This is a genomic window from Pseudoalteromonas sp. 2CM41L (genome assembly GCF_023161905.1).
Lineage (GTDB): Bacteria > Pseudomonadota > Gammaproteobacteria > Enterobacterales > Alteromonadaceae > Pseudoalteromonas > Pseudoalteromonas atlantica.
On the sequence record NZ_JALNTN010000007.1, the window covers coordinates 1 to 115,343 of the forward strand.

At 41.6% G+C, this 115,343-nt stretch carries 102 protein-coding genes (1 of these 102 running past the window's edge); 47 read left to right on the forward strand and 55 right to left on the reverse strand.

The features are described from left to right. Positions 1-205 precede the first annotated feature (205 nt). The 6 genes from MTF64_RS10275 to xerD all read right to left on the reverse strand — a co-directional run bounded on the left by MTF64_RS10275 (position 206) and on the right by xerD (position 7,321). Positions 206-388, reverse strand: coding sequence for a hypothetical protein (locus MTF64_RS10275; RefSeq protein ID WP_024031585.1), 183 nt, complete (start codon positions 386-388; stop codon positions 206-208). A gap of 396 nt (positions 389-784) precedes the next feature. Next, positions 785-2,320, reverse strand: coding sequence for a lysine--tRNA ligase (gene lysS / locus MTF64_RS10280; protein WP_004588007.1), 1,536 nt, complete (start codon positions 2,318-2,320; stop codon positions 785-787). Positions 2,321-2,346: 26 nt separating this feature from the next. After that, positions 2,347-3,445 (reverse strand): peptide chain release factor 2 gene (prfB, locus tag MTF64_RS10285; RefSeq protein ID WP_096041210.1). Its coding sequence is split into 2 segments (ribosomal slippage): positions 2,347-3,369 and positions 3,371-3,445, totalling 1,098 coding nucleotides; the frame shifts between segments, so codons are not numbered across the junction. 144 nt (positions 3,446-3,589) lie between these two features. Further along, on the reverse strand, positions 3,590-5,311 hold the full coding sequence (recJ, locus tag MTF64_RS10290; RefSeq protein ID WP_248451287.1) for a single-stranded-DNA-specific exonuclease RecJ: 1,722 nt from the start codon (positions 5,309-5,311) through the stop codon (positions 3,590-3,592). Between the two features lie 294 nt (positions 5,312-5,605). Further along, on the reverse strand, positions 5,606-6,334 hold the full coding sequence (gene dsbC / locus MTF64_RS10295; protein ID WP_004588004.1) for a bifunctional protein-disulfide isomerase/oxidoreductase DsbC: 729 nt from the start codon (positions 6,332-6,334) through the stop codon (positions 5,606-5,608). A 60-nt stretch (positions 6,335-6,394) separates the two neighbouring features. Next, entirely contained in the window at positions 6,395-7,321 is a 927-nt protein-coding gene (gene xerD / locus MTF64_RS10300) for a site-specific tyrosine recombinase XerD (RefSeq protein ID WP_248451288.1), read from the reverse strand. A 106-nt stretch (positions 7,322-7,427) separates the two neighbouring features. Here xerD and fldB point away from each other — a divergent pair, with 106 nt between their 5' ends. Continuing rightward, the gene (gene fldB, locus MTF64_RS10305; RefSeq protein ID WP_248451289.1) at positions 7,428-7,949 is read left to right on the forward strand and encodes a flavodoxin FldB; all 522 of its coding nucleotides are present in this window, start codon (positions 7,428-7,430) and stop codon (positions 7,947-7,949) included. Positions 7,950-7,983: 34 nt separating this feature from the next. Here fldB and MTF64_RS10310 read toward each other — a convergent pair whose 3' ends face one another. Then, on the reverse strand, positions 7,984-8,931 hold the full coding sequence (locus MTF64_RS10310; protein WP_248451290.1) for a DMT family transporter: 948 nt from the start codon (positions 8,929-8,931) through the stop codon (positions 7,984-7,986). 192 nt (positions 8,932-9,123) lie between these two features. On the opposite strand from MTF64_RS10310, the gene MTF64_RS10315 reads away from it, so the two are divergent. After that, positions 9,124-10,038 (forward strand): LysR substrate-binding domain-containing protein, encoded by a 915-nt coding sequence (locus MTF64_RS10315; RefSeq protein WP_054983746.1) that lies wholly within the window; start codon positions 9,124-9,126, stop codon positions 10,036-10,038. Positions 10,039-10,040: 2 nt separating this feature from the next. Here the strand turns inward: MTF64_RS10315 and MTF64_RS10320 are convergent, their stop codons facing one another. From MTF64_RS10320 to MTF64_RS10330, 3 genes are all read right to left on the reverse strand, one after another. Further along, positions 10,041-10,487 carry a DUF2147 domain-containing protein gene (locus MTF64_RS10320; RefSeq protein ID WP_248451291.1) on the reverse strand — a complete coding sequence of 149 codons (447 nt, stop codon included), beginning with the start codon at positions 10,485-10,487 and terminating at the stop codon, positions 10,041-10,043. A 178-nt stretch (positions 10,488-10,665) separates the two neighbouring features. Continuing rightward, positions 10,666-12,672 (reverse strand): alpha-amylase family protein, encoded by a 2,007-nt coding sequence (locus MTF64_RS10325; RefSeq protein ID WP_248451292.1) that lies wholly within the window; start codon positions 12,670-12,672, stop codon positions 10,666-10,668. 155 nt (positions 12,673-12,827) lie between these two features. Next, the gene (locus MTF64_RS10330; protein WP_248451293.1) at positions 12,828-13,526 is read right to left on the reverse strand and encodes a methyltransferase; all 699 of its coding nucleotides are present in this window, start codon (positions 13,524-13,526) and stop codon (positions 12,828-12,830) included. Between the two features lie 76 nt (positions 13,527-13,602). Between MTF64_RS10330 and srmB the strand changes: the two genes are divergently transcribed. Then, complete coding sequence (gene srmB / locus MTF64_RS10335; protein ID WP_004587997.1) at positions 13,603-14,832, forward strand: ATP-dependent RNA helicase SrmB; 1,230 nt, start codon at positions 13,603-13,605, stop codon at positions 14,830-14,832. 229 nt (positions 14,833-15,061) lie between these two features. Then, on the forward strand, positions 15,062-15,382 hold the full coding sequence (locus tag MTF64_RS10340) for a BON domain-containing protein (RefSeq protein WP_004587996.1): 321 nt from the start codon (positions 15,062-15,064) through the stop codon (positions 15,380-15,382). 803 nt (positions 15,383-16,185) lie between these two features. On the opposite strand, the gene MTF64_RS10345 is transcribed toward MTF64_RS10340, so the two are convergent. Further along, entirely contained in the window at positions 16,186-17,142 is a 957-nt protein-coding gene (locus MTF64_RS10345) for a mechanosensitive ion channel family protein (protein ID WP_029774207.1), read from the reverse strand. 123 nt (positions 17,143-17,265) lie between these two features. Continuing rightward, a complete protein-coding gene (gene yaaA / locus MTF64_RS10350) occupies positions 17,266-18,045 on the reverse strand; it encodes a peroxide stress protein YaaA (RefSeq protein WP_248451294.1) in 780 nt (259 codons plus the stop codon). 254 nt (positions 18,046-18,299) lie between these two features. Between yaaA and tal the strand changes: the two genes are divergently transcribed. Then, positions 18,300-19,250, forward strand: a complete 951-nt coding sequence (gene tal / locus MTF64_RS10355; RefSeq protein ID WP_004587993.1) for a transaldolase — start codon at positions 18,300-18,302, stop codon at positions 19,248-19,250. A 305-nt stretch (positions 19,251-19,555) separates the two neighbouring features. After that, entirely contained in the window at positions 19,556-19,744 is a 189-nt protein-coding gene (locus MTF64_RS10360; protein WP_004587992.1) for a DUF3545 family protein, read from the forward strand. Positions 19,745-19,924: 180 nt separating this feature from the next. Here the strand turns inward: MTF64_RS10360 and ung are convergent, their stop codons facing one another. The 8 genes from ung to MTF64_RS10400 form a co-directional block, all read right to left on the reverse strand. Further along, on the reverse strand, positions 19,925-20,587 hold the full coding sequence (ung, locus tag MTF64_RS10365; RefSeq protein ID WP_055254846.1) for a uracil-DNA glycosylase: 663 nt from the start codon (positions 20,585-20,587) through the stop codon (positions 19,925-19,927). Further along, complete coding sequence (locus MTF64_RS10370; protein ID WP_248451296.1) at positions 20,584-21,444, reverse strand: cobalamin-binding protein; 861 nt, start codon at positions 21,442-21,444, stop codon at positions 20,584-20,586. Before MTF64_RS10370 ends, ung begins: the two co-directional genes overlap by 4 nt. Next, entirely contained in the window at positions 21,444-22,043 is a 600-nt protein-coding gene (gene cobO, locus MTF64_RS10375) for a cob(I)yrinic acid a,c-diamide adenosyltransferase (RefSeq protein WP_004587989.1), read from the reverse strand. The genes MTF64_RS10370 and cobO overlap by 1 nt, the downstream gene beginning before the upstream one ends. Then, positions 22,027-23,517 carry a cobyric acid synthase gene (locus MTF64_RS10380; protein WP_248451298.1) on the reverse strand — a complete coding sequence of 497 codons (1,491 nt, stop codon included), beginning with the start codon at positions 23,515-23,517 and terminating at the stop codon, positions 22,027-22,029. Before MTF64_RS10380 ends, cobO begins: the two co-directional genes overlap by 17 nt. 5 nt (positions 23,518-23,522) lie before the next feature. Then, entirely contained in the window at positions 23,523-24,527 is a 1,005-nt protein-coding gene (locus tag MTF64_RS10385; protein ID WP_248451299.1) for an iron ABC transporter permease, read from the reverse strand. 4 nt (positions 24,528-24,531) lie between these two features. Next, on the reverse strand, positions 24,532-25,341 hold the full coding sequence (locus MTF64_RS10390; protein WP_055254856.1) for an ABC transporter ATP-binding protein: 810 nt from the start codon (positions 25,339-25,341) through the stop codon (positions 24,532-24,534). A gap of 298 nt (positions 25,342-25,639) precedes the next feature. Continuing rightward, the gene (locus MTF64_RS10395; RefSeq protein WP_248451300.1) at positions 25,640-26,572 is read right to left on the reverse strand and encodes a porin; all 933 of its coding nucleotides are present in this window, start codon (positions 26,570-26,572) and stop codon (positions 25,640-25,642) included. A gap of 198 nt (positions 26,573-26,770) precedes the next feature. Then, complete coding sequence (locus MTF64_RS10400; RefSeq protein ID WP_004587984.1) at positions 26,771-27,640, reverse strand: LysR family transcriptional regulator; 870 nt, start codon at positions 27,638-27,640, stop codon at positions 26,771-26,773. Between the two features lie 90 nt (positions 27,641-27,730). Here MTF64_RS10400 and MTF64_RS10405 point away from each other — a divergent pair, with 90 nt between their 5' ends. Beyond that, a complete protein-coding gene (locus MTF64_RS10405) occupies positions 27,731-28,105 on the forward strand; it encodes a DUF413 domain-containing protein (RefSeq protein ID WP_004587983.1) in 375 nt (124 codons plus the stop codon). An 87-nt stretch (positions 28,106-28,192) separates the two neighbouring features. Then, positions 28,193-29,428 carry a response regulator gene (locus MTF64_RS10410; protein WP_039972264.1) on the forward strand — a complete coding sequence of 412 codons (1,236 nt, stop codon included), beginning with the start codon at positions 28,193-28,195 and terminating at the stop codon, positions 29,426-29,428. 52 nt (positions 29,429-29,480) lie between these two features. Here the strand turns inward: MTF64_RS10410 and rarD are convergent, their stop codons facing one another. Both rarD and MTF64_RS10420 read right to left on the reverse strand, forming a co-directional pair. Beyond that, positions 29,481-30,398, reverse strand: coding sequence for an EamA family transporter RarD (gene rarD, locus MTF64_RS10415; RefSeq protein ID WP_004587981.1), 918 nt, complete (start codon positions 30,396-30,398; stop codon positions 29,481-29,483). A gap of 130 nt (positions 30,399-30,528) precedes the next feature. After that, positions 30,529-30,984, reverse strand: coding sequence for a thioesterase family protein (locus MTF64_RS10420; protein ID WP_004587980.1), 456 nt, complete (start codon positions 30,982-30,984; stop codon positions 30,529-30,531). A 134-nt stretch (positions 30,985-31,118) separates the two neighbouring features. On the opposite strand from MTF64_RS10420, the gene recQ reads away from it, so the two are divergent. From recQ to MTF64_RS10440, 4 genes are all read left to right on the forward strand, one after another. Then, positions 31,119-32,942, forward strand: a complete 1,824-nt coding sequence (gene recQ, locus MTF64_RS10425) for a DNA helicase RecQ (protein WP_054983758.1) — start codon at positions 31,119-31,121, stop codon at positions 32,940-32,942. A 7-nt stretch (positions 32,943-32,949) separates the two neighbouring features. Then, positions 32,950-33,234: a DUF3630 family protein gene (locus MTF64_RS10430; RefSeq protein ID WP_029772370.1), complete on the forward strand. Its 285-nt coding sequence runs from the start codon at positions 32,950-32,952 to the stop codon at positions 33,232-33,234. 146 nt (positions 33,235-33,380) lie between these two features. After that, positions 33,381-35,090, forward strand: a complete 1,710-nt coding sequence (locus tag MTF64_RS10435; protein WP_029772371.1) for a POTRA domain-containing protein — start codon at positions 33,381-33,383, stop codon at positions 35,088-35,090. A gap of 70 nt (positions 35,091-35,160) precedes the next feature. Further along, on the forward strand, positions 35,161-35,733 hold the full coding sequence (locus tag MTF64_RS10440) for a mechanosensitive ion channel domain-containing protein (protein WP_248451301.1): 573 nt from the start codon (positions 35,161-35,163) through the stop codon (positions 35,731-35,733). Positions 35,734-35,807: 74 nt separating this feature from the next. Here MTF64_RS10440 and MTF64_RS10445 read toward each other — a convergent pair whose 3' ends face one another. Genes MTF64_RS10445 through MTF64_RS10455 form a run of 3 tightly spaced genes read right to left on the reverse strand, consistent with a single transcriptional unit; the run spans position 35,808 to position 38,197 of the window. Continuing rightward, entirely contained in the window at positions 35,808-36,866 is a 1,059-nt protein-coding gene (locus MTF64_RS10445; RefSeq protein ID WP_248451302.1) for a succinylglutamate desuccinylase/aspartoacylase family protein, read from the reverse strand. Then, positions 36,853-37,758, reverse strand: a complete 906-nt coding sequence (gene rimK / locus MTF64_RS10450; protein ID WP_004587974.1) for a 30S ribosomal protein S6--L-glutamate ligase — start codon at positions 37,756-37,758, stop codon at positions 36,853-36,855. Before rimK ends, MTF64_RS10445 begins: the two co-directional genes overlap by 14 nt. A gap of 10 nt (positions 37,759-37,768) precedes the next feature. Next, a complete protein-coding gene (locus MTF64_RS10455; protein ID WP_248451304.1) occupies positions 37,769-38,197 on the reverse strand; it encodes an ATP-dependent zinc protease in 429 nt (142 codons plus the stop codon). Between the two features lie 278 nt (positions 38,198-38,475). On the opposite strand from MTF64_RS10455, the gene MTF64_RS10460 reads away from it, so the two are divergent. Continuing rightward, entirely contained in the window at positions 38,476-39,447 is a 972-nt protein-coding gene (locus tag MTF64_RS10460; RefSeq protein ID WP_029772374.1) for a zinc transporter ZntB, read from the forward strand. A gap of 54 nt (positions 39,448-39,501) precedes the next feature. Here the strand turns inward: MTF64_RS10460 and MTF64_RS10465 are convergent, their stop codons facing one another. From MTF64_RS10465 to MTF64_RS10510, 10 genes are all read right to left on the reverse strand, one after another. After that, the gene (locus MTF64_RS10465) at positions 39,502-40,677 is read right to left on the reverse strand and encodes a polysaccharide lyase family 7 protein (RefSeq protein WP_004587971.1); all 1,176 of its coding nucleotides are present in this window, start codon (positions 40,675-40,677) and stop codon (positions 39,502-39,504) included. A 681-nt stretch (positions 40,678-41,358) separates the two neighbouring features. Then, positions 41,359-41,694, reverse strand: a complete 336-nt coding sequence (rraB, locus tag MTF64_RS10470) for a ribonuclease E inhibitor RraB (RefSeq protein ID WP_248451305.1) — start codon at positions 41,692-41,694, stop codon at positions 41,359-41,361. After that, positions 41,694-42,407 carry a 1-acylglycerol-3-phosphate O-acyltransferase gene (locus tag MTF64_RS10475; RefSeq protein WP_248451307.1) on the reverse strand — a complete coding sequence of 238 codons (714 nt, stop codon included), beginning with the start codon at positions 42,405-42,407 and terminating at the stop codon, positions 41,694-41,696. Before MTF64_RS10475 ends, rraB begins: the two co-directional genes overlap by 1 nt. Positions 42,408-42,576: 169 nt before the next feature. Next, entirely contained in the window at positions 42,577-44,871 is a 2,295-nt protein-coding gene (gene parC / locus MTF64_RS10480; RefSeq protein ID WP_248451308.1) for a DNA topoisomerase IV subunit A, read from the reverse strand. Positions 44,872-44,881: 10 nt separating this feature from the next. Continuing rightward, positions 44,882-45,976, reverse strand: coding sequence for a PQQ-dependent sugar dehydrogenase (locus MTF64_RS10485; protein ID WP_024031553.1), 1,095 nt, complete (start codon positions 45,974-45,976; stop codon positions 44,882-44,884). Positions 45,977-46,006: 30 nt separating this feature from the next. Next, on the reverse strand, positions 46,007-47,896 hold the full coding sequence (parE, locus tag MTF64_RS10490; RefSeq protein ID WP_055254871.1) for a DNA topoisomerase IV subunit B: 1,890 nt from the start codon (positions 47,894-47,896) through the stop codon (positions 46,007-46,009). 26 nt (positions 47,897-47,922) lie between these two features. After that, positions 47,923-48,492, reverse strand: a complete 570-nt coding sequence (locus MTF64_RS10495; protein WP_004587965.1) for a YqiA/YcfP family alpha/beta fold hydrolase — start codon at positions 48,490-48,492, stop codon at positions 47,923-47,925. Continuing rightward, on the reverse strand, positions 48,477-49,262 hold the full coding sequence (locus MTF64_RS10500; protein WP_055254873.1) for a metallophosphoesterase: 786 nt from the start codon (positions 49,260-49,262) through the stop codon (positions 48,477-48,479). Before MTF64_RS10500 ends, MTF64_RS10495 begins: the two co-directional genes overlap by 16 nt. After that, positions 49,249-49,707, reverse strand: a complete 459-nt coding sequence (locus MTF64_RS10505) for a DUF1249 domain-containing protein (RefSeq protein WP_024031550.1) — start codon at positions 49,705-49,707, stop codon at positions 49,249-49,251. Before MTF64_RS10505 ends, MTF64_RS10500 begins: the two co-directional genes overlap by 14 nt. A 26-nt stretch (positions 49,708-49,733) precedes the next feature. Further along, the gene (locus MTF64_RS10510) at positions 49,734-50,360 is read right to left on the reverse strand and encodes an NUDIX domain-containing protein (RefSeq protein ID WP_248451309.1); all 627 of its coding nucleotides are present in this window, start codon (positions 50,358-50,360) and stop codon (positions 49,734-49,736) included. A gap of 150 nt (positions 50,361-50,510) precedes the next feature. Between MTF64_RS10510 and tolC the strand changes: the two genes are divergently transcribed. The 3 genes from tolC to MTF64_RS10525 all read left to right on the forward strand — a co-directional run bounded on the left by tolC (position 50,511) and on the right by MTF64_RS10525 (position 53,504). After that, the gene (gene tolC / locus MTF64_RS10515; RefSeq protein ID WP_029772380.1) at positions 50,511-51,866 is read left to right on the forward strand and encodes an outer membrane channel protein TolC; all 1,356 of its coding nucleotides are present in this window, start codon (positions 50,511-50,513) and stop codon (positions 51,864-51,866) included. Positions 51,867-51,963: 97 nt separating this feature from the next. Continuing rightward, positions 51,964-52,893 carry an LpxL/LpxP family Kdo(2)-lipid IV(A) lauroyl/palmitoleoyl acyltransferase gene (gene lpxL / locus MTF64_RS10520; protein WP_054983765.1) on the forward strand — a complete coding sequence of 310 codons (930 nt, stop codon included), beginning with the start codon at positions 51,964-51,966 and terminating at the stop codon, positions 52,891-52,893. Between the two features lie 38 nt (positions 52,894-52,931). Further along, positions 52,932-53,504 carry a toxin co-regulated pilus biosynthesis Q family protein gene (locus tag MTF64_RS10525; protein ID WP_024031547.1) on the forward strand — a complete coding sequence of 191 codons (573 nt, stop codon included), beginning with the start codon at positions 52,932-52,934 and terminating at the stop codon, positions 53,502-53,504. Positions 53,505-53,567: 63 nt separating this feature from the next. Here the strand turns inward: MTF64_RS10525 and glnE are convergent, their stop codons facing one another. Continuing rightward, positions 53,568-56,366, reverse strand: coding sequence for a bifunctional [glutamate--ammonia ligase]-adenylyl-L-tyrosine phosphorylase/[glutamate--ammonia-ligase] adenylyltransferase (glnE, locus tag MTF64_RS10530; protein ID WP_248451310.1), 2,799 nt, complete (start codon positions 56,364-56,366; stop codon positions 53,568-53,570). 78 nt (positions 56,367-56,444) lie between these two features. On the opposite strand from glnE, the gene MTF64_RS10535 reads away from it, so the two are divergent. From MTF64_RS10535 to ruvX, 6 genes are all read left to right on the forward strand, one after another. Beyond that, positions 56,445-57,338 carry a hypothetical protein gene (locus MTF64_RS10535; protein WP_004586847.1) on the forward strand — a complete coding sequence of 298 codons (894 nt, stop codon included), beginning with the start codon at positions 56,445-56,447 and terminating at the stop codon, positions 57,336-57,338. An 81-nt stretch (positions 57,339-57,419) separates the two neighbouring features. Further along, positions 57,420-57,896 (forward strand): hypothetical protein, encoded by a 477-nt coding sequence (locus MTF64_RS10540; protein WP_024031544.1) that lies wholly within the window; start codon positions 57,420-57,422, stop codon positions 57,894-57,896. 72 nt (positions 57,897-57,968) lie between these two features. Continuing rightward, positions 57,969-58,703 (forward strand): 16S rRNA (uracil(1498)-N(3))-methyltransferase, encoded by a 735-nt coding sequence (gene rsmE, locus MTF64_RS10545; protein ID WP_054983576.1) that lies wholly within the window; start codon positions 57,969-57,971, stop codon positions 58,701-58,703. Positions 58,704-58,778: 75 nt separating this feature from the next. Beyond that, complete coding sequence (gene gshB, locus MTF64_RS10550; protein WP_126005926.1) at positions 58,779-59,729, forward strand: glutathione synthase; 951 nt, start codon at positions 58,779-58,781, stop codon at positions 59,727-59,729. A gap of 124 nt (positions 59,730-59,853) precedes the next feature. Then, positions 59,854-60,411 carry a YqgE/AlgH family protein gene (locus MTF64_RS10555; RefSeq protein WP_004586843.1) on the forward strand — a complete coding sequence of 186 codons (558 nt, stop codon included), beginning with the start codon at positions 59,854-59,856 and terminating at the stop codon, positions 60,409-60,411. 9 nt (positions 60,412-60,420) lie between these two features. Next, entirely contained in the window at positions 60,421-60,870 is a 450-nt protein-coding gene (gene ruvX, locus MTF64_RS10560) for a Holliday junction resolvase RuvX (RefSeq protein WP_004586842.1), read from the forward strand. Between the two features lie 133 nt (positions 60,871-61,003). Here the strand turns inward: ruvX and MTF64_RS10565 are convergent, their stop codons facing one another. Continuing rightward, positions 61,004-62,137 (reverse strand): PilT/PilU family type 4a pilus ATPase, encoded by a 1,134-nt coding sequence (locus tag MTF64_RS10565; RefSeq protein ID WP_064385708.1) that lies wholly within the window; start codon positions 62,135-62,137, stop codon positions 61,004-61,006. Positions 62,138-62,146: 9 nt separating this feature from the next. Next, positions 62,147-63,187 carry a type IV pilus twitching motility protein PilT gene (locus MTF64_RS10570; RefSeq protein WP_004586840.1) on the reverse strand — a complete coding sequence of 347 codons (1,041 nt, stop codon included), beginning with the start codon at positions 63,185-63,187 and terminating at the stop codon, positions 62,147-62,149. Between the two features lie 2 nt (positions 63,188-63,189). On the opposite strand from MTF64_RS10570, the gene MTF64_RS10575 reads away from it, so the two are divergent. The 8 genes from MTF64_RS10575 to MTF64_RS10610 all read left to right on the forward strand — a co-directional run bounded on the left by MTF64_RS10575 (position 63,190) and on the right by MTF64_RS10610 (position 70,211). Continuing rightward, positions 63,190-63,903, forward strand: a complete 714-nt coding sequence (locus MTF64_RS10575; RefSeq protein ID WP_024031539.1) for a YggS family pyridoxal phosphate-dependent enzyme — start codon at positions 63,190-63,192, stop codon at positions 63,901-63,903. Positions 63,904-63,920: 17 nt separating this feature from the next. After that, positions 63,921-64,742 carry a pyrroline-5-carboxylate reductase gene (proC, locus tag MTF64_RS10580; protein ID WP_004586838.1) on the forward strand — a complete coding sequence of 274 codons (822 nt, stop codon included), beginning with the start codon at positions 63,921-63,923 and terminating at the stop codon, positions 64,740-64,742. 26 nt (positions 64,743-64,768) lie between these two features. Continuing rightward, a complete protein-coding gene (locus MTF64_RS10585) occupies positions 64,769-65,302 on the forward strand; it encodes a YggT family protein (RefSeq protein ID WP_004586837.1) in 534 nt (177 codons plus the stop codon). A 57-nt stretch (positions 65,303-65,359) separates the two neighbouring features. Further along, positions 65,360-65,803 carry a DUF4426 domain-containing protein gene (locus tag MTF64_RS10590; protein WP_004586836.1) on the forward strand — a complete coding sequence of 148 codons (444 nt, stop codon included), beginning with the start codon at positions 65,360-65,362 and terminating at the stop codon, positions 65,801-65,803. 4 nt (positions 65,804-65,807) lie between these two features. Beyond that, positions 65,808-66,407: an XTP/dITP diphosphatase gene (locus MTF64_RS10595; RefSeq protein WP_055254892.1), complete on the forward strand. Its 600-nt coding sequence runs from the start codon at positions 65,808-65,810 to the stop codon at positions 66,405-66,407. Next, positions 66,404-67,540, forward strand: coding sequence for a radical SAM family heme chaperone HemW (gene hemW / locus MTF64_RS10600; RefSeq protein ID WP_248451311.1), 1,137 nt, complete (start codon positions 66,404-66,406; stop codon positions 67,538-67,540). The genes MTF64_RS10595 and hemW overlap by 4 nt, the downstream gene beginning before the upstream one ends. 86 nt (positions 67,541-67,626) lie before the next feature. Beyond that, on the forward strand, positions 67,627-69,459 hold the full coding sequence (locus MTF64_RS10605) for a DUF885 domain-containing protein (RefSeq protein WP_248451312.1): 1,833 nt from the start codon (positions 67,627-67,629) through the stop codon (positions 69,457-69,459). Positions 69,460-69,542: 83 nt separating this feature from the next. After that, positions 69,543-70,211 (forward strand): hypothetical protein, encoded by a 669-nt coding sequence (locus MTF64_RS10610; protein WP_248451314.1) that lies wholly within the window; start codon positions 69,543-69,545, stop codon positions 70,209-70,211. Here MTF64_RS10610 and MTF64_RS10615 read toward each other — a convergent pair. After that, positions 70,208-70,924: an SIMPL domain-containing protein gene (locus MTF64_RS10615; protein ID WP_004586831.1), complete on the reverse strand. Its 717-nt coding sequence runs from the start codon at positions 70,922-70,924 to the stop codon at positions 70,208-70,210. The two genes, MTF64_RS10610 and MTF64_RS10615, sit on opposite strands and share 4 nt — an antisense overlap. A gap of 114 nt (positions 70,925-71,038) precedes the next feature. On the opposite strand from MTF64_RS10615, the gene MTF64_RS10620 reads away from it, so the two are divergent. Both MTF64_RS10620 and MTF64_RS10625 read left to right on the forward strand, forming a co-directional pair. Beyond that, positions 71,039-73,711, forward strand: a complete 2,673-nt coding sequence (locus MTF64_RS10620) for a bifunctional acetate--CoA ligase family protein/GNAT family N-acetyltransferase (RefSeq protein ID WP_248451316.1) — start codon at positions 71,039-71,041, stop codon at positions 73,709-73,711. After that, entirely contained in the window at positions 73,708-74,655 is a 948-nt protein-coding gene (locus MTF64_RS10625; RefSeq protein ID WP_004586829.1) for an ion transporter, read from the forward strand. Before MTF64_RS10620 ends, MTF64_RS10625 begins: the two co-directional genes overlap by 4 nt. Before the next feature lie 8 nt (positions 74,656-74,663). On the opposite strand, the gene MTF64_RS10630 is transcribed toward MTF64_RS10625, so the two are convergent. From MTF64_RS10630 to MTF64_RS10640, 3 genes are read right to left on the reverse strand one after another with little or no spacing between them, the layout of a single operon-like run. After that, on the reverse strand, positions 74,664-79,169 hold the full coding sequence (locus MTF64_RS10630) for an EAL domain-containing protein (protein ID WP_248451318.1): 4,506 nt from the start codon (positions 79,167-79,169) through the stop codon (positions 74,664-74,666). A 20-nt stretch (positions 79,170-79,189) separates the two neighbouring features. Continuing rightward, entirely contained in the window at positions 79,190-79,591 is a 402-nt protein-coding gene (locus MTF64_RS10635; RefSeq protein WP_248451320.1) for a GNAT family N-acetyltransferase, read from the reverse strand. A gap of 3 nt (positions 79,592-79,594) precedes the next feature. After that, positions 79,595-79,798, reverse strand: coding sequence for a DUF3283 family protein (locus MTF64_RS10640; protein WP_004586826.1), 204 nt, complete (start codon positions 79,796-79,798; stop codon positions 79,595-79,597). Between the two features lie 156 nt (positions 79,799-79,954). On the opposite strand from MTF64_RS10640, the gene MTF64_RS10645 reads away from it, so the two are divergent. Continuing rightward, positions 79,955-80,653, forward strand: coding sequence for a transporter substrate-binding domain-containing protein (locus MTF64_RS10645; RefSeq protein WP_248451321.1), 699 nt, complete (start codon positions 79,955-79,957; stop codon positions 80,651-80,653). A 15-nt stretch (positions 80,654-80,668) separates the two neighbouring features. Here MTF64_RS10645 and MTF64_RS10650 read toward each other — a convergent pair whose 3' ends face one another. Further along, positions 80,669-80,914, reverse strand: coding sequence for a DUF1289 domain-containing protein (locus tag MTF64_RS10650; protein WP_004586824.1), 246 nt, complete (start codon positions 80,912-80,914; stop codon positions 80,669-80,671). Positions 80,915-81,022: 108 nt separating this feature from the next. Further along, a complete protein-coding gene (locus tag MTF64_RS10655; RefSeq protein WP_029774392.1) occupies positions 81,023-82,162 on the reverse strand; it encodes a 1-acyl-sn-glycerol-3-phosphate acyltransferase in 1,140 nt (379 codons plus the stop codon). A 430-nt stretch (positions 82,163-82,592) separates the two neighbouring features. Here MTF64_RS10655 and MTF64_RS10660 point away from each other — a divergent pair, with 430 nt between their 5' ends. After that, on the forward strand, positions 82,593-83,537 hold the full coding sequence (locus MTF64_RS10660; RefSeq protein ID WP_248451323.1) for a D-2-hydroxyacid dehydrogenase: 945 nt from the start codon (positions 82,593-82,595) through the stop codon (positions 83,535-83,537). Between the two features lie 295 nt (positions 83,538-83,832). Further along, complete coding sequence (locus tag MTF64_RS10665; protein ID WP_004585870.1) at positions 83,833-84,213, forward strand: DUF3192 domain-containing protein; 381 nt, start codon at positions 83,833-83,835, stop codon at positions 84,211-84,213. A gap of 92 nt (positions 84,214-84,305) precedes the next feature. On the opposite strand, the gene MTF64_RS10670 is transcribed toward MTF64_RS10665, so the two are convergent. The 3 genes from MTF64_RS10670 to MTF64_RS10680 all read right to left on the reverse strand — a co-directional run bounded on the left by MTF64_RS10670 (position 84,306) and on the right by MTF64_RS10680 (position 90,450). After that, the gene (locus MTF64_RS10670) at positions 84,306-85,211 is read right to left on the reverse strand and encodes a diguanylate cyclase (RefSeq protein ID WP_024031527.1); all 906 of its coding nucleotides are present in this window, start codon (positions 85,209-85,211) and stop codon (positions 84,306-84,308) included. Further along, positions 85,195-88,986, reverse strand: a complete 3,792-nt coding sequence (locus MTF64_RS10675) for an ATP-binding protein (RefSeq protein WP_248451325.1) — start codon at positions 88,984-88,986, stop codon at positions 85,195-85,197. The genes MTF64_RS10670 and MTF64_RS10675 overlap by 17 nt, the downstream gene beginning before the upstream one ends. A 66-nt stretch (positions 88,987-89,052) precedes the next feature. Further along, positions 89,053-90,450, reverse strand: a complete 1,398-nt coding sequence (locus MTF64_RS10680; RefSeq protein WP_248451326.1) for a PhoH family protein — start codon at positions 90,448-90,450, stop codon at positions 89,053-89,055. Positions 90,451-90,756: 306 nt separating this feature from the next. Between MTF64_RS10680 and rapA the strand changes: the two genes are divergently transcribed. The 3 genes from rapA (at position 90,757) to MTF64_RS10695 (ending at position 95,878) form a co-directional block, all read left to right on the forward strand. Then, positions 90,757-93,651 carry an RNA polymerase-associated protein RapA gene (rapA, locus tag MTF64_RS10685; RefSeq protein ID WP_055254909.1) on the forward strand — a complete coding sequence of 965 codons (2,895 nt, stop codon included), beginning with the start codon at positions 90,757-90,759 and terminating at the stop codon, positions 93,649-93,651. Positions 93,652-94,186: 535 nt separating this feature from the next. Beyond that, positions 94,187-94,840 carry a bifunctional tRNA pseudouridine(32) synthase/23S rRNA pseudouridine(746) synthase RluA gene (rluA, locus tag MTF64_RS10690; protein ID WP_248451327.1) on the forward strand — a complete coding sequence of 218 codons (654 nt, stop codon included), beginning with the start codon at positions 94,187-94,189 and terminating at the stop codon, positions 94,838-94,840. A gap of 81 nt (positions 94,841-94,921) precedes the next feature. Then, positions 94,922-95,878 (forward strand): DUF3530 family protein, encoded by a 957-nt coding sequence (locus tag MTF64_RS10695; protein WP_121636984.1) that lies wholly within the window; start codon positions 94,922-94,924, stop codon positions 95,876-95,878. Here MTF64_RS10695 and djlA read toward each other — a convergent pair. From djlA to MTF64_RS10710, 3 genes are read right to left on the reverse strand one after another with little or no spacing between them, the layout of a single operon-like run. Next, positions 95,861-96,721, reverse strand: a complete 861-nt coding sequence (gene djlA, locus MTF64_RS10700; protein WP_029773301.1) for a co-chaperone DjlA — start codon at positions 96,719-96,721, stop codon at positions 95,861-95,863. The genes MTF64_RS10695 and djlA overlap by 18 nt on opposite strands. 17 nt (positions 96,722-96,738) lie before the next feature. Further along, positions 96,739-97,401 carry an N-acetylmuramate alpha-1-phosphate uridylyltransferase MurU gene (murU, locus tag MTF64_RS10705; protein WP_004585861.1) on the reverse strand — a complete coding sequence of 221 codons (663 nt, stop codon included), beginning with the start codon at positions 97,399-97,401 and terminating at the stop codon, positions 96,739-96,741. Further along, a complete protein-coding gene (locus tag MTF64_RS10710; RefSeq protein WP_248451328.1) occupies positions 97,398-98,399 on the reverse strand; it encodes a phosphotransferase in 1,002 nt (333 codons plus the stop codon). Before MTF64_RS10710 ends, murU begins: the two co-directional genes overlap by 4 nt. Positions 98,400-98,500: 101 nt before the next feature. Here MTF64_RS10710 and lptD point away from each other — a divergent pair, with 101 nt between their 5' ends. The 7 genes from lptD (at position 98,501) to MTF64_RS10745 (ending at position 107,270) form a co-directional block, all read left to right on the forward strand. After that, the gene (lptD, locus tag MTF64_RS10715; protein WP_055254919.1) at positions 98,501-100,753 is read left to right on the forward strand and encodes an LPS assembly protein LptD; all 2,253 of its coding nucleotides are present in this window, start codon (positions 98,501-98,503) and stop codon (positions 100,751-100,753) included. A gap of 92 nt (positions 100,754-100,845) precedes the next feature. Continuing rightward, a complete protein-coding gene (surA, locus tag MTF64_RS10720; RefSeq protein WP_064385734.1) occupies positions 100,846-102,141 on the forward strand; it encodes a peptidylprolyl isomerase SurA in 1,296 nt (431 codons plus the stop codon). A gap of 2 nt (positions 102,142-102,143) precedes the next feature. Further along, on the forward strand, positions 102,144-103,136 hold the full coding sequence (pdxA, locus tag MTF64_RS10725; RefSeq protein ID WP_054983555.1) for a 4-hydroxythreonine-4-phosphate dehydrogenase PdxA: 993 nt from the start codon (positions 102,144-102,146) through the stop codon (positions 103,134-103,136). Continuing rightward, entirely contained in the window at positions 103,133-103,939 is an 807-nt protein-coding gene (gene rsmA / locus MTF64_RS10730) for a 16S rRNA (adenine(1518)-N(6)/adenine(1519)-N(6))-dimethyltransferase RsmA (RefSeq protein ID WP_004585856.1), read from the forward strand. Before pdxA ends, rsmA begins: the two co-directional genes overlap by 4 nt. Beyond that, the gene (apaG, locus tag MTF64_RS10735; protein ID WP_004585855.1) at positions 103,923-104,312 is read left to right on the forward strand and encodes a Co2+/Mg2+ efflux protein ApaG; all 390 of its coding nucleotides are present in this window, start codon (positions 103,923-103,925) and stop codon (positions 104,310-104,312) included. The genes rsmA and apaG overlap by 17 nt, the downstream gene beginning before the upstream one ends. A gap of 11 nt (positions 104,313-104,323) precedes the next feature. Then, positions 104,324-105,142: a symmetrical bis(5'-nucleosyl)-tetraphosphatase gene (locus tag MTF64_RS10740; RefSeq protein WP_248451329.1), complete on the forward strand. Its 819-nt coding sequence runs from the start codon at positions 104,324-104,326 to the stop codon at positions 105,140-105,142. Positions 105,143-105,254: 112 nt separating this feature from the next. Continuing rightward, positions 105,255-107,270, forward strand: a complete 2,016-nt coding sequence (locus MTF64_RS10745; protein ID WP_004585853.1) for a methyl-accepting chemotaxis protein — start codon at positions 105,255-105,257, stop codon at positions 107,268-107,270. Positions 107,271-107,357: 87 nt separating this feature from the next. On the opposite strand, the gene MTF64_RS10750 is transcribed toward MTF64_RS10745, so the two are convergent. Both MTF64_RS10750 and MTF64_RS10755 read right to left on the reverse strand, forming a co-directional pair. Further along, positions 107,358-109,544, reverse strand: coding sequence for a YgiQ family radical SAM protein (locus tag MTF64_RS10750; RefSeq protein ID WP_024031514.1), 2,187 nt, complete (start codon positions 109,542-109,544; stop codon positions 107,358-107,360). Positions 109,545-109,649: 105 nt separating this feature from the next. Then, positions 109,650-111,851, reverse strand: a complete 2,202-nt coding sequence (locus MTF64_RS10755) for an EAL domain-containing protein (RefSeq protein ID WP_248451331.1) — start codon at positions 111,849-111,851, stop codon at positions 109,650-109,652. 141 nt (positions 111,852-111,992) lie between these two features. Between MTF64_RS10755 and MTF64_RS10760 the strand changes: the two genes are divergently transcribed. Next, the gene (locus MTF64_RS10760; protein WP_248451332.1) at positions 111,993-112,574 is read left to right on the forward strand and encodes an SRPBCC family protein; all 582 of its coding nucleotides are present in this window, start codon (positions 111,993-111,995) and stop codon (positions 112,572-112,574) included. Beyond that, a complete protein-coding gene (locus MTF64_RS10765; RefSeq protein WP_121636978.1) occupies positions 112,543-113,430 on the forward strand; it encodes a TIGR03899 family protein in 888 nt (295 codons plus the stop codon). Before MTF64_RS10760 ends, MTF64_RS10765 begins: the two co-directional genes overlap by 32 nt. Before the next feature lie 24 nt (positions 113,431-113,454). Here the strand turns inward: MTF64_RS10765 and MTF64_RS10770 are convergent, their stop codons facing one another. The 3 genes in view from MTF64_RS10770 to MTF64_RS10780 are tightly spaced (at most 8 nt apart) and all read right to left on the reverse strand, a layout consistent with a single transcriptional unit that may run on beyond the window. Further along, the gene (locus tag MTF64_RS10770) at positions 113,455-114,225 is read right to left on the reverse strand and encodes a TIGR04219 family outer membrane beta-barrel protein (RefSeq protein ID WP_004585848.1); all 771 of its coding nucleotides are present in this window, start codon (positions 114,223-114,225) and stop codon (positions 113,455-113,457) included. 3 nt (positions 114,226-114,228) lie between these two features. Then, the gene (locus MTF64_RS10775; RefSeq protein ID WP_248451333.1) at positions 114,229-115,215 is read right to left on the reverse strand and encodes a DUF2333 family protein; all 987 of its coding nucleotides are present in this window, start codon (positions 115,213-115,215) and stop codon (positions 114,229-114,231) included. 8 nt (positions 115,216-115,223) lie between these two features. Then, positions 115,224-115,343: the 3' end of a copper chaperone PCu(A)C gene (locus MTF64_RS10780; RefSeq protein ID WP_029773289.1), read on the reverse strand. Its footprint extends 393 nt past the window's final position; 120 of the gene's 513 nt are visible here — the last part of the coding sequence; its start codon lies off the right edge, out of view — the gene reads right to left on this strand; the stop codon is at positions 115,224-115,226.

Here is a 115,343-nt window from a genome sequence, read left to right on the forward strand (position 1 = left end):
ATTCGAACCCTCGATAGAGCTACAAACTCTATACTCCCTTAGCAGGGGAGCTCCTTCGGCCACTCGGACACCTCTCCGTCTTGTGGGGCGTATAATAAAGATTTCAGAAAATATGTCAAACACTTTTATGCCAAAAATGACTATCTGGTTACAGAACGCACATAAGTCAGCTTTAATTGTATAATTGGTTTGAAAAGTAAACGATTTAAATGTTTTTGTCTTGAGGATTAACGCCCATTAAAGGCACTAAATCATCTTTGAGCTGCGCTAAATATTGCTCTTGGTAACCTAATTGCTGAAACTCAGCAATACAGGCTCGGTAATAAGCTTGTCGCTTTTGCTCTGTGGTGTCAGTTTCTGGCGATTCTTCAACTCGGTTGTCTTTCATATTATATTCTAAGTCCATTTGAGAATTCATATTTAGAGTGCTATTTTAACCCAGCTCAAAATTTTGGCGTATTTTAGCTAAGTTTTTTACATAAATACAACATAATGTTTAAAAAACAGTCATGAAATTACGTTATAGCACTGTTATTAAGGTTATTTAAAACAAGGCTACATTAAATAACCCAATCTGAATTAACTATTAATAAGCACTAATAACTATCTTTAAAATTTAGTTTAGTACTAATTAATTAAAAAGCGAACAATCTTATCCTCTCTTTCGTCTGTTTTTATAAAGCAATTTACTCTCCAACTTTTTCTGCATTGGCGCTTATTTTTATACTCACAAAAAAACGCCGCTAAAATTTAGCGGCGTTTATCACATTTATTTTGTTAAAGCTTAGTCAGCTTGTGGGCGCATATGCGGGAACAAAATAACATCTTTAATGGTTGGTGAATCAGTAAATAACATTACTAAGCGGTCAATACCAATACCTTCACCGGCAGTAGGCGGTAAGCCGTACTCTAGTGCGCGAATGTAGTCTTCATCGTAATGCATTGCTTCATCATCGCCGGCGTCTTTTTCTTCAACTTGGCGAGTAAAGCGCTCTGCTTGATCTTGTGCATCGTTAAGCTCCGAGAAGCCATTTGCAAGCTCACGTCCGCCAACAAAAAACTCAAAGCGGTCGGTAACAAATGGGTTTTCGTCGTTACGGCGCGCAAGTGGCGATACTTCCCACGGGTAGCCTGTAATAAATGTAGGTTGGATAAGCATGTGCTCAGCCGTCTCTTCAAATATTTCACATAAAAACTTACCTGGGCCCCATACACAATTTTCAGGAATTTTAACGTGCACTTGTTTAGCGTACGCTTTTAATTCTTCAAAGTGGTTTTCTGGGTCATTAAATACCGCAGCATCAAACTCAGGGTTATATTTTAAGATAGCATCAGCCATGCTTAGGCGCTCAAACGGTTGGCCAAAGTCGTACTCTACTGAGTCGATAACTTCGCCGTTTTCATCTTTAGTGGTATTAACTACAATTGGGCTACCTAAAACGTTTGTTGCAACTGTACGTAGCATGTCTTCGGTAATGTTCATCAGGTCGATGTAATCAGCGTAGGCTTGGTAAAATTCAATCATAGTGAATTCTGGGTTGTGACGCGTTGATAACCCTTCGTTACGGAAGTTACGGTTAATTTCAAATACGCGGTCAAAACCACCTACTACTAAACGCTTAAGGTAAAGCTCAGGTGCTATACGTAAGTACATGTCTATATCAAGTGCGTTATGGTGAGTCACAAATGGACGCGCAGACGCACCGCCAGGAATAACCTGTAGCATTGGCGTTTCTACTTCCATAAAGTCGCGCTCTGCTAAAAAGCGGCGAATACCTTCAACTACTTGAGAGCGAATGCGGAATGTTTCGCGCGTTGCTTCGTTAGTAATTAAATCAACATAACGTTGACGGTACTTGGTTTCTTGATCTGATAAACCATGAAACTTCTCTGGTAATGGGCGTAGTGACTTAGTAAGTAGTTCGTACTCGGTCATTTCTACGTATAAATCGCCTTTACCTGATTTATTAAGCGCACCTTTAACACCAATAATATCGCCAATATCTAGTTGGCCATATTTTGCTTTTAAGTCTTTTTGCACATCTTTAGATGCGTAAGCTTGTACACGGCCTTTCATGTCTTGAATGGCCATAAAAGGACCACGCTTAGCTAAAATACGGCCAGCAATTGATACAACGTGCTTAAGCTCTACTAATTCTTCTTTACTCTTATCACCAAACTCAGCCTGTAAATCAGCCGTGTAATGTTCACGACGGAACTGATTAGGATGACCGTTGGCTGGGCAATTTTCGCGAATAGCGTCTAATTTGCCGCGACGCTCAGCGATTAACTTATTTTCGTCTTGGATTTGATCAGTCATTTTTTAGCTCTTTTTTAGCTTGGTGGTTATAGGCCAGATTTTAGGCTGGCTTCAATAAATTTGTCTAGGTTGCCGTCAAGTACCGATTGCGTATTACGGTTTTCAACGCCAGTTCGTAAATCTTTAATACGTGCATCGTCAAGTACGTAAGAACGAATTTGACTTCCCCAGCCAATATCCGACTTTGCGTCTTCTTGCGATTGCTTTTCAGCATTTTGCTGCTGAAGTTCAAGCTCAAATAATTTTGCTTTTAACTGCTTCATTGCTTGGGCTTTATTTTTGTGTTGTGAACGCTCGTTTTGACACTGAACAACCGTGTTGGTAGGTACGTGAGTAATACGTACTGCCGATTCGGTGGTATTAACGTGCTGACCACCCGCGCCCGATGCACGGTAAACATCTATACGTAAGTCAGCCGGATTAATATCAATTTCAATATTGTCATCTACTTCTGGGTAAACAAACGCAGAGGCAAACGAGGTATGACGACGACCACTTGAATCAAATGGGCTTTTACGTACTAAACGGTGTACGCCTGTTTCTGTGCGCAGCCAACCATATGCGTATTCGCCTACAAAGCGCACTGTTGCACCTTTAATACCGGCTACATCGCCATCGGTTGCTTCTACTAGCTCAACTTTAAAGCCTTTAGCTTCGCCCCAGCGTAAATACATGCGTAATAACATGTTACACCAGTCTTGTGCTTCAGTACCGCCAGACCCAGACTGTAAATCAAGGTAAGCATCGTTTGCATCGTGAGAGCCCGAAAACATACGGCGAAACTCTAAACCCTCAAGCTGTTTATTTAAGCCTTCAAGTTCAGTTTGCGCTTCAACAAACGTGTCTTCGTCTTCTGCTTCTACTGCAAGCTCTAATAAACCTTCTACGTCGTCAGCACCTGCAACTAAGTTGTCGATTGTTTCAACAACCGCTTCTAAGGCTGATTTTTCACGACCAAGTGCTTGTGCGCGCTCAGGTTCATTCCATACGGCTGAATCTTCAAGTTCGGCGTTTACTTCTTCTAGGCGCTCTTGTTTGTGAGCGTAGTCAAAGGTACCCCCGAAGCAGTTCAGTACGTTCGCGAATTTCCTTGATTTGATTAATCACAGGATTCACTTCAAACATGTACATTACTCCAAAATGGCTAGATTATTGCGCGCTAAAATTAGCACTAAACGCAATAAATTATCGTCAAATGATAAAAACGCCCGATTTTAACAAAAAACCGCGCGCTTTATTAGCCTTTTATGCATGCATTGTGCATATTTTTTAATGCACTTTTTCAAGCTCGCGAACAATTAATTGCAGGCTAAACTTGCCTCTAAATTCGTTTATGTCGAGCTGATAAGCCACTTTGACATAACGGGCCTCGGTGTCGGGCCATGCTTTTACATCTATTCCAAATGCAATAGCGTCAACTAAGCGTCCAGATTGATGTTTAAGCACCAGCTTTAAGTGCTTTTCGCCTACTATACGCTGCTGAATAACTTCAAAGGTGTGCTCAAATACCGGCTCTGAGAATTGCTGCCCCCATGGGCCTGATTGCTTTAATAGCTGAGCAAAGTCCATTGTAAAGCACTCGTTTGGCAGCTCGCCATCGGTAAACACAATGCAGCGTTTACTTTCTTCGCTTAACTGCGCGCTTACAGCTGCATTAAACGCGTTTTTAAAGTCATTAAAATTTTGCTCATCAATACTTAGTCCTGCCGCCATGGCGTGGCCGCCAAATTTATTAATTAAGTGCGGGTCGGCGGTATTTAGCCCTTCGAGTAAATCGCGCATGTGCAGCCCTTCAATAGAGCGGCACGAGCCTTTTATTTCACCGTTTTCGCCACCGGCAAAAATAACGGTTGGGCGGTGGTATTTTTCTTTTAAGCGACCCGCCAAAATACCAATAACACCTTGGTGCCAATCTTCTTGGTATAAACAAATGGCATCGGGAATGTTGTCGTCACTAAACGCGAGCCTATCAAGCACAGCTTGCGCCTCGGCTTGCATGCCCTGCTCTATTTCGCGCCGTGCATGGTTTAAGCTATCTAACTCGCTGGCAATACGCCTTGCTTGGTTTATATCGGTACTTAATAAGCACGCTATACCCAAACTCATGTCATCTAGTCGCCCTGCGGCGTTTAAACGCGGGGCCAACGAAAAACCAAAATCACTGGCGCTTAAACGCGCTGCATTACGATTAGCCACTTCAATAAGCGCAGTAATACCTGGGCGTGTTTTACCGCTGCGAATACGCGCCAGCCCTTGATGTACTAAAGTGCGGTTATTTGCATCAAGCGCAACTACATCGGCCACGGTGCCTAGGGCAACTATATCAAGCAAGTCGGCTAAATTTGGCATTGCATGGCGTTCAAAATAACCTTGCTCTCGTAACGTGCTTCTAAGGGCTATAAGCAAGTAAAAGGCTACGCCGACACCCGCAATTGATTTTGAAGGAAAACGGCAATCATGGCGATTTGGGTTAACAATTGCATCGGCATTAGGGAGCTGCTCCCCTTGCAAGTGGTGATCAGTAACCAGTACTTTAATGCCCACTTTTTTTAGTATGTCTATGCCTGCAATACATGAAATACCGTTATCTACCGTAATGACCAGCTCTGGTTTTATATCAACAATTTGCTCAGCAAGCGCAGGGCTTAAACCATAGCCTAAGCTAAACCTGTCCGGTACAAGGTAGTCTAAGTTATTAAAGCCAAACATTGCCAAGCCTTGCATTAAGGTAGCTGTACTGGTTGCGCCATCGGCATCGAAGTCGCCAACAATTAAAATGCGGCTTTGCGCATTCAGCGCATCAATTAATAGCTCGGTGGCTTTGTCGATGTCTTTAAACAGTTTAAAGTCGATTAGCGTGGCTGCACTATTATTTAGCTCGTGTGCATTTTGCACGTTACGCGTGGCATAAATTTGCTTAATAACAGGGTGCAGATCGCTTGGCAGGTAAGAATCGTCTACATTTTCGCGCGCAATGATCAGTTTTTTCATGCTGGTTTTTAACTTATGGTGTTCATAATAAAAAGACAAAAAAAGGCCATAAAGGCCTTTTTAAAACAATTCGCTTAATTAAGTGATCTATTTTGAGGCTGGAAGAACGTGTTGATAGCTAGGCAATAAATTCGCTATTTAGTTGTTCTCGGCAATTTCTCCTGCATTGCTCTATCTTCTGCATCCATGCAGTCGTAAATAAGCATTTTTTAACGCCTGTAGCAGCATGTTTAGCCCCGCAAAATGATTAAATATTATCGCGGATTGGTATTAAACAGTTACTCAGATTTTTAATTAACCTGCTTTGTTCGCCTCAAGCGCTGCACTTAATGCCGCGGCTGGCTGGTAGCCTGGGATCATTGTACCGTCTTCTAAAATAATGGCTGGCGTGCCGCTAATACCAAAGCTTTGGCCTAACTGGTAATGCTCAGCTACTGGTGCGCTACAACCGGCAACTACTTTAGTGTCTTCGCCTGATTTAGCTTCTGTTAGTGCTTCTTGTTGGTCGCGTGCACACCATACATTCATTAAATCGGCGTAGCCCGAACCTTGCAGTCCACCACGCGGAAACGCTAAATAACGAACAGTAATGCCTGCATCAAGCAAGTCGTCTAGTTCGCGGTGTAATTTACGACAATAGCCACAACTAATATCGGTAAATACCGTAATTTGGTGTTTTTCGTTAGGCGCTTTATAAACAATCATTGAATCTTGGTATTCTTTAATACCTTCAACACGGACACCATTTAACGCTTGCTCGGTTAAGTTGCTGCGGTTGTTTAAATCAATTAGCGTGCCTTGCATTAAAAACTGGCCGTCTGGGCTGGCGTAAAGTACACCTTTATTTGTAATAAGCTCTTTTAAACCGGCAACAGGGCTTGGGTTTATTTGCTTAACTGTTACACCTAACGTGGCAAATTTAGTAACAATAGGATCATTAGCATCTGGCGTTGTGGCTACGCCATTTGCAAATGCACTAATACTTGTGCACAACATTGCACCTGCTAACATTAATTTTTTCATAATTTTCTCTATCTAATAATACGTACTAAATTGACCGCTAAGCTGATATTAAATTTCATATTACGCGCGCGGATGATGCTCTGAGTGTACCGATTTTAATCGCTCATTGGCAACATGGGTATAAATTTGTGTAGTCGATAAGTCGCTGTGCCCTAACATCATCTGCACCACTCTTAAGTCGGCACCATGATTAAGTAAATGTGTTGCAAAGGCATGACGCAATGTATGCGGCGATAAATCTGACTCAATAGACGCCAAAATAGCATAGTGTTTAATACGATGCCAAAAGGTTTGTCGGGTCATACCTACACCGCGTTTTGAAGGAAACACAAAATCGGTGGCGTGTTTTATCATTTGTGCACGCCCCCCTTTTAAAAACTGCTCAAGCCAGTACATGGCTTCTTCGCCTAAGGGTACTAAGCGCTCTTTGTTGCCTTTACCTTTTACAAACACAACCGACTGGCGCAAGTTAATTTGCTCCATACGCAGCCCTACAAGCTCGGTTACACGCAAGCCCGTAGCATAAAGTAGCTCTAGCATGGCTTTATCGCGCAGCCCCATTGGCTCTTCAATATTTGGCGCACTTAATAATGCCTCTACTTCGGCTTCTGAGAGCGTTTTAGGTAACGATTGACCCGCTTTTGATTGCGCAATGTTTTCAAGCGGTGAGCTTGCGATATGTTTTTCACGTACAAAATACTGATAAAACCGCTTTAAAGCACTTATGCTGCGTGCCGTGCTACGTGGTTTTAACCCTAAATCTACGCGATACGCTAGGTAGCTTTCTATATCTAAGCTGGTTACCGTCATTAAGCTTTCGCCTTTTAAAAACTGACAAAACTTATCTAGGTCACTGCGATACGCGCTAAGGGTGTTTTCGCTTACACCTTGCTCTAAGTACAAGCTATCTAAAAAGGTTTCTAAAAAGTCGCTGTTGCTGTTTAGCTCGGTATTTGGTTCAGGTAAATCGTCAGGTAGCGTTGTCACGTTGTGATCTCATGTTGGTAATACCCACGGTAGAAGGTATCAATTAAAAATACCTTACGGTAAACTGCGCCCTATCATAACAGGCAATTACACAGTGATAAATACGATGCAGATTGGTTTATTTTTTGGCTCTACTACATGCTACACAGAGATGGCAGCAGAAAAAATTCGCGACCTTGTTGGCGCCGATGTAGTGACCTTACACAATATTAAAGACGAACCACTTAAAAATGCAGAGCAGTACGACTTTATCATCTTTGGTATTTCAACATGGGATTTTGGAGAAATACAAGAAGACTGGGAGTCTAAGTGGGACGACATTAAAGATGTAAACCTAAATGGTAAAACCATTGCTTTATTTGGCATGGGCGACCAACAAGGTTACGGACAATGGTTTCAAGACGCCCTTGGTATGCTTCACGATGAAATAAATACCCAGTCGTTTACGCAACTTGGTTTTTGGCCAAACGATGAAAACTACGAGTTTGAAGCGTCAAAAGCACTTACCCCCGATGGCAAACACTTTGTTGGCCTAGCGCTTGATGAAGACAGCCAATACGAGCTAAGCGATGAGCGCATAGCCAGCTGGGTTGAACAAATAATGACAGAGTATAGCGAAACGCTATAACGAGTTTGGCCTAAACCATGTTTAGGCCAACGCATTACAAATAACTAAGTTTTTTAGCGCACTTTTTTTCACGTATTCTTGCTTGCCTTTGCAATAGCCAATTAGGCGCAAAGGTATTAATAATACATGCCAGTACAATAAGCGCTGAGCCTATTACTTGCGATAAACTTAATGCTGTATCGTAAAAAATTAGCTGAAATAACAACGCAAATAATAAGTTAGAATAAATAAGCGGCGCTAGCTGCGAGTTAGAACTGGCTAATCGGTACGCCTTTCCTCTAAAAAACTGCGTTGCAGCAGTCGAAAAACCAATTAATGCCACCATCAGTAATAAACTGTAATTACTTATATCGATTGCAAAACCTTGGTAAAAGCGCTCACCTTCGCTGGTAAACATTAATACTGGCACCATAAAAATGGCAGCCAGTGTAAAACTCCAACCGTTAATAACCATCATCGGAAGCTTAATTTTACTGGCTCTAAACAAGGTGATTTGCGAGCAGGCATTAAAAATACCAGCCCCTAAACCAATTAATAAGCTCCAGCGCCATTGTATGCCGTCGCTATGAATATTTTGAATAATCACACCCGCAAACATCAGCGCCATTGTAGGTAGCAATAACCAATTTAATTTAGTTTTAAAAAGCACCCGTTCTATTAGCGGTATAAATAACGGCCCAGTGCTAAATAAAATAACCGCTTCCACCAGCGTTAAAGTATTTAGCGCCACTAAAAAGCAGTTTTGGCACAGCACTATAAAAATTGCGCGAATAGCAAAGGTTCGCCATGCTGATTTATTAGGTAGCTGCCATTTAATACCTGCCGCCAATGCCAGCATAATAATCGCGGGTAAAAACACCCGTAAAAAAACCACTTCGCTGGTGCTAAAGTAATCGGTAAGTAACTTGGCTATAAAGCTATTTAACGCCAAGGTAAATGTAGAGAGCAGCATAAACACACTAGCACGAGAATTTAACGTCACCGCAGTTATCCTTTGAATAAAAAATGAATGTAAAAAGCAAAATTAAAGGCTTAATTTTTTTAATCTATTTATTATTTTTCAAAAAATTGGCATTGGCTTTTATGGCGCTAATTTTACGTGTACTTTATAAATTTAAAAGCGAATAATATTTAACTAACCTGTAAGTAAAACTTAACTGTTAATAAATAACCTATGATCAAATCAGCGCCGTTAAAATCTCTCTATACGTTTATAGCTGTTGCCGAAACTGGCAGCATGGTGCTCGCAGCTGAGCAGCTAAGTATTAGTCACTCGGCGGTAAGTCAGTCTATTAAAGCGTTAGAGTTACAACTTAATACACCGCTTTTTAATCGCATTGGTCGCCGCGTTGAGCTCAACCCTGTGGGTGAGCGCTATTACAAACGCATAGCCCCAGCCATGGCTGAAATTTTAGCAGCCAGCCAAGAGGCAAGTAACACAGCGAATGAGCCAACTTATTTAACACTCAATATGGTTAACTCGCTAGCTCTGCACTGGTGGATCCCTAGGGTGGCTGATTTTCAGCGCATTTCGCCAAACAGTGACATTCGTATTTCTAACTTGGTGGGAGAATTTGATTTAGAGCGCGAAGGGATTGATGCAGCGATTATTCATGGCCAGCCCGATAAGTGGCAAAAATATCACTGTGAAAAACTAGCCGACGATCAGTTAATTTTAGTCTGTAACCCACAGCTTTTAGTTGGCTTAAATAAAGATGAGTTAACCGCGCAAAATTTGCTGCAGCGTTTTAAAGCAATCTACGTTACCAACCCACGTAGGCAAAACGATTGGCAAACGTGGTGCGAGGCTAATAATTTAGCGCAGCCTAAGCAGCATAATAACTTAACCTTTAATATTTCAGTGCAAGCAACGCAAGCCGCGATGCGCCAGCTTGGCGTTTTGGTCACCCACAAACAGTTTGTACGCGACGATATAAAGCACGGCATGCTCACGCAAATTGGCCAAAGCATTGTTAATCCGCATCAGCAGTTTTATTTTGCAACGAGCCACGCCATGCTTAATCACCCACAGGTAAGCGCATTACGAGCGTGGCTTAAACGCGAGTTTTTAAAAACAGCAAACGAGTAGTGCTACTCCACACGTTGCCAATATTGGTTACGGTAAAAAAAGCCTATATAGCCACGTACTTCTAATGTTTTACCGTCGTTTTGTGGTGTTAGTTGCACGGTATAGGTTTTACCATTTGTAGGGTCAAGTATTTCACCATCGCCCCACACGCCATCATCTTCTGGCTTTACATCAGTGATTATGGTCATCCCTAAAATAGGCTGATTTTTTAATGCCCCATCACACTCTTTACAAATACCGGTTTGTTTAGCTGGGTCTAAAATAGCCTCAACTTTACCACAGAGCACCTTATCGTTTTGAGTAATGCGTACGTACGATTTAGCCTCGTTGGTGTCTTCATCTATGGTTTTCCAAAGCCCAACAGGTGTCATGTTTGCAAGCGCACCTTGGCTTATAAATAAAGCCGCAGCGAGTGTAGTTAGTAACGGAAGTTTGTTTAACTTTTTCATTGTGTTGCCTAAATTAAAAATGGCGAATAAAACGATAATACCAGCTGATTAATAAACGCACCATGACATTAAACTGCTATTTAGGTACATATAAAAGTAAAAAACCAAGTGCGCGTTAACCCACTTGGTTTTTAAATTGGCTGATAGTTTTTTAACGTACGCGTTTTAAAGTACGTATTTAAAAGTCACGTACCTCTACACTTGAGCGGTTAAATTCAAACATATTAATTTTGCCACACTGTGCCATATGGTTAGTACTTGTATAGGGGGTATTTGCTTGGCTTATATCGCCTTCCCACTCTTGGCCATTTTTTATAAATGCTTTTAATTCAAACCATCCGTTAACAGCTTTACTGCAATCCATATCAACATCAAGCATCCAATAGTGTTCGCCCCATATATTAAGGGGTGTAACACCAAAGCCATCTACTGCTACCGATTTTTGGGCGCCATATTCACTTGGCCAAACATTTGTAGTCCAATCCATGGCAGTACCTTGCGCTTCACTGCTTTGGCCTTGTTCAATTCCATACCAATCTAGGTAGTTATCGTTTGCTTTCCAAGGTGTTGTGGTGTTGTTTTTTAGATTGTTATGGCGAATTGCCATAGCACATTCAACATTTGTTGTTTGGCAGTTTCTAGCAAGGTTTATATTTGCATAGGTGTGGTCTATACCACCGCGTACAAACATGTCTTGTCCACTTTGTGTTTGAGCATTAATAAAAATAACGGTTCTTTGCCAGTCGCTATTATTAGGCACTGTTCCTTGAGTTAATTTAGCATTTTTATGAATTGCTATTGCACCCCATGGCGCTACATTTAAATTTATGGTGCCGTTGCTATTAACTGTTATTACTTCACCGCTACAGCTAGTAGCATTACCCAAAAGCTCGCCTTTTAACACATTGCAGTACTGTCCAGGCGCCATATCTGTTTGAATTGTTGCATTAAGCGTTGAGTCTTCTTTATTAATTGCCATATGACCTGAGCTACCACGTCCAAATGCAATCTGGTTATGGGTGTTATCCCACCAATTTGTTACTACCCAGTTGTCGGCTGTGTTATTTCTAAAATCGACACCACCCGCGATATAAGACCAGCGATGCTCGCACTTCCAGTTACTTGCAAAACATTCTAAATTACCATTATTGTGCACCGGTACACTTGGCCCACCCGCATCTGTATCGCCGTGAAAATCATAACTCGACATTACTTTTGGATACCCATACGGATACGCCAACATAAATACGTTAGCTAGGTCGTATAAACGGCCATCTTCAAAGGTAATTACATTACCCGCACCACCATGGCCGCGCTGATTGTCGTGGTTATCTACAAATACCACAGCTGATGAACTTGGCATAAAGCCCCAGCCTTCACCAAAATTACTTAACCATGCGAGCGAGCCATTTCTAAAGGTATTACCAAGCTGCGTACTGTATTTAAACTCGGTAACTAGCCCTGTACTTAAATACTCTGAGGCTGCAACCGCTTCAGTACCTTGATCTATCACCTCATGAAACACCACTGGCGAGCCATTTATTTTTGCCATTAAACTTTGAATATCACTTGCAGCAACATGCTTAGCAGCATCAAACCTAAAACCTTTAACACCCATAGCTTGAAGGTCATTAATATATGCCGCTAATGTATTTTGCACATAATTTGAAGAAGTGTTTAAATCGGCCAGTCCTACTAGCTCACAGTTTTGCACGCGATAACGGTTATTACCGTAATCTTCTGGGTTAATAGAGCAACTTTCGTGAAAATCTTGTGGGCTATAAATAGGGTATTGTTTATTACCAAAAGTGTTACCAGCAGTGCCCGTACCACTGCCGGCTGCCATATGGTTTATTAAAGTATCAACATATATATCAACGCCTGCGGTGTTACAGCGATTAACCATATCTATAAATTGCGAACGGTTACCGCCTCGGCTTTGTAGTTGGTAGCTCACAGGTTGATAGCGAGTCCACCATTGGCTACCTGTAATATGCTCGTTAGGCGGAGACACCTGTACCGCAGCATACCCTTTTGGTCCTAAAAACTGCTCACATTCTTGGGCTACATCTTGCCAATTCCATTCAAATAAATGCACAAATGTTGTAGGCGCAGCCGATACTAAACTTGGTAAGGTTAAACCTAAGCTAAAACCTGCAGTGGTGATCATTTTATTCAGTTTCATAGAGTGTGTTTCCAGTGTTGGGCGAGTTAAACAACATACTCGACGTTATTTACAAGTGATTAACACTAGTTTGAGAGTTGCTCAAATAAAAACTGAATACGTATGCATAATGGGTAAACTATCCTTTATTACTAGATAATTACCTGCCTAAAAAATTACATTTTCAAGTAAAACGCTTTACATAACGCAATATAATCATCGCTGTAGCGGTTGTTTTCATCTTTTATGCATAGGGAGGTAAGCTCAGGCAAAGTGTTTACTAAGCTAAAGCGCATCAAACTGCGGCTAAATGCTTTACTTGGTGTGGTTTTTACTTGGCAATGCGCGTTTAAATAAAGCCCGTTTTGTTTTGCCAGTTCAATGAATAAGCCCGCCTCCGTGGTGGGTAAAATCACGTTAAAGCACGATTGCTCATGACTTAAACGCATATAGGCAAGTATTAGTTCGTCAAAACTTAAACCATCGGTATGGCGTGCGGTGTTACGGGCATCGCTTAGCCCTTTTAAACTGCGGTTAAAATAAGGGGGGTTAGAAATCACGACATCAAATGGCGCCGCCTGTTTAAACGCTTGTATAGTAGTGTGCTTTACTGTGATATTTGGCCACGGGCTAGAGGCTATATTTTGCTGCGCTTGCTTGTAAGCAGCTTCATCAATTTCAACAGCGGTTATGCTAAATGCTGGTTGACGCTGTTTACACATAAGCGCAAGTAAACCGGTACCTGTGCCTATATCGAGTAATGTGTTGGCACCTTTTAAATACGCCCATGCGCCAAGTAAAATGCCATCGGTTGAGACCTTCATAGCACAGCTATCGTGCTCAACCTTAAATTGTTTAAATGTAAACCCTGACATTTTTTCACCTTTTCATTCACCAACTGGCGTATAGCGCGTATAATTGCAGGTAATTGTCCCTTATTTTAGACACTCTATGCAATTTTCTGAATTTGATCTTGATACTAAACTACTCAACGCCATTGATAAAATGGGCTACGAGACACCAACCAGCATTCAACAACAAGCTATTCCTGAAGCGCTGCAAGGTCGCGATATTTTAGCATCAGCACCTACTGGCACAGGTAAAACGGCGGCATTTTTAATTCCGGCTATTCAATACTTAATGGATTTTCCGCGTCGCGACCCAGGTTTTGCACGTGTGTTAATAATGACCCCAACCCGTGAACTGGCTTATCAAATTCATGAGCAGTGTGAACTGCTTGCTAAAGGCACTCACCTTAAAATTGGTGTAGTAACAGGTGGTATAAACTACGGCACCCATAAAGAAATTTTTGAAAACAATAACGATATTTTAATCGCCACACCAGGGCGTTTAATGGAATACCTTGAAACCGAAAATTTCCATGCTGAAAACGTAGAAATGCTTATTCTTGATGAAGCCGACCGCATGTTAGACATGGGCTTTAGAAAAGAAATGCTGCGCATATGTGACGAAGCTAAAAACCGTCGTCAGTGCTTTTTATTCTCTGCAACGTTAGAAGGCGATAGCGTTGAGTTATTTGCTGAGCGTATTTTAAACGACCCAGCTTTACTTGAAGCTGAATCGTCACGCAAAGAAAAAGCAAAAATTCATCAATGGGTTCACCTTGCTGATGACTACCACCACAAGCTTGAGCTGTTGGTTAATACCCTAAACGGCCCAGATGTAAGTAAAGCCATTGTGTTTGTAAAAACCCGTGAGCGCCTAGAAACGCTAATTGGTGAGCTAACTAACAATGGCGTAAAAGCCGCGTGGCTGCGTGGCGAAATGCCGCAAGATAAGCGCATGAAAGCGATGGAAAATTTTCACAGTGGCAAAACGCGCATATTAATAGCAACCGATGTTGCGGCCCGCGGTATTGATGTTTCTGACATTAGCCACGTAATTAATTTTGATATGCCGCGCACTGCCGATGTCTATGTGCACCGTATAGGCCGTACTGGCCGTGCAGGTAAAAAAGGGATTGCTATATCATTAGTTGAAGCGCACGACATTGGCATTTTATACAAGGTTGAGCGATACACAGAGCAAAAGCTTAAGCGCCGTATAATTAAAGGGCTTGAGCCACAGCATAAAGAAGCTAAGCCACCCGCTAAAAAGCGTAAAGATCCGGTAAAAATGAAAGCTAAGAAAAAAGCCAAAGCTAAAATTAAAAAGAAATAGCACACCATAAATAAACAAGCCGGCAGTTGCCGGCTTTTTTGTACCCGTTACAAATGTAACCCAAGCATGTAACTCATTCCCATTAAAATGTAATTATTGCCCACCTGAATTCTCAGTTAATAAAATAACCTTATATTTCAACAAATTAAAACTGGCATCGAAATTGTAACTGAGAAAGTAACTCAGCTAAGAATAGCTGCACGATTAACCGTAATGTAAGGATGAAGTTATGAACCGCTTTAAGTTAACTATCGCTTTAGTATCATTTTGTTGTTTATTTTTATTAGCTTGCGCTACAAAAGTAAGTGCAGCAACTAACTTAGCCGTAGTAAGCAGTGTGGCTACTCAACCTAACTTACAACAAACAATCACCAATACGTTACGTACTAACCCAAACTTAGCATTAAGCGATATTCGCGTGCAGGTTGAAGACGGTGAAGTTGACCTATACGGTGAAGCGCAAACAGGTTTTCAGCGTGCACTTGCGCAAAAGTTTTTAGAAAATATGGATGGCGTTAAAATTATCCGTAATAAAATTAGTGTTATCTGATACCGCATTACAATTTTTGTTTATATAACTTATTCCTCTGCGTGGCTTGTTTCTCCAACACAAGCCGCGCTTTTTTATGCTTAACAGCACACTTTAGTATCTAAACTTCTAGCTTTAGCTCCCCTATTAAAAAATAGAGCAAACACTTAGCCGTCCTTTCCCACTCTTTTAAATTAGTGACTTACTAAAGCTTTGAAAATGAATGCTATAACAAGGCTGTAAAGTTCATATGATCAGCGCATTTTTAATACCGTTGGCAACCTATTACTACTCACTAATTAACCACACCATAAATAACAGATAATATATGACTTAATGCATGCAAATGCCCCATAACTTACACAAGGAAGCTAATACATGAAATGGTTTATTAACTACTGCTAATCCCTCTTATTGGCCATGCAGAGGAAGCTATATTTGGCTTTGCTGCAGATGTGTCTGTATCCGGCTTTTTAGCCCAGAAAATAGTGAAATAGATATTATAAAAGTCTTTGCTGATTTGGCAGGATTAAAAGTAGGCGACAAGGTAATAGAGTTAGATAGCTGCACTATTCCAGCCTGCTCTGCTGAGGTTACAAAAAAATCGATGACAAAAAACAGTGGTGAAACGCTTTTACTACTAATCAAAAAAACTCGATGGCAGCGAAAAGCAAATAAGTATTAACTTAAAATAAATTGATTAAAAGTATAGTTAAATTTAACCCGACTTAGCGCTTTGAAATTACTAGCAGCGCACTTTTTATGTAAAAATGCGCTGCTAGTGGGTAACTATTACTGGGCTAGTTTAAAGCAGTATTAGTCGCTCATTCGCTTTGGTTTGAACCCGTATTACTCCCGCCTTGTTGTTTGGGTGACTGTTGGTTTATTTTATCGCTTATCATGGCATCGAGCTTTTCACCGCCTTTAATGCCAAAATCTAACGTACGTATTGGGAATGGAATACTTATATCTGCAGCATCAAGCGCTTGTTTAACAGCAACTACGCCTTTATGGCGTACTGTCATAAAGTCTGGCTCGCCTGGGTATTTTATCCAAAACCACACCAGTAAATTAATACTACTGTCGCCAAAACCTTCTGCGTACACAGCGGTTTCATCTTTACGTATTACAAAGTCAAACTCGTTAATTTTATCAACGATAACTTCTTTGGCTTTTTCAATGTCGTCGCCGTATGAAATACCCACAGGTACCTCTATGCGCCTAACGCCTAACGTGGTGTAGTTTTTTAACACATTTCTAAATAATACCTTGTTAGGTACCAGTATTAACTGCCCGTAAAAGCTCTCTATTAGCGTGTTACGCAGGTTTATAGAATGTACCGAGCCAAATACGTCGTCGGTTTCAATTACATCACCCGCTTTAAATGGCTTGCGTATTCCCATAGCAATACCGGCAATTAAATTCTCGGTCATGTCTTGAAAAGCAAAGCCTATGGCTAAACCCACAATACCCGCACCCGCTAGTAACGATGTGACTGTGCCTTTTAACCCCATAAAATCTAAAGCGATAAATAGGCCCACACATAACACAATGACCTTGAAAATAGACGCCATCAAATCAGCAATTTGCTTAGAGTCGAGTGAGCGCCTTAATAGGTTTTTCATTAGCTGGCCGGCAAAGCGCGCTATTATTGAAAATACAATGGCTATTACCACTGCCACAATAAAGTTTGGGATGTGGCTTATTACTACATCAAACCACCCTCCGAGTTTTTCTTCGATGAGTTTTTCGGCTTCGGCTACTGAAGGTATGCTGATCATATTTTTACACCTATCTATTTTTTATCTCATTAATAGTAGGTGAAGTTAGCAAGTTTAGCGCCAGCATAAAAAAAGCCATGCAATGCATGGCTTTTTAACTCATTGTTTGCTGAGTATAAACGCTTAGTTTTGCTCGTCGCGCATAAATACTGGCTCAAGCTCTTTTGCTGTTGCTTCAGGGCTAAAGTAATAACCCGCCACAGTAAACTCTTTTAATTGGCTAAGCTGTGTTATCTGGTTTTCTATAATGTAACGGGCCATCATGCCGCGCGCTTTTTTAGCGTAAAAGCTAATTACCTTATATTGACCATTTTTGCAGTCTTTAAAATGCGGGGTAATAATTTGCGCATTGAGTGCTTTTTTATCTACTGCTTTAAAGTACTCGTTTGAAGCAAGATTAACCAGGTATTGTGCGTCTTGCGCTTTTAATTCCTCGTTTAATTTATTAGCAATAATGCTACCCCAAAATTCATACAAATTTTTCCCGCGAGGGTTATCAAGCTTAGTGCCCATTTCTAGGCGGTAGGCTTGCATTAAATCAAGCGGTTTTAGCAAGCCGTATAAACCCGAAAGTATTCGTAAATGGCTTTGCGCATAATCGAGGTTAGCGGCAGTGAGTGTTGCGGCATCTAAACCACCGTACACATCGCCGTTAAAGGCTAGTACCGCTTGTTTAGCATTACTTTGTGTAAATGGTTGCGACCATTCGCTAAAGCGCGCAGCGTTAAGCCCTGCAAGCTTATCGCTAATTTTCATTAGGCTGCCAATTTGCGCTGGAGTTAGTTCACGGCATACTTTCATGAGCTCTTCGCTGTGCTCTAGTAATTCAGGTTGAGTGAACTTATCTGTTGCGGGTGGCGTTTCGTAATCAAGATTTTTTGCTGGTGAAATAACAGTGATCATAGTTAGCTATTGACTTGTAATTTATTTAATGTCAATTTCAACATTAAATGAGACGAAAAGCACGTTTTGTTTATAAAATACCATTGAAAATTAATCGCAATGGCCTAAATCCTACCTTAATAAATCATGCATCGTCGTTTTTCTATTGATAAGGACATAAGACCTATCAAGCATTGTCACACTGTTGCAGTATTGAATACTTATATTAAGGTAGTTTAGATTTTCTTTTAACTTGCTTGGAATGAGGAAGGCAAATGACTAGCGCTCTACAAAGGCTAAAACAACATTCATCTATCGTAGCCGACACTGGCGATATTGAAGCGATCAAAAAGCATCAACCTGAAGATGCAACCACAAACCCGTCGCTTTTATTAAAAGCGAGCGAGATTGAAGCTTACAAGCCTTATTTAGATAAAGCTTGGAGCTATGCAAAAGAAACAGAGCAAGATGCAGCTAAACAGCTTGAACTTGCATGTGACTACTTTGCCGTATTACTTGGTAAAGAAATTAGCGAAATTGTACCTGGTTATATTTCTACTGAAGTAGATGCTCGTTTATCATTCGACACCCAAGCAACTATTGATAAAGCACATACCCTGCTTAGCCTTTATGAAAAAGAAGGTGTAAGCAAAGACAAAATTTTAATCAAAGTTGCGTCTACATGGGAAGGCATTAAAGCGGCCGAACAGCTAGAAAAAGAAGGGACTAAATGTAACCTAACTTTATTATTTAGCGATGCTCAAGCGCGTGCATGTGCCGATGCAAATGTATTTTTAATCTCGCCATTTGTTGGCCGTATTTTAGATTGGCACGTAGCAAATGGTATGGAAAAACCAACCGATCCGCTACAAGATCCAGGTGTTCAATCTGTACGTAGCATTTTTGAGTTTTATAAACGCCACGATTACAAAACCGTTGTTATGGGCGCAAGCTTCCGTAACACCGGCGAAATTATTGCGCTTACAGGTTGTGACAAGCTAACGATTAGCCCTAACCTACTAGAAGACTTAGGCAATTTAGAAGGCGCAGAAGAATACTTACTACAAAGTGATATTCCTAAAGAGCCAAAGCCTGCTCCACTTACTGAGTCGCAGTTCCGTTGGTTACATAACCAAGATGCAATGGCCACTGAAAAACTAGCTGAAGGTATCCGCTCATTCGCAGATGCACAAGAGCAGCTAGAAGCACGTTTTAAAGCAATGTAATACGCGCTAGTTATGTATTAAACGCCGCACCTGCGGCGTTTTTTTATGCCCTTAATATAATCCGCACCGCTTTATACTAACCTGCCACAACATGTACCATTGCCTACACAGCTAAATAGCTCACTTTTAGTGTTTTTTTATTTATTTTTTCTATCTAAAAATAGCGCGCTCAATAAAGCTAGTTAGTATTAAACTTCATCAACGCATCACATACCTGTAACAAATTCGTCACTTTTTTATTCTATTTTAGCTAGGCCTGTGGTATAGGTATTCTCGAGGTTCACTAAAATCAATAGGAGATAGTCATGGATAGCCTAAACGATATATTAGAGATATTAGAAGGTCCTGATACAACAAGAAAAACCTCTCAAAAGAATAAAAAAAGAAAGTGGCGCGAGATTGAGGCCATAAAAGACAAACAACGGTTACGTAAAGAACTACAGGAGTTAGACTTTTTTACAGACAGCATTGAAATTGATGAGCTAGATTTTTAATTTCAAACTCATTGCGCTCAATTAGGCAATTTATTTTGCGGCAGGAAAACCGTATCGATAGTAAAGCTAACGCCAGGTTTTACCCCTTCAAAGTAATTGATAATTATTGCGCATAGGCATTAGTACTCAATAACTAAGCAAAAGGCTTTCATGATACGAAAGCCTTTTTTAATATATCAATTAAACCTGCCAGTTAATGGGCGTATCGCCTTGGGCTTGTAATAATTCATTTGTTTGTGAAAAGTGCTTACAGCCAAAAAAACCACGATGCGCAGAAAGCGGCGATGGGTGCGGACCTTTTAAAATATGATGGCGAGCGCTGTTAATATTTTTACCTTTTTTTTGCGCATGAGCGCCCCATAAAATAAACACTACCCCTTTGCAGTGTGCATTTATATGAGCTATCACGTTATCGGTAAATTGCTCCCACCCTAAATGCTTATGCGAGTGCGCTTGGCCTTGCTCAACCGTGAGTACTGTATTGAGTAAAAACACGCCCTGCTCTGCCCAGCTTTGTAAGTAGCCATGGTCTGGTATTTCAAAACCGGGAATATCCGTTGCCAATTCTTTGTACATATTTTTTAACGACGGCGGTAACTTTTTAACCTCTGGCAACACAGAAAAACATAAGCCATGGGCTTGGCCTTCTCCGTGGTATGGGTCTTGGCCTAAAATAACCACGCGAATATTGTTAAGGGCTGTCGCTTCAAAGGCACTAAATACTTGCTCTTTGGGTGGGTACACAGCAACACCTTCGACACGGCGTTTTGCTACATAATCTAATGTTTGCTGCATATAAGGTTGCTGTAATTCATATTCTAAAAAGGCTGGCCAATCGCTCATTGTATACTCTTAATTTGTTTGCGTGATGCGTCTATTTTATCACACATATTTGCCAGTCCATCTAGCATGCGCGGCGTAAAACGATGTAATAAATCGGCATTTACACGTATAAATTGGTTCTGTTTTACAGCGGGGACTTCTGGCCATTTTTGCCAATTAATTTTAGGTTGTGGCTTATCGGCTTGTTCATCAGGAACAATAATAATCTGTGGTTTTTTAATCACCACGTTTTCAATACTTATTTGTGGGTAGTCGGTTGGGCTGTGTGCAAATACATTGCTTACATGACATGTTTCTATAAGCTGGTTTATCCATGTATTTTCACTTACCGTCATCATTGGCTCTGGCCATAATTGATAAAAACCAGTTAATATTTTTTTGCTTTGCTGCTGCTTTTTAATTTTTTTGAGCTTAGTAATAAATGCGTTTGCTACTTGCTTGCTTTGCTCAATACGCCCTGTAAATTTTCCAAAAGCAATCAGCTCGTTTGCAACTTCTTCTATTTTTTTGGGATCACTTAAATGTATTTTTATACCAAGGCGTTTAATTTGTTCTAAATCTTCACTTTGATTACCGCTTTTCCAACCAATCACTAAATCGGGTTTTAGCGCTAATAATTTTTCAAGAGAAATACCATAGTAACCACCAATGCGCTCAATATTTTTAGCTTCATTTGGGTAGTCAGCGTAATCAACAGTGCCAACAATATTGCTCCCCGCACCTATAGCAAATAGGTTTTCTACTATATGCGGTGCAAGTGCTACAACGCGCAGTTTATCTGGCGCAGCTGTATCACTGGCCACGGCACTGCCCCCAGAACACAATAACAGCAGTGCAGTAAAAAACGCTTTATACATTAGTAATCAAACCCTTCTAGTGCTTTTATACCCGAGTCGAAGGCGTGTTTAACATTGCGCACTTCGCTTACTGTATCGGCAAGGTCTGTTAATGTGCGGTGCGCTGCGCGACCTGTAATAATAACCGATTGCATGGGAGGGCGATTATTTAGCGCGTTTACTACCTCATCTAAATCAATATAACCGTAAGTCACCATGTAGGTAAGCTCATCTAGTAATACTAAATCAATACTGCTATCAGCAAGCATACGCTTTGACTCTTGCCACGTTGCTTGCGCGGCTGCGGTGTCGGCTTCTTTGTTTTGCGTATCCCATGTAAAACCGGTATTCATAACGGCAAATTCAACCCCTGCGCCTTGTAATAAGTTACGCTCTCCACACTCCCATGTGCCTTTAATGAACTGACAAACAGCGGCTTTTTTACCATGCCCTACGCAGCGAGCAACCACACCAAAGCCTGAGGTAGATTTACCTTTACCATTACCCGTAATTACCTGAAATATCCCTTTAACATCTTGCGCAGCAGCCACGCGTGCATCTACCTGCTCTTTTACTTTTTGTTGGCGCTGCTGGTGCTTATCGTTATTTGTATCCGTCATTATTATCTCCTTCATAAATCGATATAATGTGTTGTATGTTCAAATGCGCCTCGCACATAGTGGCTAAGCGCTCAAGTTGTTGCTCGCGGTGCGCTACAATACTCACAGGTTGTATGGTTGCATCGCTTTTTACCCACTTTAAAATTTGCAGTGTGGCAGCGGGTTCATCAAACAAGCCGTGTAAATAAGTACCAGCAATGGCATTGTCGTCACTAATAAAGCCATCGTTTTCAAATCCATGAGGGTGCGCGTTAAACGTTAAAAATGGCTTATTAAGTGCTGCGCCTTCACTAATGCCGGCATGAATTTCGTAGCCGCTACACGGTGTTTGCAAATCATTTAACTGCATAGCCGCCGTTACTTTAGTGAGTACTTTTTGGGTGCTAAGTGTGGTTTCAAAATCGCATAGGGCAAGCCCCGTTACTTGCTTTAATGACGACTCGACTCCGCTGGGATCATTTATGGTATACCCCAACATTTGCATACCACCACAGATACCAAGTACTTTGCCACCATAGCGTAAGTGCCGCTTTATTTGCGTATCCCAGCCTTCATTTTTTACAAAACTTAAATCACCCAGCACGTTTTTACTGCCAGGAATAATAATCAGATCAACCGGTGGGATCGCGCGTGTGTGGCGTACATAATTTATATTAATATTTGGGTGCAGCCGCAATGCATCAAAATCGGTATGGTTACTAATATGCGGCAATAAAAGTACGGCTATATTAATGGTGGCAGTCGTCACCGTGTTATCTATTGCTACAGCATCTTCGGCATCAAGTGCTAAATCATGCAAATAAGGCAGCACTCCAAGCACTGGTTTTTTTGTGTAGCGCTCAAGCCAATCTAGCCCACTTTGTAGCAAGCTTATATCGCCTCTAAAGCGGTTTATAACAAAGCCTTTTACGCGCGCTTGCTCGGATTCGCTTAGTAAGGCAAGTGTGCCCACTAAATGCGCAAACACACCGCCTTTGTCTATATCGGCAATAATAATGACAGGACAATCTACCGCTTCTGCGTAACCCATATTGGCAATGTCGTTCTCGCGTAGGTTTATTTCTGCGGGGCTGCCTGCGCCCTCAACCAATAATAAATCGAACTGCTTTGCTAGGCGTTTATGCGAGGCAAGCACTGCATCCATCGCAACCTGTTTATAGTTATGATACGCCCCTGCCTCCATATTACTAATGGCTTTTCCATGTACAATGACTTGTGCCCCAGTATCACTATTTGGTTTGAGCAATATGGGGTTAAAGTCGTTTTGAGGCTCTACTTTAGCGGCTATGGCTTGCAAAGCTTGCGCACGGCCTATTTCGCCCCCCTCTTTTGTAACCGCGCTATTAAGCGCCATATTTTGCGGTTTAAAAGGCGCGACCTTTATACCTCGCTTTACAAACACTCTGCAAAGCGCAGCGACTAAGGTGCTTTTTCCGGCATCTGACGTAGTGCCTTGAATCATTAAGGCTTTCATCAGCACTATGCCTTTGCTTTTCTAAAAAAGAGTAAGCTTAAAAAGAATACGCTACCCATAGCTGCTGTAATTACCCCTACAGGGAGCTCTTGGTTTTTAAGTAATGAGCGCGAAAGCACATCGACCCACACCATAAACGTGCCGCCCACTAAGCTAGTAATTAGTAAGCCAGCAGTACTGCCCTGAGATATAAAAAAGCGCACTATGTGCGGCACCATTAAACCTACAAAACCAATACCGCCACATAGGGCCACCAGCACGGCCGTTATTAACGAGCTCAATACCAACATTAAAATTCTAAAACGGTGCACACGGACCCCAAGCGTTATCGCGCTTTCATCGCCAAGAAGCAGCGCATTTAACTGCCTTTTAAAGCTCAGCATAAAGCTAATACACACCACTATAACCACGCATGGCAACCATAACGTGGCCCATTGTGCGCGGGCAAAGCTGCCTAACGTCCAAAATAAAATACCAGCCACTGCTTGCGGGTCACTCCAATACAGCAATAAACTTGTAAATGCGCTAAATAAAAACGACAGTGCCACCCCCGCTAGCAACATTGACTCTACTTGCGACCTTTTTTGCCGCCCAGCAATAAGTATCAATAAGCCCATTGCTAAAAAGCTCCCCAATAAGGCAGCAGCCGATAACATAAACCCTGCACTAATACCCGCAACAGCCATAAGCAGTACGACCCCAAACGACGCGCCTGACGATATGCCAAATAAATACGGATCAGCGAGCGGGTTACGGGTAACCGTTTGTAAAATAAGCCCTGCAATAGCCAAACCTGCCCCTGCCATAAAGGCAAGTAAGGTACGAGGTAACCTAAGCTCATAAATAATACGCGCGTTAAACGAGCCCTCCCCTGCTGATAAAACCCCTGTGAGCACATCACTTAACGGCGTATCTGCGGCGCCAAAACTCAGTGCGCTAAAAAGGCTAACCAGTGCAATTAACACGGCTGCTATAAATATTGTCCACTGGTTTATTTTTGTTATATCCATTTAATTAATAGCCATAAAAGTAAGTAATATGAGGAATAGTTTGGCCATTTTCTGTGCGCTGAGGGTGGCTAGTTACGCGCGCACATACCCCAAAAACATCCGCTAGCATGTCCTCACTAAGTACCTGCGCAGGCGAACCTGTATGTGTTATTTTACCTTTATTAATAACCACCAGCTCATCGCACATAGCGGCTGCTAAATTTAAATCATGAAATGAGGCAAACACAGTGACCCCTAGCGATTTTGCCAGTTCCATCACTTGTATTTGGTATTTAACATCTAAATGGCTGGTTGGCTCATCCATAATGAGTAATTGCGGTTGCTGCACTATAGCGCGGGCAATTAATGCACGTTGCTTTTCGCCCCCCGAAAGCGATTCAAAATTTTGCTTACACTGTTGCTCAAGCCCTACGGTTTTTATTGCCTGTGTAATTTTTTGTTTGTCGCTGTGGGTGGTGGCGCTAAATAATGACTTATGAGGTGTAAGCCCAAGGGCAACCACATCAAATAATGTTAGGTTAAATTGCGCAGGCGTTTCTTGTAGAACTACAGCAACATATTTTGCGTAGTCTTCACTTTTAAGCTGCCAAATATCCTGCTGATTAAAGGTAACGTTACCAGCGGTGGGTTTATTAAAGCGATACAAACAGCGCAGTAAGCTCGACTTACCCGCCCCATTTGGGCCAATTAACCCAATAAACTTCCCCTTAGCTATGTGTAAATTAATATTGTTTAAAATGGCGTGTTCATCAACTTCCCACGACACATTTTGAACGTTTAATAAGGGTGTATTTGGCGCTAATGTAGTTTGCAAAAGTGAGTCCTTGGAAAGCGTGCACTCACTAACACACAGCTAAAAGACTAGTGCATCAATAAAAATGAGTTTACCCGCTCGTTAAAAAAGTATACCAATCTAGAACTTCTCATGCTGATTGATATGTCTCATTTGTATCTGACTTAAAGCGTGGTGCTAATTACAGTTACGGGAATAGTTGAGGAATTTCACCCCATTCCAAATGAGGGTCTATTATGGGCGGGTAAGTAAATAATTTAAAGCAAAAAAAACCGCGCTCATTAGAGCGCGGTTAATAAAGGGAGTGTTTAAGCAACGCTTAAAACTTGTATTCCATACCTAGGCCAACGTGGTCTTGGTCAACATTGTTGTCCATATCGAAGCTTGAGTAAAAACCAAATACTTTAATGTTTTTATTAAACTTATGATCAACACCTACAGAAACTGCCGTTTTGTCGTCGCTGTCATCAAAGTCCATTGCTTGGTATTGCACTTTAAACGTGTTTTTACCCATGCTGTAGGCTGCGTTTAATAAATAGCCGTCAGCTTCTGCGCTACCGTCTACTTTTTCTTGAGTTTGGTACATAGCGCCTAATTTAAAGGTCTCTACTTTACCTTGAATTGACGCACGCACTACATCGTAGCCATTTACTTCGCTATCGGCTGCAACCGAGGCGTATACCGCACTCTTTTTAAGTGCAGAGTCACCGTAGGTAACCGCCATTGAATAGCCGTTATCTGCATCTACGTCATCTTCGGCAATAAATGTAGCAAGTACTTTAAAGCCTTCGTAGCTTTTAGATGTATAAGTGATTGAATCACCTAAGCGGTTTTCACCTTTAAAGACATTTTTAATATCGCCTTCAAGGTCATTAAATAAATCTAACTTACCTTGCGATTGTTTAAGCGCTGTATCGTTACGACCCACAACAACTTGACCATATGCACCTTTTAAACCTACATACTGGTTACGTGCAGAAATATTGTCATCGTTATCACCTTTAGAGTCAGCATCAGATACATCAACTTGAAACTCAAACTTATAAACCGCTTCTAATCCATCAGTAATCTTTTCAGACCCTTTTAGGCCAAAGCGAGATGCATTACTTTTAATTTCAGTGAAAGACCCTTCGCCATCATCAGACGATTGCACAGTAACATTCGCTTTACCGTATACATCAACGTCTGCAAACGCGCTAAAAGATAAACCACTTACTAGTGCAACACATAAGCTCGATTTTACAAAATTCATGTTATTTCCTCGATAATCACAAGACTAATTTTTAAAACAGCTGCAGTTTGTCACCGTTAAATGACAGATATATTACAAAGGAAACATTTTTGTCTTTTTATTTTAATAAAAGTGTCTAAATTCTGAAAACAAAACGACATGAATATTTAATAAACAAAATTGTACCTATTCAACCTCATTAAAAATAATAGTCGGTATTTAGTGTTCATCAACAGGCTGATAAGCATTTATTTTAGGTAATAAGTTAATCAGGGTTTCTATTAACTCTTTTTGTTCGTTGTCTCTGTGGTAGGCCACAAAAATATCACGCGAAGTATGTTCTACATCTTTTACATGAAACAGCTCACCCTTTTCTAGGTGAGACTCAACAAGTACCTCGGGGATAAACGCACTGCCGCCACACTGAAGAATTAAATCAAGGGCAATACGTCCCGTACTGGTTCTAAAATAAGGCGGCGTTTTACCGGTAAATTGGCGCGCATGCCATAGTGAAAACGTAGTACCCCAATCAACGTATACATATTGGTTATCAAAAAAGTTCTCGTTAGTGGCCGTGTCATAGCCACTAACCGGAATAATTGGCAGCTCGCAAATTCGCTCAACCACAAGCTCGTCTACTTTAGGGGGGTCAAATAAAATGGCCAAATCAAGCGTACGCTCTAATAATAACCGCGTGCTTTCTTGTTGGGCTTTAACCTCTGCGACCAACGACACCCCAGGCATAGCCGACACAATATTAGTAATGCCAAATTGTAAAAACGCATCCCATATATTAGGTGTACCCGCTAAACTTATTTGCTTGTGCATGTTATCGGCAAGTGCAACATCGACTTTGGCACGCTGCATGCCGGTGATGATCATTTTAGCGTGCGGAAGCAATCGCTCTCCTGGCGCCGTTAATTGAATATTGTTACGCTGGCGAATAAACAAGTTTACACCCAACCCCTGTTCTAATTGGCGAATTCGAAAGCTTACTGCCGATTGAGTGATATACAGGTTTTCAGCCGCTTTACCAAAGTGACGCGTGCGCACAACCTCTACAAATGTTTTTAATAAATCTATATCCAATTTTTTATCCTCACGATAAAAATAACTTGTTTAATAAATTGTCAAACTTGCATCATACTCCAGCAATAAACAGGGTATGAGGATACAGTTATGAGCAACGATATTTCACTACTTCGCCAAGCGTTTGTTAGCCAACGTCAATTTTATGATGATCAAAACTTTCCTCGCGGGTTTAGCCGCAGCGGAAACTTCACCTTATTAGAAGCCAGCATATTAGAGCAACACGGCGTTGTACTAAAAGGGCTTTATAATAAAACTTTAGCACCCCAAAATACGCTACAAGAGCAATTTGTTGACGTAGTTTGTGGCAGTAAAGAACCTACAAACCCAATCGAAAAAGCCTGGGTTAAATATTTAAAACTAACAACCTGTAAAACCAAGTTTCATACACTTTTTGGCCGTTCAAAAATGTCAGGGCCGGTACCAATAAGCCAAGACGATTATAGCGAATCAGATAGCGTATAAGCCTCTAAGATATTTGCTTTTTTGCGTTTTAACAGTTACAACTTGTATAAGCAAATACTTTTGCAAAATATCAAACAAGGTTGTTACGTGACGCGAAAAATACTCATAGTTGAAGATACGCCTACTATAGCGCGTGTGCAAAAGCATATCGCGCTTAAAGCAGGTTACGAAGTAGATATAGCCGAGTCTTTAGCGGCAACAAAAGAGCTAATAAAACACAATAGCTACTTTTGCGCTGTTGTTGATTTTATCCTTCCCGATGCTCCTGCCGGTGAGGCGATTCCGTATACTATTAATGCCGACATCCCCACCATAGTAATGACAGGCAATATAGATAAACAAACTCGCGACACGGTAGAAAAATACCCAATAATTGATTACATAATCAAAGAAAACAAACAAGCTTACCAATACCTAGAAAAACAACTAAGCCGTTTACCACGTAACGAGAACGTAAAAGTGTTGGTCGTCGACGATTCAACCTCTACCCGTAGATACATTTGTAGTTTACTAAAGCGCCATAAGTATCAAATACTCGAAGCAAAGGACGGCAAAGACGCGCTAGAGGTACTTGAAAGCCAAAAAGACGTGTCTGTTATTATTACCGATAACGAAATGCCAAACATGAATGGTGATGAGCTATGCGCCGAAATTCGCCGGCTTTACAGTAATGATGAAAAAGCCATTATCGGTATTTCAGGTGCTGACTCGTCAGCATTATCGAGCCTATTTTTAAAAAATGGTGCCAACGACTACCTCCATAAACCCTTTAACAGCGAAGAGTTTTACTGCCGACTAAGTCAAAACGTCGACATGCTTGAGCAAATAGCAACAATTAAGCGCCAAGCAAATACTGACTACTTAACGAATCTGCCTAATCGACGCTACTTTTTTGAAGAGTCGAGCAAATCACTCAAGTATTTAAAAAAATCAAATCAAGATGGTGCACTCGCCATGCTTGATATAGACCATTTTAAATCGATTAACGATACATACGGTCACGATTCAGGCGATGAGGTTCTCAAAGGGTTGGCGGTGTGTTTTAAAAAGTACTTTGAAAAGCAGCTAGTCGCTCGCTTAGGCGGTGAAGAATTTGCCGTTTACTTTACTGATGCAACCACAGCGCAAGCGCTTAAACGCCTTGAAGGATTTAGGCAATTTATAGAGCTTAATAGCCAAGAGTTTAGCCAAGAAAAAATTAAATTTACAATTTCTATTGGTTTTGCAAGCGGCCCTATTTACCAAATAGATGAGTTACTTAAACAGGCCGATTTAAAGCTGTATGATGCAAAAGAAACCGGCCGTAATAAAGTAATAAGCTAAACCTTAACGCTGCTTTATAGCAACTTGCTTAAACTATTATTGCGCATAGGTATTAAACTTCGGCGGCGGTTACAGCCGCTTTTTTACGCTTACGCGATTGATGATAAGAGTCCCAAGTAAATATAGCCAGTGCACTCCAAATACAGGCAAACGTAATCACCCGCTCTGCATCAAATACTTCATCGTAAAACACCACAGCAAGCATAAACATTAAACTTGGTCCTATGTACTGAAAAAAGCCCAATGTTGTGTACTGCAAACGTTTGGCCGCTCCGGTAAAGCAAAGCAGCGGCAACGTAGTAATAATACCGGCACTAATTAACAGCGCATTGGTATGCCAATCGTTTAAGGCTAAGTCGGAAGTAGGCGTTGGTGCCATTACCCACCAGTAAATTAATGCAACAGGCAGTAAAATTAGGGCTTCGAGTAAAATGCCTGGCAGCGCTTCAACAGGTAACTTTTTACGCAGTAAGCCATAAATAGCAAAAGACGTGGCAAGCGAAAACGCCACCACCGGAAACGAGCCAAAACTGACCAATTGCAATACTACGCCCGCAAAGGCTAAAAACACTGCAAATCCTTGTAACTTTCGCAGCCGCTCGCCTAAAAATAGCATGCCCAACAGCACATTAAGTAATGGGTTTATGTAATACCCTAAACTGGCATCGAGCATATGGTTATTATTAACCGCCCAAATAAACAGCCCCCAATTAAAGCCCAATATAGAAGAGGTAAGTACTAACATTAAAATAATTTTTGGCTGGGCAACTATGCGCTTAACCTTATCCCAGTATTTAAGCACACTGACCACAAGCACTAAAAAAACCACAGACCAGACAACACGGTGAGTTAAAATTTCAAAAGCAGAAACATGCTGTATTTGTTTGAAATAAATAGGCGCTAAACCCCACATTAAAAAAGCTAAACAGGCAAAAATACCGCCTTTACGCTGCTCGTTTGCAATCGACATACATACTACTTATTCATACTAAAAGGCCGACAGTTTATACCAATTCGCGCTATTAAGTGATTTATTTTGCGGTAACTAAAGCTCAGCGCAAGGCAAAGCTTTTTATTTTAGCCGTACGTAATTAGCAGCTTTAACCTACTAAATACGTACCTGTACCAAAGGCGATTTGGATTGCCTTTTCATTGTGTAGCTCCATTCTACATACACACACTTTATTACCAGAGCGAATCAAAGTAGCACTGGCTGTAAATGTCTCCCCTTTGCCAGGGCGCAAATAATCTGTGCGCAAATCAATAGTGCCTAAGGTAGCCAGCTTTTGCTGTACGCTAGGGATATCGAGCTCGGTTAATTTATCGATAACACTGGCTGCTGCAAGCATGCCGCCCACATTATCGAGCACCGCCGATATAATACCGCCGTGAAGAATTTTTTGCGCAGGATTGCCTATAAATACATCCTGCCAGGGAAAGGTAATTTTAGCTTGCTCAGGACTGAGCGACTCTACCGAGATATTTAAAAACTGATTAAATGGCATGCCATTTACAAACAGTGCGCCAACTTGTTCAATTAACATTTCTTTATTCATTATTATTCTCTATGTTTAAATTAACACTGGTACGATGAGTTAAGCATACCTGAAGCAAAACCACGAGGCACTAATTAAATCATTTACCTCTAAGCTAAAGACATCCTATAAAAAAAACACTAAAATAGCCGCCGATGAATACTCTAACCCCTACACCTAGCACATTAGTCCGCAAGCCCGACACGGTTCTTAAACAAGTGTTTGGCTACAGCGAGTTTCGTGATGGCCAAAAAGCGGTGATCGACGCGGCCATTAATGGCCAAGACTCTTTGGTACTACTGCCTACAGGCGGCGGTAAATCAGTGTGTTACCAAGTACCAGCGTTAGTGCTTGAAGGGGTTACTGTGGTAATTTCACCGCTTATCTCGCTCATGCAAGACCAAGTAACGCAACTGCAAGCATTAGGTGTTAAAGCCGCTTACATTAATAATAGCTTGGCTCGCGAAGAGCAACAATTAGTGTACCAACAATTGCACCAAGGGCTAATAAAATTACTGTATGTTGCCCCTGAAAAAGTGCTTCAGCATGAATTTACCGAGCGACTCAGCCACTTAAATATCAGCTTATTTGCAATTGACGAAGCACATTGTGTATCGCATTGGGGGCATGACTTTAGACCTCATTACTTTAGATTAAATGAGCTTAAGCAGCGCTTTTCCCATGTACCTATGATGGCACTGACCGCCACGGCCGATAAAGCGACCCGCTTTGATATAGTTGAGCAATTAAAATTACAACAGCCCTATATACATACCGGCAGCTTCGACAGACCGAATATTCGTTACACCATCGAAGAAAAGTTCAAGCCAATGGCGCAACTACTGCGCTATTTAAAAGAGCAAAAAAATCAAAGTGGCATTATTTACTGCACTAGCCGTAAGCGTGTTGATGACATTGCCGAAAAACTCGCTGATGCAGGTTTAAATGCCGCCGCGTACCATGCAGGCATGAGCAACGAGCAACGCCAATTTGTGCAAACCGGATTTGCCCGTGACGACATTCAAATAGTCGTTGCGACCGTTGCCTTTGGTATGGGCATAAATAAACCAAATGTGCGTTTTGTTCTGCATTACGATATTCCAAAAAGTATTGAAGCCTACTATCAAGAAACCGGCCGCGCTGGGCGTGATGGCTTAGCCGCAGAAGCTATTATGTATTTTGATCCTGCCGATATAGGCCGCGTTAGGCGCTTTTTTGAAGACATAGACGATGAACAACGCCGCCGCGTAGAAGAGCAGCGTTTTAATGCCATGGCCAGCTTTGCCGAGGCGCAAACATGCCGCCGGCAAATACTATTAAACTACTTTAGCGAGTATAAACGCGAGCAATGTGGCAACTGCGATATTTGCATTAACCCGCCAAAAAGCTTTGATGGCACATTAGTAGCGCAACAAGCACTTTCGTGTGTGTACCGAGCTGGGCAGCGTTTTGGCTTAGGCTATATTGTAGAATTATTACGCGGGGCTAATACCAGCCGCATACGCGACAACAACCACCACGAACTCAGCACCTATGGCATAGGCAAAGACAAAAGCAGTGAATTTTGGCTCAGTATATTACGCCAACTTATACACCAAGGCTTGTTAAGCCAAGATATTACCCAAGGTGCCTCACTGCGCTTAACCGAAGCAGCACGCGCTGTACTTAAAAGTGAATACGCTCTACAGCTTGCCGAGCCGCGCTTACAAGCTAAACACGTATACCAAGATAAACTGGCGCAGTTTAACTACGATAAAAAACTATTTGCCCGCTTACGGGCTCTGCGTAAAGAACTCGCTGATGCCGACGATGTACCGCCGTACGTTGTATTTAACGATAAAACCTTAGCCGAAATGGCGCAGTTAATGCCCACCAACGACAGCGAATTTTTAAAGGTATCGGGCGTTGGCTTTACCAAACTCAATAAATATGGCGGCGAATTTTTAACGGCCATTCGTAATTACCTTGCTAGCAATTAAGTAAACTATGACCCAAATTGAATACAATCACGCCCATAAATGCATTGTTATAAGCCCGGTAGAAGCCCCACACGATGAAGACTTTGAGCTGTGGAGCACGCTGTTTTTACACGCCGATGAAATAACAATTATTGACTACGCTGGGGGTGCTGACCGTCATCAATTGCGCTTTAGCTATCAACAGCAAACCTTTAATTTAAATTTTGAACACTACAGCGAAAGTATTTGGATTAATGGCGAAGGCCAAGAAGCCGAGCATTTATTAGCAGCCCTTGCTTTTTACTTGAGCTAAAACACCTCGCATATGCACTAATTAACAAAGGTGTATAACAGTAACAATTAATTAGTTTCAAAATCCATACCTTTTACTTACATTGTAATAACAATGATGTAAGCTGATATTACGACTCATATTTGCAGTAGTATTGAAGAGGTTGAATGGTGAATAGAAAATGGATTGCACACTGTTGTATAAGCTTAGCCCTTGTAAGCTTTAGTGCGCCTAAGGCCTTTGCACAACAACCACCCAATAAAACTAACACCTGCTCCGCTGTGCAAACTCACTCAGACAAAAGCAATAATTTACGCCGTGAGGTTGAAGATAAAACCACACTGATTAATAGTCGCAGCGACGCCCAAATAACCTCAATTACCCTTAAACAACTTAACGTTTTTAATACCGAGCTGGAGGAGGAAAATAACGCGCTTTTTCGTTTTGCCAACCGCGCGCATATTCAAACCGAGCCAGACGTTATTAGTAATATTTTATTATTTAAACAAGGCGATAATTACAATGCCAGAAAGCTCGCTGAGTCAGAGCGTTTATTACGCCAACAAAACTATTTATATGATGCGCAAATAAGCGCGGTTGAAAACTGCGACGGCAACGTAGATGTAACTGTGGTAACTCGCGATTTATGGACTTTACTACCCGAAATAAGCTTTAGCCGCAGCGGTGGCGAAAATAAATCGAGCATTGGCTTTCGCGAGTCCAATTTACTGGGTTGGGGCAAGCGCTTGTCGTTTTCACGTACTACCGACAGCGATCGTAATGGTTATTTATTTGTTTATGACGATCCTAATATATTATCTAGCCGGTATCGCGGGCGCTTAGAGTATGCCGACAACAGCGACGGTAAACGCCACTTATTAGAGCTAACCTATCCGTTTTACGCCATAGATACACCTTATAGCTATGGTATTAAAAGCTTTTCTGAACAGCGAGAAGAGTCGTTGTATCGCCGTGGTGATGAATACAGTGAGTTTGATCAAACAACCGATTTTTTTAGCGCTTTTTTAGGCCACTCTAAAGCATTATCTGATAGCTGGACACAGCGCTTAACGCTTGGCTATGTAAACCAAGAAGACAGCTTTGCAGAAATAGAAACAACCTTTGCTCCCTTGGCCAAAAACAGACAGCTAAGTTACCCCTATGTGAGTGGTCATTGGTTTGAAGACAGTTATATAAAAGTGCGTAATTTTGACAGTATTTCGCGCACCGAAGATTTAAATTTAGGGTGGAATATTAAAGCCCTATTAGGTTACTCAGATGAATCACTAAGTAATGATGACAGCAGAGCCGTGTATTCGTTAAAAGCTAAAAAAGCACACTTTACTACCGACAGAACGCTGTGGCGTTTTAGTGCTCAAGTGGATGGTTATTGGAATAAAGAGCAAAAACAACTAGAAAACTTTTTAGCCACCAGCGAAGTGCAGTACTACTTAAATACCAGCGAAAACCAATCTTGGTTTGTTAAAGCCCGTGCCCAGTATGCTAAAAACCTAACCGCCGATAAGCAGCTAACACTTGGCGGCGAAACGGGCCTTCGTGGCTATCCTATGGATTACCAGCATGGCGACCGAAGCTTTTTAGTCAGCTTAGAAAAACGCTATTACTGGGAGTACGATTTACTGCAGCTATTTAAAGTCGGTGCAGCGGGCTTTGTTGATGTTGGCCGCGCTTGGTTTAACGATGAAGACAACGGCGAGAACGATCATGTTTTAAAAAATGTTGGGGTGGGTTTGCGTTTAGCACCTAGCAGAGCAAACTCTGGCACCATGATCCACCTTGATATTGCCGCCCCGCTTGATAGCTACGACGATGTTGATTCGGTGCAGTGGCTCGTAAGTGTTAAAAACACCTTTTAAATAGCGAGCAATAAACGAAAGCGTTACACTAGCGCTTTAAATTTTCCTAAAAACAGTACGGGATCACACTTTGGAATTGTTTGCGCTTTTAGAGCTAATGGGTACGCAATATAAATTGATTGTTACCCTTATCGCCATTTTACTTTTTCCTCTTTTATTAAAAGTCACTAAAAAGTTGCTCGAAAAAACCATAAAAGGAAAAGTAGATGTTCATCGTAAATTTAGAGCTGAGCTGTTATTAAAAATAATACTCGCGTTTGTAGTGCTGTGCTTAGTGCTTATATTTTGGGGTATAGAGCTGCGCGGGCTATTAGTTTTGGGCTCATCATTATTTGCTATGCTCGGAGTCGCTTTATTTGCCGCTTGGTCGCTGCTTAGTAACCTTACCGCTTTTTTACTCATGTTTATTCAAAATGGTTTTCATGTGGGAAATTGGGTGCGTATTGTTGATGGCGCAAACCATATAGAAGGGCGCATTGTCGAATTAGGTTTAATGAACGTGCTACTTGAGCATGTGGATGGGCACCGAGTTGTTTACCCAAATAACCTGTTTGTGACACGCCCGGTTATGGTATTAAATAAAGAACCTAAGCCTACAAAGGCACCGGCAATAAAACGGATTATTGGCCCTAAAAAGACATAGTTTTAAAAGTCATATCCGCAAAAAAGCCGCAGTAAGGCAAACCTCACTGCGGCTTTTTACTAGCTAACATAATGCTAATTATTTAGCTCAGCTGTTTTAAGCTCTTCATCTAAATCATTTATTTCGTCAATAAAATGCTCTAATTGCTGCTCTACTAAGCTGTTATCATTTGCAAAGTAAGCAAGGTGGAATACCGCATCCCCTTCGTTTACTAGTGGCATAGTTTGCTGGCCTATCACAATACCGCCTTTAGGCGCTAAAAGCTCAAGTTCGGCATCACCTAATGGGCTACTTATGTACGCCAACACTTGGCCTTTTTCTACGTGTTCACCTAGCGATACTTGCGCTCGTACAATGCCATCTACCTCAGCGCGTATCCAACTTGTAGACCCTGCAATAATAGGTTCGGGCAGTTTTTTAGGACGCTTGCCGCGGATCATTTTTAAATGCCGCATCACATAATCCACACCCTGCACACCTGCTGCAATGGCAATAGGGTCAAAGCGTAGGGCTTCACCGGCTTCGTAAGTAATAACCGGTATACCTAAATTAGCGGCTTCACTACGTAATGAGCCATTACGAAGGGATGCATTTATAACCGCTGGCGTACCAAATGCTTTGGCCATCTCAGCGGTTGCTTCATCATCTAAATTAGCGCGTATTTGCGGTAAGTTAGTACGATGAATCGCCCCCGTATGTAAATCAATAATGTGGGTACAATGTACCGCCACCTGATTAAAAAACATATGTGCCATACGCCCCGCTAGCGATCCGCGCTCAGAGCCCGGAAAGCTGCGGTTCATATCACGTCTATCGGGTAAATAACGTGATTTATGAATAAAGCCAAACACATTAACAATTGGCACAGCAATTATGGTTCCGCGCAGTTGGCTTGCATCTATTTTTGAGAGCAGTTGGCGTACAACTTCTACACCATTTAGCTCATCACCATGAATAGCGGCACACACCATCAGCACCGGGCCTTCCATTACACCATTAACCACCTCAATAGGAATATTGAGCGGTGAATGGGTGTAAAGTTTAGCAGCCTCTAAGGCAAGGGTTTTACGCTCGCCCACGCCAACACTTTCACCTAATAAGGTAAAAGGACGATTAATTTTAACCTTTGCCACGGGTTGCGGTTCCTTTAATAGCAGCATTTTTTTCGATGAAATCAATCACCATACCGGCAATATCTTTACCTGTTGCCACTTCAATCCCTTCAAGGCCTGGAGAAGAGTTTACTTCCATTACCAACGGCCCACGAGATGAGCGAAGTAAATCAACGCCCGCTACATTTAAGCCCATTGCTTTTGCTGCAGCAACGGCGGTTTTACGCTCTTCTGGGGTAATGCGTACTAATGTAGCGCTACCACCACGGTGAAGGTTTGAGCGGAACTCGCCTTCTTGCGCTTGGCGCTTCATGGCCGCTATTACTTTATCACCAAGTACAAAACAACGAATATCGGCTCCGCCGGCTTCTTTAATGTATTCTTGAACCATAATATTGGCTTTTAAACCCATAAACGCTTCAATAACACTTTCAGCCGCTTTACGTGTTTCAGCAAGTACAACACCAATGCCTTGTGTGCCTTCAAGTAATTTAATAACCACCGGAGCACCGCCTACCATTTCTAGTAAGTCTTTAACGTCATCTGGTTTGCTGGCAAAACCGGTTACCGGCATGCCTACGCCTTTACGTGATAACAGCTGAAGTGAGCGTAATTTATCGCGCGAACGAGAAATAGCCACCGATTCGTTAACAGGATAAACCCCCATCATTTCGAACTGACGTAAAACAGAGCAACCATAAAACGTCACCGATGCACCAATGCGTGGAACAATGGCGTCAAAATCTTTTAAATTTTCACCACGGTAGTGAATTTCTGGCTGTTCTGAGTTTATATTCATATAGCAACGAAGCGCATCAATCACCTTTACCTCGTGACCGCGTGCCTCTGCCGCTTCAATTAAGCGACGCGTTGAATACAAATTTCTGTTGCGAGATAAAATACCAATTTTCATAGTTAAAACCTTAACTATCTAATAAATGAGATAAAGCCGGATCAACGACTATACGATTTTCCATGGCTGTACGCCCTAATAACATTCTAAACTTCATGGTTGCTCTACTCGTTAAAGTAACTTCTATTGGCCAGCTGTGCTGCCCTGCATGCAACCTTGTTTCTATAAAATAGCGTAACTCTTTTTGCCCACTAGAGCTGGTTACGGCCTTAATTTTTTTAACCTTTGCTTTGCAAGTAATGCGTGTTTGCTCATCGTCTTGCAAAGGCTGGGCTATAAATTTCACCCACTTTTCACCGTCTTCTTCGTACTCTTCAATGTTAATTGCATGAATACATGAAGTGCGGGCGCCAGTATCAACTTTTGCTTTAATCTTCTCGATGCCAAGCTCGGGTAAACTTAACCACTCACGCCAACCAACTGTTAACTTTGCTGTCATAAATGTGCCCTTAATAAAAAAGTGACTTATACGCTACGGCGCAAAAAACACCAGCGAAATAAATTTATCTAGTCGATGAGTAAATTAAATTGATCTTTTATAGGAACTAATCACACAATGCGCGCCTTGCTGTTTAGTGCCTTATTTAGCAATTAAAGCCTGCATATAGGTTTTACCTTAACGCTAACTTATTAAAAGTTAAGGTAAGTTTGTAAAGCACTATGCAGATACACTATAGTTAACTGTATTAAAAATACACTATTATATGAGTTTAAAATATGATTAATGGTTTACTGCATGCACTGGTGCTTGATGAAAAAGGCGGCGCGCACGCCATAGAAAACACCCGCGATTTAAATAACTGGCACCCTAGCCAAGGTAAACTGTGGATACATATGGACTACAGCCAAAGCGAGGCAGTAACGTGGCTTAAAAGCCAGGCTCACCTTACCGACTTTGAGCTTGATTCGCTTATTGCTGATGAAACTCGCCCTCGCTTAACACCTAGCACCAATGGCCATATGCTGTTTTTGCGTGGTGTAAATTTAAACCCAGCGCAAAGCCCTGAGGACATGGTGTCAATTCGTTTATTTATTAGCGAATCTGTGGTTATCACAACGCGCAAACGTCGCTTACTTTCGATTCAAGATATATTAGCAGAGCTTAATGCTGGCCACGGCCCATGCTCAATATCAGAGTTGGTCGGCTCTATTACGCAAAAACTGACATCACGCATGCAAAGTGTCATTGATACGCTTGATGAAACCCTTGATGAATTTGAAGAAGAAATAGACGAGCCAAGTAAAAAGTTTGATAACCAAGGTTTATCTCAACTGCGCCGTCAAACTATTGCCTTAAAGCGTTACTTAAAACCGCAAAAGGAAGCGTTAAGTTTAATGGTAAATAACCATTACCCCTGGCTTTTAGATGAAGATAAAGCAAAGCTAAACGAAACCACTAACTTACTTATTCGTTATTTAGAAGAGCTAGATAGCGCCATAGAGCGTGCGCAAATTATTCAGCAAACCATTACTAACCAGGTGTCTGAGCAATTAAATCAACGCATGTATGTAATGTCGGTTGTGGCTGCGCTTTTTTTACCACTGGGCTTTTTAACGGGCCTTTTAGGGGTAAATGTAGGTGGCATACCTGGCACCGAAAACCCTTATGCATTTAGTGCATTTGTGATTTTTTTAATTGTGCTTACTGGCGGTATTGGTGTGTACTTTAAAAATAAAAAATGGTTATAAAATAAAGTTTTTTTATTATGGCCGCTCAATTGAGTGGCCATAATAAGTCACTAATTAATTAGTTTCGCGCGTATAACTCACATTGGTCATCGTCACTTTTGACTCTGTAATGCCTAAATCCTCAAAACAGTTTTTAAACGAGTTAGAGTTTCCGGCCTCACCACATTTATCTAATGTGTATGGGTCTTGCGATTGCAGGTAGTTACCAAACTTAAAGTATGACTGCGAATCATCCTCTACTGGTATACCGAACGAGTTACCGAATGCCGTAACCTCTACATCGCCGTAGTTATTAACTACCCGCAAGTTAAATGTCTCACCGCTGGTCATTGTACCCAAAGCAAATTTTTCTTCATTACCGCTGGTATTACGTAAACGTACGTACACATCAAAAATTCCGTTGTTCGCTACGCTATCATTAAAGCCCGATTCATCAGTATCCGACACATACACTTTAGATATAGTGCCGGTATCGCTAGCATGGTGCTGCGATATAATTGTTTTTCCGCCATCAGACATCTCAACTTTTACCGTAGCTTCGAACACCTCATAGGTTTGAGTCATAGCAACGCGTAAACTTTCTTTAACCTTATACTCATGACGCCAGCCATTACCATTAGGCGTAATATGTTGTGCCTCTAACGGCACAAACACTAAGGTGCTATCGTCAACGAGAGGATTTGGGTTATCACCTTCTAAATCAAAAATGCTACCACTGGTTATGCTGCTAGGAATTGTTGAACCATTTGAGTTATCGCTGCCGCCATCTGAGCCACCATCATTACTTCCGCTGCCCTCAACCAAGGCAAAATTATCAAACCTTACATCGCTGGTGTTGTTGTAATGTTTAGCAAAAACCTGAAGTGAATTGGTGTTTGCTGAGGTAAATGTTTTTGTTACTTTAGTCCACGAAGAAACATTAAAGGTTTGGTTTTTAAATAAACCATTTAAATCGTTTACACCAATTTGCCCTTTACCCAGCACATAAGCACTTAGGGTGTATTCAGTGTTAGGCTGTATATCTACCACTTGATAAACCCGTGCTGGACTGCCCTGAATTTTTAACGATTTTGAGCCACTGTAAGCATCTGAAGAAATAGCGGCTGGGTCGGTTTCGTTCCAGTTACTAAAGCCACTTTCAAAGCCTGCATTATTGATTGTTGCAGCATGAGATAGCGCTGAACTTGTCGCAATTGCGCTGTAAAAAAACAGTTTTTTATGGTTAATCATTATCTTTATTCCTTTAAACCTGAATATAAAAATAACCTAACTACCTAGTTTTGTGTCAGTCACTAAAACTTAGATCACCCTGTGTAAACAGGTTTCTATTTTTGTGTATGAATAGATTTGGCAAGAACACTCGGGTTACAGAAATCAATCTAAAACCCTTAAATTGGCCTTACCAATATTAATGCCATATGGCGAGCTAAAGGCTATATTCTTTGTTACCAATATGTCAACAGAGGATGTAATAGCAAATAAGTATTAGTTTTATTAAATATTGCATTTACAACTTGTAAATAGTTATAACTATTCAACAGGTTATATATTAGGGACAGGTTAGCAATAAATAAAAATATTTTTTCAATTTAATGAATAAGTAGTACGTCGAAATAAACCCTATTACCAATAGGAATATGAACAAGCTTAACTTTTAATGAATAAATTAAGGAGAATTAAGTTTTTTATATGAAAGATAATAATTGGTTATAACAAAAATAAAATTGGTAACACGAAAAGTATTAAATTTTTGCCGTTAAATAAGGCCAAATAAAGGGGGTATTAATGCGCCATTACACTAAAAATGAATTAATATCTGAAAATAGGCTGCGGTTTAAAGAGTCATGTTTACTCTGTGCACAAAAAAAGCGAGCATATATAAATGCTCGCCTTTATCAACTAGCTAACGCCTTACTCTTGAAAGTAAGTGCCCCAACCGTCGTATTCAACGTCACACTCAATAGCTAGCGCTGCAAGTTTATCAACGTCTTCCATTATAACTTCAACGTCTAGCTCAGCTTCGACTACAATATCAAAGCTCCAAATTTTGCTGCCATCTTCTAGCTCAAGCTCTGCCGGTTCTTCAACATCGTAGCCTAATTTAAAGGCAGCCAGTGCCGCTTGCTCTAATTTGCTAAAATCTTCGCATACAAAATGATGCTCAACTTCATAAAGTATTTCAGGATCAGAGCCATCTTCAAGTAGTGAACTTACGATGTCTTCACTTATTTCACGCCAGTTTTCCATTATTTATCTCTCGCTTGAGCATCTAATTCAGTTATTTTAGCAGCCATAAGACTATGCACTTGGGTGGCCTGTTCACGGGCACCCACTTTTTTATCAAGTGATATAGGCGCTAACATTTCAATGTAAATTGTACCATTATCCCAGCGGTTTAGCTTAATAGTTTTATCAGTTGTGCTCATACATACCGGTACTATGGGTACATCTGCGCTTAAAGCGGTGTGAAATGCGCCGGTTTTAAATGGCAGTAAACCTCGGCCATAGCTTCTTGTGCCTTCGGGAAATACCCAAATAGATAGGCCTTTTTGTTTAATTTTTTCAGCGGCTTTTGAAATTGTACCTGCCGCTTTTGAGCGATTAGCTCTATCAATCAATATGTTGCCCGACAACCAGTAAAGTTGTCCAAAAAATGGGATCCACTTTAAGCTTTTTTTGCCTAAGCTAACGCAGTTTTTAGGCACCATAGCCGATACAGTAAATAAATCGTAATTGTTTTGATGGTTTGATAGGTAAACCGCAGGGCCAATATTGAGCGCATCAGGGTGGCGTTTAAGGACAAGTTTAACCCCTAACATTTTAGCCATTGAGCCAAACCAGCCGGCTATCACATGCACATTATTAGGGTGAAACGGTCTCACAATCGACAATAACAACCCAAACACGCAGCTGAAAAATATAAACAGCACCATAATTAAAACACGTATAACAGCTAACAAACTTCTCTCCAAAATGTGTGTGCAATGCGCTATAAGCCACGCATATTTCACTATTATAACGTGATTTTATGACGATCACGAGACAATAGCGAACAGCTGTAAGCTGAAAAATACATGATAAACAAAAACGGCCTGCAAAAGCAGGCCGTTAGAGGTATATATTACGGGTTTATTCTTCGGCTAATGTGTCATCACTTTGCTCATCTGCCGGCGTAAACTCCACCACTGCTTCATCAACACGCTGTAAGCCTCGCGGTAACTTATTACCTCTACGCCCGCGCTCACCATGATAATGCTCCAAGTCGCTCGGTTTAAGCGTTAGCTTTCGTTTACCAGCATGAAGGGTAACGCTACTGCCTTGTGGTACCACCGCCAGCACTTTGACAAACTCTTCACGTGCTTGCACTTTAGCCCCTGGTATAGAGATAATTTTATTGCCTTTACCTTTACCTAGTTTTGGTAAGTCGCGCAGTGGGAACAACAGCATGCGTCCTTCGTTCGAAATGGCCATGCAGTAATCGGTTGCTACATCGTTTACTCTGATTGGTGAGAGTAAAATTCCGCCCTTAGGCACGCTCACTAAGGCTTTACCGTTTTTATTTTTACTTACTAAATCTTTAAAGTCAGTAATAAAACCATAACCCGCGTCAGAGGCCATAAGTAGCACCTGATTGTCTTCACCCATTACCACGTGCTCAAAATTAGCTCCAGTGGTGAGGTTAAAGCGCCCAGTCATTGGCTCGCCCTGGCTACGTGCCGATGGCAAGCTGTGTGCATCGGTTGCAAATGCACGCCCTGCTGAGTCTAAAAATACCGCAGGCTGATTACTCTTACCCTTAGCGGAGGCTTTGTATTCATCGCCAGCACGGTAATTAAGCCCTTCTACGTCAATGTCATGGCCTTTACCAACACGTGCCCAGCCTTTATCAGAAAGCACGACTGTTACCGACTCTGAAGGAATTAAATCTTTTTCACTCAGTGCTTTAGCTTCTACGCGCTCAATAACAGGTGAGCGGCGATCATCGCCATACATGTCGGCCGCTTCTTGAATTTCTTTTTTAAGAAGCGTTGACATACGACGGTCTGAGCCAAGCGTTTGCTCTAACTTGTCACGTTCTTTGGCCAGCTCATCTTGCTCGCCACGTATTTTAAATTCTTCTAGTTTTGCTAAATGACGAAGTTTTAATTCTAAAATGGCTTCGGCTTGAGTATCGGTTAAATCAAAGCGCTCCATCAACACAGGTTTTGGTTTATCTTCTGTGCGAATAATTTCAATCACTTCATCAATATTTAAAAAGGCAGCAAGTAAACCTTCTAAAATATGCAATCGTGCCAGTACTTTATCTAAACGGTGCTGTAAGCGCCTACGTACTGTTTCGCGTCTAAACGTTAGCCACTCAGATAAAATACTGCGTAGGTCTTTTACTTGCGGGCGGCCGTCAAGGCCTAGCATGTTTAAGTTTACACGGTAGTTTTTTTCAAGGTCGGTGGTGGCAAATAAGTGCGCCATTAACGGCTCAGCTTTAATGCGGTTTGAACGCGGTACAATCACAATACGGGTTGGATTTTCGTGATCAGACTCATCTCGTAAATCAGCGACCATTGGCAGCTTTTTAGCATTCATTTGCGCTGCTATTTGCTCAAGCACTTTAGCCCCTGAACACTGATGCGGTAGCGCAGTAATAACAATATCGCCATGCTCTTCAGTATACACCGCACGCATTTTAATTGAGCCTCGGCCGGTTTTGTATATTTTATGAATATCGGCTTTTGGGGTAATTATTTCAGCGTCGGTTGGATAATCAGGTGCGTTTACAAGCTCAAGTAACTCATCAAGCTCGGTTTTAGGCTTATCAAGTAATAAACAACAGGCACTGGCTACTTCACGCACATTATGTGGTGGAATATCGGTTGCCATACCTACTGCAATACCCGTTACGCCATTTAATAAAATATGCGGTAAGCGCGCCGGTAACACTAATGGCTCGTCCATGGTGCCGTCAAAGTTTGGCGTCCAATCAACGGTGCCTTGGCCTAGCTCTTTAAGTAATACCTCAGAGAACTTTGATAAGCGTGCTTCGGTATAACGCATTGCCGCAAACGATTTAGGGTCATCTGCTGCCCCCCAGTTACCTTGCCCATCGACTAATGGGTAACGGTAAGAAAACGGCTGTGCCATTAATACCATAGCCTCGTAACAGGCACTGTCGCCATGCGGGTGGTATTTACCTAATACATCACCTACCGTACGAGCCGATTTTTTATATTTAGCAGCGGCCGATAAACCCAGCTCGCTCATAGCATAAATAATACGACGTTGAACCGGTTTTAAACCATCACCAACATGCGGTAATGCACGGTCCATAATTACGTACATAGAGTAATTTAAGTAGGCGTCTTCGGTAAAACGCCCCATTGTTTGTTGTTCAATTCCTTGCATTAGCAAGGTATCTGTATCACTCATTAAAGCTTACCTAGTTTTTCTTATAGCTTACGCGGTAGATCACGTTTGCGTAATCGTCGCTTATTAGCAGACTGCCGTCATTTAATTGTGCAAATGCAACTGGGCGTCCAAAGGTTGTTTCGTTATGCATAAAGCCGGTAATAAATGGCGTGTATTTAGTAATACGCCCTTGCTCTACATTGGCTACAGCCACTTTATAACCTGATTTTTTAGTACGATTCCACGAGCCATGTTCAGCAACAAATAGCTGCTCTTTGTAAGAGCCCGGGAACTGTTTACCGGTATAAAAATGAATGCCAAGTGGCGCAACGTGAGCTCCTAGCGCAAGCGCTGGCGGGCTGTAGTCACTAATGTTTTTACCTTTACCAAACTCAGGATCTGCAATGGCACCGGCGTGAACGTAAGGAAAACCAAAGTGCTCGTTTTCTTTACTTACGCGGTTAATTTCATCAGGTGGAATATCATCACCCATCATGTCGCGGCCGTTATCGCTAAACCATAATGCTTGCGTGCTTGGATGAAAGTCAAACCCCACTGAGTTGCGTACCCCTTGGGCTATTGTTTTAATTTGTTTGGTTTCTACATCAAGTGCAAAAATACGCCCGTAACGCTCATCTTCGGCGCATATATTACACGGAACACCAACCGGAATAATAAGCTCGCCAGTGGGTGCAAAGCGTAAAAACTTCCACCCGTGGTGACGATCCGATGGCAACGCGTTGTAAACCACGTCAAATTTAGGGTCTTTTAACTGCGTGTCTACGTTTTTAAAGCGAATAATACGGTGTACTTCACCTACGTATAAGTCGCCATCTTTAATTGCTAAACCAGAGGGCATGTTTAGCCCCTCAGCAATCACCATTTTTTTATCTGCTACACCATCACTGTTATGATCGATTAACGCATACACATTTCCTGCTTTGCGCGAACCTGCGTAAACAATGCCTTTTTTTGATACTGCTATTTGGCGTGCATTTTCAACATCATCAGCAAATAAGCTTACCTCAAACCCAGGTGCTACGGTGAGTTTGTCTAGTATGTCTTTTGCCATTGCTGGGGCTGTTGTTAAGCCAAGCAATAATAAACTTCCTAGTATTTTATTCATTTGCCTCTCCAAGTGTTAAACACAAGCTTATTATACCTGTGCTTTATTACCGTGATCTTCTAGCCACTGGCGTCTGTCTGACGAGCGTTTTTTAGCAAGTAGCATATCCATCATTTCTAATGTTTGCTCTTCTTCATCTAGCGTAAGTTGCACTAAGCGGCGAGTATTTGGGTCCATTGTCGTTTCGCGCAGCTGCAGCGGGTTCATTTCGCCCAGCCCTTTAAATCGTTGCACGTTTACTTTACCGCGTTTTTTCTCTGCTTCTATGCGGGCCAAAATACCTGTTTTTTCATCTTCATCGAGGGCGTAATACACCTCTTTACCAATGTCGATTCTAAACAGCGGTGGCATAGCTACGTATACATGCCCTGTTTTAACCAGTTGCGGAAAATGACGCACAAACAAAGCACACAATAAGGTGGCAATGTGTAGTCCATCCGAGTCAGCATCGGCCAATATACAAATTTTATTATAACGCAGGCCGGTTAAATCAGTTGAGTCTGGGTCAATACCCAACGCCACCGAAATATCATGCACCTCTTGCGAGGCTAATATTTGCCCTGATTCAACTTCCCACGTATTCAAAATTTTACCGCGCAGTGGCATTATTGCCTGAAACTCACGATCGCGTGCCTGCTTAGCCGAGCCACCTGCTGAGTCACCCTCTACCAAAAATAGTTCTGTACGGTCGTTATCGGCGGCACTACAGTCGGTTAGTTTACCGGGTAACGCGGGGCCTGAGGTAACGCGTTTACGCACCACTTTTTTAGCCGCTCGCAATCGGCGCTGTGCATTTGAAATACACAGTTCTGCAAGCAATTCTGCAGTGTCTGTGTGCTCGTTTAACCATAAGCTAAATGAGTCTTTAACCACACCCGATACAAACGCTGCACATGAGCGAGAAGAAAGCTTTTCTTTAGTTTGGCCGGCAAATTGTGGGTCTTGCATTTTTACCGATAACACGTAGCTACAGCGCTCCCAAATATCATCTGGGGTAAGCTTTACGCCACGCGGTAATAAGTTTCTAAATTCACAAAATTCGCGCATTGCTTCAAGTAAGCCTTGGCGCAAACCATTTACGTGAGTACCACCTTGTGCGGTAGGAATAAGGTTTACATAGCTCTCCGCAATCGACTCGCCGCCTTCAGGTTGCCATACAACAGCCCAATCAGCCCCTTCAATCGAGCTTGAAAACTCGCCTACAAATGGGTCTTTTGGCAGTACTTCAAAGCCTTTAACAGCTTCAATTAAGTAATCCTTTAAGCCTGTTTCGTAAAACCATTCTTGAGTTTCTTTAGTTTGCTTATTAACAAACTTAATGCGCAAGCCTGGGCATAAAACCGCTTTAGCTTTTAATAGGTGGTTTAATTTAGTAATTGAAAAGTTAGCTGAGTCAAAGTAACTCGCATCGGGCCAAAATCGAACGGTTGTACCGGTGTTGCGCTTACCAACAGTGCCAATGACATTTAAGTCTTCAACTTTATCGCCGTTTTCAAAGGCCATTCTAAATTGTTGAGCGTCGCGCCTTACCGTTACTTCAACACGGTGCGATAACGCATTTACAACCGAAATACCTACCCCGTGTAAACCGCCCGAAAACTGATAGTTTTTGTTAGAGAATTTACCACCTGCATGCAGCTTGGTAAAAATCAGCTCCACCCCAGGAATACCTTCCTCAGGGTGAATATCTATAGGCATACCACGGCCATCGTCTATAACTTCAAGAGAGTTATCTTCGTGTAAGATCACATCAATTTTAGTGGCATGGCCCGCCATGGCTTCATCGACACTGTTATCGATAACCTCTTGGCCTAAATGATTTGGACGTACCGTGTCGGTATACATACCAGGGCGGCGTTTTACCGGCTCTAATCCATTGAGAACCTCAATGGCTTCGGCGTTATAATTTTGCTGACTCATAATTTTTATCTTTATATGCGCTTAGGCTAATTTGTTTTAGGTAATTTAAGAAACTCTACAATACTATCTAAGGTGCGTTCAAAACCAACAAAGCTGTGATCGCCACCAAACTCAACTAACTGTTTGCATTGTGAAAAATAATTTACTGCGTGTTGATAATTTAACACTTCATCTCCCGTTTGCTGCAACAAATAGAGCAATTCGGGGGATGTTAATTTAGGCACATACAATGCTTTTAAAGCATCCATGTGGCTGGTATTTAACTCATAATGATAATCTTGGTACGGATTATAATTGTGGCCAATAAGCGGCGCTAATAAGTTAAACGGTGCTACTGCTGGGTTTATTAATGCTGCTCGCAGGTTATAACGCTGCGACAAATAGGTGGCATAAAATCCACCTAGTGAGCTCCCAAGTAACGCGGTATCTGGCGTTAATAAATGCTCAAGCTGTAAAATAGCTTGTAAGGGCTCGTGATTTAAACGCGGTACGCAATAGTCAACGTCATAGTTTGCCATAAGCTCGCCAAAGCGCACAGCTTTATATGATTTTTCAGAACTATTAAAGCCATGAATATAAATTACGCGTTTAACCATACAACATCCGTTTTAACTGTTAAAGCATTGTCCTGTGTAGTTAAATGCAACATTCGATAAGCGGGGCCGTGGTTTTCTTGCTGCCATTGCGGGCAATTTTTTGTAAATTGCACCGAACTGGCGGGCGTTGCATAAATACTCAGCTCTCTAAAAGTTTGCGTATAGTGATTATGCACATGACCGTGCAGCAACGCCGCTACATTAGCGCTATTAACTAACACGTTTAATAATTGCGGGCCGTTTTCAAGCATGTGTTTATCAAGATAGCCATTAATAGCAAGCGGGTTGTGATGACAAAACACTACATGCTGCGATTGCGAACTTGCTAAACAATCAGTGATTTCATTTAAGTGCTCACTAGACACCCACCCTGCAGGTGTAGGGCCTTTTGAGTTTATAAGTAGCAGCTCAAATCCTTGTGCGATAATGCGTTTAGCCGACACTATTTGCCCACCACTGATACGATTAAGCATGGCAATCTCATCATGATTGCCTGGTACCCAGAATACTGGGCAGGTCAAATCAGCGTTATTAATAAGCTCAGCAAATAATAAATAAGATTCAAAACTATGATCTTGTGTTAAATCACCACCAAATATAACCGCATCTAATGACTGCGTGGCCATGTGCGCTAATGCTTGTGCAAAATGTGCGGCGGTGTTTACGTTAAAGTACTCTGCGTTAGGGTCGGCAAATAAATGGCTATCGGTTATATGCGCAACACGCAGCGATGAGCGGTTAAAGTGATAATGCTCATCAAACCAAGCCATTGTTTATATCCCAGTTTAGTACTGCTCGGCCATGCTCTACACAGGCTACTAACCAGTCATATAAAAATGCATTAAGTTGATACTTTTCATCTTTTTGGTGCATTTTAGGATTTGGATAACCATAAGATGGCTTTATCCGTTGATGATAATCGTGGTGAATAATTTCAGCCACTTTTGCATCTTGATAAAGCCTGACTGTTAAATACAAAGGAGAAACGCCTTTAACCATCCCTGTTAGCTGTTTGATAGAAATATCCAGTGTGTACTTAGCACTATCGTCAATGATAATGGCAAATTCACTATGACCTAATTTAACTTTACGCACACTATTAGCGCTGCGCTCTTTAGGTAATAGTTTTGAAAGACGTACGTAATTATGCTCGCAAAGCGTCATGTACTTTGGGAGGCTCTGAATATATCTTTGGGTTGCTAAAAGTGCTGTCAAAGTACCGCCGTATTAAAAAGTTAAAATTATGTCCACTTACTGCTTATTTTTTCACGATTTAACGCCAACCACTGTAAACAGATTACCGTTGCCGCGTTATCTATTTCACCGTTATTGAGGCGCGAAAGCGCATCATCAAGGCTTAAAATATGGGTTTTGATGTCTTCACCTTCGCTTTCAAGGCCATATACACCACTTTGTACTTGGCTTAAATCTGCCCGCGCTAGGTATAAATGTAAGCGCTCAGTGGTACCGCCCGGACTTGAAAGGTAAGAGAGCATAAATTCAAGATCAGTAAGCTCAAGTCCAGCCTCTTCATAGGCTTCTTTTTTTACCACCCCTTCGTAATCGGTACTGCCATCGGTCATACCGGCAATACATTCTAGCAGCCAGGGCGAGTGTTTGCTGTTAATAGCGCCAATACGTATTTGCTCTATTAATAGTACACTTTGCGTAGTTACATCATAAGGTAGAACAGCAATGGCATCGCCCCGCTCTAGTATTTCGCGCTTTATAATTTGCGATGTACCACCATTAAACAGGCTATGCTCAAACTCATACATATCCACCTTAAAAAAGCCATTATACAGACTTTTAACTGCTTTTAAGCTCACATCTTTATGTGTAAATTGAACCAAGCTTTTATCTGCCATATTATACATCCCGCTTATTTAAACGATTAAAGTTTGTTAATATATTCTGTTACATTTGAACATACAGTTTTACTAATTTCTTTTTTAGTTATTAAGCAAAACACGTTACCATGCTTTTAGTACAAAATTTGTCTAAGGACTGAACCTAACATGAAAAAGAACATCCTTGCAGCGCTCGTTAGTTTGTCGTGCGCATTAGGCACAACCACAGCAAGTGCTGAAGATTTAATGCAAGTTTTTGAAATTGCTACTGCTAACGATCCCACTGTTTTAAAAGCAAAAGCCCAAGCAGATGCGCAATCTTACGAAAGCGATTTAGCAATGAGTGCATTACTGCCGCAAATTGGCGTAAGCATGGGCTATGAAAAAAGCGATTCTACCTCTTTTCAGAGCGTTGGTGATTTAGCTGACCAAGTTAAAATAAACAGCGATACCGACCAATTCACGCGTGGTGTTAGTTTAAGCCAAACCTTATTCGACTTAGGCGCATGGAATACACTTGATATTGCCGAAAAACAAGCGCTGCAAGCCAATGCGCAATACGATAACGCAAAACAAAACTTAATTGTGCGCGTTGCTGAAGGCTATTTTAACGTATTAAGCGCCATTGATAACCTTGAATTTGTGCAAGCCGAAAAGCGTGCCATTGAACGCCAGTTAGAGCAAACAAAACAGCGCTACGCAGTTGGCCTTACAGCGATTACAGATGTTCACGAAGCGCAAGCACAATACGATAACTCAGTAGCACAAGAAATTATTGCTAGTAATGCCGTTGAAACCGCACGCGAGCAACTGCGTGAAATAACCGGTAAATACCACGCAAAACTCGATTTTTTAAACACCGAAACATTTTCAACAGTAAAACCGGTTAAAAAATCGACTGACTTTGTAAAAGTAGCTGAGAACAATAATATCAGCTTACAAGTGGCTAAAGTCACGGTTGATATTGCTAAGGATCAGATCACGCTTGCTAAAGCTGGCCACTACCCAAAGCTAACACTTGATGCCAGCTACGGTGATTCTTTAACTGACCAAAATATAAATGGTTTAAGCTTTAACGACCAACCACGTGCCGACTCAACATCGGTTGCCGTTAATTTAAGTGTTCCTCTTTACACTGGCGGCGCAACCGTAGCTGCAACTAAACAAGCCCGTGCGTTTTATGTTTCAGCCAGCCAAGATTACGAAACAAATTACCGCGCCGTAACGCGTACCGTTATTACCTCATACAACCAGGTTGTATCAGACATCGCGACTTACAAAGCTCTAGAGCAAGCTGTGGTATCAGCGCAAAGTGCGCTTAAAGCAACAGAAGCTGGCTTTGAAGTAGGCACGCGTACTATTGTTGATGTGCTTGTAAGCACGCAAAACCTGTATGATGCAAAACGTAACCTAGCTGATGTACGCTATCGTTACGTGTTATCTACGCTTCGCTTAAAGCAAGCTGCAGGTACACTAACAAGTGCCGATTTACTGGGTATTAACCAAGGCTTAAAAAAAGCCTAATAAGTTAAAAAGTAACGTTTAAAGCCAGCCATTGCTGGCTTTTTGTATTTTATAACACTAAGCGTTAAACTAGCGTTTTTATTTTAGAGAGTATTTTGTGGTCACCTCATCTCCTTTTAAAGCCTCGTTTTTAGGCCCTCGTTATTGGCTAACGTGGATTGGCGTTTTCTTTTTGTATTTGATTTCGTGGTTGCCACAAAAAATTCAGCTTAGCTTAGGTAAGTTATTGGGGCGCTTAGTACACAAATTTATGAAACGTCGTCGCCATATTGCCGAGGTTAATATAAAGCTGTGTTTTCCTGATATGAGCGAAGCCGAGCAACAACAGCTTGTGCTAAAAAACATGGAAAATACCGGTATTGCCATGGTGGAAACTGGCATGGCCTGGTGGTGGCCGCAGTGGCGCGTTAAAAAAGCGTATGGCTCTATCAAAGGATTAGAGCACTTTGAGCGCGTGCAGGCTCAGGGTAAAGGCGTATTGCTATTGGTGCCGCATATTTTGCATTTAGAAATGGCGAGTCGTGTTATGGGCACCAAATGCCAAGGGCTTGGGTTTTACCGCCCACACAACAATGCACTCATGGAATACTTTACAACCAATGGCCGCCTTCGTTCTAACGAGTATTTAATTGGACGAAAAGACGTAAAAGGCTTGTTAAAGTCACTAAAAAATAAAAAGGTGTGTTATTACCTACCCGACCAAGACTACGGCCGTAACCGCTGTGAATTTGTGCCTTTTTACGCAGTGCCAGATACAGCCACCACCACAGGCACATTACTTTTTGCAGCAAGTAAACACTGCGAAACCATGAGCCTAATTAGTCGTCGTGATGAGCACGGTAAATACCATTTAGAAATAGTACCTGAGCTTGAGAACTTCCCAAGCGGCGATGATAAAGCAGATGTAACACGTGTAAATCAGCGCGTTGAGCAATCAATTAACGCAGCGCCTGAGCAATACATGTGGCTGCACCGCCGTTTTAAAACACGCCCTGATAAAAATACCCCTTCTTTTTATAAAAAGTAGTGGTATAAATAAATAATGATAATAAATGAGCATGAGTTATGTGGTTTTGGGTTAAGCATTTAATACTAGCAGTTGCATTAATCTTACTAGCTACCTATGTGTTAGTTGGTACGGGTCCATTGTTTGACATAAAAGAGAGTAAAAACGCAGCTGCCGAGGGGCTTTCTCGCTTTTATTCGTCTATCCGTAACCAAGTTAAATCCGATAGGGAGCGCGATAAGTTTGTACTACAACTTAAAAAGCCAGAGCAAACACTTGATCGTGTTTTAGCAGAGCGCGGCAGAGCCGTTGACCCGATGCCTGCTAGCTGGACAGGAACAAGTGCACCAAGACGCTTTGAAAACGGCTCAACGTTAAAAGACGTACTTAACCAATACGCTAAAAGCGAAGGTATTCAATTATATTGGTATTTGAGTAAAGACTACGTTGTAAAAGATCATTTTAGGGTTGATAGCAGTTTTACCTCAGCGCTTTATCAAGTTGGCCGCGCAATTAATGATGACTTTGAATACGAAGTGTATACCTACCTTTGCCACAAACAGCGCGCAGCGGTGATCACTGAGCTGCCCTCTGAATTTGTGCGCAGCAATTGTTTAAAGCTTAATACTTAGCAGCGTAAATAAACCAAACCCATACATAATAAAAACCCAAGCCTGTGCTTGGGTTTTTAATGTTTATGTTTCTAGTTCAAATATTGCATTCCAGCATGCCGTTACACTTTCTATATCGGTTTGATACTCCTTACGCGACACCAAACGACCTTGCTGATTTAGGCTTAAAACGTGGTAACGTGAGCGATAATCAATATACGCCTGGATTAACTGCTGTTTTTGGGTTTTAGTGATACAACCAATCGCGGCAGCATCTGTGAGTATTCTTACATTATCGGAAAACACCGTTAGCTGGCTAAACTGATTTGCGTTTTTGAGCACTAGGTATTGAGTTATAAATTCAATGTCGGTCATGGCGCCCACATCTTGTTTTAAATCAAATTGCTCAGAGTTTCCCTTAGCTAAGTGCGTGCGCATTTTTTCGCGCATTTTAAGCACATCCTGCTTAAGTGTATCTATATCGCGTTGGGCACATAATATCTCTTTACGAATTTGTGCAAAACGCGCTCTTAGCTCATCTTGGCCTAATATAACGCGGGCGCGCACAAGCGCTTGGTGCTCCCAAGTCCATGCTTGCGTTTGCTGATAATGATTAAAGCTCTCTAAGTTAATAGCTAATAAACCAGAGGCGCCTTCAGGGCGCAGGCGTGTATCAAGCTCATACAATATGCCCGAGGCGGTACGGGTATTAAATAAATGCATTAAGCGCTGTGCAAGTTTTAAATAAAACTGTCGTGAGGTAATCGATTTATCGCCATTGGTGCTGCTATTACCGTCATGATTATGCACAAACACAAGGTCTAGGTCGGAGTCGTAGCCTACTTCAAAGCCGCCCGTTTTACCGTACGCAATAACGGCAAAGCCTTTGTGTTCATCATCTGTATTTGGTGGCATGCCAAAGCGCTTAACCGTGTTATACCACGCTATATTAACGGCTTGGTCTACCACAGCCTCGGCAAGAGCCGTTAAGTGATCGCTTACTTTCATAACATCAATCACACCGGTTGCATCGGCAGCCGCAATACGTAATTGATGTGTTTGCTTAAATTGCCTAAGCGCTTCCATTTGTAGCTCTAGGTCGTCGTGTTCTATACGCAAAAAATATTGTCGTATTTCATCTTTATAGGCGCTCAACGGCGTAGGTTTGTAAAGCGCAGCAGGGTCTATTAGTTCATCAAGCAAAATAGGATAACGGGAAATATGCTCCCCTATCCATTTACTATGGCAACATAATAAAACAAGCTGCTTTAGCGCACCTTGGTTTTCGTACAGTAATTCAAGGTAAGCAGTACGCGATACAATTTTATTTAAAATTTGGCATACCAAGGTAAATGTTTCACCACTAGCATTAAAGTCACTGAGCTGTTTGAGCAATAAAGGCATTAGTTTGTCGAGAATATCTCGCCCACGATTACCTATATTTACCTTACTCAAACGTTGTTTAAAATCATGAAGTGGCACTTGCCATTGCTCTTTTATATCGTTTAAAAAGCTAACATCACCATGATCCCAAGCACTTATAAACGCACCTTCGCAGGTATCAAGGGGAACGGTTTCCTCCCCTATCACCAATAAAAATTCATCGTGAATTTTAGCCATAACCTGCTCAATCTCGCTCATGGTATGGTTAAAACTTTCAGACTCGAGTAAGTAATTTAAGCGCTGTTGATTGAGGTCATCATCGGGCAGGGTTTGCGTTTGTTGATCGTCAAACATTTGCAAGTATTGCTCTACTTTACGTAAGTGTAAGTAGTTGCGCTTTAGCTCATTCGCTTCTTGCTCATCCATCGCTTGGTTTAACGTTAACTGCTCTAAGGCGTACAGTAACGATTGGGTTTGTAAGTTTGCTTCTCGCCCACCACGCACCATTTGCAAAGCTTGTACAATAAATTCAACCTCGCGAATGCCACCAGCACCTAGTTTTATATTGTTGGTCAGGCGTTTTCGGCGAACCTCTTGGGCTATCATAAGCTTCATTTTTCTCAGCGATTCGATCACCGAAAAATCAATATATCGACGATAAACAAAGGGCTTTAAAAGCTGTATAAATTCATCCCAATATTGATTGGGTGTGCCAATTAGCCGCCCTTTTAACATGGCGTAACGCTCCCAATCGCGCCCTTGCTCTTGGTAGTAATCTTCTATGGCGTGAAAGCTCATCACTAAAGGCCCACTTTCACCAAATGGGCGCAGGCGCATATCAACCCTAAATACTTGGCCATCACCGGTTACTTGATTAAGTGCATTAATCAGTTTTTGCGCTACTTTGGTGTAAAACACTTGGGCTTCAATACGTTTACGCCCACCTTGGGTCGGTACATTGCGCGGATAAGCAAAAATCAAATCTATATCTGATGAATAATTAAGCTCGTGGCCGCCCAATTTACCCATGCCTAAAACCATTAAAGGCAAAGAGTTACCTTGCTCATCTAATGGCTCCCCTGCTGTTTTTGCCGTTTGCGCATGAGCCCATCTATTTGCGCTATTAATTAGCATATCAGCTAATAGGCTTATGTATTTTATGCTGTCACTGATTGGGTTATCGCAACACAAATCGAGGTACGCTACTTTTAACCAGTATTTTTCTCGGTACTGTCTTAAAATCTTATTGCACTGGTTTTCATCTACCTGCTGCAAGTCAAGGCCGTCGAATGGCGCGGGCACATCTCGGCTAAATTGCTCATCGGGGTTTATTAACCAGTCTTTTAATTGAGGTTGCGACTCTAAACTACGAAAAGCAAAGTCGCTCAAAGCACATAATTTTACAACTTCTTCTTGTATAGGTTGCTGCGGATACAGCTGTGCAAAGCGTGTTGAGCCAAGTTTTTGTAATTGAATAGGAAGTTGCATTTTGTTACTCATCAATCCTCTCTTTTATATATGCGCTAACCATACTAGAATAACTAAAACCAAGAAAGGTTATCTCTACTTAGGATCAGCATGTCATATTTATCATTATCTAACACTAGTTTAGTTGCGATTGCCATTAGTTTTGCGGTTATATGCATTACTATTTTTAGTCTTAGAATTGTCGCTCAAATAAAAGCAAAACAGGCACTTAAAGATGAACTAGCGCAGCATGATAATTTTGCAATGGGGATTAGTTTCGCCTCAGAAATTACCGTGGTTATTGCCACTATGGCATTTTTATTTGATGAAATAAGTATGAGTACGGCACAACATAATCCATTAAAAGTGGTTATTTTAATTGTTCTATTATTTACATTTATAAAAGTCGGGCATTTAATTCATAGAAAATGGATATTACACAGATTTAATGAAGAAGCTGCTATATTAAAGCAAAATGTATGCGCTGCATTGGTTGATTCTGGTATGTTATTAGCCAACTGTATTATTGCACTTGGCTTGTATACCTGGACTCATGCACAAGGGTTTAGTAACTTACTTATTGCTTTTGTTAGCTTTTTTACGCTACAAGGGATGTTTGCGCTAGATAGCAAAATCCGTGAATACCGCTTCGCTAAAGCAAACCAAGGTGCGTCACTGCAAAGTAACTTTAACCTTGAAAACACCTCTATTGGCATTAGATATGCAGGAAAATCAATAGGTTTAGCCCTAGCCGTGTATGCAGGATTATCTAGTGCGGCCTTTCAAAATGGAAAAATGGTCGAAAATATATTTACACTGGTAATGCATTGCGGTGTAATGTGGGTGTTATTATATTGTTTAAGTTTTGTAATAAAAGCAATTTCATTACCCAATATTGATGCCGCTTTAGAGGTCGACCATCAGGACAATATAGGCATAGCATGCATTGAGTTTGCTGTTTTTTGTGCTATAGGCTATTTACTTATTAGCATGTTTTCACTTTAACGCCACGCTATTAAATAAGTCGCCAAGCGCCCCGTATTTAGTTAACTGGCATAACACATTTGCATAAAGCAACGGGGCCCTATGTCATTTGAAGTAACTAACTATTTGTTAATTGATATAGATAACGAATTTAGTCGTACATTTGCCGAGTATTATTTTAAGCACGCGGCACCCAATACACCCAGCACCTTAATAGTTGCAGGCAGTAACACCCGTAAGCTGGTAAAAATGATGTTTGACGAACTCATTAAAGACTATTGCTATTGCGACCTAGAAAACGAAATTAGCGTATCTGAACTGGCCACTTACCTACACGAGCACCACGATATTCAGGGCGTGTTATTTAATAACACCGACTATCTACTTGCCGACGACAAACAACGTTTTATATATAACTCCCTGCATGAAAAACGCTACGTAGTTAGCTTTGACGACAACGGCTATACATTTAATCGTATTACTGACGAAGGCTTTAAAAATCACTTATCGTGCGATACCGATATTGCCGAAACACCTAAAGATTTAATCGCACTTGCCAAGGCACTTAAACAAAAATAAATAATTGCGTACAACGCCCTGCTTACTTACCATAGCGCTATACACCTTTACGCTATAAAATAAGTGACCCCCATGCGAGTACCTCATATTTATCAGGCATCGAGTATTGCCTTAAACACCCCGGTTTCTTTAAACGACGATGCAGCGGGCCATATTGGCCGCGTATTGCGCATGAAAGTAGGCGAACATGTGTCTATTTTTAATGGCGAAGGCGGTGAATACTTCAGTGAAATTATTGAGGTAACTAAAAAAACAGTTGTTGTTATGCCACAACGTTTTGATGAGCATGATGTCGAGTCGCCGCTTAAAATTCATTTAGGGCAATGCGTATCACGTGGCGACAAAATGGACTTTACCATCCAAAAATCTGTTGAGCTTGGTATTAGCGAAATCACCCCTATTTTTAGTCAGCGCTGTGGCGTTAAACTCAGTGGCGACCGGTTAGAAAAAAAACACCAACAATGGCAAAAAATTGCAATTTCAGCCGCCGAACAATCGGGGCGTAACTTTGTGCCAGTTGTTCACACACCGGTTGATTTAAAGCAATGGCTTGAACAACAAACAGACGCCATTAAGCTCACTTTGCACCCTCGTGCCGAGCACAGCATTAAAACAATAACCGTTCCAAGCGCCGGTGTACGCTTTTTAGTAGGCCCTGAAGGCGGCTTTACCGATGAAGAAATGCTGCAAACTAAAGATCAGCACTTTGTTGATATTCGCTTAGGGCCGCGCGTTTTACGAACAGAAACGGCCGCTTTAACGGTCTTAAGTGCATTACAATTACAATTTGGCGATTTAGCTAATTGAAATAGCTCAATGGCACCCTCATATTAAAACTATTAGCACTCTAGTAGTCATTATAATTAGATTAAGGCACAGCGCATGGCGATAAAGTTAGGTATTATTTCTGATCCTATTAGTGGATTTAACATCAAAAAAGACACCGGGTTTGCAATGATGATGCAAGCGCAAAAACGTGGCTACGAAATTTACTACATGGAGATGGATGACTTATCGCTTCGCCAAGGTAAATCGTATGCGACCGCAGCAAAAGCGCAGGTATTTAACAACACCGAAAAGTGGTACGAACTTGAAGAAAAAGCCACAATCGCGCTTGCCGACCTAGACGTTATTTTAATGCGAAAAGATCCACCGTTCGATACGGAGTACATCTACGCAACTTATATATTAGAGCGTGCAGAGCAAGAAGGTACGTTAATTATTAATAAACCACAAAGCCTGCGCGATGCTAACGAAAAGCTATTTACAGCGTGGTTTAGCGAGCATACGCCAGATACGCTAGTAACACGCAGCCAAGCTCAAATACGCGCGTTTTTAGCTGAGCATAAAGACATTATTTTAAAACCACTTGATGGCATGGGCGGCGCATCTATTTTTCGTATTAAAGAAGATGATGCAAACATTGGCGTTATTTGCGAAACCTTAACTGAGCATGGTAGTCGCTTTGCCATGGTGCAAAATTACATTCCAGAGATCAAACAAGGTGATAAACGCGTATTGGTTGTTGATGGTGAAGTTATTCCGTATTGTTTAGCGCGTATTCCACAAAATGGTGAAACCCGCGGTAACTTAGCTGCAGGTGGCCGTGGTGAAGCCCGCCCCCTTAGCGAGTCAGACCTTAAAATAGCTCAAGCAGTTGCCCCTACGCTTAAAGAAAAAGGGTTAGTGTTTGTAGGGTTAGATATTATTGGCGACAAGCTCACCGAAATTAACGTAACAGCACCAACCTGCGTACGTGAAATTGAAGCCGCTTACGATATATCTATTACCGGTATTTTGTTTGACGCAATTGAGCGTAAGCTCGCTAAATAAACACCATTTAAAAGTCCATTAATTTAAGTATTTCATACAATTAATGGACTTTTTATACGCTACGTATATATCTATGCCATACTCAAAGTTCAATAAGTATTCATAAACTAAAAGGGTGAAATCTATGCAATCATTAGAAAATCATTTTTTAATCGCTATGCCGTCGATGCAAGACCCTTTTTTTAAACGTGCTGTTACCTATATTTGTGAGCACAATGAAGATGGGGCTATGGGATTGGTGATCAACCAGCCTATTGATGTGACCGTTGGTGAGCTTTTAGATAAAATAGAAATAGACAACGACAAAACCCAACAAGCCGCGCAAGTCTCTGTGTTTGCAGGTGGTCCGGTTAAAACCGACCGAGGTTTTGTACTTCATTCACCTCAGCCAGGCTACTCTGCAAGCCAAAAGCTTAGCAGTGATATAATGATCACCACATCAAAAGACGTACTTGCCAACCTGACCACCGCCCACGCACCTGAGCAATTTATTATTACGCTTGGTTATTCGGGCTGGGAGCAAGGACAACTTGAGAAAGAGCTTTTAGATAACAGTTGGTTGATCATTAAAGCCGATCCGAAGATCATTTTTGATACACCGGTAGAAAAACGCTGGGAAAAAGCAGTTTCGATGCTAGGCTTTGATGTTAGCCAACTTTGCAGCGAAGCTGGACACGCTTAAAGAACGATAATGACGAAAAAAAACCTTAAGCCGCAAGGCCAGCGCACCGTAATGGGCTTTGACTTTGGCACCAAAAGCATTGGTATTGCCATAGGACAAGAGCTCACAGGCAGTGCGTCTAGCTTAAAAGCGGTAAAAGCCCAAGATGGTATTCCTAATTGGGATCATATTGCGGTTCAAGTTAAAGAGTGGCAACCCGACTTAATGGTCGTCGGGTTACCCCTTAATATGGATGGTACTTCGCAAGAGGTAACCTTTAAGGCTAAAAAGTTTGCTAACCGCTTGCACAATCATTACGGCATACCGGTGCAAACACAAGATGAGCGACTCACAACCGCCGATGCTAAAGCGCGTTTATTTGAACACGGTGGCTATAAAAATTTAGGGAAAGGAAATGTCGATAATATGTCGGCAGTGATTATTTTAGAGAGTTTTTTTGAAGCCAGTTATGGTGAATAAGTAATGCCGACTCCTTTAATTACGTAATCTATTTTAAAGGTAGAAAAACACCGCAGTGGTATAAAACGTTATAAGTAATTTTATCCATAAAAAAAGCGCCCAGCGGCGCTTTTTTTATGGATAAAATACAGTGTTAATTGCTGTTTTTATCATCTAGTCCATCTATGGTTACACCTTGTAAAAATCCTGCACCTTGTTGCTCGTTATTGCGCAGCTTAATCATTAAGCGTAAATCGTTTGGCGAATCAGCATGATGCAGTGCATCGGCGTAATTAATACGTTGCTGTTTGTATAGCTCAAATAAGGCTTGGTCAAAGGTTTGCATACCCATTTCTTTAGACTTAGACATGGCTTCTTTTATGCCACCAATATCCCCATTTTTAATTAGCTCTGCCACCATGGGTGAGTTTAATAATATTTCAATCGCGGCTACACGCCCTTCCCCATCAGAAGTGGGAATAAGTTGCTGGGCAACAATGGCGCGTAAATTTAGCGCTAAGTCGTACTTAAGCTTGTCGTGTTTTTCTTTAGGCACTAAGTGCATAATACGGTCAATGGCTTGGTTGGCATTATTAGCATGCAATGTAGCCACACATAAGTGACCCGTTTCGGCAAAGCTCAGTGCGTATTCCATGGTTTCTTGCGAGCGTATTTCACCAATTAAAATAACATCGGGAGCTTGGCGTAAAGAGCTTTTAAGTGCCGACTCAAAGCTGTCAGTATCAAGCCCTACTTCGCGCTGAGTAATAATACTTTTGCGGTGCTCGTGCACAAACTCAATCGGATCTTCAATGGTGAGTATATGGCCGCGCTGGTTGCGGTTTCTGTAGCCAATTAAGGCAGCCAGTGAAGTTGATTTACCCGTGCCAGTACCACCAACAAACAGCACTAACCCGCGCTTTGACATAATTACATCGGTGAGTGTAGAGGGCAGCCCTAAATCACTTACATCAGGTATTTGCGTTACAATGCGGCGAATAACCATACCCGCTCTATCGCGCTGCCAAAAAGCCGATATACGAAAACGCCCTTCGTCTGTGGCTATCGCAAAGTTACACTCTTTAGTGGTATGAAACTCGTTTTTTTGTTTATCGCTCATCGCTGACTCTACAAGCGCAAGCGATTGCTCATCACTTAACTTATCGTCGCTAAGAGCGATAAGCTCACCATTAATTTTTGCACTGACTGGTAATTGGCTAGAGACAAATAAATCCGAGCCTTTTTTATCAATCATTATGTGTAAAAAGTGATTTAAAGATAAATTCATAATATGTCCTTAGCCACCAAACTGGGTTTTATCTTGGGCTTTTTCTTTTGCGGCTGCGGTTGTCACAATGCCGTGATTAACTAAATTATTTAAACATTGATCCATAGTTTGCATACCGTGTGATGCACCCGTTTGTATAGACGAATACATTTGTGCAATTTTATCTTCACGAATTAAGTTACGAATCGCCGGTACACCAATCATAATTTCGTGCGCGGCCACGCGTCCACCGCCAATTTTTTTAAGTAGTGTTTGCGAAATAACGGCACGCAGTGACTCAGAAAGCATTGAGCGCACCATATCTTTTTCTTCACCTGGGAATACATCAATAATACGGTCAATCGTTTTTGGTGCCGAGGTGGTATGTAGCGTACCAAACACTAAGTGGCCGGTTTCTGCGGCGGTCATCGCAAGGCGAATGGTTTCTAAGTCACGTAGCTCACCAACGAGTATTACATCCGGGTCTTCACGCAGCGCGCTGCGCAGTGCATTAGAGAAGCTGTGCGTATCTCGGTGTACTTCACGTTGGTTAATAAGACTGAGTTTATTATCGTGTACAAATTCGATAGGATCTTCAATGGTGAGGATATGGTGATGTTTTGTTTGATTTATATAATCGACCATAGCCGCAAGCGTTGTTGATTTACCCGAACCAGTTGGGCCGGTAACCAATACTAAACCACGCGGGTTATCTGATATTGTTTTAAAAATATCTGGCGCACCTAAATCCTCAAGCGTCAGTACATCGCTGGGGATGGTACGAAACACCGCTGCAGGGCCGCGGTTTGAGTTAAATGCGTTAACACGAAATCGAGCAAGGTTAGGCACTTCAAACGAAAAATCCACTTCTAGGTTTTGTTCGTAGTCCTTGCGCTGATTATCGTTCATAATGTCGTAAACAAGGCTGTTTACATCTTTGTCTGCAAGTGCAGGTATATTAATGCGGCGAACATCACCATCTACGCGTATCATAGGTGAAACACCTGACGATAAGTGTAAATCAGATGCTTTGTGTTGCACACTAAACGCTAATAATTCGGTAATATCCATTTATGACTCCACAACTAACTGATAAATATATGGTTACAATAGCAGAACGACTCACATCCGCCTACGCTAGAATTGCCAGCGCGGCTAAAAATGCTAAACGTAGTAGCGACGCTATTACGCTGCTAGCAGTATCAAAAACAAAACCAAGCGACGATATTATTGCTGCCTACGAGCATGGCCAGCGCCAATTTGGTGAGTCTTATGTTCAAGAGGCTGTAGATAAAATAGCTCAACTACACACATTTAGCGACATCATTTGGCATTTCATTGGCCCTATTCAATCAAATAAAAGCGCCCTTGTTGCTGCACATTTTGATTGGGTACAAAGCGTAGATAGAATAAAAATAGCTAAGCGTTTAAACAGTCAACGTCCAGAAAACCTAGCCCCTTTAAATGTGCTTATTCAAGTAAATATAAGCGCCGAGGAGGCTAAATCGGGCTGTAGCGTAGAGCAAATACCCGAACTAGCTGAGTTTATTGACCAATGTGAGCAACTCACTTTGCGTGGTTTAATGGCTATTCCGGCTAAAAGCGACGATCCGAGTGAGCAAAGTCAATCTTTTGAGCAATTACAAACTTGCTTTGATAAACTAAAGGCCCAATATCCTCATATAGATACGTTGTCGATGGGGATGAGCAATGATGTTGAAGCCGCCATTAGCGCAGGTTCAACCATGGTGAGGATCGGCACAGATATTTTTGGAACTCGAACTTAAAAGGTGATAACAGACATATGTCAGATAAAACAATCGCATTTATAGGCACAGGTAACATGAGCTACGCCATTATTGGTGGCATGGTAAAAAACGGTTTTAATGCAAACAACATCATTGCTACAAACCGCAACCAAGAAAAGCTTGCCAAGGTAGCAGACGATTTCAAGGTGAAAACCACCAGCGACAATAACGAAGCCTTACGCGATGCTGATGTCATTGTATTGTCTGTTAAACCACAAATGATGGGCGATTTATGTAAATCGTTTCAAGAATCGGGTATCGACTTTAGTGATAAACTGTTTATTTCGGTAGCGGCTGGCTTAACCGTTAAGCGTTTACGCGAAATGCTTGGCCAAAACGTTAAAATGGTACGTTGTATGCCAAACACGCCATCGCTACTAGGGCGTGGTGTATCGGGTTTATTTGGCGCAGATGAAACAGCCGAAGAGCACGACTTTGTACAACAAGTATTTGAGTGCACAGGTATTGTTGTTTGGGTAGAGCAAGAGTCGCAAATTAACGATGTCATTGCTGTGACAGGTTCATCGCCCGCTTACTTTTTCTTATTTATGGAAGCCATTGAAGAAAAAGCGAAAGCACTTGGCTTTAACGATGAAGATGCGCGCCGCTTAGTACAGCAAACTGCGCTAGGTGCAGCCGAAATGGCATTGAGCCAACCAGAAATAAGCATTTCGCAATTACGCGCTAATGTAACTTCTAAAGGCGGCACCACCCATGCTGCGGTTGAGCATTTAAAAGGCGAAGGCCTAGTGCAAACAGTTAGCGATGCAATGGATGCGTGTATTGCGCGTGCAATGCAAATGGAAAAAGAACTTTAAAATTACTTTTTATTGAAGGTTACACTATGAATGCCATGCAATTTTTGATCAGTACCCTGTTTGATTTGTTTTTAATGGTGGTACTACTGCGTTTTTGGCTACAGTGGGCAAAAGCCGACTTTTACAACCCAATGAGCCAATTTGTGGTTAAAGCAACCTCGTTTGCAGTTAACCCGTTACGTAAAATTATACCTGGCCTAGGAGGGCTCGATTTAGCCTCTCTGTTGCTGGCATTTATTGTAGCCGTTGCCAAAATTAGTACTTTAATGCTGGTGATATACGGCGCATGGGCTGCGCAACCTGTGTTTATACAAGCACTTATTACCGTACTTAAAGAAGGCTTAAACCTTGTATTTTGGGTATTGATTATTCGCGCTATTTTAAGCTGGGTAAGTCAAGGTTATAACCCAATAGAAGCGGTTTTCCATCAGCTTACTGAGCCAATGCTCAAGCCACTTCGTAAAATTATTCCACCAATGGGTGGCTTAGATTTATCGGTGCTTGTACTAATTATTGGTATTCAGTTTTTACAAATGCTGCTAATGGACTTTTTAGCCTAAATTTTTTGTTTTAAGCAAAAGAGGCCCTTTGGCCTCTTTTTTATATAGGACATCATAATGAACCGTTTAATTAAGTTTTGCTTTATTAGTTTTTTAGCCTTTGCTTTTAATGCCCACAGTGAAGACATGCAAGGCGCACAGTACAAAGAGCTGGGCCCTTGGCAAGTGCATTACATTGCTTTTCCATCTACCTTTATTCAGCCGCAAATAGCTAAAACATATGGCCTTGAGCGTAGTGGTTATAAAGGCATTGTTAATATTTCAGTACTGAAAAACAATAGCGATAAAACCGCGCAAACCGCTCAGCTCAGCGGCACCGCAAAAAACCTACTCGGCAATAAGCAAGCCCTTACTTTTAAAGAAGTAAAAGAAGGTGAATCAATTTATTACCTTGCGCAAGTAGACTACACCAACGAAGAGATTTTACGTTTTGAGATAAACATCCAGCAAGGTAGTCAGTCTCAAAAACTCACGTTTCAGCAAAAATTTTACGTAGATTAAAAACATGACCAAAACATTAGTGCTTGCCACAGGCAACCCTGGCAAAGTTAACGAGCTGGCCAATATGCTTAGCCCGCTTAATATAAATGTGCTTCCGCAAAGCGATTTTAACGTAGGCGAAGTGGCCGAAACCGGCACCACCTTTGTAGAGAACGCGATAATTAAAGCCCGCCATGCTGCTAAAATTACCGGTATGCCAGCCATTGCAGATGACTCAGGCTTAGAGGTAGATGGCTTAAATGGTGCACCGGGCGTGTACTCAGCTCGTTTTGCCGGTGAAAGCGCCAGCGATCAAGACAACATAGATAAACTACTTAACGAATTAGCCGATAACCCAAATCGTAAAGCCCGCTTTTGGTGTGTGCTGGTATTAATGCGCCACGCCGATGACCCTACCCCACTTATTTGTAGCGCAAGCTGGGAAGGCGAAATTACACAAACCCAAAATGGCGAAGGCGGCTTTGGTTATGACCCAGTATTTTTTGTAGCAGAGCAAAACTGTACCAGCGCCGAGCTCACCAAAGAGCAAAAAAATGCGGTGAGTCATCGCGGCCAAGCACTTAAAAAGTTATTACTAGAGCTACAAAGCAAAGGCGGCCTGTGAACCTTCCACCACTGAGCTTATATGTGCACGTACCTTGGTGCGTGCAAAAATGCCCCTATTGCGATTTTAATAGCCATGGGCAAAAAGGCGACATTCCTGAAGCTGAATATGTTCAGCATTTAATTGACGACTTAAAAGCCGATTTGCACTTGGTGCAAGGACGTAAAATTCACAGTATTTTTATTGGCGGCGGTACACCAAGCTTATTAACTGGCGATGCATATACCCGCTTATTAAACGAAGTCGATAACCTGATTGGCCTAAGCGACAACTGCGAAATAACCCTTGAGGCAAATCCTGGTACCGTAGAAACCGGGCGCTTTAAAGAGTACGTTAAAGCGGGTATTAACCGTATTTCTATTGGCGTGCAAAGCATGCAAAACGACAAGTTAAAAGCACTTGGCCGTATTCATGGCGCCGATGAAGCGCACTACGCTGCAGAGCAAGCTAAGCAAGCCGGGTTAAATAGCTTTAACCTTGATTTAATGCATGGCTTACCGGGGCAAAGCCTTGACGATGCGCTGAGCGATTTAAAAAAAATAATTGCTTTAAACCCGCCACATATTTCCTGGTATCAGCTCACTATTGAGCCTAATACACAATTTGCATCCAAGCCGCCAACTTTGCCACAAGATGAAACCCTATGGGATATTCAAGAGCAAGGCCAAGCACTACTTGCTCAAGCCGGTTACATACAATACGAAATATCGGGCTATGCCAAGCCAGGCTTTCAATGCCAACATAACTTGAATTATTGGCGTTTTGGCGATTATCTCGGTATTGGCTGTGGCGCTCATGGTAAGGTGACTGATGCAAAAACCGGCATTATTACCCGTACTGAAAAAATTAAGCATCCGCGCGGTTACATGGATATGCTTAAGCCGTACTTGTATAAAAGCTGGCAAGTAGAGCAAGACGATTTAGCCTTTGAATTTTTTATGAATCGCTTTCGCTTAGTCGAGCCTTGCCCTATTGATGATTACAGTGCGCTGACTAATCAGCCATTGCAAAGCCAACAAGCGGCGTTAACTAAAGCAATAAATGCAGGTTTGTTAATACAAGAAAGCGGCCATTGGCAAGTTAGCCTTAAAGGGCATCGTTTTTTAAATGACCTGCTAGAATTGTTCGTGTAGTGGTTTTAACCACGCGCGATAAACATAAAATACAAGCAAATAAATATAATACACCCTAATGGGTTTCTAACAACAAAGGGAAAACAATGCGTAAACTTACCTTTATTGCAGCAGCCGTGAGCGTTGCTATTTTAGCCGGTTGCCAGCAGGCACCACAACAAACAACCCCGGCGCCTGCAGTGCAAGCGCAACCTGTGCAAAGCGAAATCGACAAAGCGAATGCGTTTTTTGAAGATACCTTTAACCGCGATGTAATGAACAGCCCGGTTTATCAAACTTACATGGGTATTAAAAAAGATTACGATAAATGGGATGACGGCAGCGAAGAGCAAAAACTAAAAGACCTTGCGCAAGCAAAAGAAGACTTAGTTACTTTAAATGCTATCAACCGCGACCTGCTTGATGATGCCACTAAAGTAAGTTACGACTTAAAAAAACAAGACCTAGAAAGCTCGATTGCTGATTTTAAATGGCGTTACCATAACTACCCGGTTAACCAAATGTTTGGTACTCACTCTATGGTGCCTGCGTTTTTAATTAACCAACATTCAATTAGTAATGTTAAAGAAGCTAAAGATTATATTGCGCGTTTAAACGGTGTACCTACTGTATTTGAACAGCTAATTACTGATTTAGAAACCCGTGCTGATAAAGGCATTATTGCGCCTAAATTTGTGTTCCCACATGTTATAGATTCGAGCAAAAACATCATTCATGGTGCGCCATTTGAAAAAGGTGAAGACTCAACACTATTAGCCGACTTTAAACGTAAAGTAAGCGCTCTTAAAATTAGCCAAGATGAAAAAGATGCCTTAATTAGCGATGCAACTGATGCATTAAAATCAGCCGTTAAGCCTTCTTACTCTAAGTTAATTAATTACTTAGCACAGCTAGAAAAACGTGCAGATAACCGCGATGGCGCATGGAAACTGCCTGACGGCGAAGCGTTTTACAATAACGCACTTAAGCGCACCACAACAACTGACTTAACCGCTAAAGAAATTCATGCCATTGGCCTTGCTGAAGTAAAACGTATTCATGATGAAATGCGTGAAATTAAAGACAAAGTAGGCTTTAAAGGTGATTTAAAAGCGTTTATGCAGTTTATGAAAACGGATAAACAATTTTATTATGCCAATGACGAGCAAGGTAAACAGCGTTATTTAGATGAAGCCACTGGCCTAATCAACACCATGAAAACTCGCCTAGATGAGTTATTTATTGTTAAGCCAAAGGCTGATCTTAAAGTTAAAGCCGTTGAAGCATTCCGCGAAAAAGCAGCAGGTAAAGCATTTTACCAACAACCTGCGCCAGATGGCTCACGCCCTGGTATTTACTACGCAAACCTTTACGACATGGAAGCAATGCCAACGTACCAAATGGAAGCATTAGCGTACCATGAGGGTATTCCAGGTCACCACATGCAAATTGCTATCTCACAAGAGCTTGAAGGTGTACCTAAGTTTCGTAAGTTTGGTGGCTACACCGCTTACATTGAAGGTTGGGGATTATACTCAGAGTACATTCCTAAAGAAATGGGCCTTTACTCAGACCCATACTCAGACTTTGGTCGCCTTTCTATGGAATTATGGCGTGCGTGTCGTTTAGTCGTTGATACCGGTATTCATGCAATGAAATGGACTCGCCAAGAAGGTATTGATTACTACGTAAATAACACGCCTAATGCCACATCTGACGGTGTTAAAATGGTTGAGCGTCACATTGTAATGCCATCGCAAGCGACAGCTTATAAAGTGGGTATGCTTAAAATTTTAGAGCTGCGTGAAGATGCTAAAAAGCAACTAGGCGATAAGTTTGATATTCGCCAGTTCCACGACGTTATACTTAAAAATGGCCCTGTACCACTTAACGTATTAGAGAACTTTGTAAACGAGTGGGTAGCAAGTAAAAAAGCTTAATACTTGGTTATAAATAGAAAAAGGTCGCTGATGCGGCCTTTTTTGTTTTATAGTAATAAAAACGCTCAGAGGTAGAGTTAAGAATGGATTTAAGCATACAATTACTTAATGCGCGCATTGCTAAGCATCAGCTAGACGAGCTCGATAACGACTTTAAACAGTTAAGCCCTGCTCAGCAAACATTACAGCTAAACCACCTTTACGAAAGTGCTTTGCGGATGAGTATTAAATACGACTTTATGCAAAATGTGGCAACACGTATTTTAACAACCAACACCCCACCAGCACCTTTTATAAACCAATTAACAACGACTGATGCATTAACGTTTTTTACACCTGCACTAAAAGAAAATAACTGCTTTTTAGCACAAGACGGCCAAGGAAATAATGTACTGCACAATGTATTTAAACACGCCAATGCTCAAAAGCTGGCGTTTAACTATGTGCGCTCATTAATGCTATTTGAATCTAACGATAATTTAGTAAAAGCCCTTGCACAAACAAATGCTCGCGGCCTTACCCCTGTTGCCTGTTATATCGCCTATGCTGATAAACCTAGCACACCAATAAAGCATGAATTTTCAGCATTATTAGCGCTTATGGAAATAGAGCAAAAACAAAATCCAACCGCTAAACAGCAACTGGCAAATATATTAAAAGGCGCTGATATAAACGAAACCAGCATTTTACTTAGCGCTGCTTACCTACAGCGCTCAACCGCACAAATTGCCCACTTAGTTAGAGCAATTTAGTCACTTAAGTAATATTCAACACTGGTGACCACCCTCACCTTTTTGATATGTGGCGTGTTTGAATCGCGATTGCTAATGCTAAATTGCCCTTGGCGAGCGGATTTTATTTTACCAAGCGTTGAGTTCGAATCTTTAGCAAATTTGTTGGCAACTTCACGGGCTTTTTCTGTAGCCTCTTGCACCATGGCTGGTTTTATATCGTTAAGGCCGGTAAATAAATACTCAACTTTGGTTTCGTAACTATTTTGCACAATGGCAATGCCCTGTTTAGCTAATTGACTCACTTTACTCAGCGCATTTTGTACTTTGTCGGGCGCGTTCGAATACACAATAATATTAGCGCGTACCAAGTAACGAAATTTTTGATTATCGTTAGCGTATTCACGGGCTTGCTTATCAATAATCGACTGGCTACCCGTGCTTATTTCGTCATCATCAAAGCCATGTAGCTTTAAAAATGCAATAACAGCATCGTTTTTTTGCTCAACCCGACTAACCAGCTTTTCTAAGTCGTTGTCTGCATCGCTGTATTGCAGCGGCCAAATTACCGTATCGGCGCTAACTTCACGCTCTGCTAACCCTTTAACCTGCACACTACGTTCCATGCTTTTTACATCTACTGCGGCACTTTTAATAATAAAGCCTAATAAAATTAAGCCTATACTTAGGCAAATTGCGGCTATAACGGTGTAAAAACCGGGTGTTTTATTCACAAAAAACTCCTTGATTGATATCAATAATAAGTATCTATGCGCTCGAAATAACACAGCAAACAGGGTACATTGAGACTATAAATAACGCAAAATATAATCAGCCAAGGATATGCCATGAGCTTAAAGCGCATCAGCCAATTTTTTAATCCGGCCTCGGTAGCCGTTATTGGCGCCTCGAATACCCCCACACGCGCGGGGTTTGTGGTTATGCGCAATTTATTGCAAGGTGGGTTTAAAGGGCCAATCATGCCCGTAAGCCCTACCCATACTGCGGTACACGGCGTGCTTGCCTACCCTGATATTGCCGCGCTGCCCAAAGTGCCCGACTTAGCCGTTATTTGTACAAATAAAAATACCTTACTGAGCATTATCGAGCAGCTAGGTGAGCTTGGCTGTAAAAGTGCAATTGTGATTGCTGATGGGCTCTCATTGAGCCAAAAAACAGCCTTAAAGCACGCTGCAAATGCCCATCACGTTACTTTGCTTGGGCCTAATTGTTTAGGGCTGCTTATTCCGCATATTGGCCTTAATGCCAGCTTTTCTCACACAGTTGCAGCACCAGGGAAACTGGCATTTATATCGCAATCCGCAGCGGTGTGTTCCACTATTTTAGATTGGGCTAAAAATAAAGAAATTGGCTTTTCATATTTTGTTTCGGTCGGTGATTGCCTAGATATCGATTTTGACGAGCTGCTCGATTTTTTAGGCCGCGATGCAAAAACCAAAGCGATTTTGCTCTACATAGATAATATTGAGGATATTCGCGGGTTTATATCGGCAGCACGGGCAGCGGCCTTTAGTAAGCCGGTTATTGCCATTAAAACGGGAAAAACCGGAGCAGGCGCACTGGCTGCTGAAATTCATACCGGTGGCAAGCAAAGTTCAGATGCAGTGTACGATGCGCTTTTTCAACGCGCCGGTATGCTGCGTGTTAGTGATTTGCGCGAACTTTTTGCAGCCACGCAAACACTTGCCATCCACCCTAAATTACTAAAAGTCGAGCAATTAACCATTTTAACCAACGGCGGCGGCCCGGGGGTTATGGCGGTCGATGAGCTTATTTTAAATTCGGGCAAACTTACCCAGCTTAGTGAGCAAACACGATCCGCACTCAATAAAGTTATTCCGCAGTCGGATACTACATCTAACCCTGTCGATATTTTTGGCGACTCTGCTCCGGCGCGTTACAAGCAAGCATTAGAAATTTTACTTCGCGCCGAAGAAGTTAAAAACTTACTTATTATTCATACCCCTTCGGCACTGGCACCAAGTGAAGACTACGCCGATATGATAGTGCAAACCTTACAAAAAATACCAAAGATGGCGCGCCCTTATGTAATGACCAACTTTATGGGTGAAGATGCGGCTTATGCTGCGAGGCGTGTTTGCTCTAACCACACTATTCCAACCTATCGCACGCCTGAGGGTGCGGTTGGCGCATTTATGCATTTAGTTAGCTATCGTCGTAACCAAAAACATTTAACGCAAACACCCGAATCAAATACCGATGATGCAAAAATAAATAAATCAGCGGCCACTACGCTCATTAACGAATTTTTAGAAGAAGAGCAAAGCTACTTACCCACTCATCAAGCAAGCCAAATTCTTAGTCATTATGGTGTTGAGTGTATTCAAACAGAAGTAGCCTACACGCCCACAGAGGCGCGTGAGCAAGCAATTGAATTAGGCTTTCCGGTAGCGTTAAAGTTGATTAGCCCAAGTATTGCCTCAAAATCAGAAGTAGGGGGCGTGGTTCTTAACTTAAACGATGCAAACGAGGTTGAGCAAACCGCCTTTGCCATGCTGATACGAATTAAAAACACCTATCCAGATGCTGTTATTGAAGGGTTTTCATTGCAAAAAATGGCGCCGCGTGCCGGCGCTAATGAGCTGCGAATTGCCATTAAAACTGAGCCTAATTTTGGCCCTGTTATATTACTTGGTGAAGCGGGTAATGGGTTAGAGTATGCCCAAGCAGCCGTTGCTTTGCCGCCGCTTAATATGAACTTAGCTAAATACCTCATTGCAGCAGCAAACGATAAAGGCGTATTAAAAGATCGCATTTTGCCAGAAAAAGTCGATAAATATCGCTTATGCGCCCTGCTCACACGTATATCTCAACTTGTTGTCGATCAGCCCGATATAAGTGCCATGGAACTTAATCCTATTTTAGCCAGCAATGGGCAATTTTTAGTGCTTGATGCCACTATTAGTGTTAATCGCTATCAGGCACGCAGCGATCGTAAACGTTTGTGTATCCGCCCTTACCCTATTGATCTTGTAGAAGAAGTAACCCTTAAAAATAATACGCGAGCTACATTAAGGCCTATTCGCCCGGAGGATGAAAAAGCCCACCAAGAGTTTGATCAATCACTCAATAAAGAAGATCGTTACAAACGCTTTTTTGGTGAGCTGCCCCAGTTTAACCACGACCAGCTCGCAAAAATGACGCAAATAGATTACGACCGAGAAATGGCCTTTATTGTTTGTCAGCGCTTTGAAGGTAAAAGCCGCACCCTAGGTGTAGCACGCGTTATTATGGACCCTGATAATTTACATGCTGAGTTTGCAACCGTGGTTCGCTCTGACTACCAAGGTTTAGGTCTTGGCAGGCTGCTTATGAGCGCTGCAATAAATCATTGTAAGCGCCAAGGCGTAGAAGTAATTGAAGGCATAACACTGCCTGAGAACACCGGCATGATTGAGCTTGCCCGTAAGTTAGGTTTTACAATTAGCCGTGATTTTGAAGAAGGCAGTATTAATATGCTGTTAAAGCTAAACACATGAGCAGCACAGCAAGACAAACGTTAGCGCAGGTATTTGAAGGGACTGGCGATTACCGCAAAGCGGGGCATATACTCGACACCGCGCTGATTGCTTTAATTATGCTTAACGTTATTGCCATTGTGTTGGAATCAGTACCGAGTATAAACAAAGTATATTACCCGCAGTTTTTACTATTAGAGGTTATTTCGGTGGCTATTTTTAGTCTTGAATACCTTGCAAGGCTTTGGGCCTGTGTCGATAAAAGCAAATACGCAGCTATAAAAGGTTCAAACGCAAAACGCCGACTGCATTATTTTTTATCACCTTTGGCTCTTATCGATTTAATAGCTATTTTACCCAGCTTGTTAATGTTTGTGTTTCCTCTGGATTTGCGTTTTTTACGTGTATTAAGGCTTTTAAGAGTATTTAAACTTACTCGTTATTCACGTGCAATGCAGTTGTTATTACAAGCATTTAAAGACGAAGCGAGCTCGTTACTGGCCGCGTTTTTTATTATGTCGGTACTGCTAATACTTGCCTCCTGCGGTATTTATTTATTGGAGCACGATATTCAGCCAGATAAATTTGGCTCTATTCCTGCGGCTATGTGGTGGGCTATGGCGACCCTCACTACGGTTGGGTATGGTGATGTTGTACCGCTAACGCCACTTGGTAAACTATTTGGTGGCGTAGTTACTTTGGTGAGCATGGGAATGGTGGCAATTCCTACAGGCTTGCTTGCCTCAAGTTTTTCGGAGCAAATACGTAAACGCCGGCAATTTTTTGAAGATGCCGTACATGAGCAAATTCACCAAGGCAGTTTAGATGACTCACAGCGTTTGCACTTAGAGGAGCTGCGCTACAAACTAGGTTTAAGTAAGCTTGAGGCCAATAAGGCAATTAAAACGCAGCTTAATCAACGCAACAGTCATTTATTTTGCCGCCACTGTGGTAAACGCCAATAAGCTTATTTTTACTGGTTAAATATGTTGCCCCAATCTTGTTTGATCAGTGCGGGTACAGCTTCTTTAGGTACTGGCTTACTAAATAAATAGCCCTGAAAATGCTTACACCCTAACTGCTTTAAAAACTGCAGCTGTTGTTTGTTTTCAATGCCCTCAGCCACACACTCTTTACCTAAACTATGAGCTAAGGTAAGCGTTGATTGAATAATGGCTTCATCATCCGAGTCCACACCAATATCTTGCACAAAGCTTCTATCTATTTTTAGTACATCGATAGGAAAACGCTTTAAATACGTTAATGAGGCATAGCCTGTTCCAAAGTCATCCATGTAGAGCTTACAGCCAAGCTTTTTCAGCATTTCCATACTGTGCAGCGCATGTTTAGAGTCACGCATTAAAATAGACTCGGTAATTTCAAACACTATGGCTTCTGAGGGCACATTAGCGTGGCTCAACGCTTTATGAATGTCGGTTACAAGCTCTTCGTATTCAAAATCAAGTGCAGAGAGGTTTATCGACAAGTACAGCTGAGGTGAAATCTCACGCCATTGTTTAAGGGCTTGCAACGCACGGGCAAAGGTTTGCAGCATAATTTTTGTTATTAACCCTATGCTCTCAGCCGCTAAAGAAAACTCTTGCGTGGGCACTAAAGTGTTTTCTGGCCAGCGTAACAACACTTCAAAACCTTCGGTTTTTTGAGTGTGCGCATTCACTATAGGCTGGTAGTAATTGCAAAACTCTTGCTCTTGATACGCTTTAGTTAGCAAAGACTCTAAATGCAGGGCTTTTTGTACATGCTGATTCATCTCCTGCTTGTAAAACTTATAACTGCTTTCGAGCGACTCTTTTGCATGGTACAAAGCTATACTCGCAGCTTTTAACAGCGCAGCATGATCTGCGGCGTCATCAGGCGCTACTGCTACCCCGATACTTAAATTAACGTTTACCACCTGGCCATTAAATTCCATATTTTGGCTTACAGAGTCTATTAATTTAGAGCAAATAAGTAATACTTCTTCAATTTGCTGCACATCTTCCACCAGCACCACAAATTCATCGCCACCAAAGCGCGCAACACTTGCAGAAGGACGCAAAGAGCGCTTAATACGCTTAGCCACTTGCTTTATTAGCTCATCAGCCGCTTCACGTCCAAATGAGTCGTTAAAGTATTTAAACCGCTTAATGTTTATGTGCAGCATAGCTACTTTACATTGATGATTTTGCGCTTGCTCAATCGCATGCTCAACCCTGTCGTTAAACAGCATACGGTTAGGCAAACCGGTTAATGAGTCATAGTTGGCTAAAATATGAAGCTCATTTTCAGCCAATTTTTGCGCATGAATGTCGGTTAAAATAATAACGTAGCTGCTTAAACGGTGTTCAGTGTCGGCCACTGCACTTATTTTTACTAACACATGGCGCTGCTCACCACTGGCTAGGGTGACTAAGTCTTCACAGGAAAAATGCTCACCCACATTCAGCTTTTGCATTATCCGTAAGTAGTCAAAGCGATTACTTCGCGATATACCTAAATTAAGGGCGCGGCTAGAGCGTGGCTCACTAGGAAAGTTAAAGGCCGTTTGCAACGATTTGTTAGAGGCGCGAACCGTAAAGTTTTTATCAAGAATAAATACCCAATCACGGGTTTGCTCAAACGCAGCGGTAAATAAACGGGCATGCTCTTCAAACACCATTTCGCGGGTCATATTGGTGTAAGTACCCGCTACTTTTTTAGGAAGTTGTCCGCTCCATTCCACTACTTTGCCAAAGTCTTTATACCAACGCCAATAGCCTTTAGCGTGGCGCAAACGATAAGTGCAATTAAAGTAGCCTTTATCGGTTGATAAGAATTCTAACCATTCTAATCTGAAAAGCGCTTTATCTTGAGGGTGAATTTTAGCTAGGTAATCATCTAGGCTCACGCTTTCTTGATCATACCCCAGTTCATTACATAAGCGCGGCTGGTAAATACTACTCGATGTAGACTGCCAATCCCACATGCCCGACTCGCTACCCTCTAAGGCTAGTTTTAATCGCGCTTCACTTTCTTTACTTTCTTTATTAGCGGCCAGTAATATGCGCTGAATTTTGTTGCGGCGCATTACCCAAAAAGCAATAAATGCGATAAACAAAACACCATAAAGCACCATAAAATATGGCGCTCGCCACAGGGGATACTTAACACGAATTTTTAGCACTGCAGGCGGCGTGTACTCGCCGGTTAACGGATCTTTAGCCCATACTTTGAGCTGGTAATTACCTGGATTTAATTTAGGGAATAACACCCGATTATTATTCCGGGTGTAGGTTTTTTGGCCGTTATCGAGCTGATACTCATAAATTATGCGCTCTTGATAGCTAAACGCCATCGCTGAAAACGCCACCTCTAAACCGATATCATCATGGTTGAGGACTATTTCATTTAATGGCTGTTTTAAATCGATAGATAAGTCGCGCGACATTAAATCAACTCGCGTTATATTTACATGATCAATTAATGAGTGGTAATTTTGATTTTCCATCGGATGAAAATATGTAATGCCCTTTAAGCTGCCATAGGCAATGCGCCCATCACTTAAATGCGCCATGGCACTGCTGTTAAACTCAGCAGAAAGCAGCCCCTCAGATGTAGTAAACTGCTGAAAATGAAGTGTTTCTGGGTTTAGTCGCCATATGCCTTTATGGCTACTCATCCAAATCATGCCATTATCATCAAGCACCATGTCATAAAGTAAGGTACCTAACTTATTTTTTTCTAAGTCAATCGTGTGTACCAATTTGTAACTGGCTGCATCAAGCCCAATCAGACCAAAATTAGATAGCGAAATCCATAAAATATTGTTGTTATCGACCACGTAAGAAAGCACATTAATAGCCACGTTATCGTGCTGTTTTGGCACTTTATAAATGGTGTTTAATGCTAATGTGGTTGGGTTTACCTGATATAAAATACCCGCATTAAAAAACAAGGGCATATCAGGCTTGGTTGCCAGCGCTGGCGAAAAACCATGCGCCAAAAACGGCTCTATTTTGCTAAAGTCCCCTGCTAATCGGGTGATCTGCTGAGTATCAATATTATATACAAACATACCGTGATCTGAGTGCACATAGTACAAATCACCGTTAGGCATTAAGGTTACGCCGTGTACCCAGCCTTCTATGTAGGCTCTATTGTTGGGGTTTGTTATTGTTGGCCCGTTAATTTGATGCGTTATGGGGTCAAACTCAAACAGCCCACGGTTTGTATGTAACCAAAGCTTTTGCTTATAAGGAATAATTTCATACACGCTAAATTCAGTAGTCAGTAAGTCTACTTTGTGGTTTTTTAAGTAAACTTGGCTGGTGTTAGTGGCTAAATCAATTTCGGTTAAGCCATTATGCGTTGCCAGCCATAGGCTGTTGCCATACTCCGTAATGCCCCAAACCGAAGGATGAGAAAGGCCATCGCCACCCAGTTTACTACCATCTATATTGCTAAAGTGATAGGTATTATTAGACAGATAAAATGCACCATCGGTTTTAGTAGCGAGCCAATACCCTCCCGATTTATCTTTTACCATGTCTATCATACTGGTATCAGATAGGCTGTATTTACTTTGTGTAATACGTGTGTTTTTTACCAACTCTTTGCTATTTAAATCAAATTTAAAGAGCCCTTTATTAGTCGCCAGATCTAGCTTTTCGCCTTCGTTGATGATGCGCCATACATTTAAATCGGCAATAACGGCTTGGTTTTTAAATGCTATGTCGGGGCGTTCAAACATGCCTGGCAAGTCGCTAATATCAACTTGATACAAGCCTTTAACGGTGCCTACTAACAACTGATTATTTTCAATAACCGAAAACGATTTAACGTTGTTTTGATAAATATGCTCAGCTTTGCTTTTTAAATGCTGCAGCGGCCTAATTTGCTCAGAGGCGATATCAAATACAAACGCCCCATGGCTTGTGCCAATAAAAATATACCCATTGTAATGAAAAAGCTCTCTGACTAAGGTGTTTTCGTATTCTTTAGGCAGCTCAAATAGGCTGGTTATTTTACCTGTTTCAATATCTAATTTAGCAAAGTCGCGACCACGCCCAATCCATAAGGTTTTGTCATCAACCGCTGCCATACTAAATACCGACTGGCTTAAAATTTGTTTTTCGCTGGTAGGTTGAGAGATAAATTGCTGGTAGGTGTCGCTACTTGGGTCGTATTTAAATAAGCCGGCAAGTAACGAGGCTATCCAAATATTGCCTGCGGGGTCTTGGTAAATACAATCAATTATGGCTTCTTCAAGCTCGCCATTAGGGCCATTAATTGAAACAACTTGGTAACCATCATAGCGGTTTAACCCCCCTTCGGTAGAGAGCCATAGGTAACCGTTATCATCAAGCAGCATAGTGTTCACATAGCTTTGCGACAGGCCTTCACTGGGGGATAAACGTTTAACCTGTGCGCCAACTTGGCAACTAAATATAGCGATTAAAGCTATACAGCAACTAATGATCCAATGAACGCCTTTACTCATGGCTTGATCCGTTGTTTTTGTTATAAGTATTCGAGAACGACTATATTTCGATGCGCATAAATATCAAAAAGTGCTTTTAAACCAGGAGTATATGTTAATACTTGGTTAAAACCAAGACTCGTATATAAAGCTGTAATATTTTTATAAGCAAAGGTGTAAAGCGGCATGCTTTGTTGTTTTATAGCGGCGCATACAAGTTGCTTTGCCAGCCCTTTTGCACGGTGCTGCGGGGCAACAAATACGGTCGATAAAAATAAAAAATCGTGTTTATTTTGTATTCGACACGCCGCAACTATCTGCATTTCACTGTAAACAACCCAAACCTGATCTTGCTTATTAGCACGTCCTCTTACGCTATACAGTGCATAAAACTTATTAACTAATGGAATCTTAAGTGTGTCTAACTTTTGTACTGTGTACATATATTAGCTTAGCATTAACGCCAAATACTGCTCAAACTGTTGCTTTAAAAACGTTTGCTCTGCCACTGGGCGGCTATGAATCGTATTATAAACTTGCTCACGTGTTTTTTTATTACGTTTAATTTGATAAGCCCAAAATGAGGCTTCGTAATCTAATTGAATCTGGTATTTTTGCTCTCGGGGTAAAGCACATAAATTAAAACTCACAACCACTCCTAAGTACGGTTAGTTATCCGCATTTATTATACGTATATTTGAACCCATTTACTGTTTAAAAAGCAACAAACATGGGCAAAAACCAAACTATTTTGGTATTATTCGCTGCGATCATTTGCCCTCTCCTTATTTTAAACGGAAGTAACCTTGCAGATACAGCTCAATGCTTTGTTTTTATTAGTCGTTTTATTTTTTAGTAAAATTACACTCGCCAATCACAATAGCGTTATATTTAACCGCCCAGCCGACTCAGCTCAAGCAAGCTATGCGCTCGCTTTACTCACATTAGCCTATAAAGAACTTAATTATGAAGTACACATAATTGATTTTAATCGCCAAAATGCCTTATTAGCAGCCAATAATGGAGTGTTAGATGGCCAGCTTGGCCGCGATATAAGTATAGAGGCGGACAATAAAAACCTGCTCAGAATTAACTACCCACTGTTTGACTATAAGCTTTTACTGTTTAAAAACTGCCAACCCAATACACTCGATAAGCTCGATAGTATTGCGGTTTTGTCAGGCTATCCAGTTCAGCACCATTACTTAAATGAGCATAAGTTTAACGGCAATATTATTGAAGTAAAAAATATTACGACCCAACTTAACCTACTAGCCCAGCATAAAGTTGATGGGGCAATTATGCTCGACTTTGTGCTTAAAGCCGATAACTTTTCCCTGCCAGAGACCTGTATGCAAACCCAGCTGCTAAGTACATTTTCGCTCTATCACTATGTACATAAAAAGCACGCGGCTTTGGTAAGTAAATTATTGAATGCTTTAAATAAGCTACACGATAACGGCACTAGTCGCGCATTGCGCGCAAAATACAATTTAAAACTCTAGCATGTACAGCAAGGTTTAAAATTCAAAGCCTTGTTGTTTATCTAAAGTGGCTTGTGATTGCGCAGCTTGGCGCTTTTGTAAATACCGTTTGTAACGTTGTTGGCACAAGCTAAGTACTTTCTTTTTTTGCGCATTGCTTAACGCATTCCAATTAAAGCGCTCATCCCGGCTTCGGTAGCAGCCTTTGCAATAACCTCGGTTGTTTACTTGGCAAATACTTTTACAGGGGCTTGGAATATCAAATATTTCAATTTGTTGCATTGCGCCCCCTAAGTAGATTAATTGCTTTGTATGAGTATAGCTTTATTTATGCACAAAAAAAAAGCAGCGTTTACGCTGCTTTATTACACTATTTGCCAACGCAGATGCCTAATGGCTTTGCTCACATACTTTGTTTGTGATTTCAGTTTTGCGTTGGAATGGCTTTGCATACATAGCTAAAACAAGTGGCTTTAGCTCTTCTGGCACTAAGGCTAAACGCTGCTCAAAAGTGGCGGTATCGGGCTCATCAATAACTGCTTGCTTGCACCCACCGGCAATGTAATTTCCTGGGTGTAAGTAAAAAGACTCAACAATGTGCTTATCAATTGTTTGCGCCAGCTCATCAGCATCATCGCAGCCGCTTTCAACCGGTTGTCCAAATGCTAAGTGTACATGCCCTTTAGCAGAGCTAAATCCTTCAACAATACTTGCTATGTCTTCGCCTGCTGATTTTACGTATTCACCGTGCTGCTGTTTATGATAAAGCTCTTTTGCTTTAGAAATTGCACAAGGCTCATACTGATAGGAAATAGACACCGGAACAATTTTTAACTCTTTAATGTACTCGCCAAATTCTTTCTTTTGTTTACGACCATTAAGTTGCAGCATTTTTAAAAGTGCCGGATCTGTTTGATCAAAGCCGTCTTTTGCACGCCCTTCTTTTTGCGCAATCCAAATAGAATTTCCTGCTGTTAACGAGTCATAAATATACGACGACAACTGCGTAAGCGCCTTAAGCATCTCTTTAGGTGCTTTGGCTGAGCGCTTAACGATAAAGCTTTTATTTAAGCGCATCAGCTCGGTTATATACGGTATTTGCAATAAGTTATCACCAATTGCTATACGCACCGTCTTCATTTTATGTTGATACAAACCCCAATTAACAAGTGCAGGGTCCAGCACTATGTCGCGGTGGTTTGATATAAATAAATACGCCTGCTGCGGGTCTAATTTGTCTAAACCCGAAAAGGTAACTTTTGAGGTAGTGCGTTTTATAAGTTTATCTAAATACTTTGCAACTTCGTTTTGTACATCTTCAACGCTCGTAAATTTACCCCATTTTTTTCGTAACTGGCTTCTCACCAGTGTACGAGCAATAAAAGGCATAGCGGATATAAAGCGCGGTAAGTTGTACTTTGCTATTACATCTATAAACGCATTATCGTTAATTAAACGCGCTAGCGAGGCCGCAACTTCATCGTCGTTGTAAGGTCTTATGTCTGCGTACTTATCTTCTAATTCACTCATTACTGCATCTACAATGTTAAAAAAACGGCACGCAAAACGTACCGTTTATATATAATTTTGATTATAACTCAGCCACTCTTAAATAAGAAATAGCCATTTGGTTATGCTTATTTGCGAGCCATTTCAGTCTATGACCACACAAAAAGGGGTTGGTGCATTGTTTTTTAGTTTTATCAACGTTAATAAGGCTTGTTGACCTTTCACAGTAAAGTGAGTTCAACCTCAATTGATAAACAGGCCCCAGCGATATAGCCCGCTAAAATATCATGTTATTTATATTTGAGTGGGCAGACCAGACAATTTAAACTTTTATCAGCAACCTGACTTTTTGTACTAAGCATTTGGTAGTAATAGCATTAACAAAGGTGTGTATTCGTAGTACCTTAAACGCTCTTGCCATTTTACGGTACGCATTTAGATAGGACACACAATGAAAATCACCATTCTCGATAACGCTACTTTAGCTAAAACCTCGTTAACTTGCATTGAAGAACTAGGTGAGCTAACTACTTACGAACTTACGTCACCAGAGCAAGTTGTCGCTCACAGCCAAGGCGCGGACGTCCTTATTACCAACAAGGTTGTGCTAAATCGCGATACGATAAGCCAACTTAAAACGCTTAAGCTTATTTGCGTAAGTGCAACAGGCACTAATAATGTTGATTTAAACGCCGCTGAAGAATTTGGTATTGTCGTTACCAACGTAGCAGGCTACTCAACCCCTTCGGTTGTACAGCACACGTTTTCGTTAGTGACTAATTTATTAGGTAATACACACCGCTACCAGCGCGACTGCCAGCAAGGCGCTTGGCAAAAAAGCGAGATGTTTTGCAGATTAGATTACAGCTTTAATGATTTACAAGGTAAAACATTTGCCATTATAGGCGGCGGAACGCTAGGTAAAGGTGTGGCGACAGTAGCGCAAGCTTTTGGAGCCAATGTAGTGGTTGCAGAGCGTAAAGGCGCCTCTTGTAGAGAAGGCCGTACACCTTTTGAAGAAGTATTAGAAACCGCTGATATAATTAGCGTGCACTGCCCGCTTACTGATGAAACACGCGATTTAATTTCGTTAGATGAGCTAAAAATGATGAAACCCAGCAGTATTATTATCAATACCGCCCGTGGTGGCATTATAAATGAAGCCGACTTAGCCACAGCCCTAGAGCAAAATTTAATTGCCGGTGCGGGTGTTGATGTACTTACTAAAGAGCCGGCAGAGCCTTCTAACCCGCTGGCTAATTACACAGGCGAAAACTTGCTTCTTACACCTCACATTGCATGGGCCAGCACAGAGTCAATCGTACGCTTAATTAATGAGGTAAGCCTAAATATTGCAGCCTTTACTAACGGCGAGTCTCGTAACCGCTTGGTATAATAACAATTTGCAATAATAATGAGCCGCATTGAGGCTAGGTTTTACCTGCCTCAAAGTCCCTCATTCTATTTAGTAAATAGCTGTAACGTGTTTTCGCTATGCTAAATAAACGCAGGCTAGCTTAATCGTTAAAAAACCTAAAAAGTGGCTGTTTTTGCTAATGATTTTTATAATTAATCACTTAAAAACAGCCATCACAATCTAACCCTATGAATTTTATAACTTTGTTATATTGGCCTATTACTTGCTCCTGATAAGTAAATAATTAAATTAAAACTCATCAAGGACTATAACAATGAAAAAATCACTTTTAGCTGCTGCACTTATTGCTCCGTTTTTAACAGGCTGTGTTATTGCTGTATCAGATGGCGAAGCAGAAACGCACTGGGCAGGTAACGACTCATCAAGCTGGCAACATCAGCATAAAAAAAACCGCGAAGCGATTGCAGATTTAACAATGGATAGCAGCTACCAATCTGTTTTAGCGCAATTAAAAACGCCAAACTTTACCGAGCTATTGAAAAAAGACGATGATGTGTATCAGGTACTGTTTTACGTGACTAACAGCATTCACTCTGATGGCAAAACAACAAAAGATGAATGCACGCCATTGGTATTTAAAAATGATAAATTGGTAGGTATTGGTGAAAGCGCGCTGGGCATGATCACAAAATAACAACGCGTCAGTAGCGTAAAGTCGCCCCGCTAGGTAATAACATTAACGTGTGGGGCCGATTTAAATAACGCTTTAATATAAACACAGCCACATTATAAGTTAAGCGCAACCACCTGATCGCGCCCTGCATCTTTTGCGGCATATAGCCCTAGGTCAGCTTGTTCAAGCAAAGCTTGTTCGGCACTTGCATTGCCGTTTTCCATACTGGCAATGCCAATACTGATTGTTATGTGATCTGCATTTAATGAAGCTTTGTGCTCTATATTGAGGCTGTTTACCGCTTTTCTTAACTTTTGGGCAAATGCTAATGCCTGTTGTTTATTAACATCGGGTAATACCGCTGCAAACTCTTCCCCCCCGTAGCGGGCAATAAAGTCAGTACTACGCTCACATTGCGCTGCTAACGCCTGGGCAACCTGCTTTAAACACTCATCCCCCGCTCGGTGGCCATAGCAATCGTTGTAACGCTTAAAGTGATCTATATCCATTAATAAAACAGACAAACACGAGCCATTGCGTTTACTTCTGCGCCATTCACGAGAGAGGTTTTCATCTAAATAACGCCTGTTGGGTATTTCCGTTAAACCATCAATTGAGGCAAGCATTTCTAACAAATCATTTTTTTGCTTGATCAGTAATTGGTTGCGTACCCGCACTTTAACTATAGACGCATTAAAGGGTTTAGTGATGTAATCCATTGCACCTAATTCAAGTCCTTTTGCTTCATCGGTGTGGCTATTATTAGCCGATATAAACACAATAGGAATAGACTGAGTAATAGGGTTTTCTTTAAGCTGTACAAGCACTTCATAACCATCAATGCCTGGCATCACCACATCTAAAATAATTAAATCGACCTGATTAGATTTAATAAAGGTGAGCGCTTTTTCGCCGCTTTCGACTAAAAATACGTCATGCTCCGTGCCCAGTGTTTTTTCAAGCACCAGCCGGTTAAGGGGATCATCATCCACAATCAGTATTTTAGCTTTTTTCGACATCCCGTCCCCCTAAGGTTTCAATAAATATAATCACTTGCTTTAGCTGAATGATTAGCTCTTTTAAAGTGTGCTGAAGCGGCTCGTTAGTTGTTTTAAGGTGCGTTTCACATTGTTTTGCACACAATGAAAGCCTAATAAAACCTAAGTTACCCGCCACGCCTTTAATGCTATGCACTAAGCGTACCACTTCATCTCGCTGGGTGTTTTCTTCAATTTGCTCTAACTGCGTTTCACACAACTTCGCAAACTTTCCGACCATGGTTGCCAGTAAATTTTCATCAAAATTAAACTGGGTGAGCGCAAAGCTTTGGTCATAAAACTTAGGTTTTATAAAGTCTACGTCTCTAATTGCATCTAACAGCACAGCTGCAACCACAGGTTTAGTCAAATGCTTATTCATGCCGCTACTAAGTGAGCGCTCAACATCTGCAGGTTCACAATGTGCTGTTAAAGCAAAAATAGGCAGCTGGCGCGCGTCAAACTGTTGGCGAATCAATTGCGTTGCTTGGCAACCATCAATATGCGGCATTTGCACGTCCATCAAAATTAAATCTGGTTTTAATATTTGTAGCAGCTCTATTGCATCTGGCGCATTGGTAACCGTTATTACATTTATATGGGCCTGTTTTAGCACACTGCTAATAATGTCTAAATTAAGCGGGTTATCATCAACCGCCATAATAAGTAGACCCGATATATCTTTTTTTACTTCTTCATTATTTTCAGCGGCTTTAGGTGGCTCTGCCCCCGCATTAGCATTTAAGCTAATCAAGCGCTGAGCTAACGCCGTAGCTTTAACATGTTGTGCGTTAATTTGCGTAGTACAAGGCAATGCTAAAGTGTGTTCGTGATTCACCACAACCACAGGGTATGAGTTGCCACTGAGCGTTTCGTGTATAGATTCAACCTTTAATAAATCGTTCAATGTGGTTTCATCAATAATCAGTTGCTGTGCATCAGCAAGCTTTATTGGGTAGCGAAGCGCCTCTTCTAAATCAATAGCTACCACTTGTGAGTAGGCATTAACCACTTCGTTTAGCTGTACAGTGTCATCGCTGACAATGGCTAATGTATTAGGTATAAATACACTATTTTTAGCCGTATCTACCGCAAGCGCTAGAGTAAAGAAAAACTCACATCCACGGCCTTTGTCGCTATTAATTGCAATTTCGCCGCCCATTAAGGCTACACCATGTTTAACTATAGCAAGTCCAAGCCCGACCCCTTGGTGAATACGCGTAGAAGATTCATCGCCTTGAGTAAAAGCATCAAACAGTCGTCGTTGGTCAGCCTTAGCAATACCTACACCACTGTCTATTACGTGAAAACAAATACGTTGCTGATCTAAAACGTCATTTTCTTCAAGCACCATTTTTAAGGTAATACTGCCTTTATTAGTAAACTTAACGGCATTGGTAAGTAAGTTACCTAATATTTGTTGCAAACGTATTGAATCCCCCACCAGCGCGGGGTTAATGAGTGGATCTATTTCAATATTAAAGCTTAACCCTTTGTTTTGGCACAATGGCGCTGTTAAGCTCTCGCAAATATCAATCAGTTCAACTAAGCAAAAAGGCACCGGTTTTATTTGCGCTTGCGAACTTTCTACTCGGGCAAAATCGAGCATTCTGTTTAGCATTAATAATAAGCTTTGAGCTGCGTTTTTAGCCTGCTTAGTTTGTTGCAGCTGCTTATTTTTTAAGCCTTGCTCTACTATCATATCTAACAGCCCTAACACAGCGTTAAGAGGGGTGCGGATCTCATGGCTTAGATTAGCAATAAAGCGGCTTTTAGCTATTGTTGCGCGTTCTGCGTCATGCTTAGCTTTAGTCAGCGCACTTACATCTTGAATATGAATAACATAATAAGAGGGATCACGGTTTTCATCCCACACCAGCGACACACTCAGCTGCAGCCAACTTGTTAGCTTTCCTTGTGAGAGCGTTAAATGATAAACCCGTTTTTTATCATCTAATAAGTGACAAAGCGCATTTTTTATTTCTTGCCACTGCGCCTCATCAAACAGCATTTTTAGTGGCTCACCAGTTAAAATATCTTGCTGTGAAAATAACTTACGAGCCGCTTTGTTAACTTGTAATATGGTGTGCTCAAGCGAAAGTAACACCACACTGTTTGCTGCAAATTCTATTGCACTTCTAAATTTAGATTCTGACGCTTTTAACGCCGATAGAGTTTGCTGCTGCTCAGTAATGTCTCGCCCAATTCCCATAGTGCCTAATAAGTGCTGGTGCTCGTTATAAAATGGGGCAATCGTTAATTGATACGATTTGTCGGTGCTATCTATGCGTTGCTCAATGCTACTTTTGGTTTGTAAAACTTGCTTTTCTAGTAGGCTTAACTGCAAATCGTCGCTGTCTAAATCTTCAATACGCTTACCGACAAGGATGGCTTGCTCTTTGCCTACATAGGCTTCAAATGCTTTATTACAACCTAAAAAAGAGCCATCAATATTTTTAAAGTAAATAAGATCAGGCACACTATTTAGCATGGTATTTAATAGCGCTAGGTGTCGCTCTTTTGCTTCGTAGCTGCGTTTTAGCTTTTGAGATTGCAGCTGTAACTGCTCATCAAGTTCTTTATTAGCCTCTTGGAGCGACTCAACTAACTGTGCATTTTTATCAAATACATATTTAACGCGAGAAAACCAAGGTTGCCAATTTAAAGGGATGGGATAATTAGAAAGCGCGGCTTTAGGGGCATCATTTTGTTCAAAATATTGCATTAAATGAGTCATTGGCCTAACAAAAATACGTTGGCTTAACCAAAAAAATACCGCAAACATTAAGCTTAAAAATAACGTTAAAAACGCAAACTCTAAAAGAACCTCATACCTAATTGGCGTGATCACTTTTATTTGCGGCTCATAAAAGGCGGCATGAATGGGCAGATTCCCCATAGCTTGCATAAAAAACTGCGCATTTTTGTTATTAACTAAGTTTATTTTTTCATTGTTATGGGCTAATTCAGGCCAATAATCTTTTAAGGCTGTTGCTTCATTTAACTGCTTAACAGAGCTGGCTATCACTTGATGCGACTGGTTCATAAACACATATTCGCCTTCGCTTGGTGCCACCTTTTTAAGCCAGCTAGACATGGCCTCTAAATCGTATATTAAAATGATGTAGTCTGACGAATTAGGTTGTTTTTTACGGCCAATAGCAAAATAAGCGCTATCGCGTATTTTAACAATGGCGCTTGAGGTAAGCTGGCCAGGTATAAATGTGGGCTTAAAATTACCATTTAAAATTTTATTAAGCATAGTGCTTTGGCTTTTATTACGCCTTACCACATAGGCAAACCCCGAATCATCAACATAGGCAACAGCCGACAACGATTGCATAAGCGATAACGCGGTATTAAACGTTGGGCTTAGGGTTGTAGCTTGCTGCCATTGGATCAACGCACGGTTAGAAAAAGCAAACTGCCCTTTACCAACTATTTCGCCTTGGCGCTCGCTAAAGTGGCGGTAGTAGTAATTGTCGTATTGATTAATACCTTCTAGTAAGTTGCGATTGAACTGCTCAACACTAGGCTGCTGATACGATATAAAGGCATTGTCAAAAAAGTCGTTTACCGAGCTCATTATATGGCTAACTTGAGCCGACACTTGTTCAAAATCGGCTTGACGTTTTTCTATGGCGCGCTCAACTTTTATATTATACAAGTGCAAACACAGTAAAAATGCCACAAATAAGGGAACAAATAATGCTACAAATAAAGAGCGGTAATAGTCTTTTAGAGGTAAAAATTTCAACGTTTTGCCTAAGTTTTGGCCCGATAGTCAGCCACTAGACTATCGAGCCAAATTGTTCTGCGCAAGTTATAAATTTTCTTCTGCAAAGGAGGCTAAACGGCTGCGCACTACCCCGTTTAAATTAACTGTTGCACTGCCTTCAAAGTCTTTAAAACGCTCAACAATATAAGTAAGGCCGGAGGTAACGGGGGTTAAGTAGTTACTATCTATTTGCGCTAAATTACCGCTACAAATTAGTTTTGTTCCCTCGCCACAACGGGTAATAATAGTTTTAAGCTGAGATGCCGTTAAGTTTTGGCTCTCATCCAAAATTACCACTGCATTTTGAATACTACGCCCACGCATAAAGTTCACCGACTTAAACTGTACATTGGCTTTTTCCATTATGTAATTGCGACTCGAAATTGGGTTCTCGTCTCCTTTGTGTAGTACCTCTAAGGTGTCGGTAATTGCAGCTAACCACGGCGCCATTTTTTCTTCTTCGGTACCGGGTAAAAAACCGATAGACTCAGCTATTTCGGGGGTATTACGCGTTACAATGACCTTGTCGTAAATACCGCGCTCAATCACCATTTCAAGCGCACTGGCCAGTGCCAGTAATGTTTTACCGCACCCAGCTGGACCGGTTAAAATAACCAGCTCAATACTAGGGTCAAGCAAAGCGTCGAGAGCCATACCTTGGTAAATATTTTTAGGTTTTACGCCCCACGCTTGCTGGTGCATTAAACGCTCAACACTAATATCTTTTAATTTAATACGCTCGTTATCGTAAGATTTGACCCGCGCAGCAAAGTGCTCGCTGCCATCAAGTATGTACTCATTGCAAAACACATCTGGAATTAAGTTTTTAGCCACATAATGAAACGTATCACGGCCGTGCTGCTGTGTTTCGCATTGCCCTACGTGCTGCCAAAAATCGCCCTCTATTTTTTTATAGCCGCTAGTTAATAAAGCAATATCATCGATTAATTGGTCGGTACGGTAATCTTCAACATATTTAAGGCCTGCACCTTTTGCTTTAAGGCGCATGTTTATATCTTTTGTCACTAATATAATTTTTGAATCGCTGTGCTGTTTTTGTAAATACACGGCGCAGTTAATAATGCGGTGGTCGTTTTCATCCCCCGGTAAACCAGAAATAGAATCTGCAAAAAGATGGTCATTAACAATAATGAGCGTACCGGTTGAATTGGCATTTGCCTTTTTATTGCTAGGCAGTGCAACACCCTGCAACATTTGCTCTGGAGTTGCATCTTTTAGTACCTCATCTAAGCCGCGAATAGCCACTCGTGCATCACGGCTTACGTCGTGTTTTCTATCTTTAATGTGGTCAAGCTCTTCTAAAACAGTCATGGGAATGACAACGTTATGTTCTTGGAAAGACAAATAAGCGAGGGGTTCGTGGAGTAATACATTGGTGTCTAGCACATACATTTTACTTTCAAGGTTCGAAGCTTTTTCCATAGCACTTTCCTTACGTTTTATGATTTTTATGCTATACCAAAATAACTAAGTAAAACGGGCCTAAATTCAAACCTGCAATACTTAATTGCTAAGGCATAATCTAAGTTTAGTCTATTTGTCATAAAAGTCCGTTTTATTACAAACACGATATAGTTTTTATTTACCTAAAAAAGAGCTATTTGTTAGCACTGTTAATGGGATTAATTCGCACTTATAAAATTAATTAAAAGTGAGTCAAATAGCGCCTTGCAGTGGTGTTATGTAACAGGTAACATAGCCGCCTTTTTCTTCATAGACGAGACATACATGAATTTTTCCTTAGGTCAGCGTTGGATCAGTGATACAGAGTCAGATTTAGGATTAGGCACCGTAGTTGCCATTGAAGGCCGCCAGGTCAGCATTTTATTTCCTGCCAGTGGTGAAAACCGTGTTTATTCTAGTGCAGAAGCACCGGTTACCCGTGTGGCATTTAATCCAGGTGATGTGATCAAAAGCGTTGAAGAATGGGAATTAGAAGTAGAGTCTATTGAAGTGCAAGGTGAACTACTTTGCTACGTAGGTACTCGCGTTGATACCGGCGAAGAAGCAAAGCTAAAAGAAACCTTTTTAGATCATTTTATTAAGTTTAATAAACCGCAAGATCGTTTATTTGCAGGCCAAGTAGATCGCTTTGATCGCTACACCTTACGTTACCAAACATGGCAACACCAATTTGAGCGCCAGCAATCGCCTATTAAAGGCTTAATTGGCCAGCGCGCTAACCTTATTCCGCATCAGCTTTATATTGCACAAGAAGTAGGTAAACGTTTTGCCCCACGGGTACTGCTCTCAGATGAAGTAGGCCTTGGTAAAACCATCGAAGCCGGCATGATTTTACACCAACAAATCATTAGTGGCCGTGCTAGCCGTGTACTCATTGTGGTGCCAGAAAACCTGCAACACCAATGGTTAGTAGAAATGCTACGCCGCTTTAATTTACGTTTTTCTATTTTTGATGAAGAGCGCTGCGACGAAGCCTTTGCAGACTCGCCAAACGTATTTGATACCGAGCAGCTAGTGCTTACCAGCCTTGAGTTTTTAACCAAGAAAAAACGCTGGTTTGAACAAGCAACACTTGCTGATTGGGATTTATTAGTTGTTGATGAAGCGCACCACCTAAGCATTAACAATGGTAAGCCGAGCACCGAATATCAGCGCATGGCTGAGCTTAGCCAAGATATTCCGGGTCTTATTCTATTAACAGCAACGCCTGATCAACTTGGTCACCGTAGCCACTTTGCCCGCTTACAATTGCTCGACCCAGATAGATTTTACGACTACGACGTATTCAAAGAAGAAGAAGCTAATTACAAAGACGTTGCCGAAGCGGCAAATCAGCTACTGCAAGCGCAAGCCCTTGATGATACAGCCAAAGCCACACTTATTGAGCTATTAAAAGAAACCGATATTACTGATGTGCTTGAAAAAGCTCAGCAAGGTGATTTACCGGCGCGTAAAGAAATACTTAACATGCTGCTTGATCGCCACGGTACAGGTCGTATTTTGTTTAGAAACAGTCGCAGCGGAATTGATGGCTACCCTAGCCGTAAATTACATGCTTACCCAATGGCACTGCCAAAGCAATATAAAACAGCAATGTCAGTACTTGGCAGCATGAGCGGTATACAAAGTGCAGAGCTAAGCGCACAACGCGCGCTGTTTCCAGAGAAAATCTTTCAAGAGTTTGAAGGTGAAAGTGCAAGCTGGGGCGCATTTGATCCACGTGTAGATTGGTTAATCGAAACACTTAAAACCCTAAAGCACGAAAAAGTACTGCTTATTTGTGCCAAAGCCGAAACCGCTATTAGCCTTGAGCAAATTTTGCGTGAGCGTGAAGCAATAAAAGCATCTGTGTTCCACGAGGGCATGTCGATTATAGAGCGTGACCGCGCAGCCGCCTTTTTTGCCGATGAATACGACAATGCACAAATACTGCTGTGTTCAGAGATTGGCTCAGAAGGACGTAACTTCCAGTTCTCGCATCACTTAGTGTTATTTGATTTACCACTAAACCCTGACTTACTTGAACAACGTATTGGCCGATTAGACCGTATTGGGCAAACAAAGGATGTTAATATTCATGTGCCGTATTTTGAAAATACAGCGCAAGAAGTATTACTGCGTTGGTACAACGAAGGCCTTGATGCATTTGAAAGCACATCTACCACTGGCCAGCTATTGTATAAAGAATTTAGTGAAGACCTACTTGATTACATTGCTGCTCATAATTGTGATGAAGAAGAGCTCGACCCTCTACTTGAGCAAGTAGCCAAGCAAAATGCCGTGCTACGCAAACAAATGGAAAGTGGCCGTGACCGTTTATTAGAGCTGCATTCATCTGGCCAAGGCGCTGCCGATTCATTGGTTGAAGAAATTGAAGCACTTGATAACCAATTTGAGTTACCAAGTTACATGATCAACGTATTCGACACGTTTGGAGTAAGCCAAGAAGACAAAGGCGAAAACACCATTATTTTAAAGCCAACAGAGCATATGCTAAGTGCATCGTTCCCTAGCTTAAAAGAAGATGGCATGACGGTTACATTTGACCGCGATACCGCCCTTTCTCAAGAAGACGTACATTTTATTAGCTGGGATCATCCTATGGTGCAAGGCACGATGGACATGATTTGTGATGATGACTTTGGTAGTGCTTCTGTAGCTTTGCTTAAAAACAAAAAATTACCACCAGGTACCTTTTTTGTTGAGCTAATATTTGTAGCCGAAGCTATGGCACCAAAAGCCCTGCAAGTAGGTCGTTTTTTACCGCCAACGCCTATTCGCATATTACTTGATAAAGCCAGTAATAACCTCGGCGAAAACGTGGCGTTTGATAGCTTTAACCAACAGCTTTCAGCCGTTGGTCGTCAAACTGCAAGTAAATTAGCGGGTGCTTTACAAGGTGCGGTTCACCCAATGATCAACACCGCAAAAGACATGGCTCAGCAACAGCTTGAGGTTATACGCAGTGCGTCACTTGAAAAAATGCAAAGCACCTTAGGTGAAGAACAAGCTCGCCTTGAAGCGCTTAAGCAAATTAACCCTAATATTCGCCAAGAAGAAATTACCTTCTTCGATAAGCAGCGCAGCGAGCTGACAACGCATATCGAAAAAGCCCAGTTAAAACTTGATGCGATACGCTTAATCGTAGTTTCACACTAAAGGGTTTTTGAGCGTTTAGTTTATAGCTATCTGCCGTTAGTTAGCTCAAGATTTAACTAAACTACACTTCAAAAAGCACGGTTTACAGGCCGTGCTTTTTACATTCACCTCTACAATTACTCATCAGTATCTTGGCCACCTAATATAGCCATTATTTCAATACCTATTTCTGTAACTCTGTAATAAATGCTGTCTGAGCCACAAACGGCACGCCGATTGTTCACTAAAACCGCTTTTTTCTGAGTTAGCAAGCTTACCATTTATTGCTTCTGCTCTTCTTGCACGGCGAATTAAATCATTCACCGATTCACTTTTATTTGTGTAATCCCCCCACGTTTTCAACGTGATTACGAAGCCATAAATCATTCTGTTCAGTAAGTGAAATACTTTGCCTTGCCATAATGTGTTCCTATAACTTTAAGCTGGTACAGTTTTACTCCAGCATGAAAAATACGCAATTAAACTTTTATCTTTTCCTTGAGCCTTTGCTCTCGCTCCCCTAGAATAGCGCCCTGCAAAATTACTGAGGTCGGCCGTGTTAGTTAATTACAATCCCCCAATGAGTCCGTATTTAACAATACTGCACCAAGATGACGACTTGCTCATCGTTAATAAACCCAGCGAACTTTTAACCGTCCCAGGTAAAGATCCAAAACATGCCGATAGCTTAATTAATCGCGTTAACCGTGTTTTTCCTACAGCTAAAATAGTGCACCGTCTAGATATGGCAACCTCAGGCATACTTTGCCTTGCTATGAATAAGGTAGCTCATAGGCATTTAAGTATGCAGTTTCAAGAACGTGAAACTGCAAAACGCTATATTGCACGTGTTTACGGCCAACTTGAGCGAGATACCGGATCGGTAGATTTGCCACTTATATGTGATTGGCCTAATCGCCCTAAGCAAATGGTTGATTATGAAAACGGTAAGCCCTCGCTAACCCACTTTAAAATACTTGCACGAGAAGATGGCGCAACACGTGTAGAGCTCACGCCAATTACGGGGCGCTCGCACCAATTACGCGTGCACATGCTAAGCCTTGGCCACCCAATACTGGGCGATAGACTTTATGCCCATAAAGAGGCCCTAGCCGCGGCGCCACGTTTACAACTACATGCGCAAATGTTGCAACTAAAACACCCCGTGACTGAGCAAGTGCTGACCTTTGAGGTAGAGCCCGACTTTTAATAGGTAAAGCCCACAAAGTTAGTACTAAACTTTTACCTTAGCGCGCCGATACTTAGTTATTACTCACGGTTTGGGCTTACTATGATATTTGCGCAGCTAATCAAAAAAACGCTACAAAGTGTATGTTGTTGCTCTGCGTTATGCTTAAGCGCATATGCCAGTGCTGCAGAGCATATAGCCCCACCTTCTTTATCAAGTATCGAAAATAGCGATATAAAACGTCTACTACCCAATGATGAAGTTAAACCCATACTTGCTGGTGATACAGAGTTTTTAAGTTTGTATAGTGAGTACATGAGCCGAGATTTTAGAGGTATTGTATTACTCATCCCTGATTGGAATTCTACCCCCACTAGCAATGCTGGCATGAGTTACCTGCGAAAAGAGCTTACTAATTTAGGTTACACAACCTACGCCATGACAGTACCCGATATAGATTGGCAAGCAAGTAACATGGCTTCACAAGCAGCTGCCCAATCAAGCACGCAATCAAGTACGCAAGCGCAAAATGAAGAGCCAACAAAAACGGCGCAAAGTAACAGCGACGGTGCTGTTACAACGGCTCAAGAGTCACACTTTGTTAATGCCATTGATTTGGTGAGTAACGAGGTACTAAGTCATTATAAAACTAATTTAATAATGCGTTATGAGGCGCTCTATCAAAACGCAATGAGTGAGCCAAATAATATTGTCGTCATAGCACAAGGTACCAGTGCGGGAGTATTGCTAGAATACTATGCCGATTTTCCTGACTCGCGAATAGATGCGTTTATAAGCTTAAGTAGTTATTTACCTAATACACAGCGCAATAAAGGTTTAGCGCAAACCACGTCGCTGGTGACCCCCGCCTTGCTTGATATTTACTATGCAAATGACAATACCGATATACTTATGAGCCTTAAAAACCGCCAGCGCTGGGTAAATCGAAATGCTAAATTTGATTACCGCCAGCGCCAACTCTTTGGCCTGCGCGATGCGCCAGAGCAGCATGCACGGTTAACTAAAGTGATAGACGGTTTTTTACGCCGCCTTTTTTAAATACTCGTAAGCCGCTTGAATATCTTGGCTTTTTTTAACTGCTACTTCCATCATGTGTTTAGGTAGCCCTTGAGATACTAATTTATCAGGGTGATGCTGCGCCATTAATTTACGATACGCTACTTTAATATCTCGTTGCGTCGCGTCACTACTTAATCCTAATAAAGCCAAGGCCTGTGAGCGGTTCATGCTGTTATTAGGGGGCACATGATGACCAGAACCTTCACGGTAACTGCTACTTTGACCTTGCTGCTGTTGCCTATACTGTTGTTGCTGCTGTCTAAAACTAAATTCAGCTTGGTAACGCTTAAGAATAAAAGCAAAATGGGTTTTAGAAATACCTAATTGCTTACTTACCTCTTGTAACAGCTGTTTTTCTTGCTCTGCGAGCACGCCATCAGAAAACGCCATTTGAATTTGAATTTCTAAAAACAGTTGCAGTAAGTCGTAACGTTTTGCAAAGCGTTCTTTAAAGTCGTGTACTGTTTCTTTAATCGAAAAGTCGCTGTCTTTACCTGATTGAAATGCATGCTGAGCTTCGCGGCGCTCATCGCCCTTTAGCCCCATTTCATCCATAAACATACTTGCCGCTTTTATATGCACCTCGCTTACGCGACCGTTCGACTTTGCAATATGCCCCATAACCGCAAAGCAGCTCGAAAAAAACAACGCTTGGCGCTCGTTTACATCATCACCTTTAAACAAACCTGAAAAGCCCCCGGCTTTATCAAAATCGTTTTTTAAACTTTTATCAAATAAATGGCCGAGGTATAAACCTAAAATGGCGCCAAAAATTTTGCCAAACATAAAGCCAAAACAAAAACCGAGTATTTTTCCCCACATCTAATTAACTGCCTCTATTAAAGTGTGTTTTGTATGCGCTCGTTGAGCTGCGCGAGTCGCTGTGGTGTGCCTATATCGTCCCACTGACCAATATAAAGCTCAGTTGAGATAACCTGTTGGGCGAGTTTTTCTCGCAGTATTGGCCCAAGCGGGCGTATGCCAGGCTCTAAACCTTTAAAAAAATTAGCGTGGTAACGGCTAATTCCCGAAAATGTATACTTTTGACTCTCAGCCGATAAGTGACTTAACGCAAAATCCCCTTTTTCGTTATGAGGTGGGTTTTCTACTAACACTATGTGGGCCTCGCCGTCTTGCAGGTGCAATTGTGTAAGCGCACTCACATCGTAATCTGTAAATACATCGCCATTAATTACAATAAATTGCTCACCTAGTAATGGCAGCGCCTGAATAATTCCGCCTGCGGTTTCAAGGCCGCCCTCAGCCTCTTGGCTATATTCAATGCGCACACCAAACTCAGCGCCATTTTTAAAATAGCTTTTTATTTTATCCCCTTGCCAAGCTAGGTTTATAACAATGTTAGTAATGCCAGCGGCTTTAAGGTTATTAATATGATGCTCAATCAGCGGTTTCCCCGCCACTTTTAGCATAGGTTTAGGCATAGCTTGTGTAAGCGGCATCATTCGCTGGCCGCGCCCGGCAGCTAAAATCATGGCTTTCATGTGCGCTCCTTCGCTAATTTTAGTGTTACCTGCGGTATTGCAGTGCTGCTTACCCACTCACTTAACGCTGCAAGCTCTGGATAGGTTTTAGCAACATCAACAATGTAATCCAACGTCGGTAAAATATTATCAAGGTAGCCGGTTTTACCATCGCGTAAATAGAGCCGGCAAAATATTCCCGCTGCCTTTAAATGGCGCTGAATACCCGTTAAATCAAACCACTGTTTAAACTGCTCAAAAGAAATATCTGTTATTAATTTTTGCGTTGTAAATTCTTCATACCCGTACTCAAGCAGCTGATTAAGCTGTGCTTGTGGCAACTTAAAGTAGCAATCGCGTAGCAGCGACACTAAGTCATAACACAGCGGCCCGCGCACGGCATCTTGGTAATCTATAATTGCCCACTGCTCATTGCTATACATAATATTACGGCTGTGATAATCACGATGAACCGTGACCGTAGGCTGCGCTAGCATAGCGTTCGTTAATAGCTCACAGCTTTGTTGCCAAAGCGTTTGTTGCTCAGTATTTAATGTTAAGCCAATAAAATCAGTAACCAGCCATTGGCTAAAAATATTCAGCTCAAGGTGAATAAATTCTTTATTATAATTTTGCATAGCTGCTGATTCAGGTGTTTTGGCCCAGCTTGCCGCTAAACGGATTAATTGCTTGTAATATTCATCTCTATTTGGCTCATCGAGCTTATCGGCTAAGTGTGTATTTCCTAAGTCACTTAACACAAAAAAGCCCTGTTCTTCATCGCTTGCAATTATTTCAGGCAATAAAAAGCCGTTGTCGGTGAATACTTTATTAAGAGAGATATACGGAGCGTTATTTACTTTTTGTGGGTCGGAGTCCATCACAATAAACGCTTTTCCGGCACAGCTTAAACGGTAATAACGGCGAAAGCTGGCATCCCCAGTAATGGCTACTAAGGAGTGTGGTTTAGCATCAAAGTACGTATTTATAAATAGTTGTAAATTATCAAAGCGTGTCATTATATAAGATGTCTATTTTTATAGGTCAATTACTGTATTTGACATTGTTTTCCTTTATTATGTCTAGCTTATAATAAACCAAAGAGCATTAAGGTCGATAAATGAGCAAAACCTGGGGCATATTGATGCTAGGCGTAATTAGCGCACCATCGCTTGCCGAAACTGAACTGGCACACAATTTATGTGGCATTTCAATGCAAACCAGAGCTTGGCAACCTCTACCAAATTTAGCGGTAGGATCGGTTGATATACAAGCTGACGATGTAGAGCTCCTAGGCACACAAAGCGCTGAATTTACCGGCAATGTTGATATTAACACCCTTGATATGAGTTTGTCCGCACAAACTGCGCTTATAGATAAACAGCGCGGTTTGCTTAATGCAACAGGCCCTATTACTTATCAAGACCGTGTAAGCCAAGTAAACAGCTCAGGTTTAAATGCCGATTTAAATAATTCAGAAATAAGCCTACTAGGTGCCGATTACAGCTTAACAGCGCAACAAGGTAAAGGTGGCGCCGAAAAACTCACCGTCAACGAGTCTGGCTTATTGTTAATGAATGCAAGCTTTACTACTTGCCCAAGCGATACACCCGTGTGGGAAATAGAAGCCGACGAAATTAACCTCTCTCGTGAAGAAGGCTGGGGTGAAACCTATAACGCCGTTTTACGTATTCTTGATACTCCCGTTTTATATTTACCTTATTTCACGTTTCCACTGGATGAGCGACGCAAGTCCGGCTTATTAACACCTAGCATTTCGAGCTCCGACCGTTACGGCCTTGAAACTGTTACGCCTTATTATTGGAATATTGCGCCTAATTTTGACGCCACTATTACACCACGTTATATGTCGCGCAAAGGCTTACAATTGCAAACTGAGTTTAGATACCTCACGGAGCAACATGAAGGCTTAGTCGGTATTGAGTATTTAGATAGCGATGATTCGGAGCCAAGCCTTGATGAGCGCTATATGTTTCATTGGCAGCAACAAAGCTATTTAAGTGAAGACTGGCGCGCCAATATTGATGTAACTAACGTCAGTGATGACAACTACATCACCGATTTAAGCTCTAATTACGCAAATAAAACCGATACCCAACTTTATCGTACCGGCTCTGTGACTCACCTTGGTGACACATGGCGTACCGATATTAAATTTCAAAACTTTGAAGTACTGGGCGATCACTTAGAGTCGTATGCCGCGGTTCCACAAATTAGCTTTACACAAACCGCCCCGTGGCGTTTTGATAACTTTGATTTTAGTTTGTCGGGTGAAGTAAGCCACTTTACCAACGACTCTTCAGAAATAGCCATAGACAGTGCTACCCGTGTACACGTAGAGCCAAAAGCGCGCTTTAACTACGCAACACATGCGTGGTCGTTTCTCTCAGAAGTGAGCTTATTGCAAACTAACTACAAACAAAGTGGTAATTTAACGGGCACTCAATATAGCGATAGCGTTTCGCGTACCTTGCCAAAAGTACGTTTGTACTCGCAGCTTAACTTTGAACGTGACACCTCGACCTTTTTTGAAGATGGCATTCAAACTCTTGAGCCACAAATACAGTATTTATATACCCCTAATAAGGATCAATCTGAGATAGGTCTATTTGACACTACCCGCTTACAGGATGACTTTTTTGGCCTATTTAGAGATACGCGCTTTTCGGGTGTAGACCGTATAGCCGCAGCTAACCAATTTACGTTAGGTGCAACAACACGCTTATTTGATAATAAACACGAAGAAGTGTTTAACTTTAGCGCGGGTCAAATTTTTTACCTAAACGACTCGGCTAAACCTACCGAGCAAGATTTAGACTCAGAGACAAACTACAACGCCCTTTTTGCAGCGCAAACAATGCTACATTGGCACCGCCGTTGGTACCTCTCAGCGGGTATGCAATACGACACGGATGGTAAGCAAATGATCCAGTCAAATGTCACCCTCGATTACAAAGGTGACAATAATGAGCTAGTTCAATTGAACCATCGCTATGCAAATGATGTCTCAGGAAATACAATCGAGCAAACGGGTGTATTTACAAGTATCCCAATTAGTGATCAGTGGCAATTTATTGCAAGCTACCACCGGGACCTTGAAAATAATCGAAGCATCGAATTTTTAAGCGGATTACAGTATGAATCATGCTGTTGGGCAATCCAAATTACTGGTCACCGTCAGATTGAAACCGATTTAAATCAGTCTATCGGGCAGCAACAAGCCACTTTTGATTCAGGTATTAGTTTAAACTTTGTATTAAAAGGACTTGGCAGTAAGAGCCGTTACGATGCACAAAAATTATTACAACAAGGTATTTTTGGCTACCGTAGACCGTATTTTCTTAATAATTAAGGCAAACGAGCAATTAAGGTGATACTTTAAAGCCCTAAAATGCAGTACGCCCTGTTTTAAAGCAGTACTATTAGAAGAGTAGTAAAAAGAATATGAATTTAAAAAAACTATTATCAACAGCTATTTTAAGCTTAAGCTTATGCCATGGCGCATTTGCCGCCCCACAGGAAATCGACAAAGTAATTGGTGTTGTAAACCAAGGCGTAATTTTAAAAAGTGAAGTAGACACCATAATTAATCGTGTTAAAAAGCAAGCCGCAGAGCAAGGCCAACAACTTCCTAAAGACGAAACGCTTCGCGTACAAGCCGTTGAGCGTTTAGTTAACCAAACGCTTATGATGCAAATGGCTGAACGTATGGGCCTTGAAATTTCAGACAGCCAGTTAGACCAAACACTCGCGAATATGGCAAAAGATCAAGGCGGCAGCATTGCCGATCTTCGTCGTACCATTGAAGCCGCTGGCGAGAGCTTTCAAGCCTACCGCGAAGAAATTCGTAAAGAGATCACCACCCAACAGGTTACCCGTGCCAATGTAGATCGTCGAATCTATATTAGCCAACAAGAAGTAGATAACCTGTTAAAAATAATGGAAAGCCAAGGTCAGAACTCTGAAGAGTATGATATTGGCCACATCCTTATTGATATTCCTAACGATGCAACAGCAGATGAAATCACCAGTGCTAAAACCCGTGCTGACAAAGTTATTGAGCTATTAAACGATGGCCAAGAGTTTAAACGCATCGCTATTTCATCATCCGGTGGCTCAAAAGCGCTTGAAGGCGGACAACTCGGTTATATGGGTATCAACGAAATGCCTTCGTTATTTGCCGAAGCTGTAAAAGGTCAAAAGAAAGGCGCTATTGTTGGCCCGCTTCGCTCGGGTGCTGGCTTTCATATAATTAAGGTGCAAGATGTACGTGGTCGCCAACTAGTAGAAACTACAGAAGTACGCTCACGCCATATTCTTATTAAGCCTTCAATTATTTTAAGTGAAGAAAAAGCACGTAGCATGCTAGCAGGATTTGCCAAAGATTTACGCGCAGGAAACGCTGACTTTGCTGAGCTTGCTAAAGAATACTCAGAAGATCCAGGCTCAGCCCTTAAAGGCGGTGAGTATGATTGGACTGACCCTACAACGTATGTACCAGCGTTTAAAGATACTTTGTTATCACTTGATAAAAATCAAATTAGTGAACCATTTAGAACACAATTTGGTTGGCACATAGTACAACTTTTAGATAAACGTGTAGCAGATAAAACCGAGCTAGCTAAACGTAACCGTGCGCACGGCATGTTGTTTAATCGTAAATTTAAAGAAGAAAGTTTTAACTGGCAGCAAGAAATGCGCGAACAAGCCCATGTTGAAATTTTCCCTATAGACGAGTAATTATGACATTACGAATTGCAATTACCCCAGGTGAACCTGCGGGGATTGGCCCTGACTTGCTGCTGCAATTAGCGCAGCAACCATGGCAAGCTCAACTGGTCGCTATCGCCGACAAACAGTTATTAAAAGAACGCGCTCAACACTTGGGCCTTAATATTGAGCTAATTGATTTTGATGAAAATGCCCCTGCAGCTATAGCGCCTGCAGGTAGCATGTATATTCACCAAGTAGATTTAGGCACTGACGTTAAGCTAGGTGAACTAGACGACTTAAACGGCCAATACGTGCTTGATACCTTACGTATTGCCAGCGAAAAGAATATGGACGGTACCTTTGATGCCGTTGTCACGGGCCCTGTTCACAAAGGGATTATTAATAAAGCCGGTATTTCCTTTAGTGGCCACACTGAGTACTTTGCTCAGCAGTCGGGCACCTCTGATGTCGTAATGATGCTAGCAACTGAAGGCTTGCGTGTTGCCCTAGTAACAACGCATATACCGCTGGCTTATGTATCGCGTGCAATTACACAAGAGCGCTTAACTAAAGTTATTAGTATTTTAAACCACGACTTACAAACTAAGTTTGGTATTGAGCAACCGAAAATTTTAGTGTGTGGATTAAACCCCCATGCCGGCGAAGACGGTCATTTAGGCACAGAAGAAATAGAGACAATTTCACCTACGCTTGAGCTTTTAAACAGCCAAGGCATGAATTTAATTGGTCCGCTTCCTGCCGATACCCTATTTCAGGATAAATACCTCTCTCAAGCCGATGCCGTGCTTGCTATGTATCACGATCAGGGTTTACCTGTGCTAAAATACAAGGGATTTGGTAACTCGGTAAATATAACCTTAGGTTTACCATTTATCCGCACTTCGGTTGATCACGGTACTGCGCTTGATTTAGCAGGCACCGGTGACGCTGAAGTTGGCAGTTTTGAATTAGCGATCCGCGAAGCAATTAAGCTCGCCCATGAAAAAGCACAGAATCAATGACCGATAAAGTACATTTAGGACACCGCGCCCGTAAACGTTTTGGGCAAAACTTTTTATTTGATGAATCTATCATTGATAAAATAGTGACTGCAATCGATCCTAAACCACAAGACAACCTAGTAGAGATTGGCCCAGGTTTAGGCGCAATTACCGAACCTGTTGCCGATTTAAGCGGCCAACTTACTGTTGTTGAGCTAGATAAAGACTTAGCTCAGCGTTTAATTGAGCACCCTTTTTTAGGTCCTAAATTAAACGTAAACCAAGGCGATGCAATGAAGTTTGACTTTGCAAGCCTAGTACGCGATGACAAAAAATTAAAAGTGTTTGGTAACCTGCCTTACAATATTTCTACGCCATTACTGTTTCATCTTTTTGAGTTTGCTGATCATATTGAGCACATGCACTTTATGCTGCAAAAAGAAGTAGTAAAACGTATGGTTGCAGGCCCAGGCAGCAAAACTTTTGGCCGCTTAAGCGTGATGACACAATACTACTGCCACGCAATGCCCGTGGTTGAAGTACCGCCAGAGTGTTTTAAACCAGCACCTAAAGTAGACTCTGCGGTTATTCGTCTGATCCCTAAAAAAGCCGAGCAACGTACCGCTAAAAGCGTGAAAATTTTAAATACCGTGTGTTTAGAAGCCTTTAACCAACGCCGTAAAACATTGCGTAACAGCTTAGGCAACTTACTCACCGCAGATGAGCTTACCAGCATTGGTATTGATATTACTTTGCGTGCTGAAAGCCTAACGTTACAACAATTTATTGATATAGCTAATTGGATTTATGACAACAAGCAGTAATATTGGCTCTCCTGTAAAAGTCTCTGTAGAGACTTTTTATGTTGAAGGGCAATCTCAGCCTGAGCTAGAAAAGTACGTTTTTGCCTACTCAGTGACAATTAAAAACCACAGTCTTTGCAGCGCTACACTTTTAAGCCGTTATTGGTTGATCACCGATGCCAATGGTAAAGAAGTTGAAGTAGAGGGCGAAGGCGTTGTCGGCGAAACCCCCGTTATAGGCCCAGGCGAAACTTATAAATACACCAGTGGCGCAATATTAGATACCCCTGTTGGCACCATGCAGGGACACTACACACTGCGCAATGAGTTTGGTTCTGAGTTTGAAGCACCTATAAGCGTATTTCGTTTAGCGTGCCCTAACATTTTACATTAGTAAAAAGCGCCATGGCTGATTACGCAATTGGTGATTTACAAGGCTGCTTTAAAGAGTTTAGCCGCTTGCTCAAACGGGTTGACTTTAACCCAAGCAAAGATCACCTTTATTTAGTGGGCGATATCGTCGCACGTGGGCCGGACTCTCTGGCCTGCCTAGATTATATTTATCGCCATCAAGACAGCATGACTGTTACTTTAGGCAATCATGATTTACACATGGTTGCCTGTCACTATCTTAATAAGCCAATCAACCCCAAAGATAAACTCGGTGCTATTTTTGATAGTAAAAAGCTTCCTCACTATATCGCCTATTTGCAAACTCAGCCGCTTGCTATTTATTTAGCACAGCACCGCAGCTTTATATCGCATGCAGGGCTTAACCCTAATTGGTCTATAGAAAGCGCACTTAAACACGCACAGTTTGCTCAGCGTTGTTATCAATCGGCAAATGCTAAGCACTTTTTTGAAAAAATGTATCAGCCTCATCCCGCTATATGGCATGACGATTTAAACGAATTTGATAAGTTTAGGTACATTGTTAACTACTTTACCCGCATGCGCTTTTTAACCAGCAACAACACGTTAGAGCTTAGTGCGAAAGGCGCAATTAACGATAATAAAACGTTAACAGCCTGGTTCACTCACCCTAATATAAAAGCATTAGAAAACAACCTTATATTTGGCCATTGGGCCGCTCTTGAAGGGGTTACTCAGCTCAATCACATACATGCGCTCGATACCGGATGCGTATGGGGCGGTGCTTTAACGATGATGAACTTGCAAACTAAGCAAAAAATAGTAGAAAAGCCGACGCTTTTATCTAAATAAACTGTAAAACCCCAGCACATATGTTAAATTTAAATTAATAGATATTAATTGCTTAACTTATTGGTTAAAAAGCCGATAAGATGTGATTGAAGTACTTTAATTGGAAATCCATATGAATCTGACAGTAAGCCAACGAATTTGGTGTGGTTTTATATTTATCACCTTATTACTCATAATCATTGGTGGTAACTCTTTAATAAAAATTGCGAGCATTGACCGCTCTACCCAGCAGGTAAACCAGTTATCACTGCCCGCGCTTAATAAAAGCTCAGAACTACAAGCTGAATTTATTTTAATGAGTAAAGCAGCCCAAGCTAGTTTTTATACCACCTCAAGCGCACAGCTCACCCCTATAAAACAAAAAGTACTTGAGCAAAAAGACAAATTCAACTCGCTGCACGCCGACCTTCAACGTGTAGTAAAAAACGATGCATCACTGAGTCAAAAAAGCCAAGCTGTAGAAAAAACCTACTTAAGCTTTTTAGGTACGGTCGAAAACCTATTAGCTGATAAAGATAAACAACTAGCACTTAATAAAACCCTCACAGCACAGCTTGAAACAATTGAGATTGCAGCTGAAGATGCTAACTCAGTCGTGCTTGATATCACAGATATTACCAACTTTGAGCAAAACCACCCACGCGCTTACCAAGCTGCCAATAACTTAGAAAACAACTTTATGTCGGTGGTGAGTAACAGTACCGATATGCTCACGGTTAAAACGACAAACACCTTAGATATTGTAAAAAATGAGCAAGCTTATTACCTTGACGAAGTAATTCGTACTTTAACGTTAATAAAGCCAGCTATAGAGCAAGATAACAACGACCTATACAGTGATTTACAAGCATACGTTGATACGCTGATAGAAAATATTAGCGGCAATAATAGCCTAGCGGCCAATAAGCAGCGCCTTATTGACGCTATCGCACTTACCGAAAAAGAACTTGCCCAATCAGAGCAAGCAACCACTATGGCACTGTCGCAAATTGATGATTTAGTAACACAAGCAAGTACTGTGGCTTACAAATTACAAGAAGGTGTTCGCGAGGATGTAGACTCAGCGACGCTCTGGACATGGGCAGGTATGATCATCGCAACGTTAATTGCAATTGCAATTGCGATCCTTACCGTTAATAGAATCACTAAGCCACTGGCTGAGGTTAATCGGATTTTAGATATTGTTGCCAGCGGTGATATGACCCAACGCTTAGATGACTCTGCAAAAGATGAATTTGGCGAGCTATCAAAAAGCTGTAACACCCTTATAGATAGCCTACGTAGCTTAATTAAGGGCATTATTTCACGCTCAACTCAATTAGCAGCGGCGTCTGAGCAAACATCGGCCATTACCGGTGAGTCAAGCCAAGCTATTCGTAACCAACAAGCACAAGTAGAGCAAGCGGCAACCGCCACAACCGAAATGAGCAGCACGTCGCAAACTGTAAGCAACAGCGCACAGCAGGCACTTAACGAAATAAAAAATGCCGATAAAGAAGCTGAACGTGTAAAAGGTATATCTCATCAAAACAAAGCCACTATTGAGCAACTTGCTCGCGAGGTGGACGATGCATCAGGTGTTATTAATAAGCTTCATCAAGACAGCGCATCTATAGGCAGTATTTTAGATGTAATACGCGGCATTGCAGAGCAAACCAACCTATTAGCACTTAACGCTGCAATTGAAGCAGCACGTGCCGGTGAATATGGCCGAGGTTTTGCGGTAGTAGCGGATGAAGTACGCTCACTGGCAAGCAAAACACAAGAGTCGACCCAAGAGATACAATCTATGATTGAATCGCTTCAAAGTGGCGCAGAAGCGGCTGTAACAGCAATGGATAAAGGTAAACAGCAAGCAGAATCATGTGTTGAACAAAGCGACTTAGCAAGCAGCGCATTAGACTCAATTACACTTGCCGTATCGCAAGCACACGATGTAAGTGAAGAAATCTCTACCGCTGCTCAAGAGCAACAACAAGTATCACAAGAAATTAGTGAACGTTTAGAATCTATTGTAGCCATAGCCGAGCAAACAGCTGAGGGTGCAAATCAAACAAATATTTCAAGCTCAGAAGTAGCCAAACTTGCTGAAGAGCTAAGAATATCGGTAGAAAACTTTAAGGTGTAATGTACACCTAACAGCAGTAAATTAACGCAATAAAAAACCCGATACTGTTACTCAGTATCGGGTTTTTTTGTTTACTGGTTTTAACGCTTAGCGAGAAGCACGCTGGCGATTGCCGCCCACTTTAGGCTTAGTGTTAGCCTTTTTAAATTGGCTAAACCCAGTATGGCGCGTTAAGGCTGGGCGCCCTCCTTTACCTTTACCAGCGCCTTTATGTGCTTTTTCATCGCGGCCTTCTTCTGGCACTAAGCAATTTGGGCCTTTACCAATTAAATTGGCTTTCCCCATACTACGCAGTGCATCGCGGATCATTGGCCAACCCGATGGATCGTGATAACGCAATATGGCTTTGTGTAAGCGACGTTGGCGTGCTCCTTTTGGCACGGGCACTTGCTCTTTGTTGTTTTTAATATTACGCAACGAGTTCATTTCTGTATGGTAAATGGTGGTTGCATTGGCCATAGGCGACGGGTAAAAGTTTTGTACTTGGTCTAACTTAAAGTCGTTAGATTTAAGCCACAATGCCATGTTAACCATGTCTTCGTCTTTGGTACCTGGGTGCGCTGAAATAAAGTACGGTATTAAATACTGCTTTTTACCCGCTTCTTTTGAGTACTTATCAAATAGTTCTTTAAATTGATCATAAGCACCCATGCCCGGCTTCATCATTTTAGACAAAGGGCCATCTTCTGTGTGCTCAGGGGCAATTTTTAAATAACCACCCACATGATGCGTCACCAGCTCTTTTACATAGCGAGGGTCTTGTACGGCTAGATCGTAACGAACGCCTGAGGCGATCAAAATCTTTTTAATGCCTTTCACTTCACGGGCTTTTTTGTATAAATCGATAGTAGGTGTATGGTCTGTATCCATGTGCTTACATATATCAGGGTAAACACATGAAAGTCGTCTACAGGTACTTTCTGCTTTTTTGCTCGTACAGCGCAATTTATACATGTTAGCCGTTGGGCCACCTAAATCAGAAATAACACCGGTAAAACCAGGTACTTTATCTCTAATTTGTTCTATTTCGTCAATAATCGACTCTTGCGAGCGACTTTGAATAATACGCCCTTCATGCTCGGTAATAGAGCAGAACGAACAGCCACCAAAACAGCCACGCATAATATTAACCGACGTTTTAATCATATCGTAGGCTGGTATTTTTGCATCACCATAACTTGGGTGCGGTATACGCTGATAAGGCAAACCAAATACATCATCCATCTCATGGGTTTCGAGCGGAAATGCCGGCGGGTTAACCCAAATAGAGCGATCGCCATGGCGCTGAAATAACGCACGAGCACAACCTGGGTTGGTCTCTTGGTGCAAAATGCGCGAAGCATGGGCATAAAGCGGTTTATTAACACTTACTTGCTCAAATGCAGGCAGTTTAACGTATGTTTTTTCCCACGGTTTAGGACGCGCAGGCTGAATAGTTATAGGTTTAGCGGCCTCTGCTTTTAAATCAATACCGGCTTGCTTAAACTCTGATTTACTACACCCAACATCATCAGCCCCATAGGGGTTTGGGATAGGGTCAATTTTGCCAATTTTATCAATCGCTGTTGAATCACTTCCGCGCCAGCCCGGTATTGGCTCTTTACGAATAACCGCTGTACCACGAATATCCTGAATTGTATCCATAGTTTCGCCAGCGGCTATACGGTGGGCTACTTCCACCAGCGGGCGCTCTGCATTACCATAAATAAGGATGTCGGCTTTGGCATCAAACAAAATACTACGGCGTACTTTTTCTTGCCAGTAGTCGTAATGAGCAATACGGCGCAAGCTTGCTTCAATACCACCAATAACAATAGGCACACCTTTGTAGGCTTCACGTAAGCGCTGAGAGTATATCATCACCGCGCGGTCGGGGCGCTTGCCGCCCACATTACCAGGCGTATAGGCATCGTCATGGCGCATTCGTTTTTCTGCCGTGTAGCGGTTGATCATCGAATCCATGTTGCCGGCTGTTACACCAAAAAATAAGTTTGGTTTACCAAGCCCCATAAAGGCATCTTTTGATTGCCAATCTGGCTGAGCAATTATACCCACTCTAAAGCCTTGCGCTTCAAGTACACGGCCAATAACCGCCATACCAAAACTAGGGTGATCTACATAGGCATCGCCGCTAATAATTATAATGTCGCAGCTATCCCAGCCAAGAGCGTCCATTTCTTCGCGAGTGGTAGGTAAAAATGGGGCGGTGCCATAACATTCAGCCCAATATTTGGGGTATGAAAATAGCGCGCGTTCAGCTTTAAGGGAGCTCATAGTTTTGGCCGTAGAATAACAAAAGGCGCGAATTATATCCTAATACATTGCTTATTTATACAACATTACCTAGAGATATCGCGCCTACTGTAAAGTCTGTTGATATTAAGTTTTTTTATTTCGCTCTTTAATAAACTCTAAAAGTTCATGCTCAGGCATTGGCTTAGCGTACATAAAACCTTGTACTTCATCACACCCTAAGTTTTTCAAAAACTCTGCCTGCTGCTGTGTTTCTACACCTTCAGCAATTGTTTTTAGTCCTAGTTTAGCACCAAGCGACACCACTAAAGCAGCAATAGCACCGGTATCGTTATCGGGTAAATCTTTTACAAATGCGCGGTCTATTTTAAGCCTATCAAGCGGTAAACTTTGTAAGTAACTTAACGAAGAAAAGCCCGTTCCAAAATCATCAATCGCCACTTCTACGCCTAATTCTTTTAACTCTTTTAGGGTATTGATCACGGTTTCTAATTCATCCATTACCACGCTTTCAGTCACTTCTAACTCTATATTGCAGGGTTTAACATCGTACTTTTGTAAGGTGTTTTTTACTGTTGTAGCGTAGCCTTTAACCTTAAATTGCGGCACAGATACATTTACAGCAATGCAAATTTCTTCACCGAGTGCCTCTAAGCGTTTTTGCTGTTGGCAAGCTTGTTCTAAAACCCATTGGCCAATATCAACAATTAAACCGGCATCCTCTGCTAAAGGCACAAACACCGCAGGAGATATAAACGAGCCATCTTCTGATGGCCAGCGCAGCAATGCTTCACAGCCAATTAAAGATAAATTATCAAGTGAAAGCTGAGGCTGATACCACACTTGGAGCTTTTGCCGAGCAAAGTCATGACGTAACTGCCTAATAATACCTAAGCGCCAAGCCATTTTGTCTTGCATATCAATATCGTAGTAAATACCCTCTTTGCATTTAAGCTTTTTAGCTTGGTTTAATGCAATATAGGCAACTTTGAGTGTATCTAACCCAGTACTTTGAAAGTCTTGCTGCTGACATAAACCAATTCTAAAATCGACAGGCAAAATATGCTCGCCAGCACTAAAAGGCACACTTAGCACGTCGTTAAATTGTTCGAGGTCAAACTCCGTTTGGCGAATAATAAAGCCAAATACATCTGCGCCAATACGCGACAATAACTTTGCGTCTGGGTAAGCATCTTTAAGTCGCTTTACAATCTCGATTAACAAATGATTGCCAATTTCTTGTCCTAAGCCATTGTTAATATCAGCAAAACCAATCACATCAATTAATACAAAAACGTAGTCATTAACATGTGGTTTTTGATAACGCACCACCCGCTCAATAAAATTAGTACGATTAGAAATACCGGTTAGTACATCTTTGTAGGCCGCATCTCTTAGTTTTACAAACAGCCTTACGTTATCAAGGGCTACACTCACATTAGTAAGAAAAATCTCTGCAAATTGCAGCTGCGCATCACTCGGTTTATGCTCGCACTCTAAATAAATAGCAGCCTGGCGGTGCTTACTTTTAACAATAAAAGTTACGCTCGAATCGGTTTGGCAATGCTGAGCCGACTCAAAACACTGATCTACTTGTTCAAGCGCAACGCTATCAACATTAGCAAGCTTTTCACCAAAGTAGCTCTCATAATGGCCACTACCACCCAATACTTGAATAAAGTTATCGCCATCTAGCTTACTGCATACCAACCCAACTTGTTGGCACTCTAAAATAATACCCAAGTGTTTAATAATCTCTTTGCATAACACTTTAATATCGGTAAGCCCTAAAATAGACTTTGAAGCCGAAACAATGGTGTTCATCGCATCACTTTGATACTCAAGCTGGCATACTTGCTCGTACGAGCGAATAGCGGTAATTAAAGAAGTTACTAATTTAGAACGAGTTAACTCTGTTTTTGTTTTATAGTCGTTAATGTCATATTCGCGAATTACTTTTTCTTCTGGGGTGTTGCCCGCTTGGCCGGTTCGTAAAATAATTCGCACATGCTGATTGTTAAGCTCTTCGCGTACGCGTTTTACAACTTGCAAACCCGCATCATCAGATTCCATCACTACATCTAAAAAAATAACGGAAATTGTATTATTGTTTTTGAGTATTTCGATGGCTTCGCTGCCAGAGTACGCATCGTGAAAACGCAGCCCTGCCCCCCAAAACTCTACGCCCGATAACGCAAGCTTAGTCACTGAATGTATTTCAGGATCGTCATCAACGATCAAAACATCCCAAAAATCAGATAATTCTTGGGTTATTTCTTCTTCGCTGTCTGGCGCTAAAAATAAAAAATCGCTATGCTCTGACGACATTATCTACCCTTTATCAGTTTTAATACTTATATAAGCTCATACCTATGTGCTAAAAATATATTTTTGGTTTATAGGCTAATTCATACTATAGTCGATTAATAAAAAGTTGTTATATTTCAAACTAAAAAACTCGTAAAAGGTGTGCCTATTAAATTTTTTAAAATCCTTATAAAAACGCTCTTATTGTTAGTTTTAGTGGCTATTTTGATTGGTTTAACCCTGCCGCAAAATTACAGCGTAAATAAAAACATACAAATAAATGCCAATGTAGTGACCGTTAAATCGCTGGTGTCTGACTTTAGCCTTTGGCATACATGGTCACCTTGGGGCAAAGTAGATCCGTCTATCACTTTTACTTTAGGCGAACCTAGTCGCGGTATAGGCGCGCATCAATCGTGGCAAAGTGACTGGGGGTATGGAGAAATGACCATTACTTCGCTTTCACAAAATAAAATGACCTTTAATGCGCTTTTAAAAAATGAGCATATTATTGAAGGTGAAATTACATTTACCGAAGTAGAAGGTGTGGTAAATGTAACGTGTAATATTAATGGCCAAACCAATACCCCGCTAATTTCGGGTTATCTATCAATTTTTAGTGAGTATGTATTAAGCAATACAGTGTCACTTGGCTTAAATAACTTGCAAACAGTAGCGCAATTACGCGACCAAAAAACACAGCTGGATAACGATGACAGTAAAATCAGCCCAAGCGAGAATTAACCTCGCCAATATAATTGAGTCTTTACTTGGCTACCCCGTAAAAAAAATAACCACAAATACTGGGCAACCAAGTACAGATCAAAGTTACGGCTCTAAAGGCGATCTAAACCCGCTTTATCACATAAATAGCGATAACCCTATTTTAGCGCGCGCCCAAAAGCGCCAAGATTTACTGCTTATAAAACAGCAGCAAAATATAGAAACCATTTTAGCTAAAGCAATGGGATTTTGCCCCGATGTGGCAAGCAATAAACAACCAGATGCTGACTGGGTAGAGCGCTTTATTGCCCTATGTGAAGACACCTCAAATGAATCGATGCAAACACTATGGGCTAAAATTTTAACTGGCGAGACGCTCAACCCCGGTACATTTTCTATAAAAAGCTTACAAACACTCAAGCATATGACCCAACGCGAAGCTGATGCATTACAAAAGTGTGTATCGCTGAGCAGCTACAACGCAAAAGACGACAGCCACTTTATTTTATTGGGGTTTTATAAAAAGCCTTCGCTTTTCGACTTACTACGAAAAGGCAATAAGGTATCGCTAAATTTAGGAAAAACGGGGATCAGCTTTCCTGATATTTTAACCCTAATGGATCTTAATTTACTCTACAGAAAAGAAATAGAATCGGCGGTATTAAAAGCAGGTCAAGAACTCACCCTGTCGTTTTTATCGCAAAAAGTGACGTTAAAAGCTAAAAGCAGTGACTTAGTATTAAGCTATTACAAGTTTACCCAAACTGGCGATGAGCTTTCTAAGCTTATAAATTACCCGGTAAATAAGGTGTATAAGCAATTAATTAATAATGCATTGGAGGGAGAATTTGATTTAACGTGGCATGTTAATAAATAACACACCACGCTGTAAGCTCACTAATTAAAAGTGAACTTGAATACCCGCAAATGGGCCTGATGCGTCAATATCGGTATTAATATCATCAACATCATCTAGCTCTAACGTCATAGAACGGTAACCTGCTTTAATAGCTACATCTACCGCTAGGTTATCAATAAGTTCATACGCTACACCTACTTGGTAGTCTTGTACTTTACTATCGTCGATAGCTAAAAAGCTGCCTTCAAAAAACACACTTAAACCCGTAAATGGTAAGCCTGCTTCAGCACGGCCATAAGCAAGTGGCACAAAGCCCGAAAAATCTTTAGTTTCAGAGAAGTTAGTGCCACCTTGTTGAGTAGTACCAGTTACAACAATGTCACCGTCAAACTGCTTTGCGTTTAAACCTAAATCAATTGAAATTAAATCGTTATCAAAAATTTCGTAATAAAGAATGTAATCAATGTGAGTTAAATCACTTAATGTATTTGCAGTTGTACCAACCACGTAATCTGAGCCATTAAAGCTAAACGTATCAGTAAGGGTTGCCGAGCCATTAAGTTCAAGCTCAGTGTATTTAAGCTTTAGGTTAGGAACTAATGGCACTGGGTGCTCTAGTGCCGCGTAGTAGCTAATAAAGGTTTCGTCTTCAAAATTAAAATCTTGTGGTGCGTTATCTTTGTAAGAAAACTGACCGTCGTTATCTGACTGCCAGCCATCAACACCTACATATAAACCTAATAGAGTGTCTGCCTGTGCTGCAGGGGCTAAACATGCCATTGAAAGGGCAGCTGCTAAACAATACTTTTTCATTTTTTATCCTTGAGCTAGTAGTTCGCTAAGTTCGATTAAAGCCGCATTGGCTCTTGAAATATAATTTGCCATAACTAAAGAATGATTTGCCACAAAGCCAAAACCATTCCCGTTTAATATAATTGGGCTCCACACGGTTTCTTGTGTTGCCTCAAGCTCACGTATAATTTGCTGCAAGCTTACACGCGCATTTTTCTTTTCTAATACATCAGCAAAGTCATACTCAACTGCTTGTAAAAAGTGTAATAACGCCCACGTTGCACCGCGCGACTCGTAAAACACGTCGTCTATTTCCCACCACGACGTTCTTACTTGTTGCTGAAGTGGTGTATAGGTCGCTTGCGTGTTTGAAGAATTACCAGCTAAATCGGTATTTACTTTGTCTTGGCCAACACTTGCACTTAAACGCTGACTTAAACTGCCTAAACGCTTTTCGGCTTCTTTTAACCAGCTGCGTAGATTATCTGCACGTGAATAAAATTGGCTATCGCGCTCATGCTCGTTAGCAATTTGTGAGCGGTACACAAGAAGGTAGTCTATTCCCTTTTGGTACTCTCCCTCGGCACTTGGCCACGCCCATGCCTCAGAGCTAATATTAAATTGTGGCTGCGCTTTTTTAAGGGCCTCATGTTCGGTAGATTGCGACTGTGAACGGCTAAAATCTTTACGCATTGATAACGCTAAATCACGCACCATTTCAAGCGCGCCATATTCCCACGCAGGCATGTCATCCATTATCACACTTGGCAGCATCACATCGTTTGATAAATATCCACCTTGCTTATCAAGTAATGTGCTAGCAACGGTAATAAGCGTTGAGGTGGTTGTATAGCCTGTTACCATTTTTTCGCTGCGTGCTTGCGCGGTTTCTTTTGCATTAGTTACTACGTTAAAACGTGCCGGCTCAATGCTCCAATAAACTGCAATAGCGTAAAAAATAATAAGTAGTACCACCAAGGCACCAGCTATTTTTCCTTTATGTTGCGACATTTATCCTCCTAGTGATGAGCGTGTTGTTTTTTAGATGGTTTTGAATGCGCAGCTTGCGCTTCAAGCGAAACCACTTGAGCATTAGTAAACAAGCGGTTACCGTCACTAAAATATAGCGTGAGTTTACG

Excerpts from the sequence above, each read along its gene's own strand:
- MTF64_RS10325 (WP_248451292.1), bottom strand. The coding sequence starts at position 12,672 with ATGAAACTGAATAAAATGATCACCACTGCAGGTTTTAGCTTAGGTTTA.
- MTF64_RS10670 (WP_024031527.1), bottom strand. The coding sequence starts at position 85,211 with ATGTCGAAAAAAGCTAAAATACTGATTGTGGATGATGATCCCCTTAAC.
- MTF64_RS10485 (WP_024031553.1), bottom strand. The coding sequence starts at position 45,976 with ATGAATAAAATACTAGGAAGTTTATTATTGCTTGGCTTAACAACAGCC.
- MTF64_RS10610 (WP_248451314.1), top strand. The coding sequence starts at position 69,543 with ATGGATTTAAGCATACAATTACTTAATGCGCGCATTGCTAAGCATCAG.
- rsmE (WP_054983576.1), top strand. The coding sequence starts at position 57,969 with ATGCGAGTACCTCATATTTATCAGGCATCGAGTATTGCCTTAAACACC.
- proC (WP_004586838.1), top strand. The coding sequence starts at position 63,921 with ATGTCAGATAAAACAATCGCATTTATAGGCACAGGTAACATGAGCTAC.
- MTF64_RS10510 (WP_248451309.1), bottom strand. The coding sequence starts at position 50,360 with ATGGCAGATAAAAGCTTGGTTCAATTTACACATAAAGATGTGAGCTTA.
- MTF64_RS10775 (WP_248451333.1), bottom strand. The coding sequence starts at position 115,215 with ATGTCGCAACATAAAGGAAAAATAGCTGGTGCCTTGGTGGTACTACTT.
- recQ (WP_054983758.1), top strand. The coding sequence starts at position 31,119 with ATGAATACTCTAACCCCTACACCTAGCACATTAGTCCGCAAGCCCGAC.
- MTF64_RS10660 (WP_248451323.1), top strand. The coding sequence starts at position 82,593 with ATGAAAATCACCATTCTCGATAACGCTACTTTAGCTAAAACCTCGTTA.
- MTF64_RS10655 (WP_029774392.1), bottom strand. The coding sequence starts at position 82,162 with ATGAGTGAATTAGAAGATAAGTACGCAGACATAAGACCTTACAACGAC.
- MTF64_RS10405 (WP_004587983.1), top strand. The coding sequence starts at position 27,731 with ATGAGCAACGATATTTCACTACTTCGCCAAGCGTTTGTTAGCCAACGT.
- MTF64_RS10420 (WP_004587980.1), bottom strand. The coding sequence starts at position 30,984 with ATGAATAAAGAAATGTTAATTGAACAAGTTGGCGCACTGTTTGTAAAT.
- rapA (WP_055254909.1), top strand. The coding sequence starts at position 90,757 with ATGAATTTTTCCTTAGGTCAGCGTTGGATCAGTGATACAGAGTCAGAT.
- MTF64_RS10500 (WP_055254873.1), bottom strand. The coding sequence starts at position 49,262 with ATGGCTTGGTTTGATGAGCATTATCACTTTAACCGCTCATCGCTGCGT.
- cobO (WP_004587989.1), bottom strand. The coding sequence starts at position 22,043 with ATGACGGATACAAATAACGATAAGCACCAGCAGCGCCAACAAAAAGTA.
- rraB (WP_248451305.1), bottom strand. The coding sequence starts at position 41,694 with ATGGAAAACTGGCGTGAAATAAGTGAAGACATCGTAAGTTCACTACTT.
- fldB (WP_248451289.1), top strand. The coding sequence starts at position 7,428 with ATGCAGATTGGTTTATTTTTTGGCTCTACTACATGCTACACAGAGATG.
- lysS (WP_004588007.1), bottom strand. The coding sequence starts at position 2,320 with ATGACTGATCAAATCCAAGACGAAAATAAGTTAATCGCTGAGCGTCGC.
- MTF64_RS10385 (WP_248451299.1), bottom strand. The coding sequence starts at position 24,527 with ATGGATATAACAAAAATAAACCAGTGGACAATATTTATAGCAGCCGTG.
- MTF64_RS10590 (WP_004586836.1), top strand. The coding sequence starts at position 65,360 with ATGAACCGTTTAATTAAGTTTTGCTTTATTAGTTTTTTAGCCTTTGCT.
- MTF64_RS10620 (WP_248451316.1), top strand. The coding sequence starts at position 71,039 with ATGAGCTTAAAGCGCATCAGCCAATTTTTTAATCCGGCCTCGGTAGCC.
- MTF64_RS10605 (WP_248451312.1), top strand. The coding sequence starts at position 67,627 with ATGCGTAAACTTACCTTTATTGCAGCAGCCGTGAGCGTTGCTATTTTA.
- apaG (WP_004585855.1), top strand. The coding sequence starts at position 103,923 with ATGACAACAAGCAGTAATATTGGCTCTCCTGTAAAAGTCTCTGTAGAG.
- tal (WP_004587993.1), top strand. The coding sequence starts at position 18,300 with ATGACTAGCGCTCTACAAAGGCTAAAACAACATTCATCTATCGTAGCC.
- tolC (WP_029772380.1), top strand. The coding sequence starts at position 50,511 with ATGAAAAAGAACATCCTTGCAGCGCTCGTTAGTTTGTCGTGCGCATTA.
- pdxA (WP_054983555.1), top strand. The coding sequence starts at position 102,144 with ATGACATTACGAATTGCAATTACCCCAGGTGAACCTGCGGGGATTGGC.
- lptD (WP_055254919.1), top strand. The coding sequence starts at position 98,501 with ATGAGCAAAACCTGGGGCATATTGATGCTAGGCGTAATTAGCGCACCA.
- MTF64_RS10710 (WP_248451328.1), bottom strand. The coding sequence starts at position 98,399 with ATGACACGCTTTGATAATTTACAACTATTTATAAATACGTACTTTGAT.
- glnE (WP_248451310.1), bottom strand. The coding sequence starts at position 56,366 with ATGAGTAACAAAATGCAACTTCCTATTCAATTACAAAAACTTGGCTCA.
- MTF64_RS10455 (WP_248451304.1), bottom strand. The coding sequence starts at position 38,197 with ATGACAGCAAAGTTAACAGTTGGTTGGCGTGAGTGGTTAAGTTTACCC.
- MTF64_RS10565 (WP_064385708.1), bottom strand. The coding sequence starts at position 62,137 with ATGAATTTATCTTTAAATCACTTTTTACACATAATGATTGATAAAAAA.
- MTF64_RS10380 (WP_248451298.1), bottom strand. The coding sequence starts at position 23,517 with ATGAAAGCCTTAATGATTCAAGGCACTACGTCAGATGCCGGAAAAAGC.
- surA (WP_064385734.1), top strand. The coding sequence starts at position 100,846 with ATGAATTTAAAAAAACTATTATCAACAGCTATTTTAAGCTTAAGCTTA.
- MTF64_RS10765 (WP_121636978.1), top strand. The coding sequence starts at position 112,543 with ATGACAGTAAAATCAGCCCAAGCGAGAATTAACCTCGCCAATATAATT.
- gshB (WP_126005926.1), top strand. The coding sequence starts at position 58,779 with ATGGCGATAAAGTTAGGTATTATTTCTGATCCTATTAGTGGATTTAAC.
- srmB (WP_004587997.1), top strand. The coding sequence starts at position 13,603 with ATGCAATTTTCTGAATTTGATCTTGATACTAAACTACTCAACGCCATT.
- MTF64_RS10635 (WP_248451320.1), bottom strand. The coding sequence starts at position 79,591 with ATGTACACAGTACAAAAGTTAGACACACTTAAGATTCCATTAGTTAAT.
- MTF64_RS10595 (WP_055254892.1), top strand. The coding sequence starts at position 65,808 with ATGACCAAAACATTAGTGCTTGCCACAGGCAACCCTGGCAAAGTTAAC.
- MTF64_RS10555 (WP_004586843.1), top strand. The coding sequence starts at position 59,854 with ATGCAATCATTAGAAAATCATTTTTTAATCGCTATGCCGTCGATGCAA.
- MTF64_RS10435 (WP_029772371.1), top strand. The coding sequence starts at position 33,381 with ATGGTGAATAGAAAATGGATTGCACACTGTTGTATAAGCTTAGCCCTT.
- recJ (WP_248451287.1), bottom strand. The coding sequence starts at position 5,311 with ATGAAAAAACTGATCATTGCGCGCGAAAATGTAGACGATTCTTACCTG.
- rimK (WP_004587974.1), bottom strand. The coding sequence starts at position 37,758 with ATGAAAATTGGTATTTTATCTCGCAACAGAAATTTGTATTCAACGCGT.
- MTF64_RS10525 (WP_024031547.1), top strand. The coding sequence starts at position 52,932 with ATGTGGTTTTGGGTTAAGCATTTAATACTAGCAGTTGCATTAATCTTA.
- MTF64_RS10370 (WP_248451296.1), bottom strand. The coding sequence starts at position 21,444 with ATGTATAAAGCGTTTTTTACTGCACTGCTGTTATTGTGTTCTGGGGGC.
- MTF64_RS10680 (WP_248451326.1), bottom strand. The coding sequence starts at position 90,450 with ATGGAAAAAGCTTCGAACCTTGAAAGTAAAATGTATGTGCTAGACACC.
- parE (WP_055254871.1), bottom strand. The coding sequence starts at position 47,896 with ATGAGTCAGCAAAATTATAACGCCGAAGCCATTGAGGTTCTCAATGGA.
- MTF64_RS10740 (WP_248451329.1), top strand. The coding sequence starts at position 104,324 with ATGGCTGATTACGCAATTGGTGATTTACAAGGCTGCTTTAAAGAGTTT.
- yaaA (WP_248451294.1), bottom strand. The coding sequence starts at position 18,045 with ATGATCACTGTTATTTCACCAGCAAAAAATCTTGATTACGAAACGCCA.
- MTF64_RS10495 (WP_004587965.1), bottom strand. The coding sequence starts at position 48,492 with ATGGTTAAACGCGTAATTTATATTCATGGCTTTAATAGTTCTGAAAAA.
- MTF64_RS10320 (WP_248451291.1), bottom strand. The coding sequence starts at position 10,487 with ATGAAAAAGTTAAACAAACTTCCGTTACTAACTACACTCGCTGCGGCT.
- MTF64_RS10330 (WP_248451293.1), bottom strand. The coding sequence starts at position 13,526 with ATGTCAGGGTTTACATTTAAACAATTTAAGGTTGAGCACGATAGCTGT.
- MTF64_RS10755 (WP_248451331.1), bottom strand. The coding sequence starts at position 111,851 with ATGTCGTCAGAGCATAGCGATTTTTTATTTTTAGCGCCAGACAGCGAA.
- MTF64_RS10745 (WP_004585853.1), top strand. The coding sequence starts at position 105,255 with ATGAATCTGACAGTAAGCCAACGAATTTGGTGTGGTTTTATATTTATC.
- MTF64_RS10575 (WP_024031539.1), top strand. The coding sequence starts at position 63,190 with ATGACTCCACAACTAACTGATAAATATATGGTTACAATAGCAGAACGA.
- MTF64_RS10750 (WP_024031514.1), bottom strand. The coding sequence starts at position 109,544 with ATGAGCTCCCTTAAAGCTGAACGCGCGCTATTTTCATACCCCAAATAT.
- djlA (WP_029773301.1), bottom strand. The coding sequence starts at position 96,721 with ATGTGGGGAAAAATACTCGGTTTTTGTTTTGGCTTTATGTTTGGCAAA.
- rsmA (WP_004585856.1), top strand. The coding sequence starts at position 103,133 with ATGACCGATAAAGTACATTTAGGACACCGCGCCCGTAAACGTTTTGGG.
- MTF64_RS10650 (WP_004586824.1), bottom strand. The coding sequence starts at position 80,914 with ATGCAACAAATTGAAATATTTGATATTCCAAGCCCCTGTAAAAGTATT.
- MTF64_RS10430 (WP_029772370.1), top strand. The coding sequence starts at position 32,950 with ATGACCCAAATTGAATACAATCACGCCCATAAATGCATTGTTATAAGC.
- MTF64_RS10540 (WP_024031544.1), top strand. The coding sequence starts at position 57,420 with ATGTCATTTGAAGTAACTAACTATTTGTTAATTGATATAGATAACGAA.
- murU (WP_004585861.1), bottom strand. The coding sequence starts at position 97,401 with ATGAAAGCCATGATTTTAGCTGCCGGGCGCGGCCAGCGAATGATGCCG.
- MTF64_RS10275 (WP_024031585.1), bottom strand. The coding sequence starts at position 388 with ATGAAAGACAACCGAGTTGAAGAATCGCCAGAAACTGACACCACAGAG.
- MTF64_RS10770 (WP_004585848.1), bottom strand. The coding sequence starts at position 114,225 with ATGAAAAAGTATTGTTTAGCAGCTGCCCTTTCAATGGCATGTTTAGCC.
- MTF64_RS10340 (WP_004587996.1), top strand. The coding sequence starts at position 15,062 with ATGAACCGCTTTAAGTTAACTATCGCTTTAGTATCATTTTGTTGTTTA.
- MTF64_RS10585 (WP_004586837.1), top strand. The coding sequence starts at position 64,769 with ATGAATGCCATGCAATTTTTGATCAGTACCCTGTTTGATTTGTTTTTA.
- MTF64_RS10665 (WP_004585870.1), top strand. The coding sequence starts at position 83,833 with ATGAAAAAATCACTTTTAGCTGCTGCACTTATTGCTCCGTTTTTAACA.
- MTF64_RS10360 (WP_004587992.1), top strand. The coding sequence starts at position 19,556 with ATGGATAGCCTAAACGATATATTAGAGATATTAGAAGGTCCTGATACA.
- dsbC (WP_004588004.1), bottom strand. The coding sequence starts at position 6,334 with ATGAAAAAATTAATGTTAGCAGGTGCAATGTTGTGCACAAGTATTAGT.
- MTF64_RS10625 (WP_004586829.1), top strand. The coding sequence starts at position 73,708 with ATGAGCAGCACAGCAAGACAAACGTTAGCGCAGGTATTTGAAGGGACT.
- MTF64_RS10535 (WP_004586847.1), top strand. The coding sequence starts at position 56,445 with ATGTCATATTTATCATTATCTAACACTAGTTTAGTTGCGATTGCCATT.
- MTF64_RS10465 (WP_004587971.1), bottom strand. The coding sequence starts at position 40,677 with ATGATTAACCATAAAAAACTGTTTTTTTACAGCGCAATTGCGACAAGT.
- ruvX (WP_004586842.1), top strand. The coding sequence starts at position 60,421 with ATGACGAAAAAAAACCTTAAGCCGCAAGGCCAGCGCACCGTAATGGGC.
- rarD (WP_004587981.1), bottom strand. The coding sequence starts at position 30,398 with ATGTCGATTGCAAACGAGCAGCGTAAAGGCGGTATTTTTGCCTGTTTA.
- MTF64_RS10630 (WP_248451318.1), bottom strand. The coding sequence starts at position 79,169 with ATGAGTAAAGGCGTTCATTGGATCATTAGTTGCTGTATAGCTTTAATC.
- ung (WP_055254846.1), bottom strand. The coding sequence starts at position 20,587 with ATGAGCGATTGGCCAGCCTTTTTAGAATATGAATTACAGCAACCTTAT.
- MTF64_RS10395 (WP_248451300.1), bottom strand. The coding sequence starts at position 26,572 with ATGAATTTTGTAAAATCGAGCTTATGTGTTGCACTAGTAAGTGGTTTA.
- MTF64_RS10345 (WP_029774207.1), bottom strand. The coding sequence starts at position 17,142 with ATGATCAGCATACCTTCAGTAGCCGAAGCCGAAAAACTCATCGAAGAA.
- MTF64_RS10315 (WP_054983746.1), top strand. The coding sequence starts at position 9,124 with ATGATCAAATCAGCGCCGTTAAAATCTCTCTATACGTTTATAGCTGTT.
- MTF64_RS10695 (WP_121636984.1), top strand. The coding sequence starts at position 94,922 with ATGATATTTGCGCAGCTAATCAAAAAAACGCTACAAAGTGTATGTTGT.
- MTF64_RS10460 (WP_029772374.1), top strand. The coding sequence starts at position 38,476 with ATGATTAATGGTTTACTGCATGCACTGGTGCTTGATGAAAAAGGCGGC.
- parC (WP_248451308.1), bottom strand. The coding sequence starts at position 44,871 with ATGAGTGATACAGATACCTTGCTAATGCAAGGAATTGAACAACAAACA.
- MTF64_RS10570 (WP_004586840.1), bottom strand. The coding sequence starts at position 63,187 with ATGGATATTACCGAATTATTAGCGTTTAGTGTGCAACACAAAGCATCT.